This is a genomic window from Nocardioides piscis (assembly GCF_011300215.1).
In the GTDB taxonomy this organism is placed as follows: domain Bacteria; phylum Actinomycetota; class Actinomycetes; order Propionibacteriales; family Nocardioidaceae; genus Nocardioides; species Nocardioides piscis.
In genome coordinates this window covers 2374497-2488965 of record NZ_CP049866.1, presented here as the reverse complement: position 1 = coordinate 2488965, position 114469 = coordinate 2374497, and the positions used below count along the sequence as shown (strand labels likewise).

Annotated in this window: 112 protein-coding genes, 3 tRNA genes, 3 rRNA genes, 1 other RNA gene and 4 pseudogenes (2 of these 123 only partly in view); 47 read left to right on the top strand and 76 right to left on the bottom strand. The window is 69.1% G+C overall.

Going from position 1 to position 114469, the window contains the following annotated elements; genetic code table 11:
• The 3 genes from G7071_RS12265 to G7071_RS12255 form a co-directional block, all read right to left on the bottom strand.
• A protein-coding gene (locus G7071_RS12265) for a DUF6198 family protein (protein WP_166319182.1) crosses the window boundary here: on the bottom strand, positions 1-278 show its 5' end (the start). It extends 352 nt beyond the left edge of the window; the window shows 278 of its 630 coding nt (coding positions 1-278); it begins with the start codon at positions 276-278; its stop codon lies beyond the left edge, outside the window.
• 79 nt (positions 279-357) lie between these two features.
• The gene (locus tag G7071_RS12260) at positions 358-2529 is read right to left on the bottom strand and encodes an alpha/beta fold hydrolase (protein ID WP_166319179.1); all 2172 of its coding nucleotides are present in this window, start codon (positions 2527-2529) and stop codon (positions 358-360) included.
• Between the two features lie 134 nt (positions 2530-2663).
• Positions 2664-3590 (bottom strand): LysR family transcriptional regulator, encoded by a 927-nt coding sequence (locus G7071_RS12255; RefSeq protein ID WP_206062784.1) that lies wholly within the window; start codon positions 3588-3590, stop codon positions 2664-2666.
• Between the two features lie 76 nt (positions 3591-3666).
• Here G7071_RS12255 and G7071_RS12250 point away from each other — a divergent pair, with 76 nt between their 5' ends.
• The 6 genes from G7071_RS12250 (at position 3667) to G7071_RS12225 (ending at position 9679) form a co-directional block, all read left to right on the top strand.
• Complete coding sequence (locus G7071_RS12250) at positions 3667-5013, top strand: FAD-dependent oxidoreductase (RefSeq protein WP_166319173.1); 1347 nt, start codon at positions 3667-3669, stop codon at positions 5011-5013.
• 140 nt (positions 5014-5153) lie between these two features.
• A complete protein-coding gene (locus tag G7071_RS12245; RefSeq protein WP_166319170.1) occupies positions 5154-6182 on the top strand; it encodes an FAD-binding oxidoreductase in 1029 nt (342 codons plus the stop codon).
• The gene (locus G7071_RS12240; protein WP_166319167.1) at positions 6098-6589 is read left to right on the top strand and encodes a BBE domain-containing protein; all 492 of its coding nucleotides are present in this window, start codon (positions 6098-6100) and stop codon (positions 6587-6589) included. The genes G7071_RS12245 and G7071_RS12240 overlap by 85 nt, the downstream gene beginning before the upstream one ends.
• Before the next feature lie 164 nt (positions 6590-6753).
• Complete coding sequence (locus G7071_RS12235; RefSeq protein WP_166319164.1) at positions 6754-8118, top strand: flavin-containing monooxygenase; 1365 nt, start codon at positions 6754-6756, stop codon at positions 8116-8118.
• Positions 8115-8753 carry a TetR/AcrR family transcriptional regulator gene (locus tag G7071_RS12230; RefSeq protein ID WP_166319161.1) on the top strand — a complete coding sequence of 213 codons (639 nt, stop codon included), beginning with the start codon at positions 8115-8117 and terminating at the stop codon, positions 8751-8753. Before G7071_RS12235 ends, G7071_RS12230 begins: the two co-directional genes overlap by 4 nt.
• A complete protein-coding gene (locus G7071_RS12225) occupies positions 8750-9679 on the top strand; it encodes an alpha/beta hydrolase (protein ID WP_206062783.1) in 930 nt (309 codons plus the stop codon). The genes G7071_RS12230 and G7071_RS12225 overlap by 4 nt, the downstream gene beginning before the upstream one ends.
• Positions 9680-9765: 86 nt before the next feature.
• Here G7071_RS12225 and ctlX read toward each other — a convergent pair whose 3' ends face one another.
• Entirely contained in the window at positions 9766-10797 is a 1032-nt protein-coding gene (gene ctlX / locus G7071_RS12220; protein ID WP_246209984.1) for a citrulline utilization hydrolase CtlX, read from the bottom strand.
• Positions 10798-10824: 27 nt separating this feature from the next.
• Between ctlX and G7071_RS12215 the strand changes: the two genes are divergently transcribed.
• The 4 genes from G7071_RS12215 (at position 10825) to G7071_RS12200 (ending at position 14643) form a co-directional block, all read left to right on the top strand.
• Positions 10825-11616: a ceramidase domain-containing protein gene (locus G7071_RS12215; protein WP_166319155.1), complete on the top strand. Its 792-nt coding sequence runs from the start codon at positions 10825-10827 to the stop codon at positions 11614-11616.
• Positions 11613-12110 (top strand): O-acetyl-ADP-ribose deacetylase, encoded by a 498-nt coding sequence (locus G7071_RS12210; protein ID WP_166319152.1) that lies wholly within the window; start codon positions 11613-11615, stop codon positions 12108-12110. Before G7071_RS12215 ends, G7071_RS12210 begins: the two co-directional genes overlap by 4 nt.
• 62 nt (positions 12111-12172) lie before the next feature.
• Entirely contained in the window at positions 12173-12451 is a 279-nt protein-coding gene (locus G7071_RS12205) for an HU family DNA-binding protein (protein ID WP_166319149.1), read from the top strand.
• 170 nt (positions 12452-12621) lie between these two features.
• Positions 12622-14643, top strand: coding sequence for a PhoX family protein (locus G7071_RS12200; protein ID WP_166319146.1), 2022 nt, complete (start codon positions 12622-12624; stop codon positions 14641-14643).
• 55 nt (positions 14644-14698) lie between these two features.
• On the opposite strand, the gene G7071_RS12195 is transcribed toward G7071_RS12200, so the two are convergent.
• The 8 genes from G7071_RS12195 to G7071_RS12160 all read right to left on the bottom strand — a co-directional run bounded on the left by G7071_RS12195 (position 14699) and on the right by G7071_RS12160 (position 25004).
• Entirely contained in the window at positions 14699-15436 is a 738-nt protein-coding gene (locus G7071_RS12195; protein WP_166319143.1) for a hypothetical protein, read from the bottom strand.
• Complete coding sequence (locus G7071_RS12190; protein ID WP_166319140.1) at positions 15433-16074, bottom strand: SatD family protein; 642 nt, start codon at positions 16072-16074, stop codon at positions 15433-15435. The genes G7071_RS12195 and G7071_RS12190 overlap by 4 nt, the downstream gene beginning before the upstream one ends.
• Positions 16075-16134: 60 nt before the next feature.
• Positions 16135-19104: a bifunctional [glutamine synthetase] adenylyltransferase/[glutamine synthetase]-adenylyl-L-tyrosine phosphorylase gene (locus G7071_RS12185; RefSeq protein WP_166319137.1), complete on the bottom strand. Its 2970-nt coding sequence runs from the start codon at positions 19102-19104 to the stop codon at positions 16135-16137.
• 11 nt (positions 19105-19115) lie between these two features.
• Positions 19116-20456, bottom strand: a complete 1341-nt coding sequence (gene glnA / locus G7071_RS12180) for a type I glutamate--ammonia ligase (protein ID WP_166319134.1) — start codon at positions 20454-20456, stop codon at positions 19116-19118.
• 66 nt (positions 20457-20522) lie between these two features.
• Positions 20523-21152: a hypothetical protein gene (locus G7071_RS12175; RefSeq protein WP_166319131.1), complete on the bottom strand. Its 630-nt coding sequence runs from the start codon at positions 21150-21152 to the stop codon at positions 20523-20525.
• 57 nt (positions 21153-21209) lie between these two features.
• Positions 21210-23261: an NAD(+) synthase gene (locus G7071_RS12170; RefSeq protein WP_166319128.1), complete on the bottom strand. Its 2052-nt coding sequence runs from the start codon at positions 23259-23261 to the stop codon at positions 21210-21212.
• Between the two features lie 5 nt (positions 23262-23266).
• Positions 23267-23566, bottom strand: coding sequence for a hypothetical protein (locus tag G7071_RS12165; RefSeq protein ID WP_166319125.1), 300 nt, complete (start codon positions 23564-23566; stop codon positions 23267-23269).
• 952 nt (positions 23567-24518) lie between these two features.
• Positions 24519-25004 (bottom strand): SigE family RNA polymerase sigma factor, encoded by a 486-nt coding sequence (locus G7071_RS12160; RefSeq protein WP_166319122.1) that lies wholly within the window; start codon positions 25002-25004, stop codon positions 24519-24521.
• A gap of 175 nt (positions 25005-25179) precedes the next feature.
• Between G7071_RS12160 and panB the strand changes: the two are divergent.
• Both panB and G7071_RS12150 read left to right on the top strand, forming a co-directional pair.
• Positions 25180-26021 (top strand): annotated as a pseudogene (gene panB / locus G7071_RS12155) (3-methyl-2-oxobutanoate hydroxymethyltransferase).
• Between the two features lie 40 nt (positions 26022-26061).
• The gene (locus G7071_RS12150; protein ID WP_206062782.1) at positions 26062-27231 is read left to right on the top strand and encodes a PQQ-dependent sugar dehydrogenase; all 1170 of its coding nucleotides are present in this window, start codon (positions 26062-26064) and stop codon (positions 27229-27231) included.
• A gap of 9 nt (positions 27232-27240) precedes the next feature.
• On the opposite strand, the gene G7071_RS12145 is transcribed toward G7071_RS12150, so the two are convergent.
• Positions 27241-27540: a hypothetical protein gene (locus G7071_RS12145; protein ID WP_166319116.1), complete on the bottom strand. Its 300-nt coding sequence runs from the start codon at positions 27538-27540 to the stop codon at positions 27241-27243.
• An 83-nt stretch (positions 27541-27623) separates the two neighbouring features.
• On the opposite strand from G7071_RS12145, the gene G7071_RS12140 reads away from it, so the two are divergent.
• On the top strand, positions 27624-28187 hold the full coding sequence (locus G7071_RS12140; RefSeq protein ID WP_166319113.1) for a hypothetical protein: 564 nt from the start codon (positions 27624-27626) through the stop codon (positions 28185-28187).
• A gap of 6 nt (positions 28188-28193) precedes the next feature.
• Here the strand turns inward: G7071_RS12140 and G7071_RS12135 are convergent, their stop codons facing one another.
• Positions 28194-28418: a hypothetical protein gene (locus G7071_RS12135; RefSeq protein WP_166319110.1), complete on the bottom strand. Its 225-nt coding sequence runs from the start codon at positions 28416-28418 to the stop codon at positions 28194-28196.
• A 24-nt stretch (positions 28419-28442) separates the two neighbouring features.
• Here G7071_RS12135 and map point away from each other — a divergent pair, with 24 nt between their 5' ends.
• Together map and rnpB are read left to right on the top strand one after the other, a co-directional pair.
• Positions 28443-29291 (top strand): type I methionyl aminopeptidase, encoded by an 849-nt coding sequence (gene map, locus G7071_RS12130; protein ID WP_166319107.1) that lies wholly within the window; start codon positions 28443-28445, stop codon positions 29289-29291.
• A 22-nt stretch (positions 29292-29313) separates the two neighbouring features.
• Positions 29314-29684: RNase P RNA component class A (gene rnpB / locus G7071_RS12125), an RNA gene on the top strand.
• Between the two features lie 172 nt (positions 29685-29856).
• On the opposite strand, the gene G7071_RS12120 is transcribed toward rnpB, so the two are convergent.
• Positions 29857-31308, bottom strand: coding sequence for an RNB domain-containing ribonuclease (locus tag G7071_RS12120; RefSeq protein WP_166319104.1), 1452 nt, complete (start codon positions 31306-31308; stop codon positions 29857-29859).
• Between the two features lie 52 nt (positions 31309-31360).
• On the opposite strand from G7071_RS12120, the gene yaaA reads away from it, so the two are divergent.
• The gene (yaaA, locus tag G7071_RS12115) at positions 31361-32143 is read left to right on the top strand and encodes a peroxide stress protein YaaA (protein WP_166319101.1); all 783 of its coding nucleotides are present in this window, start codon (positions 31361-31363) and stop codon (positions 32141-32143) included.
• A 4-nt stretch (positions 32144-32147) separates the two neighbouring features.
• On the opposite strand, the gene G7071_RS12110 is transcribed toward yaaA, so the two are convergent.
• Genes G7071_RS12110 through G7071_RS12100 form a run of 4 tightly spaced genes read right to left on the bottom strand, consistent with a single transcriptional unit; the run spans position 32148 to position 35587 of the window.
• On the bottom strand, positions 32148-32891 hold the full coding sequence (locus G7071_RS12110; RefSeq protein WP_246209982.1) for a zinc ribbon domain-containing protein: 744 nt from the start codon (positions 32889-32891) through the stop codon (positions 32148-32150).
• Positions 32892-32915: 24 nt separating this feature from the next.
• The gene (locus G7071_RS12105; protein ID WP_166319098.1) at positions 32916-34046 is read right to left on the bottom strand and encodes a Nif3-like dinuclear metal center hexameric protein; all 1131 of its coding nucleotides are present in this window, start codon (positions 34044-34046) and stop codon (positions 32916-32918) included.
• Between the two features lie 9 nt (positions 34047-34055).
• Positions 34056-34295: an AMP-binding enzyme gene (locus G7071_RS19305; RefSeq protein ID WP_246210641.1), complete on the bottom strand. Its 240-nt coding sequence runs from the start codon at positions 34293-34295 to the stop codon at positions 34056-34058.
• The gene (locus G7071_RS12100; protein WP_343043491.1) at positions 34292-35587 is read right to left on the bottom strand and encodes an AMP-binding protein; all 1296 of its coding nucleotides are present in this window, start codon (positions 35585-35587) and stop codon (positions 34292-34294) included. Before G7071_RS12100 ends, G7071_RS19305 begins: the two co-directional genes overlap by 4 nt.
• Before the next feature lie 161 nt (positions 35588-35748).
• Between G7071_RS12100 and G7071_RS12095 the strand changes: the two genes are divergently transcribed.
• The 3 genes from G7071_RS12095 to G7071_RS12085 are packed head-to-tail and all read left to right on the top strand — an operon-like array spanning position 35749 to position 38298.
• Positions 35749-36195 carry a hypothetical protein gene (locus G7071_RS12095; protein WP_166319080.1) on the top strand — a complete coding sequence of 149 codons (447 nt, stop codon included), beginning with the start codon at positions 35749-35751 and terminating at the stop codon, positions 36193-36195.
• The gene (locus G7071_RS12090) at positions 36173-37639 is read left to right on the top strand and encodes a sensor histidine kinase (protein WP_166321077.1); all 1467 of its coding nucleotides are present in this window, start codon (positions 36173-36175) and stop codon (positions 37637-37639) included. Before G7071_RS12095 ends, G7071_RS12090 begins: the two co-directional genes overlap by 23 nt.
• Entirely contained in the window at positions 37624-38298 is a 675-nt protein-coding gene (locus tag G7071_RS12085; protein WP_166319077.1) for a response regulator transcription factor, read from the top strand. The genes G7071_RS12090 and G7071_RS12085 overlap by 16 nt, the downstream gene beginning before the upstream one ends.
• A gap of 1 nt (position 38299) precedes the next feature.
• On the opposite strand, the gene G7071_RS12080 is transcribed toward G7071_RS12085, so the two are convergent.
• The 6 genes from G7071_RS12080 to G7071_RS12055 form a co-directional block, all read right to left on the bottom strand.
• Complete coding sequence (locus tag G7071_RS12080; RefSeq protein ID WP_246209980.1) at positions 38300-39211, bottom strand: serine/threonine-protein kinase; 912 nt, start codon at positions 39209-39211, stop codon at positions 38300-38302.
• A 5-nt stretch (positions 39212-39216) separates the two neighbouring features.
• Entirely contained in the window at positions 39217-39585 is a 369-nt protein-coding gene (locus G7071_RS12075; RefSeq protein ID WP_166319074.1) for a hypothetical protein, read from the bottom strand.
• Positions 39586-39703: 118 nt separating this feature from the next.
• Positions 39704-39778, bottom strand: a tRNA-Val gene (locus tag G7071_RS12070).
• Between the two features lie 138 nt (positions 39779-39916).
• Positions 39917-40381, bottom strand: coding sequence for a peroxiredoxin (locus G7071_RS12065; protein ID WP_166319071.1), 465 nt, complete (start codon positions 40379-40381; stop codon positions 39917-39919).
• Positions 40378-41970 carry an AMP-binding protein gene (locus tag G7071_RS12060; protein WP_166319068.1) on the bottom strand — a complete coding sequence of 531 codons (1593 nt, stop codon included), beginning with the start codon at positions 41968-41970 and terminating at the stop codon, positions 40378-40380. Before G7071_RS12060 ends, G7071_RS12065 begins: the two co-directional genes overlap by 4 nt.
• Positions 41971-42001: 31 nt before the next feature.
• Complete coding sequence (locus tag G7071_RS12055) at positions 42002-42433, bottom strand: DUF3052 domain-containing protein (protein ID WP_246209979.1); 432 nt, start codon at positions 42431-42433, stop codon at positions 42002-42004.
• A gap of 222 nt (positions 42434-42655) precedes the next feature.
• Between G7071_RS12055 and aceE the strand changes: the two are divergent.
• Positions 42656-45378 (top strand): annotated as a pseudogene (aceE, locus tag G7071_RS12050) (pyruvate dehydrogenase (acetyl-transferring), homodimeric type).
• Positions 45379-45382: 4 nt separating this feature from the next.
• Here the strand turns inward: aceE and G7071_RS12045 are convergent.
• A complete protein-coding gene (locus G7071_RS12045; RefSeq protein WP_246209978.1) occupies positions 45383-46357 on the bottom strand; it encodes an alpha/beta fold hydrolase in 975 nt (324 codons plus the stop codon).
• 227 nt (positions 46358-46584) lie between these two features.
• Here G7071_RS12045 and G7071_RS12040 point away from each other — a divergent pair, with 227 nt between their 5' ends.
• From G7071_RS12040 to G7071_RS12010, 7 genes and pseudogenes are all read left to right on the top strand, one after another.
• Positions 46585-47703 carry a PucR family transcriptional regulator gene (locus tag G7071_RS12040; protein WP_166319065.1) on the top strand — a complete coding sequence of 373 codons (1119 nt, stop codon included), beginning with the start codon at positions 46585-46587 and terminating at the stop codon, positions 47701-47703.
• A 77-nt stretch (positions 47704-47780) separates the two neighbouring features.
• Positions 47781-48964, top strand: a pseudogene (locus G7071_RS12035) (acyltransferase domain-containing protein).
• A complete protein-coding gene (locus tag G7071_RS12030; RefSeq protein ID WP_166319062.1) occupies positions 48964-49977 on the top strand; it encodes a beta-ketoacyl-ACP synthase III in 1014 nt (337 codons plus the stop codon). The pseudogene G7071_RS12035 and the gene G7071_RS12030 overlap by 1 nt, the downstream one beginning before the upstream one ends.
• 52 nt (positions 49978-50029) lie before the next feature.
• Positions 50030-50275: an acyl carrier protein gene (locus G7071_RS12025; RefSeq protein WP_166319059.1), complete on the top strand. Its 246-nt coding sequence runs from the start codon at positions 50030-50032 to the stop codon at positions 50273-50275.
• On the top strand, positions 50275-51513 hold the full coding sequence (fabF, locus tag G7071_RS12020) for a beta-ketoacyl-ACP synthase II (RefSeq protein ID WP_166319056.1): 1239 nt from the start codon (positions 50275-50277) through the stop codon (positions 51511-51513). Before G7071_RS12025 ends, fabF begins: the two co-directional genes overlap by 1 nt.
• A 26-nt stretch (positions 51514-51539) precedes the next feature.
• Positions 51540-52985, top strand: coding sequence for an acyl-CoA carboxylase subunit beta (locus G7071_RS12015; RefSeq protein WP_166319053.1), 1446 nt, complete (start codon positions 51540-51542; stop codon positions 52983-52985).
• Between the two features lie 64 nt (positions 52986-53049).
• On the top strand, positions 53050-53508 hold the full coding sequence (locus tag G7071_RS12010; protein WP_166319050.1) for a hypothetical protein: 459 nt from the start codon (positions 53050-53052) through the stop codon (positions 53506-53508).
• 16 nt (positions 53509-53524) lie between these two features.
• On the opposite strand, the gene G7071_RS12005 is transcribed toward G7071_RS12010, so the two are convergent.
• From G7071_RS12005 to tyrS, 7 genes and pseudogenes are all read right to left on the bottom strand, one after another.
• A complete protein-coding gene (locus G7071_RS12005; protein WP_246210640.1) occupies positions 53525-54004 on the bottom strand; it encodes a DUF3145 domain-containing protein in 480 nt (159 codons plus the stop codon).
• Positions 54005-54191: 187 nt separating this feature from the next.
• Entirely contained in the window at positions 54192-55112 is a 921-nt protein-coding gene (locus tag G7071_RS12000; RefSeq protein ID WP_166319044.1) for an alpha/beta fold hydrolase, read from the bottom strand.
• Between the two features lie 27 nt (positions 55113-55139).
• A complete protein-coding gene (locus tag G7071_RS11995) occupies positions 55140-55841 on the bottom strand; it encodes a tetratricopeptide repeat protein (protein WP_246209975.1) in 702 nt (233 codons plus the stop codon).
• A 367-nt stretch (positions 55842-56208) separates the two neighbouring features.
• Positions 56209-56325 (bottom strand): 5S ribosomal RNA (rrf, locus tag G7071_RS11990).
• A 205-nt stretch (positions 56326-56530) separates the two neighbouring features.
• Positions 56531-59645, bottom strand: a 23S ribosomal RNA gene (locus G7071_RS11985).
• Between the two features lie 485 nt (positions 59646-60130).
• Positions 60131-61645: ribosomal RNA gene (locus tag G7071_RS11980) — 16S ribosomal RNA — on the bottom strand.
• Together the 16S, 23S and 5S rRNA genes form the textbook arrangement of a ribosomal RNA operon.
• 537 nt (positions 61646-62182) lie before the next feature.
• Positions 62183-63446: pseudogene (gene tyrS / locus G7071_RS11975) on the bottom strand (tyrosine--tRNA ligase).
• 107 nt (positions 63447-63553) lie between these two features.
• On the opposite strand from tyrS, the gene G7071_RS11970 reads away from it, so the two are divergent.
• Entirely contained in the window at positions 63554-65020 is a 1467-nt protein-coding gene (locus tag G7071_RS11970) for a serine/threonine-protein kinase (RefSeq protein ID WP_166319038.1), read from the top strand.
• A gap of 79 nt (positions 65021-65099) precedes the next feature.
• On the top strand, positions 65100-65849 hold the full coding sequence (locus G7071_RS11965) for a class I SAM-dependent methyltransferase (RefSeq protein ID WP_166319035.1): 750 nt from the start codon (positions 65100-65102) through the stop codon (positions 65847-65849).
• A gap of 640 nt (positions 65850-66489) precedes the next feature.
• On the opposite strand, the gene G7071_RS11960 is transcribed toward G7071_RS11965, so the two are convergent.
• The 5 genes from G7071_RS11960 to G7071_RS11940 form a co-directional block, all read right to left on the bottom strand.
• Complete coding sequence (locus tag G7071_RS11960; protein WP_206062781.1) at positions 66490-67044, bottom strand: SHOCT domain-containing protein; 555 nt, start codon at positions 67042-67044, stop codon at positions 66490-66492.
• Positions 67045-67126: 82 nt separating this feature from the next.
• A complete protein-coding gene (locus G7071_RS11955; protein WP_166319029.1) occupies positions 67127-67345 on the bottom strand; it encodes a hypothetical protein in 219 nt (72 codons plus the stop codon).
• On the bottom strand, positions 67342-68031 hold the full coding sequence (locus tag G7071_RS11950) for a hypothetical protein (RefSeq protein WP_166319026.1): 690 nt from the start codon (positions 68029-68031) through the stop codon (positions 67342-67344). The genes G7071_RS11955 and G7071_RS11950 overlap by 4 nt, the downstream gene beginning before the upstream one ends.
• A 67-nt stretch (positions 68032-68098) precedes the next feature.
• Complete coding sequence (locus G7071_RS11945) at positions 68099-68392, bottom strand: hypothetical protein (protein ID WP_166319023.1); 294 nt, start codon at positions 68390-68392, stop codon at positions 68099-68101.
• Positions 68389-69876, bottom strand: coding sequence for a terminase large subunit domain-containing protein (locus G7071_RS11940; RefSeq protein ID WP_166319020.1), 1488 nt, complete (start codon positions 69874-69876; stop codon positions 68389-68391). The genes G7071_RS11945 and G7071_RS11940 overlap by 4 nt, the downstream gene beginning before the upstream one ends.
• 66 nt (positions 69877-69942) lie before the next feature.
• Here G7071_RS11940 and G7071_RS11935 point away from each other — a divergent pair, with 66 nt between their 5' ends.
• On the top strand, positions 69943-70338 hold the full coding sequence (locus tag G7071_RS11935; RefSeq protein WP_166319017.1) for a hypothetical protein: 396 nt from the start codon (positions 69943-69945) through the stop codon (positions 70336-70338).
• A 4-nt stretch (positions 70339-70342) separates the two neighbouring features.
• Here G7071_RS11935 and G7071_RS11930 read toward each other — a convergent pair whose 3' ends face one another.
• From G7071_RS11930 to G7071_RS11910, 5 genes are all read right to left on the bottom strand, one after another.
• Entirely contained in the window at positions 70343-70840 is a 498-nt protein-coding gene (locus G7071_RS11930; RefSeq protein WP_166319014.1) for a hypothetical protein, read from the bottom strand.
• A gap of 340 nt (positions 70841-71180) precedes the next feature.
• A complete protein-coding gene (locus G7071_RS11925) occupies positions 71181-72017 on the bottom strand; it encodes an AAA family ATPase (RefSeq protein ID WP_246209974.1) in 837 nt (278 codons plus the stop codon).
• Between the two features lie 133 nt (positions 72018-72150).
• A complete protein-coding gene (locus tag G7071_RS11920; RefSeq protein WP_166319007.1) occupies positions 72151-72474 on the bottom strand; it encodes a hypothetical protein in 324 nt (107 codons plus the stop codon).
• Positions 72461-72718, bottom strand: a complete 258-nt coding sequence (locus G7071_RS11915; protein WP_166319004.1) for a MerR family transcriptional regulator — start codon at positions 72716-72718, stop codon at positions 72461-72463. Before G7071_RS11915 ends, G7071_RS11920 begins: the two co-directional genes overlap by 14 nt.
• Positions 72715-72960, bottom strand: a complete 246-nt coding sequence (locus tag G7071_RS11910) for a helix-turn-helix domain-containing protein (protein WP_166319001.1) — start codon at positions 72958-72960, stop codon at positions 72715-72717. Before G7071_RS11910 ends, G7071_RS11915 begins: the two co-directional genes overlap by 4 nt.
• A 125-nt stretch (positions 72961-73085) precedes the next feature.
• On the opposite strand from G7071_RS11910, the gene G7071_RS11905 reads away from it, so the two are divergent.
• Both G7071_RS11905 and G7071_RS11900 read left to right on the top strand, forming a co-directional pair.
• The gene (locus G7071_RS11905; RefSeq protein WP_166318998.1) at positions 73086-73748 is read left to right on the top strand and encodes a hypothetical protein; all 663 of its coding nucleotides are present in this window, start codon (positions 73086-73088) and stop codon (positions 73746-73748) included.
• Positions 73745-74935 (top strand): tyrosine-type recombinase/integrase, encoded by a 1191-nt coding sequence (locus G7071_RS11900; RefSeq protein ID WP_166318995.1) that lies wholly within the window; start codon positions 73745-73747, stop codon positions 74933-74935. Before G7071_RS11905 ends, G7071_RS11900 begins: the two co-directional genes overlap by 4 nt.
• Positions 74936-75035: 100 nt before the next feature.
• On the opposite strand, the gene G7071_RS11895 is transcribed toward G7071_RS11900, so the two are convergent.
• A tRNA-Ile gene (locus G7071_RS11895) sits at positions 75036-75109 on the bottom strand.
• A 70-nt stretch (positions 75110-75179) separates the two neighbouring features.
• Between G7071_RS11895 and G7071_RS11890 the strand changes: the two genes are divergently transcribed.
• The 3 genes from G7071_RS11890 to G7071_RS11880 all read left to right on the top strand — a co-directional run bounded on the left by G7071_RS11890 (position 75180) and on the right by G7071_RS11880 (position 77510).
• Entirely contained in the window at positions 75180-75914 is a 735-nt protein-coding gene (locus G7071_RS11890; protein WP_166318992.1) for a thermonuclease family protein, read from the top strand.
• 65 nt (positions 75915-75979) lie between these two features.
• On the top strand, positions 75980-76726 hold the full coding sequence (locus G7071_RS11885; protein ID WP_166318989.1) for a PIG-L deacetylase family protein: 747 nt from the start codon (positions 75980-75982) through the stop codon (positions 76724-76726).
• An 85-nt stretch (positions 76727-76811) separates the two neighbouring features.
• Positions 76812-77510 carry an FMN-dependent NADH-azoreductase gene (locus G7071_RS11880; protein WP_166318986.1) on the top strand — a complete coding sequence of 233 codons (699 nt, stop codon included), beginning with the start codon at positions 76812-76814 and terminating at the stop codon, positions 77508-77510.
• On the opposite strand, the gene G7071_RS11875 is transcribed toward G7071_RS11880, so the two are convergent.
• The 5 genes from G7071_RS11875 to G7071_RS20030 form a co-directional block, all read right to left on the bottom strand.
• Positions 77497-78324 carry an SGNH/GDSL hydrolase family protein gene (locus tag G7071_RS11875; RefSeq protein ID WP_166318983.1) on the bottom strand — a complete coding sequence of 276 codons (828 nt, stop codon included), beginning with the start codon at positions 78322-78324 and terminating at the stop codon, positions 77497-77499. The two genes, G7071_RS11880 and G7071_RS11875, sit on opposite strands and share 14 nt — an antisense overlap.
• 130 nt (positions 78325-78454) lie before the next feature.
• Positions 78455-78527, bottom strand: a tRNA-Asn gene (locus G7071_RS11870).
• A 63-nt stretch (positions 78528-78590) separates the two neighbouring features.
• A complete protein-coding gene (locus G7071_RS11865; RefSeq protein ID WP_206062780.1) occupies positions 78591-79022 on the bottom strand; it encodes a hypothetical protein in 432 nt (143 codons plus the stop codon).
• A gap of 50 nt (positions 79023-79072) precedes the next feature.
• Positions 79073-80428: a DNA primase gene (locus tag G7071_RS11860; RefSeq protein ID WP_425489429.1), complete on the bottom strand. Its 1356-nt coding sequence runs from the start codon at positions 80426-80428 to the stop codon at positions 79073-79075.
• The gene (locus tag G7071_RS20030) at positions 80425-80961 is read right to left on the bottom strand and encodes a CHC2 zinc finger domain-containing protein (protein ID WP_425489393.1); all 537 of its coding nucleotides are present in this window, start codon (positions 80959-80961) and stop codon (positions 80425-80427) included. The genes G7071_RS11860 and G7071_RS20030 overlap by 4 nt, the downstream gene beginning before the upstream one ends.
• Positions 80962-81045: 84 nt before the next feature.
• Between G7071_RS20030 and G7071_RS11855 the strand changes: the two genes are divergently transcribed.
• Genes G7071_RS11855 through G7071_RS11845 form a run of 3 tightly spaced genes read left to right on the top strand, consistent with a single transcriptional unit; the run spans position 81046 to position 82032 of the window.
• Positions 81046-81447, top strand: coding sequence for a phage holin family protein (locus tag G7071_RS11855; protein WP_166318980.1), 402 nt, complete (start codon positions 81046-81048; stop codon positions 81445-81447).
• Entirely contained in the window at positions 81440-81691 is a 252-nt protein-coding gene (locus tag G7071_RS11850; protein ID WP_166318977.1) for a DUF3618 domain-containing protein, read from the top strand. Before G7071_RS11855 ends, G7071_RS11850 begins: the two co-directional genes overlap by 8 nt.
• A gap of 17 nt (positions 81692-81708) precedes the next feature.
• A complete protein-coding gene (locus G7071_RS11845; RefSeq protein ID WP_206062779.1) occupies positions 81709-82032 on the top strand; it encodes a hypothetical protein in 324 nt (107 codons plus the stop codon).
• A 6-nt stretch (positions 82033-82038) separates the two neighbouring features.
• On the opposite strand, the gene G7071_RS11840 is transcribed toward G7071_RS11845, so the two are convergent.
• From G7071_RS11840 to G7071_RS11815, 6 genes are all read right to left on the bottom strand, one after another.
• Positions 82039-83307 (bottom strand): deoxyguanosinetriphosphate triphosphohydrolase, encoded by a 1269-nt coding sequence (locus G7071_RS11840; RefSeq protein WP_166318974.1) that lies wholly within the window; start codon positions 83305-83307, stop codon positions 82039-82041.
• Between the two features lie 49 nt (positions 83308-83356).
• Positions 83357-84259, bottom strand: coding sequence for a VldE C-terminal domain-containing protein (locus G7071_RS11835; RefSeq protein WP_166318971.1), 903 nt, complete (start codon positions 84257-84259; stop codon positions 83357-83359).
• A 175-nt stretch (positions 84260-84434) separates the two neighbouring features.
• Positions 84435-85586, bottom strand: a complete 1152-nt coding sequence (gene dusB, locus G7071_RS11830; protein WP_166318968.1) for a tRNA dihydrouridine synthase DusB — start codon at positions 85584-85586, stop codon at positions 84435-84437.
• Between the two features lie 29 nt (positions 85587-85615).
• A complete protein-coding gene (locus G7071_RS11825; RefSeq protein ID WP_166318965.1) occupies positions 85616-86236 on the bottom strand; it encodes a hypothetical protein in 621 nt (206 codons plus the stop codon).
• Positions 86237-86261: 25 nt separating this feature from the next.
• The gene (locus G7071_RS11820) at positions 86262-87662 is read right to left on the bottom strand and encodes a glycine--tRNA ligase (protein ID WP_166318962.1); all 1401 of its coding nucleotides are present in this window, start codon (positions 87660-87662) and stop codon (positions 86262-86264) included.
• Positions 87663-87707: 45 nt separating this feature from the next.
• Positions 87708-88028, bottom strand: a complete 321-nt coding sequence (locus tag G7071_RS11815; RefSeq protein ID WP_166318959.1) for an antibiotic biosynthesis monooxygenase family protein — start codon at positions 88026-88028, stop codon at positions 87708-87710.
• An 84-nt stretch (positions 88029-88112) separates the two neighbouring features.
• Between G7071_RS11815 and G7071_RS11810 the strand changes: the two genes are divergently transcribed.
• From G7071_RS11810 to G7071_RS11795, 4 genes are read left to right on the top strand one after another with little or no spacing between them, the layout of a single operon-like run.
• The gene (locus tag G7071_RS11810; protein WP_166318956.1) at positions 88113-89051 is read left to right on the top strand and encodes a metal ABC transporter substrate-binding protein; all 939 of its coding nucleotides are present in this window, start codon (positions 88113-88115) and stop codon (positions 89049-89051) included.
• The gene (locus G7071_RS11805) at positions 89045-89833 is read left to right on the top strand and encodes a metal ABC transporter ATP-binding protein (protein ID WP_166318953.1); all 789 of its coding nucleotides are present in this window, start codon (positions 89045-89047) and stop codon (positions 89831-89833) included. The genes G7071_RS11810 and G7071_RS11805 overlap by 7 nt, the downstream gene beginning before the upstream one ends.
• Positions 89830-90846, top strand: coding sequence for a metal ABC transporter permease (locus G7071_RS11800; protein ID WP_166318950.1), 1017 nt, complete (start codon positions 89830-89832; stop codon positions 90844-90846). The genes G7071_RS11805 and G7071_RS11800 overlap by 4 nt, the downstream gene beginning before the upstream one ends.
• On the top strand, positions 90833-91240 hold the full coding sequence (locus G7071_RS11795; RefSeq protein ID WP_166318947.1) for a Fur family transcriptional regulator: 408 nt from the start codon (positions 90833-90835) through the stop codon (positions 91238-91240). Before G7071_RS11800 ends, G7071_RS11795 begins: the two co-directional genes overlap by 14 nt.
• Here the strand turns inward: G7071_RS11795 and G7071_RS11790 are convergent, their stop codons facing one another.
• From G7071_RS11790 to G7071_RS11770, 5 genes are all read right to left on the bottom strand, one after another.
• Entirely contained in the window at positions 91241-92017 is a 777-nt protein-coding gene (locus G7071_RS11790) for an isoprenyl transferase (protein WP_166318944.1), read from the bottom strand.
• Positions 92018-92040: 23 nt separating this feature from the next.
• On the bottom strand, positions 92041-92769 hold the full coding sequence (gene recO, locus G7071_RS11785; RefSeq protein WP_166318941.1) for a DNA repair protein RecO: 729 nt from the start codon (positions 92767-92769) through the stop codon (positions 92041-92043).
• 27 nt (positions 92770-92796) lie between these two features.
• On the bottom strand, positions 92797-93657 hold the full coding sequence (locus G7071_RS11780; protein ID WP_166318938.1) for an alpha/beta fold hydrolase: 861 nt from the start codon (positions 93655-93657) through the stop codon (positions 92797-92799).
• A gap of 9 nt (positions 93658-93666) precedes the next feature.
• Positions 93667-95397: a 2-isopropylmalate synthase gene (leuA, locus tag G7071_RS11775; RefSeq protein ID WP_166318935.1), complete on the bottom strand. Its 1731-nt coding sequence runs from the start codon at positions 95395-95397 to the stop codon at positions 93667-93669.
• 166 nt (positions 95398-95563) lie between these two features.
• A complete protein-coding gene (locus G7071_RS11770) occupies positions 95564-96322 on the bottom strand; it encodes a class I SAM-dependent methyltransferase (protein ID WP_166318932.1) in 759 nt (252 codons plus the stop codon).
• Between the two features lie 35 nt (positions 96323-96357).
• Between G7071_RS11770 and G7071_RS11765 the strand changes: the two genes are divergently transcribed.
• Positions 96358-96843 carry a flavodoxin family protein gene (locus G7071_RS11765; RefSeq protein ID WP_166318929.1) on the top strand — a complete coding sequence of 162 codons (486 nt, stop codon included), beginning with the start codon at positions 96358-96360 and terminating at the stop codon, positions 96841-96843.
• A gap of 9 nt (positions 96844-96852) precedes the next feature.
• Here the strand turns inward: G7071_RS11765 and G7071_RS11760 are convergent, their stop codons facing one another.
• A complete protein-coding gene (locus G7071_RS11760) occupies positions 96853-97632 on the bottom strand; it encodes a glycosyltransferase family 2 protein (protein WP_166318926.1) in 780 nt (259 codons plus the stop codon).
• A gap of 131 nt (positions 97633-97763) precedes the next feature.
• On the opposite strand from G7071_RS11760, the gene G7071_RS11755 reads away from it, so the two are divergent.
• Genes G7071_RS11755 through G7071_RS11740 form a run of 4 tightly spaced genes read left to right on the top strand, consistent with a single transcriptional unit; the run spans position 97764 to position 100433 of the window.
• Complete coding sequence (locus G7071_RS11755) at positions 97764-98558, top strand: septum formation family protein (RefSeq protein WP_166318923.1); 795 nt, start codon at positions 97764-97766, stop codon at positions 98556-98558.
• Positions 98507-99394: a septum formation family protein gene (locus G7071_RS11750; protein WP_246209972.1), complete on the top strand. Its 888-nt coding sequence runs from the start codon at positions 98507-98509 to the stop codon at positions 99392-99394. Before G7071_RS11755 ends, G7071_RS11750 begins: the two co-directional genes overlap by 52 nt.
• Positions 99391-99906, top strand: coding sequence for a hypothetical protein (locus G7071_RS11745; protein ID WP_166318920.1), 516 nt, complete (start codon positions 99391-99393; stop codon positions 99904-99906). The genes G7071_RS11750 and G7071_RS11745 overlap by 4 nt, the downstream gene beginning before the upstream one ends.
• A 47-nt stretch (positions 99907-99953) precedes the next feature.
• Positions 99954-100433: a GNAT family N-acetyltransferase gene (locus G7071_RS11740; RefSeq protein WP_166318917.1), complete on the top strand. Its 480-nt coding sequence runs from the start codon at positions 99954-99956 to the stop codon at positions 100431-100433.
• A gap of 7 nt (positions 100434-100440) precedes the next feature.
• On the opposite strand, the gene era is transcribed toward G7071_RS11740, so the two are convergent.
• The 15 genes from era to G7071_RS11670 form a co-directional block, all read right to left on the bottom strand.
• A complete protein-coding gene (era, locus tag G7071_RS11735) occupies positions 100441-101430 on the bottom strand; it encodes a GTPase Era (protein WP_166318914.1) in 990 nt (329 codons plus the stop codon).
• Positions 101427-102215: a siderophore-interacting protein gene (locus tag G7071_RS11730; RefSeq protein ID WP_166318911.1), complete on the bottom strand. Its 789-nt coding sequence runs from the start codon at positions 102213-102215 to the stop codon at positions 101427-101429. Before G7071_RS11730 ends, era begins: the two co-directional genes overlap by 4 nt.
• 29 nt (positions 102216-102244) lie before the next feature.
• A complete protein-coding gene (locus G7071_RS11725; RefSeq protein ID WP_215727621.1) occupies positions 102245-103510 on the bottom strand; it encodes an SAM-dependent methyltransferase in 1266 nt (421 codons plus the stop codon).
• 2 nt (positions 103511-103512) lie between these two features.
• A complete protein-coding gene (locus G7071_RS11720) occupies positions 103513-104889 on the bottom strand; it encodes an FAD-binding oxidoreductase (protein ID WP_343043487.1) in 1377 nt (458 codons plus the stop codon).
• A gap of 27 nt (positions 104890-104916) precedes the next feature.
• Complete coding sequence (locus tag G7071_RS11715) at positions 104917-105249, bottom strand: cytidine deaminase (protein WP_166318905.1); 333 nt, start codon at positions 105247-105249, stop codon at positions 104917-104919.
• Positions 105242-106543: a hemolysin family protein gene (locus G7071_RS11710; protein WP_166321070.1), complete on the bottom strand. Its 1302-nt coding sequence runs from the start codon at positions 106541-106543 to the stop codon at positions 105242-105244. Before G7071_RS11710 ends, G7071_RS11715 begins: the two co-directional genes overlap by 8 nt.
• Positions 106543-107010, bottom strand: coding sequence for an rRNA maturation RNase YbeY (gene ybeY / locus G7071_RS11705; protein ID WP_166318902.1), 468 nt, complete (start codon positions 107008-107010; stop codon positions 106543-106545). The genes G7071_RS11710 and ybeY overlap by 1 nt, the downstream gene beginning before the upstream one ends.
• Complete coding sequence (locus G7071_RS11700; protein ID WP_166318899.1) at positions 107007-108020, bottom strand: PhoH family protein; 1014 nt, start codon at positions 108018-108020, stop codon at positions 107007-107009. Before G7071_RS11700 ends, ybeY begins: the two co-directional genes overlap by 4 nt.
• Before the next feature lie 99 nt (positions 108021-108119).
• Positions 108120-109397: a hypothetical protein gene (locus G7071_RS11695; protein WP_206062778.1), complete on the bottom strand. Its 1278-nt coding sequence runs from the start codon at positions 109395-109397 to the stop codon at positions 108120-108122.
• Positions 109398-109441: 44 nt separating this feature from the next.
• The gene (locus tag G7071_RS11690) at positions 109442-110653 is read right to left on the bottom strand and encodes a phenylacetate--CoA ligase family protein (protein WP_206062777.1); all 1212 of its coding nucleotides are present in this window, start codon (positions 110651-110653) and stop codon (positions 109442-109444) included.
• Between the two features lie 8 nt (positions 110654-110661).
• Complete coding sequence (locus tag G7071_RS11685) at positions 110662-111441, bottom strand: ABC transporter ATP-binding protein (protein WP_343043486.1); 780 nt, start codon at positions 111439-111441, stop codon at positions 110662-110664.
• Between the two features lie 61 nt (positions 111442-111502).
• Positions 111503-112690: an ABC transporter substrate-binding protein gene (locus G7071_RS11680; protein WP_166318896.1), complete on the bottom strand. Its 1188-nt coding sequence runs from the start codon at positions 112688-112690 to the stop codon at positions 111503-111505.
• Positions 112691-112754: 64 nt separating this feature from the next.
• Entirely contained in the window at positions 112755-113819 is a 1065-nt protein-coding gene (locus G7071_RS11675) for a branched-chain amino acid ABC transporter permease (protein WP_206062776.1), read from the bottom strand.
• A 4-nt stretch (positions 113820-113823) separates the two neighbouring features.
• Entirely contained in the window at positions 113824-113964 is a 141-nt protein-coding gene (locus G7071_RS18715) for a hypothetical protein (RefSeq protein WP_206062775.1), read from the bottom strand.
• On the bottom strand, positions 113961-114469 hold the 3' portion of the coding sequence (locus G7071_RS11670) for a branched-chain amino acid ABC transporter permease (protein ID WP_206062774.1). 226 nt of this gene lie beyond the right edge of the window; the window shows 509 of its 735 coding nt (coding positions 227-735); the start codon falls outside the window, past its right edge — the gene reads right to left on this strand; the stop codon is at positions 113961-113963. Before G7071_RS11670 ends, G7071_RS18715 begins: the two co-directional genes overlap by 4 nt.

Below are 114469 nucleotides of genomic sequence, written 5' to 3'. Positions count from 1 at the left end.
ACCGCGAAGAGCAACGACACGGTCACGCCGACGACGACGACCTGCACCACGGTGCCGACACCGGGATAGACGCGCCGGGCGGCGGCCACCAGGAGGAAGGCGACGCTGACGAGCAGGTTGGCGATCCAGAACGCCATCCCCGTGCCCAGCGCGAGGCCGTTGACGAGCGTGGAATATCCGTCCGACCCCAGGTCGGCGGTCAGGAGCATCGCGACCCCCGTGCCGAGCACCAGGCAACCGAGGAAGAGCATCAGCAGCTGGCGCAGCGAGTAGGGCACGGCGCACAGCATGCCAAAGCGAGACGCCGGGCCGGCCACCGTCACGGTGGCCGGCCCGGCGCTCAGGCGCTGCGGCTCGTCAGATCGTCGAGCAGCTCGTCGCGACAGGCGCACCACCCAATCGCGCCTCGATGAACTTCAGGGCCTCGGGATAGAAGCCGAAGGCCCCACCGACGTGTCCGGGCACGTAGCCCTTGACGAAGCTGACCGCGGCACCCTGCTCGCACCAACGCTGCGCCGTCCCGAGGCCTGCGCCGAACGGGATCGCGTCGTCGGTGGTGGAGTGGTAGACCAGTGCCGGCACCGAGGGCTTGCGGCCGTTGCCGATCAGCTGCTCCTCCAACAAGGTGGCGAACTCGGGCCGGCGCAGCATCTGCGGCACCGACACACCGTCCACCGTGAGCGTCGACGTCTGCGTGAACGCGTGGCCGAGGACGGTCTCGATGACGCACTCCTCCCGGACCTTGGCGAAGAGCTCCTGGCCCTTGGCATTGAGGTAGGGGTCGAGGTCCATCCCATAGGTGCCCTCACCCACACCCAGGACGGCGTAGGCCATGAAGCCGACCACCATCGATCCGTCGAGGTGGTCCGCGGTGGCCAGCAGGTCACCGGGCACACCACCGGCGGCGACGCCGACGACGTTGAGCTCCGGGGCGTAGGTCGGCGCGAGCTCGGCTGCAGCGGCCGCTGCCCCACCGCCCTGCGAGTAGCCCATCATCGCCACCGGGGTCGAGGCGCTGATCCCCGAGCCCTGGACGTTGGCGGCCGCGCGCACCGAGTCGAGCACCGCGCGCGCCTGGACCTCCCGGCTCATGAACGTGTGCAGACCGGGGGTCCCCAGACCCTGGTAGTCGGTCGCCACGACGGAGTAGCCCTTGGCCAGCAGCCCGGCGATGAAGAAGTTCTCATACTCCAGGCCGCCGCCGTCGGAGAGCCGCGAGGGTGCGCACGTGTCGCCCAGGCCCTGGGTGCCCACGGCGTAGGCGACGACGGGGCGCGGGCCGGCGCCCGACCACAACTTGTTGGGCACGACCACCTGCCCGGTGACGGCGATCTGGTCGTCGTTGCGGTCACTCGAGGTGTACATCAGTCGGGTGACCGTCGCGTCCACCGGCACCACCTTGAGCGGGGTGACCCAGAACTGCGAGGGCTCGGCACGAACGATCTTGCCCATCCCCGCAGGCAGGGAGGCAGGCGGGGTGTAGAAGGCGTCACCGACCCCGCCGTCGCCGCACACCAGGCGAGCGTCGGCCCAGTCACCGTGGTCGTTGTTGCTGCCGTCACCGCCGTTGTCGACGAGCAGGTCGAGACGCTGGGCCCCGGCCGTCGTCGCCGAGATCGTCTTGGTGGCAGTGCTGTTGAACATCTTGCCGGTGTCGGCCACCTCGACGCCGTCGGCGAAGACCCGGAACCGTACGGACCCCAACGCGCCCTTCGAGTCGTCCACGCCGACCCTGGCCGTGAAGCTCGAGCACTGACCGCCCAGGTGATAGCTGACGAACGAACCTGCGTGGACACCCAGGCCCTTGTCGTAGCTGACGCCGTTGAGCTTCAGGCGCGGACCGTCGCCGGCTGCCTGCTCGCCGTTGGCCGTGTCGCGCTCCACCGGACCCCACCCGTTGGCCGGAGTGCCCAGGAAGGGCCAGTCGCTGGCGAAGACCGACGTCGCGGGCGCCTCGGGGCGCGTGCTGGCGGGCGCCGTCCCGTCGCCCGAGCAGCGGAACTTCGCGCTTGCCCAGTCGGCGTGGTCGTCGATGTCGCCCCCCTCGGCCTGCGAGACGAGCAGGTCGACCGTCTGCGCCCCGTCGATGCCGGCATAGATCGTCACGGGGTCCATCGATCCCGTGAGCGTCCGGGTCTGCACGACCTGGACGCCGTCGGCGACGACCGAGAAGACCACGCTTCCGCTGTTGCCGACCTCGTCGTCGATGCCGACCTCGGACTGGAAGAACTCGCAGTCACCGCCGACGTCGAAGCGGATGGCGGAGTCGGCGTGGACTCCGAGGCCCTTGTCGTGGCTCTTGCCGTCCAGCCACAGGGTGCGGCCGTCGCCCGCCGCCTTCTCGCCGTTCGACTCGTCCCGCTCGGCCGGACCCCAGCCGTTGGTCTGCGACACGAAGGGCAGGTCCGAGGCCCAGACCTCTCCACTGAGGGTGGCGGCCGAGGCCGGGGACTGGAGCACCGCCATCGCCGAGCCCATGAAGGTCAGCGTCAGGGTGCCGAGCGCGGTGGCGCGCAGGGTGATTCGCATATGTGGTTCCTCCCAGGTAGGCCACCGCGACGAGGGACTCCCTCTTCCCTCGTCACGGCAGTGCAGAGCAACCTACGAGAGCGTAACTTGCGGTGAGAAGGACCACAGCAAGTGATCTACATCACGTGCCACCATCAGGAGACTTGCGCTATGACAGCACGTGCGACCAGGGCGCGCGCGGGTCCCGCTGGCGGCTGTGGGCCGTCGCGCCAGACGACATTGAGCCGTCGCGTGAGGTCGAGACCCGTGACCGTGACCGCCACCAGTCGACCGGTGGCCAGGTCGTCACGCACCGCGTGGGCGCCCAGGACGGCGGGTCCGGCTCCCGCCACCACGGCCGCCCGCACGGCCGTGGTGCTCGACAGCTCCAGGGCCGGCGGTGCTGCCGGGAGCCCGTCCAGGGCTCGCTCGAGGACGGTTCGAGTGCCGGAGCCTGCTTCGCGCACCACCAGCGGCGTCGCCGCGAGGCTCGAGGCCGAGACGCGTCGGCGCGGGCGGTGCGCCCAGGCGTGCTCGGGCGCGACGACGACGACGAGCTCGTCGGTGCCCACCAGCCGGTGGCTCAACCCCGTCGGCGCGTCCGGCCCCTCCACGAACCCCAGCTCGACCTCACCCCCGACGACGAGCTCGACCACCCGCTCGCTGTTGGTCGCCGTCATCGTGAACTCCGTCGGCGCCTGCCCGGCCCGGACCTGGTCCGCGCGCACCGCGACGAGCCAGCCCGGCAGCAGGTGCTCGGCGATGGTGAGGCTCGCTGCGATCCGCAGGTGCCCGCGACGATCGGAGCGCAGGGCAGCGATCCCTGCGTCGAGCTGTGCCGCCTCCTCGAGCACTCGTCCCGCCCACTGCACCACCAGCTGCCCGGTCGGGGTCAGGGCCGAGCCGCGGCGCGATCGCACCAGCAGCGGGACCCCCACGAGCGCCTCCATCGTCCGGACCCGCGAGGACGCCGCCTGCTGGGTGATCCCCAGCGACTCGGCGCCGGCGCTGAGGCTTCCGAGCCGGTCGACCTCCACGAGCAGCTCGAGGGCGCGCAGCTCCGGCACATGAGGTCCCAACACAGGCACAAGGTTATCTTGTGACATCACAACCACAACTTCGTTCTGTGGCAGGCCACCGGTCGACACACTTCTCGACATGACCCCAACTGCTTCGGCGCTGCGTGTTGCCATCGTCGGCGGCGGACCGGCCGGCATCTATGCCGCCGATCTGCTCACCAAGTCCGAGGTCGACGTCTCCGTCGACATCCTCGAACGCCTCCCGGCGCCCTTCGGCCTGGTCCGCTACGGCGTCGCGCCCGACCACCCGCGCATCAAGGAGATCGTCAAGGCGCTCCAGCGGGTGCTGGCGCACCCCGACGTCCGGCTGCTCGGCAACGTCGACCTCGGCGCCGACCTCAAGCTCGAGGAGCTGCGCGAGTTCTATGACGCCGTCGTGGTGGCCACGGGTGCGCGCACCGATCGCGACCTCGGCATCCCCGGCGAGGACCTCCCCGGGTCGTACGGCGCCGCCGACTTCGTCTCCTGGTACGACTCGCACCCCGACGCGCCCGCCAGCTGGCCGCTCGACGCCCAGCACGTCGCCGTCCTGGGCGCGGGCAACGTCGCCCTCGACGTCGCCCGGGTGCTGGCCAAGACCGGGGACGAGATGCTCACCACCGACATCCCCGCCCACGTCCACGAGGCGCTGCGCGACAAGCGCGCGACCGACGTGCATGTCTTCGCCCGTCGAGGTCCGGCCTATGCGAAGTTCTCCCCGCTCGAGCTGCGCGAGCTGGCCCACTCCCCCAACGTCGACGTCATCGTGCACCCCGAGGGCTTCGAGGTCGACGACGCCAGCATGGAGCACATCGGACGCAACAAGCAGGCCAAGATGGTGCTCGACACCCTCGCCAACTGGGTCGGTCGCGAGCCGACGGGCAAGCCCCACCGGATCCATCTCCACTTCCTCGAGCAGCCGGTGGAGATCGCCGGCCCCGGCAAGGTCGAGACCTTGCGCACCGAGCGGACCCGGCTGGTCGGCGACGGCAACGTCGTGGGCACCGGCCTGGTGACGAACTGGGACGTCCAGGCCGTCTATCGCGCCGTCGGCTATCGCAGCTCGGCGATCGCCGACCTGCCCTTCGACGACCGCGCCGCCGTGATCCCCAACGACGGGGGGCGGGTGCTCGACCTGGACGGCGGGCGGCTCCCCGCCACCTATGTCACCGGCTGGATCAAGCGCGGTCCGGTGGGTCTCATCGGCCACACCAAGAGCGACGCCGCCGAGACCGTCGCGCACCTCGTCGCCGAGACCACCCCCACGGCGACGGCCCGCAGCACCACCGACGTGGACGCCTTCCTCCTCGACAGGGGCGTCGCGGTCGCCGACCTCGACCACTGGCTGCGGGTCGACCAGCACGAGATCGCACTGGGCGAGGCTCAGGGACGGCTGCGGATCAAGGTCGCCAGCCGGGAGGAGATGCTGAGCGTCGGGCGCGCCTGAACGTCAGATAGTGGGACCGGCCAGTCGGCCCGCCGACAGGTGCTCGTGGATACCCAGATTGGGTGATTCCGGGCCCCCGCCACCCGGTCTACGCTCATGGGTTGGGTGAATTTCACCCCACGAGCAGAAGGGGCAGCGCGATGACCGTGACGATGGCAACGCTGGACGGCCCCGAGGCGCAGATCGACGACGAGAGCCTCGAGGAACTCCGTATGACGATCCGCGGTGACGTGTTCACCCCGGAGGACTCCGAATACTCCTCAATCCGCCCGGCCTACAACCTGATGCATCCGGGCGACCCGGCGCTGGTCGTCCGACCCTCGGGCACCGCGGACGTGGTCGGCGCGGTCAGCTTCGCCCGCACCAACAGGCTCCTGATGGCGGTCCGCGGGGGTGGTCACTCGATCGCCGGCCTCTCGAGCATCGACGGCGGCCTGCTCCTCGACCTCGCCCGGATGAACGGCGTCGACGTCGACCCGGAGGCCAGGACCGTGCGGGTCCAGGGGGGTGCGCTCATCGGCGACCTCGACCACGAGACGCAGGCATTCGCGCTGGTTGCACCGAGCGGCATCGTCTCAGACACCGGTGTCGCCGGGCTCACGCTGGGCGGTGGGGAGGGGTGGTTGCGTCGCAAGTACGGCATGGCGGTCGACAACCTGTTGTCCGCGCAGGTGGTGGGCGCCGATGGTCAGGTGCGGACGGCCTCGGCCGACTCGAATCCCGACCTGTTCTGGGCCCTCCGCGGCGGTGGTGGCAACTTCGGAGTGGTCACCTCGTTCACGTTCCAGTGTCACCCGGTCGGTCCGACGGTGGCCTTCGCCGGCGTGTTCCACCCCGTGGAGGACGCGGAGAACGTCTATCGGCAGTTCCGCGACTGGGCCCAGACAGTGCCCGACGAGATCTCGGCACTGATCGGCTGCACCACGTTGCCGTCGAGCGAGCACACCCCACCCGAGATCCACGACACCCCGTTCGTCCTCACGGCCGCGGTGTACTCCGGCGAACCGGAGGGGGCATGCGGATCCTCCAACCGCTCCGCGACATCGGCAGCCCGCTGGTCGACATCTCCGGCCCCCTGCCCTTCGTGGGGGTGCAGAGCGCCTTCGACGAGTTCTTCCGACGCGGAACGCTCCGCAGCTACTGGAAGGCGACCTACCTCGAGGAGCTGAGCGACTCAGCCATCGAGATCATCGTGGACAAGGCCCGCAACCGGCCGAGTGCGCGCACGTTCGTCGTCACGTTCCTCATGGGCGGAGCGATCAACCGCATCGCGGCAGAGGACACCGCCTACAGCGAGCGCTCGGCGAAGTGGATGGTGTCGATGGACGGCAACTGGGAGGACGAGAAGGACGACGACAAGGTCGTCACCTGGGTGCGCGATGCCTGGGGCAGGGTGCACGAGCACGGAACCGGCTCGCTCTACCTCAACTTCTCCGGCGTCTCCGACGAAGCAGTCACCACCGGTGTCGAGAGTGCCTTCGACAAGGCGAACCTCCAGCGCCTCGAGGAGATCAAGGCCCACTACGACCCGGACAACTTCTTCCGCCTGAACAACAACATCCTGCCGAAGGCGTAGCCGCGACCACGCCGCCGTCGCCAGGCGATACGCAAGGACCTTCTCGAAGGGCTGTGCCGGGCGCCTCCACTGGCTGCCCCTGACGCGCGTCGGTCACTCTTGACACGCGTCAACTGGAGCGCCAATGTGGCGTCCGACACACCACCCTGTCAAGGAGGATCCACATGTCCCGTCCACAGGTCGCCGTGATCGGCGCCGGGATCAGCGGCCTGACGATGGCCAAGATGCTCGGCGACTACGGCATCGACCACGTCGTCTACGAGGCGTCGAACCGGATCGGCGGCAACTGGGCCTTCGGCAACCCCAACGGACACAGCAGCGCCTATCGCTCGCTGCACATCGACACCTCCAAGCACCAGCTGTCCTTCAAGGACTTCCCGATGCCGGCCGACTTCCCCGACTTCCCCCACCACACCCAGATCAAGGACTACCTCGAGCAGTACGCCGCGGCGTACGACCTCAAGGACTCGATCGAGTTCGAGAACGGCATCGTCCACGCCGACCGCCTCGCGGACGGAGGGTGGGAGCTCACGACCCAGCGCACCGGGACCCGGCGCGCCGACGTCCTGGTCGTCGCCAACGGCCACCACTGGGACCCACGGTTCGCCGAGAAGCCGGGTGAGTTCACCGGTCTCACCATGCACTCCCACGCCTACATCGACCCGCGGGAGCCGCACGACCTGACGGGGAGACGCATCCTGATCATCGGGCTGGGCAACAGCGCCGCCGACATCGCCGTGGAGCTCTCCAGCAAGACCCTGGAGAACGAGGTGGTCATCTCCACCCGTTCCGGCGCCTGGATCGTGCCGAAGTATCTCGCCGGGAAGCCGGCCGACAAGTACTACCGCACCTCGCCGCACATCCCGTTCGCGTGGCAGCGCAAGCTCGCGCAGGTCTTCCAGCCCCTCACGGCGGGTCGGCCCGAGGACTACGGCCTGCCGACCCCCAACCACAAGTTCTTCGAGGCGCACCCCACCCAGTCGGTCGAGCTGCCGCTGCGCCTCGGCTCCGGCGACCTGCGGGCCAAGGGTGACATCGAGCGCTTCGACGGGCGCACCGTCCACTTCGAGGACAGGACGGCCGAGGAGTTCGACGTCGTCCTGCACGCCACCGGCTACAACATCACCTTCCCGTTCTTCGACCCCGACTTCGTCTCGGCGCCGGAGAACCACATCCGTCTCTACAAGCGGATCTTCAAGCCGGGCGTCGACGACCTCGCCTTCGTCGGCTTCGCCCAGTCCACGCCCACCCTGTTCCCGTTCGTGGAGTGCCAGACGCGCCTGGTCGCCGCCTGGCTGGCCGGTCGCTACGAGCCGCCGACCGCCGCCGAGATGGAGCAGGTGATCTCCGCGGACGAGCAGAAGTACACCGCCCACATGGTGCAGCGGCCGCGCCACACCCAGCAGCTCGACTACTTCCTCTACGAGCACGACCTGCGCGTCAAGGAGCTCCCGGCAGGAGTCCGCCGGGCGAGCGAGAAGAGCACGCCCGGCCCGCACAGCCTGCACAGCGTCGGGTCGGCCACGTGAGCGAGGAGCGAAGCTGGGCGCGGCTGGTCGATCGCCGTACAGCCAACCGCGGGGACCAGCGTCGCCAGGCGCTGCTGACCGCGTTCGAGGAGCTCCTGGCGGAGCAGTCGCTCGACGAGGTCAAGGTCGCCGACATCTCGAGCCGCGCCGGGGTGACGCGCTCGGCCTTCTACTTCTACTTCGAGAACAAGGCCGTCGCCGTCACGGCCCTGATGAGCGACCTGTACGACGACACCTCCGAGGCCACCGACCTGCTGGTCAAGGCCGAGGGCGAGCCGGAGCAGCGCCTGCGGCACGTCATCACCACCCTGTTCGACGCCGTCGACCGGACCCACCACACCTACCGTGCGCTGCTGCAGGCCCGCGCCACCAGCGCCCAGGTGCGAGACATCTGGGAGGCCGGTCGCGCGGAGTTCGCGTCGATGGTGGCCGAGATGATCACTCGCGAAAGAGCCGTCGGCAACGCGCCGGCGGGCCCCGAGGCAGGGCCGCTCGCATCGGTTCTTCTCGACCTCAACGACCACGCACTCGAGCGCCACGCGCTGGATGTGGGGCCGGAGCGGGAGCAGCGCATCGACGTCCTCACCCACATCTGGCTGAGCAGCATCTATCAACGTCCAGGGAGCACCTCGTGACCAGCACCTTCACCTTCACCTCCGGCGGCACCATGTGCGCCGCCACCCACTTCCCCGCCACGTCCCAGGCCCTGGCCGGCGCGGCCGGACGCCCCGTGGTGGTGCTGGCCCACGGCCTGGCCGGCACCCAGGACTCGGGTCTCGCGGCCTTCGCCGAGGCGTTCGCGGCGGCCGGTCTCGCCGCGGTCACCTTCGACTACCGCGGGTTCGGGACCAGCCAGGGACAGCCACGACAGGTGGTCTCGGTCGACCAGCAGGTCGCCGACCTCCATGCCGCCGCCGACGCGGCAGTTTCGCTGCCGGGTGTCGACCCGGCGCGGCTCGTCCTGTGGGGCATCTCCCTGGGCGGCGGCCACGTGGTCACCGTCGCCACGCAGCGCACGGACGTCGTGGCCGTGGTCTCCGCGGTCCCGCTCGTCGACGGGCTCGCCGCCGCCCGGCTGGCGGTCCAGCACCACTCCCCCGGCACGCTCGTGAAGTCCACGGGACGCGGCTTGCTCAGTGCGGCCCGCCGCAGGTCCGGACGCGAACCGCTGATGATCCCGGTCGTGGCGCGCCCGGGTGAGGTGGGGGCCTTGACCCTGCCGGGTGCGCTGGAGGACTTCCTGGCCATCGCCGGCCCGTCGTGGCGCAACGAGGTCGCCGCCGACGTCACGATGGAGCTCGGCGGGCGTGCACCGGCCAGGGTCGCCAAGGAGCTCACCGTCCCGTGGCTCGTGCAGATCGCCGACTTCGACCGCAGCGCACCGCCACACGCTGCCGCGAAGGCAGCATTCGCCGGGCGGGCGCTGGTGCGGCACTACCCGTGCGACCACTTCGACCTGTTCGCCGGCAAGGACTGGCACGAGCCGGCCGTCCGGCACGCGGTCGGCTTCCTGACTGCTCAGCTGGCCAGCAGCGAGGATCGACTCCTCGACATGGCCTGAGCGGAACGACCTCGAGGATCGGCGCACAGAAGTGTGGGCGGCCCAGGTCAAAGGTTGACCGTCACCGCCCACGGTGGCGTCCGTTGTCAGCCGTGCGCCAAGGCCACGAAGCGACCGTCGGGCGTCACCGGGTGGTCCTCGTTGATCGCCTCGACGGCCTCGGTGAGCTCGGGCTCGACCGAGGGACGGTGGTCGAGGTGCACGCCCGCGATCATGCATCGCACCGAGCCACCGGCCAGCTCGACGGTCGGGATGTCCACCGAGACGATCTCGCAGGACTCCTCGATCACCGCGATCTGGTCGGGCCGCAGGCTGCGGTGGGCCCGGGCCGACATCGCCATCACGTAGCGGCGCTTGCCCTGCGGCGTACGGCCACACAGCTCCACGGCGTTGCCGGCGAACTCGCGGACCTGCTGCTCGGTCAGCTCGACGACGGAGCGACCGTTGACCGACAGCCGCTCACGGACCTGCGCTCGTCGCTGGGCGTCGGGGATCATCTCCAGCGCGATCAGGGCCACCTCGGTGCCGACGCACGCGATGACGTTGGTGTGGTAGACCGGCACCCCCGCGCCGTCGACGGCCTCGAAGGCCATGGGCTCGTAGTTGAAGTCGGTGCAGAAGCGCTCCAGGACGTTGCAGTCGGCGCGATAGCTGATGGCCATGTAGGCCACTCGGGAGACGTGATCGAGCACCATCGCGCCCGTTCCCTCGAGGAAGACACCGTCGGGCTCGAGGCCCGAGTAGTCGACGATCGTCTGCACCCGGTAGTCCGACTTGAGCATCTCCAGGATGTCGGTCCGGCGCTCGTGGCGCCGGTTGGAGGCATACATCGGATAGACCGCGACATAGCCGCCTGCGTGGGTGGAGAGCCAGTTGTTGGGGAAGACGCTGTCGGGACGGGTGTGGTCGTCGTCGTCGAACACGTGGACCCTGACACCGGCGTCGCGCAGGGCCTGCGCGAGGGCGTCCATCTCGGCGACGGCCTTCGCCGAGGTCACCTCGTCGGACTGGTCGGCGGGCACGTCGGCCTGGAAGGCGTTGTCAGCCGCAGTCGCGGGGTTGGGGACGAAGCTGGTGGCACGTATCAGGATCACGGCAGACGGGGCTTGGGCGCTCACATGACGGAATCTAGAGCATGGTGTGAGATGTCCGACGTGCGCCATGTCCAGCCGGTCCTCGTCACCAGCGCAGTGGCTGTCGGCGCGGTCGGCCTGCTGGTGCTGGCGCTCGCCGGCGACTGGCTCGGCCCTGACGTGGGGCGGGGCGCGAACTTCTGCGAGGCCGCCCGCGACGGGTTGTTCAAGCAGCCCGCCAACACCCTCTCCAACGCCGGCTTCGTCGTCGCCGGTCTTTTCGTCGCGGTGCACGTCTCGACGTCCCGGCCAGGCGTCATGACCCGTCGACTGGGGACCGTCTATGCCTGCGTCGTCGTGCTCCTCGGTCCGGCGTCTGCCGCGATGCACGCGACGCAGTCGGGCCTGGGAGGTCACCTCGACCTCCTGAGCATGTATCTCGTCGCCGGGTTCGCAGCGGCATACGCGTGGATGAGGTGGGCTCGTCGAGGGACCCCCGCGTTCGTCGCCGCGTATGCCGCCCTCGTCGTTGCCTGCCAGGCCGTCGGGCTCTGGGGACGGCCGGTGCCTGTCGTGCAGCACGCCGGCAACCTGGCGTTCGGCACACTGCTGGTCACCGCCGTGGTGCTGGAGGTCCTGCTCTGGCGACGAGGTGGGGCGCGCAGCGACATCAGGTGGGGCCTGGCTGCCCTGGCCACGATGCTGGGCGCGCTCTCGATCTGGATCGTCTCCCAGCGGGGCTGGTGCGACCCCCACTCGTGGTTGCAGGGTCATGCCGTATGGCACCTGCTGTCCGCTCTGGCTGCCTATCTCCTCTACCGCCTCTATTCATCAACCCCTCTCCGGACGGAGCAGCCGACATGACCGAAGTGACCGTGATCCGTGGCGACATCACCACCCAGGACGTCGACGCCATCGTCAACGCCGCCAACAACCGCATGCGCGGTGGCGGCGGAGTCGATGGCGCGATCCACCGGGCCGGTGGACGGGAGATCCTCGACGACTGCATCGCGAAGTTCCCGCAGGGACTCGCGACCGGTGACGCAGGCTGGACGACGGCCGGCGACCTCCCTGCCCGCTGGGTCATCCACACGGTCGGCCCGCGCTACCCGGGAGACCGTTCGCTCCTCGTGTCCTGCTACCGGCGCTGTGTCGAGGTCGCCGACTCCCTCGGTGCCAGGACGGTGGCCTTTCCCCTCGTCAGCGCCGGCGTCTACGGGTGGCCGCTGGAGGACGCCGTGGCGGCGGCCGTGACCACTCTCCGCTCGACGCCATCGGGTCTCTCCGAGGCTCGGATCGTGGCCTTCAGCGACTCGACGCGCAGGTCCGTGGAGGCCGCCCTGGAGGGGTCGCATTGAGCAGACCGGGCCCCGTGGTGTTGGCTGGGGTAGGTAACAACCACGAACTGTGAGGAGAACACGTGAACAAGTCCGAACTCCGCGACGCCGTCGCGCAGCACGCCGAGCTGTCCAACGCCCAGGCGGACAAGGCCATCGAGGCCGTCATCTCGTCCATCACGAGCGCCGTCGCCGGTGGCGACAAGGTCACGCTTCCCGGCTTCGGAACGTTCGAGGCGCGCCAGCGCAACGCGCGCACCGGCCGCAACCCGCAGACCGGCGAATCGATGGAGATCGCCGCGAGCACCGCCCCCGCCTTCAAGGCCGGAGCCGCTTTCAAGTCGGCCGTCAACAAGGCCTGACGAACCACCCAGGTCCACCGCACCACCACGGACGGCGCGACCCCCTCGGGGTCGCGCCGTCTGCCATTGGGCCGCAGGCATTCGAGCCTCGTTCACGTCCCGGTCACACGCAGGTCGGCCTGTCCCGGTTGGGTCGCAGCATCAGCCGATCCGAGACCCCCGGAGCCCCCATGACCCTCACCCCCCAGCGCCGCTCCCTGCCGATGGCAGACCTGGCCCACGGCAACCGAAGCCCCGTCACCTGTCACCTTCGCTGTGGCGACGCCTGCTTCGGGGAGGCGCCGAACACCACGCAGACCTCCTACTTCCGCGACGTCGCCGCCACCGCGCTGTCGCGTCGCAGCATCCTGGGCGCCGCCGCCGTCAGCACCGCCGGCGTGGCCCTCTCCAGCCAGCCGGCCGCGGCGCTCTTCCGCAGTGGACCGGGCGGGGTCAGGCCGGGCGCCGGCAGCGGCCAGCTCCCCTTCACCCCGATCGCGCCGGTGCCCAACAGCGTCGACGCGATCACCGTCCCTGCCGGCTATCGCTGGGACACGATCATCCGGTGGGGCGACCCGATCTTCGACGGTGCTCCCGTGTTCGACGCCGACAACCAGAGCGCGGTCGCCCAGTCGCAGCAGTTCGGCTACAACTGCGACTACCTCGACATCATCGTCACCGACCGCAGGGGCGCCAGGGCGCTGCTGGTGGCCAACCACGAATACACCAACGAGACCATCATGTTCCCGCCCGAGATGGACGCCGCCGAGCGCATCCGCACGGCATGGGCAGCTCATGGGATGAGCGTGGTGGAGCTGCGGCGCAAGTCCGCCGGCTCGACCTGGACCTACGTGCCCAACGGACACCTCAACCGCCGTATCACGGCCACAACCCCCTTCACCGTCGACGGCCCGGCCGCCGGCTCCGACCTGCTCAGGACCGCCGCCGACCCGACGGGGCGCCGCGTGCTGGGAACGCTCAACAACTGCGCCGGCGGCACGACGCCGTGGGGCACCGTGCTCTCCGGCGAGGAGAACTTCAACCAGTACTTCCGTGCCGCCGGGACCAGCGCCCGCGAGAAGCGCTACGGACTTGCGGCCTCTGGCGACTCCCGCAACTGGCGCAGCCAGGACAGCCGCTTCGACGCCGTCGCCAACCCCAACGAGCCCAACCGCTTCGGCTGGATCGTCGAGATCGACCCCGAGGACCCCAGGTCCACGCCGGTCAAGCACACGGCGATGGGCCGCTTCAAGCACGAGGGCGCCCACGTCATCGTCAACGGCGACGGCCACGTCGTGGCCTACATGGGCGACGACGAGCGCTTCGACTACGTCTATCGCTTCGTCTCCCGCGACACCTTCCGCGCAGGCGGCAAGAAGAAGGACCGCGAGCACAACCTCACGCTCCTCTCCAGCGGCGACCTCTCGGTGGCCCGCTTCGCCGGCGACGGCTCCGAGGACGGCGTCAGCGACGGCTCTGGCGAGTGGATCCCGCTGACGGTCGACGGCCGGTCGGTCGTCCCCGGCTTCAGCACCGAGGAGGTGCTCGTCTTCACGCGGCTCGCAGCCGATGCGGTGCAGCCCACCAAGATGGACCGCCCCGAGGACGTCGAGCCCAACTTCGTCAACGGACACGTCTATGTCGCCTGCACCAACAACACCGACCGCGGGAAGGTCGGCAAGGAGGGCGCGACCGAGCCCAACCCGCGCAACGCCAACAAGAACGGTCACGTCGTCGAGATGATGCCGACCGGCGGCGACCACACGGCGGCCACCTTCGCCTGGAACCTGATCCTCATCTGTGGCGACGCCGCCACGGCCGGCACCTACTTCGGTGGCTGGACCGGGCCGGTCTCCCCCATCTCCTGCCCCGACAACGTCGCCTTCGACTCCGTCGGCAACCTGTGGGTCTCCACCGACGGCCAGCCGGGCACCATCGGCCTCAACGACGCACTGTTCAAGGTGCCCGTGACGGGGCCGGAGCGCGGTCGAGTGCAGCAGTTCCTGGCCGTGCCGATCGATGGCGAGACCTGCGGCCCGGTCATCCACGACCGGGACGGGTCGGTCTTCGTCGCCGTGCAGCACCCGGGTGAGGACGGCTCGTGGGAAGCCCAGCGCTCGCGCTTCCCCGACTTCGTGCCCTCCACCCGCACGGCGCGCCCGGGCGAGTTCGCCGGTCCCCGTCCCAGCGTGGTCCAGGTGACGCGCCGCTGACGTGGGGCGACTCCCGACCCGACGGGGCCCCCGACCACGCGTCCGGGGCCCGTCGTCACGTCTGCAGCAGCACCAGCGACCCGAGCGCGACCAGCCAGGAGACGAAGCTGCCGACGAGGAAGTATTCGGTCAGCAGGTGGACGTGCTCCTGGTCGCGACGCGATGACAGCTCGGGAAAGCGCAGGAGGCCCTTGGCGGCGACCACGATGCCCGCTGCGGTGACCTCTCCGGCCAGCGCCAGGGCCAGGATGAAGACGCGCTCCATCGGTCCGAGCAGCCGACCGCCCTTGATCTTGGTCGCCGGGTCGTCGGCCTGGCCGCGATGAGTCGGGTTGACCGTGCCGGTGGCGGCCAGCACGAGGCGCACGATGACGTTGCCGCTGCTCAGCTGGATGCCGAAGGCTCCCACCAGCATCAGCGCGCGAGTGGCGTCGAGGTCGGCCAGCACCGGCACGGGCGTGGCGTCCAGCCACCTCGCGAGCGGGCCGTCGGCCGGGCTCGCCTGCCCGGCCACCAGCACCACCACCGCGACCGAGGCGCCGAGCAGGGTGAGCGGCACCCAGGGGGCGAGCCGGCCCGCGAAGCCACTGGTCACCGTCCGGCCCCAGCCGAGCACCGCGAGCGCGATCAACGCCAACGCGACGAGGTCGGCCGGGGCGGTGAGCCCGGCCAGCAGGCCCACGACGACCGCGCCCGTGGCGCCGACGAGCTCGGGCAGGAGGCGGACCGGCCGAGCCGAGTGGGTGAGGTCGGTGAGAGCCACGCCGATGAGGAGCACCGCCAACCAGCTCACGGCAGACCTCCCATCAGTTCGTGTGCGGCGACGATCGCCCCCAGTCCGTCGGCGCGCACCCGCTGGGAGACCGCGGAGGGGCTGATGTCGAGCCGGTCGGCGAGGTCGCGCTGCGTCTGTCCCGCCAGCAGACCACGCAGCACCGACAGCGAGCGCGGCGACAGGCCGGTGACGAGCTGGTCCCGCAGCAGGAGCCCGGCATTCACGGCCGCGACCTCGCCCGCCCTGCCGACCTCGCTGGGGTCGGCGGCGACGTATGCCGTGCGCTGGGATCGCTGCGCAGCCCTGCCCTCGGCGGCCGACACCGCCTCGATCGCTGCACGAGCAGCCCACCACCCCGGGCCGTCCTCGACGCGCGGGTCCTCGGTCAGCACCTCGACCGACCCTCGCCCGATTCCGTGGCGGATGTCGTGCTCGGGCAGCAGGGAGAGCCGCACCAGCAGCGAGGCGGTGATCGCATCGCCCAGCGAGTCGAAGACACCCTGGTGCTCGTCGCCGAGGGTGATGCGCAGGGGCGTGCTGGGCTCGAGTGCGGTGTTCACGTCGTCCAGCGCCTGCTGCAGCACGCGGTGCAGGGCGCGCCGGTCGCCGCTGTGTCGTGAGCCCACGAGGTCGCCGATGAGAGCGATCGATGACATGCCTTCACCTCCCGAAGAAGAAGCATAACTCTTCATTTGGGACGAATGAAGCAATACGCTTCATCCCTCCCAGAAGATCTTCTCCACCACCGCATGGGCACGCCGGGTGGTGCGTAGATAGTCGTTGACCATCCGGTCCGACTCGCCGGCCGCATGACCCAGCACCCGCGCAACGGCAGCCCGCTCGGTGGCGTCGCGCGGCACCTGGTCGGAGGGCTTGCCACGCACGAGGGTCACGGCGTTGCGCATGCGGCTGACCAGCCGCCAGGCGTCCGCGAGCTCGGCTGCGTCGGACTCCGAGACGAGGTCGGCAGCGAGCGCCGCCTCCAGGGCGACCAGGGTCTGGGTCGTCCGCAGCCCCGGGAACGCCCCTGCGTGGCGCATCTGGAGGAGCTGGACGGTCCACTCGACGTCGGCGAGGCCACCGCGCCCCAGCTTGAGGTGGGTGTTGCGATCGGCTCCGCGCGGCAGCCGCTCGTCGTCGACGCGAGCCTTGATGCGGCGCACCTCGACGATGTCGTCGGAGCTGATGCCGCCCTCGGGAAAGCGGAGCGGGTCGATCAGCGCGGTGAACCGCTCCCGCAGTCCCTCGTCGCCCACGACCGCATCGGCGCGCAGCAGCGCCTGGAACTCCCACACGTGCGACCACTTCGCGTAGTAGGCCTCGAAGGAGGCCAGGGTGCGCACCAGCGGGCCCTGCGCGCCCTCAGGGCGAAGGCCCGCATCCACCTCGAGGGGCGGGTCCGTCGCGGGCATCGACAGGAGCCGACGCAGCTCCCCCACCACCGCCTGGGAGAAGGAGGCGGCGACCTGCGGCTCCACGTCGTCGAGCGGCTCCTGGACGAACATCACGTCGGCGTCGCTGCCGTAGGACAGCTCGAACCCGCCATACCGGCCCATCGCGATGACCGCCATCCGGGCCGGGACCTGGTCGAGGCCCCGGGTGGCGCGCACCGACTCCATCGCGATGCCCAGGGTCGCCTCGAGCGTGGCGTCGGTCAGGCGGGAGAGGCCGTGACCGACGAGCGCGACGTCGGTGCCGGCGACGAGCTCGCCCGAAGCGATGCGCAGGAGCTCACGGCGGCGTACGGCGCGCACGGCTCGCGCCGCCTCCTCCGGGTCGGTCTGCCGGGAGGCCACCGACTGCATCTCGGCGGTGATCGCCTCGGCCGACGGCGGGGTCAGGTCCTCACCGAGCATCCGCACGCCCTGCGGCTCCCGCTCGAGCAGGTCGGTGGCATAGCGGGAGGTGCCCAGGAGGAACGCCAGGCGCTGGGCCACCTCCCCCTCGTCGCGCAGCGTCTTGAGATACCAGGGAGTGGTGCCCAGGCTCTCGCTGAGGCGCCGGAACCCGAAGAGGCCCGCATCCGGGTCTGGCGCATCGGCGAACCACTCGAGCATGACCGGGAGCAACGTGCGCTGGATGTCGGAGGTGCGCGAGACCCCGCTCGTCAACGCCTCCAGGTGGCGCAACGCGCCCTTGGGGTCGTCGTAGCCCAGCGCCGCGAGCCGGGCCTCCGCCGCGTCGAGGGAGAGACGCGCGTCACCGCCCGCGAGCTTGGCGACCGCCGTCAGCAGTGGACGGTAGAAGAGCTTCTCGTGCAGCCGGCGGACCTCGCGCCGGTGGTGGCGCCACTGCTTGTCGAGCTCGGCGACCGGCTCGGAGAAGAATCCCAGGGAGCGTCCGAGGCGACGCAGCGAGGCCTCGTCCTCGGGCACGACGTGGGTCCGTCGCAGACGGTGCAGCTGGATGCGGTGCTCGAGCGTGCGCAGGAAGGCGTAGGCGTCGTGCAGCGCCTCCCCGTCCTCTCGACCGACGTAGCCGCCCCTGGTCAGCTCGGCCAGCGCACTCAGCGTCGCCCCAGACCGGATGGAGGGGTCTGCTCGGCCATGGACCAGCTGCAGGAGCTGGACGGCGAACTCGACGTCGCGCAGCCCGCCCGACCCCAGCTTGAGCTGGCGTTCCGCCTGGTGTGCGGGGATGTGGTCCAGGACGCGGCGACGCATCGCCTGCACGTCGTGGACGAACCCCTCCCGCTCGGCCGCGCGCCAGACCATCGGCTCGATCAGCTCGAGGTAGTCGCGCCCCAGCTCGGCGTCGCCCGCGACCGGGCGTGCCTTGAGCAGCGCCTGGAACTCCCAGGTCTTGGCCCACTTCTCGTAGTAGCCGGCGTGGCTGGCGAGGGTGCGGACGAGCGGTCCGGCCGAGCCCTCGGGGCGAAGGTTGGCATCGACCGGCCAGATGGTGCCCTCGGCCGTGTCCTCCGAGCACACCTGGATCAGCTGCGAGGCGACCTGGGTGGCCGCTCGCAGGGCGGCGTTGTCGTCGGCTCCGTCGACCGGTGCGTAGACGAAGATGACGTCGACGTCGGAGACGTAGTTGAGCTCGTGGCCGCCGCACTTGCCCATCGCGATCACCGACAGCCGGGCCGCTCCTGCGCTCTCACCGACCCTGCTGCGGGCCACGGCCAGCCCGGCCTCCAGGGTTGCCGCGGCCAGGTCGGAGAGCTCGGCGGCGACGTCGTCGACACCCACGCGGTGCGCCAGGTCGCGAGCCGCCAGTCGCAGCAACAGCCTGCGATAGGTCACGCGCAGCGCGTTGACCGCTGCCGCGTCGGGCATCGTCGAGGTCGGGACGGCGGCCTCGGGGTCGGCGCCCACGCAGGCGAGCATCTCCTCGCGGACGACGAAGGCCGGGGGCCGGGTGGTGGCCAGCGTCGCGTCGGTCAGGTCGCGCCAGTGCTCCGGGTGTCGGCCGAGGTGGACCGACAGCGCCTCGCTCGCTCCCAGCACGGCGCTCAGACGCTCCGCAGAGTCCTCGTCGTCGGCGAGGGTGCGCAGGAGGTCCTCGCGGTCGTCGACGGCGCTGGCGAGGCGCACGAGTCCCGCCAGCGCCGCATCCGGGTCGGCCGAGGACGCGAGCGACTGGACGAGTGCCGGACCATGTTCGCCCAGGTCGTCGATCGCCGAGCGGGCTGCCGCGGCGTCGAGGAAGCCGAGCCGGACGAGGGAACCGGCGGTGCGGGCCATGGGGGTCCCGGTCAGATGACCGGCAGCATCCGGTCGCGTTCGAAGGCGGACACCTGTGAGCGGTATTCCTCCCACTCCGCACGCTTGTTGCGCAGGAAGAAGTCGTAGACGTGCTCGCCGAGGGTCTCGGCGAGCAGCTCGGAGTCCTCGGCGATGCTGATCGCGTCGTACAAGCTCCTCGGCAGCGGCTGGATCCCCAGTGCCTTGCGCTCGCGCTCGCTCAACGACCACACGTCGTCCTCGGCCTCGCGCGGCAGCTGGAGCTCCTCCTCGATGCCCTTCATCCCGGCTGCCAGGACCACGGCGAAGGCGAGATAGGGGTTGCAGGCGGCGTCGATGCTGCGCAGCTCGATGCGCGTGGACTGGCCCTTGTCCGGCTTGTACATCGGCACCCGGATCATCGCCGAGCGGTTGTTGTGGCCCCAGCAGATGTAGGACGGGGCCTCGCCGCCGCCGATCAGGCGCTTGTAGGAGTTGACCCACTGGTTGGTCACGCAGGTGATCTCGCTGGCGTGCCGCAGGATGCCGGCGATGAACGAGCGGGCGGTCTTGGAGAGCTGGTATTCGGAGCCGGCCTCGTAGAAGGCGTTGCGGTCGCCCTCGAACAGCGACACGTGGGTGTGCATCCCCGAGCCGGGGTGGGTGGTGAAGGGCTTGGGCATGAAGCTGGCCCAGATGCCCTGGCCGAGCGCCACCTCGCGCACGACGGTGCGGAAGGTCATGATGTTGTCGGCCGTGGAGAGCGCGTCGGCATATCGCAGGTCGATCTCCTGCTGGCCCGGACCGCCCTCGTGGTGGCTGAACTCCACCGAGATCCCCATCGCCTCCAGCATCGAGATCGCCTCGCGCCGGAAGTCGGAGCCCCGGGACTGCGCGGTGTGGTCGAAATAGCCGCTGCGGTCGACGGGACGCGGCTCGGCCCCGGCCTCGGGGGCGTCCTTGAAGAGATAGAACTCGATCTCCGGGTGGGTGTAGAACGTGAAGCCCTTGTCGGCGGCGGCGGACAGCGTGCGCTTGAGGACGTGGCGCGGGTCGGCATAGGACGGGCTGCCGTCGGGCATCGAGATGTCGCAGAACATCCGCGCCGTGCTGGGGCCCTCGCCCGAGCGCCACGGCAGGATCTGGAACGTGGAGGGGTCGGGCTTGGCCAGCATGTCGGACTCGTAGACCCGGGCGAAGCCCTCGATGGCCGAGCCGTCGAAGCCGATGCCCTCGTCGAAGGCGCCCTCGAGCTCGGCCGGGGCCACCGACACCGACTTCAAGAAGCCCAGGACGTCGGTGAACCACAACCGCACGAACCGGACGTCACGCTCTTCGAGTGCTCGGAGTACGAAGTCTTCCTGCTTGCCCATGCGCACATCATGACCCACGGCGCCGACGAGCCGTGGCCGACGTCCGCAGACGCGACGCGGTCCCGCTCAGCCGTAGAGGTTGCAGGCCAGCACGTCGTCGGTGGCCAGGACCCCGCGGCGGCTGCGCTTCATCGGCTGGAGGTAGCTCTGGGTCACGGGCGCCCAGGCGATGATCGAGGGGCGACCCAGGTGGCGGACCCGGCGCACCTTGACCGTCAGCTCGACCGCCTCGTTGATGGTGCCGGCCCAGCAGCCGCTGGCGCGGCGCTTCCTGCGCGCCTCGCGGAAGGAGACCAGGTCGCCGATGTCGGTGCTCGAATAGCGCCATACGACGTTGGTGGTGATGTTGGAGGACGCCCACACAGGTCGGACCTGGACGCTCAGGCCGGCGGTGCGGGAGGAGGGCACGGTGATGGTGACCGAGCCGTCGGTCACCGTGGCCTGGGCGGACGAGTAGATCGGGTTGGTGCCGTCGGAGGAGAACATCGTGACCTGACACCCCTCGCAGCGTCCGATCCGCAGCGTGAGCTCGGTCTCGAGGTCGGCCTCGACGGCCTCGACGGCTCGACCGGCGCTGGCCGGCGACGTCGACAGGCCGAGCAGGGTGGCCACCATGGCAGCGACCAGGGCCACAGTCAGGGCCACAGTCAGGGCCACGGTCAGGTTCCTGACCAGGGTCGTGGGGGGACGGAGCACGAGCGGACCTTCCGGCGACGAGGGGGATTCGATGGGTACGACGACCGGTCGGTCTCGTTAGTTGTCGGGACTCGCGCTTTCGGGGATGGCCGCCAGGTCGGACAGCCACGCCGTCGCCTTCGCGTCCGAAGGCATCCGCCAGTCCCCGCGCGGGCTCATCGTGCCGCCTGCGCTCACCTTTGGTCCATTGGGCAGCGCGCTGCGCTTGAACTGGTTGGCGAAGAAGCGCCTGAGGAAGACCTCCAGCCAGGCGCGCACCTCGGCCAGGTCGTAGGCGACGTGGGCATCCTCGGGGAACCCCGGCGGCCACTCCCCCGCGTCGACGTCGCGCCACGCGTGCCAGGCGAGGAAGGCGATCTTCCGCGGACGGAAGCCACGTCGCACGAGGTGGTAGAGCGTGAAGTCCTGCAGGTTGTAGGGGCCGACCGTGTCCTGGGTGGCCTGCGGCTTCTTGCCCTCCTCGACCGGGATCAGCTCCGGGGTGATCTCCTGGGTGAGGATCTCCCCCAGCACAGCGTTGGTGTCGGGATCGAACTCGTCGTTGCTCGCGACCCAGCGGATGAGGTGCTGGACGAGCGTCTTGGGGACGCCGGCGTTGACCGTGTAGTGGGACATCTGGTCGCCGACGCCATAGGTGCACCACCCGAGGGCCAGCTCGGAGAGGTCACCGGTGCCGACCACGATCCCGCCACGATGGTTGGCGAGGCGGAAGAGGTAGTCGTAGCGCAGTCCGGCCTGGACGTTCTCGAACGTGACGTCGTAGACCTTCTCCCCGTCCGAGTAGGGGTGCCCGAGGTCGGCGAGCATCTGCTCCGCCGCTGGGCGGATGTCGAGCTCCTCGAAGGTGACCCCCAGTGCCTTGGACAGCCGCGTGGCATAGGACTTGGTCGTGTCTCCGGTCGCGAAGCCGGGCATCGTGAACGCGTGGATGTCGGAACGCGGTCGGCCGAGCCGGTCCATCGCCTTCGCCGCGACGATCAGGGCGTGCGTGGAGTCGAGGCCCCCGCTGACGCCGATCACCGCCTTGGGCTGGCCGATCGCCTCGAGTCGCCGCTCGAGCCCGGAGACCTGGATGTTGTAGGCCTCGTAGCAGTCGAGGGCGAGACGCTCGGGGTCGTCAGGGACGAACGGGAACCGGTCGACCTTGCGCAGCAGCCCGATGTCGCCCGCGGGTGGCTGGAGTGCGAACTCGACGACCCGGAAGCTCTCGTCGCCGGCGGCTCCGCGTCGGTTGTCGTCGAAGGTGCCTTGGCGGAGCCGCTCCTGGCGCACCCGGTCCAGGTCGACGTCGACGGCGGTGCGCACCGCGCTCTCGGGGAACCGCTCGCCCTCGCCGACCAGGTCGCCGCACTCGTAGACCATCGTCTGGCCGTCCCAGCTCAGGTCGGTCGTGGACTCGCCCTGGCCCGCCGCGGCGTAGACGTAGACCGCCTGGCACCGTGCACTCGCGCTCCGGACCAGCAGGCGCCGGTCGTCGGCGCGCCCCACGGTGATCGGGCTGCCGCTGACGTTGACCAGCACCGTCGCCCCGGCGAGAGCCGCCTCGGCGCTCGGCGGGATCGGCACCCACATGTCCTCACAGACCTCCACGTGGAGGTGCAGGCCGTCGAGGTCGACGGCCGAGAACACGAGGTCGGGACCGAAGGGGACCTCGTCGCCGCCCAGGGTCAGGAACTGGCCGTGCTGGTCGTCGCCGGGAGCAAACCAGCGACGCTCGTAGAACTCGCGATAGTTGGGCAGGTAGGACTTCGGGGCGACCCCGAGGATCTCGCCGCGATGGATCACCACTGCGCAGTTGTAGACCCGGTTGCCCTTGGCCAGCGGTGCGCCCACGACGAGCACCGTGAGCAGGTCCTGGCTGGCGGCCACGACCTCGTCGAGGGCAGTGCGCACCGCGTCCAGCAGTGAGTCCTGGAGGAAGAGGTCGTCGATGGAATAGCCGCTGAGCGACAGCTCGGGGAACACCGCCACCGCGACGTGCTCGTCTGCGGCGGCTCGCGCCTGCTCGATGATGCGCTGGGCGTTGGTCGCCGGGTCCGCGATCGCGACGGGCAGCGTGATCGCGGCGACCCGTGCGAAGCCCTGGGCATAGGCGGAGAAGAAGTCCACGCGGCTCACTCTAGGGCGACAGATGACCGATCCAGCAGCGCCGGCGCGACTGCAATGCCGCGCATCCGGGTGTCGCCACTCGTGATCCGCTCGAAGTCACCTGTGTGGAAGTCCCAGGAGACGAGGTGCCATCGCTCGTCCCCGGGGTCCATCGTCCGGAAGTCCATCGGTCCGACCAGCAGCACGACCGTGCCGGGATCGAGGAAGCCCAGGGCGGACAAGTACCCGTTGTCGCCGTAGACGGAGTCCGTGTCGCGGATCGGCGCGTAGCCGAGGGTCTCACCGCTCCCGGCGTCGACGACCACAGGACCGGCGCGCAGGTCGGGGCGCGGCTCCCCGCGGGGGACCCGGTGTAGGCCACCAGCCCGAACCGGGTGACGAGTCGTTCGCCGTACCCCGCCGGTCCGACGCGCCCCGTGACATCACCGTCCCGCCAGGTGACGAGAGGCGCTCCGGACCCGTTGCGTTCGAGCACGGTCCCGTCGTCCGGGTCGACCGTCACCCCATCGCTGTGCTCCGCGCCGAACGGGGCTGGGCTGGCACTGCCGTCCAGGCCGATCAACCACGGACGCTGCCAGTGCAGCACCACGAAGCCCTCGTCATCGGGGAGCCACAGGACGCGCGGGCGGGTGTCGAAGGGACCCTCGAGCTGCGCCGGCCAGGCGATGACCTGATCTCCACCGTCCGCCGCGACGACGAGGACGCCAGCGTCGGTCGCCATGGCAACGCGACTCCCGTCGGGACTGATGGACGGGCGGACGACGTCTCGGAGACTTCCCTTGATCGCGGTGGCAGTGCCGGGCACGGAGCGCCACTCACCGGCGCTGTCGAGGAGCCGAAGGTCGCGGCCCTCCTCCGGCCACGCGACGACGATGTCCAGCAACGGGGACTCGGCGATGCTCGGGGGGCTGTCGGGCGGTCTCAGCTCCGGTGGCAGCACCGATGGTCGCGCCGGCACACCGGCCACGGTGAAGGGGTCCCACCGAGGCTGGGTCGCGAGGTCGACGTCCGAGCTGTCGAGGTCGGTCGAGCTCGCTGTGGGGGTCGGTGGGTTGACGGGCACCAGGCGCTGCTCGCCGTCCCGGTGAAGGCCCCACGTGGCCGAGCTCACCGCCAGCACGACTGCGGCGGCGCCAGCCACCAGCGCCTGCCTGCGCCGAACGCACCGGGTGCGCTCCTCGAGGGCACGCTCCGCCCACGGCGGAGAGTCGACATGCGCGCTCGCCCGCTCGAGTGCCTCGCGCAGCTGCATCTCGTTCACGACCTCCTCCCGATCAGGTCGAGCAGCTCGGGTGCGCCGTCGCGCAGCCGAGCCAGCGCCGCGGCGTTCTGACTCTTCACCGTGCCGACGCTGATGCCGAGGATCTCGGCGGTCTCCCGCTCGGTCAGGTCGTCGAAGTGACGCAGCACGAGGACGCGACGCTGAGCGAGCGTCAGCCGCGACAGGGCGCGGCGCACCACGAGTGCGATCTCCGGCTCCTCGTGGGTCGCGACGACGTCGCTCGCCTCCCGCGGCACCTCGCGCCTGCGCCGCCACCACGAGATGTTGTCGCGCGTGATGATGGTGAGCGCATAGGCCGTGGGGTGCTGGTCGCGCAGCCGCGGCCAGCGCAGAGCCACCTTGGTCAGCGCCTCCTGCACGAGGTCCTCGGCCCGATGGAGGTCACCGGTGAGCAGGTAGGCCGAGCGCAGCAGCTGACGCTGCCGTCCCGACGCCCACTCGGTGAACCCCGCCTCGTCCATCGTCCCTCCCCCGGTCTTGTACTGAGTGAACGCACTGTGCCCCACGTTTGGTTGGCGCGACATCACCTCAGGTCGCAGTGACGGGTGCCACAGCGCCGCCGGCCGAACTCAGGTCTAGCCTGAACACGTCCGTGGACTCCGTCCGGGAGCCGCGAGATGTCTGGAGGAGAAGACGATGAGCGAAGAGACGTCGCCGTACGGCGGTGGCAGCAAGCCCGCCCCGGTCAAGAAGATCCGTACCCATCACCTGCGGGAGATGAAGGAGCGCGGCGAGAAGATCACCATGCTCACGGCCTACGACATGTACACCGCCCAGACCTTCGACGAGGCCGGGATCGAGCTGCTCCTCGTCGGCGACTCGGCGTCGAACAACGTCTTCGGCAACGAGACCTCGCTCCCGGTCACGGTCGACGAGCTCCTCCCCCTGACCCGCGCGGTCGCGCGCAGCGTCCGCCGCGCCATGGTCGTCGGCGACCTGCCGTTCGGCAGCTACCAGGCCTCGCCCGAGCAGGGCTACCTCACCGCCGTGCGCTTCATGAAGGAGGCCGGCGCCCACTGCGTCAAGCTCGAGGGCGGTGCCGAGATGGCCCCGGTGATCAGCAGGTGCACCCAGGGCGGCATCCCGGTGATGGCACACATCGGCTTCACCCCCAGTCCGAGCACACGCTGGGCGGCTACCGCGTCCAGGGCCGTGGCGAGAGCAGCGACCGCATCATCGCCGACGCACACGCCGTGCAAGAGGCAGGCGCCTTCGCCGTGGTGATGGAGATGGTGCCCGGCGACGTCGCCGAGCGGATCTCCAAGGAGCTGACCATCCCCACGATCGGCATCGGCGCCGGCAACGGCTGCGACGGCCAGGTCCTTGTCTGGCAGGACGCGTTCGGGCTGCGCACCGGTCACATGGCCCGGTTCGTCAAGCAGTACGCCGACGTCCACTCCGTGCTCCTCGACGCAGCCCGGGCGTATGCCGACGACGTGCGCACCGGCACCTTCCCCGGGCCCGAGCACACCTTCTAGGGGCTCGCCGCGAGGGGGCGTGCCGCGTAGCGTCACGGCCATGACCTCCCGACCGACCCGCTGGTCCGCCCTCGCCGTCTCGGTCCTCCTGGGCTGCGGCGCCCTCTCTGCCCTGGGCTCGCCGACCCAGGCCGCCGGAGGTCGGACGACCGACGCGAGTGGCGCCCCACAGGTCAGGGTGCGGACGGTCGTGGCCGGCCTGGCGAACCCGTGGGACGTCCAACCCATCGGCGGCGGACGCATGCTCGTGACCGAGCGTGACAAGGCACGTCTCAGCGTCGTCCGCCGGGGCAAGCGTCGGACCGTGCGGTTCCCGACCGAACGCGTGTGGGTCTCGGGCGAGACCGGGCTGATGTCACTGGCCGTCGATCCGGCGTTCTCGAGGACCCGTCGTTTCTGGACCTGTCAGGGCTGGCAGTCCGGAGGGGGCCACGACATCCGGGTCTCGTCATGGCGGCTCAGCGCCGACACGCGCCGCGCGCGCCTGGACAAGCACCTGCTCACCGGCCTCCCGACCACGAGCGGTCGACACGGCGGGTGCCGGTTGCTGCTCGATGCCGAGACCGACGCCTTGCTCGTCGGCACCGGTGACGCGGCAGACGAGGACAACCCGCGGAACCTCACCTCGCTCGGTGGCAAGGTGCTCCGGCTCGACCGGCACTCCGGCGAGCCGTGGCCCAAGAACCCCTTCATCGACGCCGACGACCCCAGGCAGCGCTACGTCCTGACCTTCGGGCACCGCAACATCCAGGGTCTCGCACAGCATCCGGACGGCCGCGTGGTCAGCGCCGAGCACGGCTCGGACCGCGATGACGAGATCAACCTGCTCACGGCTGGCGGCGACTACGGCTGGAACCCCGGTCCCGGCTACGACGAGTCCGTCCCGATGACCGACCATGCGCTGCCCGGTCAGCAGATCGGGGCGATCTGGAGCTCCGGCCACCCGACGGTGGCGACCTCCGGAGCCGCCTGGACGAGCGGTCCCTCGTGGGGCAAGCACGCCGGGTCACTTGCCGTGGCCGCGCTGAAGGGCTCGCGCCTGATGTTCATCCGCTTCGACGACTCGTTCGGCGTCGTCTCCATGAGCGCGCCGGCGGCGATGCGACGCCACGGTCGACTGCGATCGGTGACCGCGCTCGGGAACGGCAACCTGCTGGTGACGACGAGCAACGGAGTCAACGACAAGGTCCTGAAGGTGTCCCCGAGGTAACGCCTCGTCCTAGGCCCAGTCCAACCAGCGGGCGCCCGCCAGCACCACGACGAACCAGCCCGCGGCGAGCGCGACCGAGAGCACGAGCACGCCCACCGGGCGGCGGACGAACCAGCGGCAGCCCTGCACCAGGGCGACCAACCACACGAGCATCAGCAGACCGACGGCCCACCACGGGGCGTCCACGACCGTCGGGGTGGCGGCGAAGAGGAAGAAGTCCGCCGACAGGCCGATCATTCCGGCGAACGCCCACGGTGACGCGTCGCCAGGTCGCTCCCTGGCCGGCTGAGGGGACTGGTGCTGCGGCACGCGGCGCACCGTACACGAGTGACAACCCTGGGTCGCCCGGGCAGGATCAGGGCAGCCAACCCTGGTTCTGAGGAGACGCACCCATGAGTGAGACCCCGACCCCCGCCAACAGCACCGCGACCAGCACCGCGACCAGCACCGCCACCGGCACTCCCGCCAAGAAGTCGCCCGCGAAGACGGCGTCCGCCACCGCGAAGAAGTCGCCCGCGAAGAAGACCGCGGCCAAGAAGAGCACCGTCCGGAAGGCGACGCCGGCCAAGAAGACGACGGTCGCCAAGAAGACCAGCACCGCCAAGAAGACCCCGGCCACGAAGACCTCGGCTCCCACCCCCTCCTCGGGTGCCACGCGACGTACACCCGTCGAGCGTGCGAGTGCGGTCAGCGCTCAGGCAGTCGACTCGGCCGTCGATGCCAAGCGGATCGCCCAGGAGACCGCCGAGCGCGTCGCCCGGGAGGTCGCGACCCGCATCGCCGACGAGGTGCGCAAGGCGATCGCCGACGTCACCTCGTCGGTGGAGAAGAACTCGCGCAAGGCGGCGAAGGCGACTCAGGCCCTGGTCGACGAGGCCGAGCGCAGGGCCGCCGGCAAGGGCAAGTCGTCGGCCAAGGGCAAGAAGAACAAGAAGGGGAAGAAGTCGAAGAAGTAGCCGACCTCAGCGGTCCGGACTGGGCTCGACCGGACCGTCGCCCGGCGCCGGAGCGTCGTCGTTCCAGGCGGGGTCGTTGTCCCAGGCCTCGTTGCGTTCCTCGACCTTCTCCAGCGCACGGCCGGCCTCCTCCGCGGACGCGTAGGGCCCGAGCCGGTCGGCGTTGCGGCAACCGTCCTCGCCCTCGACGGTGCGGTGGGTCAGGCAGAACCAGTACTCGCTGTCGCTCATCTGTCAGAAACTACACTCGGCACCGTGACTCCAGTAGCCCCCGCCGTCATCTCACCGCGGCGCCCCGTGCCTGCGGCCATCGTGCGCCCCGAATACGTCGACCGCCCGGCGCCCGCACCCTTCACCGGGTCCGAGGTGAAGGACGCCGAGACCATCCAGAAGATGCGGGTCGCCGGCCGCCTGGCGGCCCAGGCGCGCGAGCTCGTCGGGTCGCACGTCACCCCCGGGATCACGACCGACGAGCTCGACCGCATCGGTCACGAGTTCCTCTGCGACCACGGCGCCTATCCGTCGACCCTGGGATACAGGGGCTTCCCGAAGTCGTTGTGCTCCAGCGTCAACGAGGTCATCTGCCACGGCATCCCTGACAGCCGGGTGGTCGAGGACGGCGACATCGTCAACATCGACATCACCGCCTTCATCGGCGGCGTCCACGGCGACACCAACGCCACCTTCCTCGCCGGGGACGTCGACGAGGAGTCACGACTGCTCGTGGAGCGCACCCAGACGTGCCTCGACCGGGCGATCAAGGCGGTCAAGCCGGGTCGACGGGTCAACGTGATCGGTCGGGTCATCGAGGCCTACGCCGCGCGCTTCGGCTATGGCGTCGTCCGCGACTTCACCGGACACGGCATCGGCACCAGCTTCCACTCCGGCCTGGTCATCCCCCACTTCGACTCCGACCACCACGCCGAGGAGATCCAGGTCGGGATGACGTTCACCATCGAGCCGATGCTCAACCTCGGCACCCCCGAGTGGACGATGTGGGACGACGACTGGACGGTCGTGACCCGCGACCTCAAGCGCAGCGCCCAGTTCGAGCACACCCTGCTGGTGACCGCCGACGGCGCCGAGGTGCTCACCAACCCCTGACCGGCCTAGACTGGCCAGCGAATGGGCTGGCCGGGCGACCGCGTCGCTCCCGTGAGGGAGTGCCGAGGAAGGTCCGGGCTCCACAGGGCAGGGTGATGGTCAACAACCATCCGGGGCAACCCGCGGGAAAGTGCCACAGAGAACAGACCGCCACTCACGGCTCCGGCCGGGAGGGGCAAGGGTGAAACGGTGGTGCAAGAGACCACCAGCGCTCCGGGTGACCGGAGCGGCTAGGCAAACCCCACCCGGAGCAAGATCAGACAGTGTGCGTCCGAGGGCGGCCCGCCCGAGCACACGGGTAGATCGCTTGAGGGAGTCGGCAACGGCTCTCCTAGATGGATGGTCGCCCCGCCGTACGGCGGACAGAACCCGGCCTACAGGCCAGCCCATTCGCCCCACTGGGGGTCCGACGCCACCCCTGGGGCGGTGAAGGTTTGCACAATCTAGTAACAAGCTACCGATGTCGGGCTCGCACGACATAGGCTCATCCCCAGAACCGCCCGCGGACCCGAGACCGCGGGCGGTTCTCTGCGTCCAGGGGCGGCCGTGTCGCCGTCCGCGGCGCTCACTCGAGCGTGAACTCGACCTTTCGCGTCGCCATGTCAGCCGTGGTGAGCCGAACGGTCACGTCCTCGCCCACCGGCAACGGCCCGGACCCGGTGACCACGGCTTCGATGGCCGGCTCCTGGACAGTGAGCTCCCCGCGCCGGTCGTCCTTGTCGTCGGTCTCCACCACGACGGCGGAGAACGTCTCGCCGACCCGTGGTGCGAGGACGGCGGCCTCGACCAGGTTGAGCACGGAGTTCTCGTACTGGTTGGCCCGGCGGCCGGACTCACGCATGGTGTCGGGCAGGTCCGGCAACGCCGCGATCACCCACTCAGGGACCTCGTCGCCCTCGCACAACGCCAGGCAGATCTCCAGGGCGTAGCGATCGACGAGCCGCCGCAACGGTGCCGTGACGTGGGCATACTCCGAGGCAAGAGCCGAGTGCTGGGCCTGGGCGGGAAGCTCCCCGTTGAAGCCGACATAGCCGCTCCCGCGGAGCAGTCTGGTGCAGGCGACCACCATTGCTGCGTGGTTCGGCTTCGAGGGGTCGAGCGAGCGGATGAAGTCTGGATAGAGCACCTCCGCCGGCCACTCGATCCCCAGTGCCCGCGCGGTCCGGTGGAGCCGCTTCACGTCGCGCGGGTCGGCCGGGGGCAGGGTGCGCAGCAGGCCGACCCGGGCATAGACCATCAACGAGGCGGCGGCGAAACCCGTCAGCAGCGAGATCTGCGCGTTCCAGCTCTCCACCGGAAGCATCTCGCGGAACTCCAGGCGCCACGTCCCGTCTTCGTCCACGGCGATCTCCTGCTCAGGCAGGGGCAGCGACACCCCACCTCGGGCAGCCTCACGCGCCAGGCGCAGCTCGCCCACCTCCTTGAGGATGGTGAACATCTCGTCCGCCGTACCAGCGTCGAGATCGGCCTGGACGCGGTCGTAGGAGAGCTTGGCCCGCGACTTCACCAGGGCCCGTTCGAGCGTCACTGCGGTGCCCTCGCCCGTGGCGTCGACGTCGATGTGCCACACCAGCGCGGGGCGCACCTGGTCGGGCAGCAACGAGCCTGCATCCTCGGAGATCGCCTTGGGGTGCAGGGGCACCTTGGAGTCGGCGCCATAGAGCGTCTCGCCCCGACGGTTGGCCTCGACGTCGACGGGATCGCCGGGCGTGATGAAGGCCGACAGGTCGGCGATGGCGTAGTGGACGAGGTAGCCGTCCTCCTTGCGCTCGAGGAACATCGCCTGGTCGAGGTCCTGGGCCGACTCCGGGTCGATGGTCACGAACGGCAGGTCGGTCAGGTCGAGCTCAGGCAGCCGCGGTTGTGCCGCGGCCCGTGTCGCCGCCTCCTCGACCTCGGCCGGGAAGTCCGGCGAGACCGTCAGCTCCTCCTGGATCGCCCGGATGCCGTCGCGCAGGGCGGCTCCCGTGACGGAGTCGGAGGAGCCGCGGACTGTGATCACCCGGTTGCTGGCCATGCTCGGCACCCTAGCCAACGATCTCAGCCGACCAGCCCCTACGCTTGCGCGCGTGCTCATCCTGCTCCCGCCCAGCGAGGGCAAGACAGCCCCGCGCCGAGGCAAGCCGCTCGACCTGGACGGCCTGTCCTCACCGGTCCTCAACGACACCCGGGAGCGGGTCGTCGACGCCCTCGTCGCCCTTGCCGGGCAGCCGGATGCTGCGGAGGTGCTCGGTCTCGGCGGCACCCAGTCGGCCCTGGTCGACCTCGACGCTGCCCTGCGCACCGCCCCGACGGCGCGGGCCGAGACCATCTACACCGGCGTCCTCTACGACGCGCTCGGCCTCACCACCTTGACGACCGCCGCGCGGCGCCGCGCCAACCGCCGGGTCGCCGTCGTCAGCTCGGTCTTCGGCCTCGTCCGCCCCTCCGACCGCATCCCGGCCTATCGGCTCGCGGGCGACGTCACGCTGCCCGGCCTCGGCCCGGTCGCCGGCGTGTGGCGCGAGTGTCTCGGCGACGCGATCGAAGAGGCCGTCGGCTCCGGGCTGCTCGTCGACCTGCGATCGACGATGTATGCCGCCTTCTGGCGTCCCCCCGCGGCGAGCCCGGGGCGTCCCAACCGCACAGCGACCGTGCGGGTCCTGCACGAGGTCGACGGCGTGCGCAAGGTGGTGAGCCACTTCAACAAGGCCACCAAGGGCCGGATCGTGCGCGACCTGCTCGAGAACGGCGCCGACCCGCGGACTCCGGGGGCCCTCGCCGACGCTTTGGTCGACCTCGGCTGGCGGGTGGAGCAGGGCGACGAGACCGTCCGCGGCACTCAGCTCGACGTCGTCGTCTCCGACGTCTGAGTCGTCACAGGCCGGAGTCGACGGTACGCACCAGGATCCGCTGGCACTCCTCGCACCGCACGACCTCGTCCTCGGACTTGGCACGGATGACCGAGAGCTCGGCCGGGTCGATCGTCAGCTGGCAGCCGCTGCAGCGTCGGGCGCGCAGCGCCGCCGCCCCGACCCCGCCCTTCTGCGCGCGTAGTCGCTCGTAGAGCGCCAGCAGGTCGTCGGGGATGCCCTCGACAGCCGGGGCCCGTGCCGCCGACACCTCGGCGAGCGCAGCGTCGATCTCCACCCAACGGGCGTCCCGGGCAGCAGCCAGCTCAGCCACCTGGGCGTCGGTCTCCGCGAGCTGTGCGGCGAGCGTGTCCGCCGTACGCTGCGCGTCCTCGAGCTGCTCCATGACCTCCAGCTCGGCGTCCTCCAGCGCCGTGATCCGGCGTTCGAGCGACTGCAGCTCGTGCTGCATCCGCTCGAGGTCCTTGGGGTTGGTGATCAGCCCCTGGTCCATCCGCTCGCGGTCGCGCGTGCGTCGCGCCTTGACCTGCTCGACGTCGGCGTCGGCCTTCTTCTGCTCCACCGTGAGGTCGTCGACCACGATCCGCGCGTCCCGCAGCCGGTCGTCGAGGTCGCCGCGGCCCGTCTGCAGCTCGTCGATGCGGGTGATCTCGGGCAGCGAGGCGCGCTGGTGCCGCAGCTGGTCGGCTCGGGCATCGAGCTCCTGCACGGCGAGAAGCTGCTGCTGGGCGGACGGATCGGCCTTCAAGACTGGTGACTCCTAGGTTCGAGCTCAGGCGCGGAAGCGCCAGGGATCGGTGCAGCGAGTGCTCACACGGGTGCTCACCGTATCCCCCAGCGCGGCGAGCAGCTTGGCCTCCACCACCGGGAGCCAGGTCCACTCCGCTGCCCAGTGGGCGACATCGAGCAGGGCAGGGCCGTCCTGCTCCACGAACTCCCCCGCCCGGTGGTGCCTCAGGTCACTGGTGACATAGGCGTCCACGTCGGCGCCCGCCAGCTCGTCGAGCAGGAAGTCGCCGGCACCACCGCACACCGCCACTCGGCGTATGCCGCGGTCCGGGTCTCCCGCGACGCGCACCCCGTGGGCGGTCTCGGGCAGCGCAGAGGCGACCTTCGCCGCGAAGTCCCCCAAGGTCGTCGCAGCGATGGTGCCGATCCGTCCGGTCCCGGTCGCTGACTGCCCGGTGTCGGCGAGCTCGAGCACGTCGAAGGCCGGCTCCTCGTAGGGATGGGCCTCCACCAGCGCCCGGACGACTGCTGCGCGTCGGGCTCGGGGTAGGACGACCTCGACCCGCACCTCCGGCACGACCTCCAGCGATCCGACGTCGCCGATGGCAGGAGCGGCGCCCTCGAGCGGCCGGAACCGACCCTCCCCCGGAGTGGAGAACGAGCAGGAGTCGTAGTCACCGATCGCGCCGGCCCCCGCGGTGGCCAGCGCGGCGCGCACGGCCTCGGCCTGGGCGAGCGGGACGAACGTGACGAGCTTGTCGAGCCGCCGCCCACTGGCAGGCCTGATCGGGCTGAGGCCGCCCAGCCCCAGCGCCCGGGCCAACGCGTCGGAGACCCCGTCGAGCGCCTGGTCGGCATTGGTGTGTGCCGTGAGCAGCGCACACCCAGCACTGGTCAGCGTGTGCAGGGTCCGTCCCTTGGGGGTGGTGGCTGCGACCGAGTGCACCGGCGTGAGGAAGAGCGGGTGGTGCACGACGAGCAGGTCGGCCCCCCAGTCCACGGCCTCGCGCGCCACCTCGATGGTCGGATCGACGGCGAACATCACCTTCGCGACCTCGGCCTGCGGGTCGCCCGCGACGAGTCCGACAGCGTCCCACGAGTCAGCGGTCGACGGTGGATACCAGCTGTGCAGCAGGTCGACGACGTCGGTGAGCCTTGGTCGGGTCGTGGGCATGCCCGCAGGCTAGTTGACCTGGCGGTCCTGGCCCTCCCAGTAGGGCTGGCGCAGCTTGAACTTCTGCAGCTTGCCGGTCGCCGTGCGCGCGAGGTCGTCGCGGAACTCGATGACGGTCGGCGCCTTGTAGCCCGCCGCCTTGTCCTTGCACCAGGCGATGAGCTCGGCCTCCGAGGCGGACTCCCCGGGCGCCAGCACGACGAGCGCCAGGATCGTTTCGCCCCACTTCTCGCTCGGCACCCCGATCACGGCCACCTCCGACACTGCGGGGTGGGAGAAGAGAACGTCCTCGACCTCGATCGAGGAGACGTTCTCGCCGCCGGTGATGATGACGTCCTTCTTCCGGTCCTTGATGGTGAGATAGCCGTCCTCGCCGATCTCACCGCCGTCGCCGGTGTGGAACCAGTCGCCTTCGAAGGCCTTGGCTGTCTCCTCCGGCTGCTCCCAGTACCCCTCCAGCACCACGTTGGAGCGGGCGAGCACCTCACCGTGCGCGTCGGTGGAGAGGCGTACGCCCAGGGCCGGTGCCCCTGTCGCACGAGCCTGCCAGCGCGCTCCTCCGGCGAGAGGTCGTCCCACTCCGATCGCGCCCGATTGATCGTCAGCAACGGCGAGGTCTCGGTCAGCCCATAGATCTGGATGAACTCCCAACCCAGCTCCTGTTCCACCCGCACGATCGTCTTCGTGGGCGGTGGCGCACCGGCGACGATGATCCGCACCCGTCCCCGCCCCGGGATCTCGCCGTCCCAGTCGGACGCGGCGTCCAGCACCGACGCGACGACGGCCGGCGCCGCACACATGACGGTGACGCCATGCTTCTCGACGCGGCGCAGGATCTCGGCTCCGTCGATCTTGCGCAGGACCACCTGCGGCACGCCGAGCCCGCTCATCGCGAACGGCATCCCCCAGCCGTTGGCATGGAACATCGGCAGCGTGTGGAGATAGACGTCGCGATCGGTGACCCCGGCGTGCATCGCGAAGGTGACTGCGTTGACCCAGATGTTGCGATGGGTGATCTGCACGCCCTTGGGCCTGGCCGTCGTGCCCGAGGTGTAGTTGATGCAGGCCGTGGCGTTCTCGTCGGGTTCCCACCCCCGGGGTTCCACCTCGGGCGCCGCGAACAGGTCGTCGTCATCACCCAGGACGAAGCGGTGCTCGACGTCGACTCCCGCGAGGGCCTCCTGCAGCTCGGGGTCGACGTAGAGGACCCGAGCCCCGGAGTGGGCGACGATGTAGGCCACCTCGTCGGGCCTGAGCCGGAAGTTGATCGGCACCAGCACCCGGCCGGAGCCTGCGACACCGAAGAAGGAGGTCAGCAGCCGAGCACTGTTGTGGGAGACCACAGCAACCCGGTCACCGACCTCGAGGCCGAGCTGGTCGAGCCGAGCCGCCTGCCGCCTCGCCAGCTCCGCAAGATCGCCGTACGTCACGTCACCGAGGCTCGGCGCCGGCTGCGTAGGCTCGTCGATCACCCCGACCCGCTCGCCATAGACCGTCTTGGCCCGGTCGATGAAGTCGTTGACGCTGAACGGCACGAACATGGGTGGCCTCTCGTGGGATGTCAGCCCACCCTGACACGGCGTGCGTGCGCCGAACAGGCTCTCGTCGGTGAACGGCCACGATCGAGCGACGAGTGGTGGGATGAGAAAGTTCTCATCGTCGTCTCACGCGGACACCACGTCTGGTCGGCGATGATCCCGCGGTGAGCGCATGGCTGAAGACACTGCTCGTCCTGGCACTGATCGTGCCGATGACGGCCTATGTCGTGGGCTCCCTCGTCGCGTCGGGTTCTGGTCAGCCGGCAGATCGCGGCCCGGTGATCATCCGGGACGCGCCCTCCTCAGCCCCACCGCGTCCCGATGACGTTCGGGTCGAACGGAGAGAGGACGTCAATGACCGCGCCGCGTCCCCTCGACCAGCCCGACCGACCTCGGGAGGCGATGACGACGCCGACGACGGGGTCCCCGCGGACGACGACAGGAACGACCGGAACGAGGGCAAGGCTCGCGTCGTGACCCCGCAACCGACTTCGGTGGACGATGATGACGACGACGGGGTCGACGACGACAGCGACGACGACAGCCACGACACGGACGACGGGGACGACGACGAGGAGCCGGAGCGTGATGACGACGAAGGTGACGACTGAGCGTCACCTCGGCCATGTCTCGCAGGTCTCGCAGGTCTCGGTCCGGACCCGCATCACGGCGGTCATCGCACTGCTCACCGCAGCCGCCATGACCGGTGCCGGGCTCCTCGTCTATGCCCTCGAGTCAGCGCGCATCGAGCGCGCCGTCAACGACCAGATCGACCAGGAGATCGCCGAGTTCCGCGAGCTCCGCATCGATCCCAACTCCGGCAAGCCCTTCGACGACGTCGGCCGGCTGCTGGACGTCTTCTTGACCCGCAACGTTCCCGACGACGACGAGATGCTCGTCGGCTACGCCGGGGCGGAGGTGATCGTGACCCGCAACCGCTACGGCCAGGAAGTGCTCGACGAGCCGGCCTACCAGCAGGCGCTGGCCGACCTGTCCGGGCGAGGAGGCACCTCGGTGATCGACTCGGACGAGTTCGGTGAGGTGTGGGTCACGGTCGTGCCTGTCCAGGACTCCGGCACCGAGGGGTCCCTGGTCATCGTCAACTTCCTGGCCGACGAGCACACCGAGCTCAACCGCACGCTGCGCACCTATGCCCTGGTGGCGCTGATGTCGTTGGGCCTGATCAGCACCATCGCCGCCTTCCAGTCCGGCCGGTTGCTGGCACCGTTGCGGACCCTCGAGGAGACCGCGCGCGACATCACCACCACCGACCTGTCCAGGCGGATTCCCGAGCAGGGCAACGACGACATCACCGCGCTGACGCGGACCATCAACCTGATGCTGGCCCGGCTGGACGCAGGGTTCACCGACCAACGACGGTTCCTCGACGATGCCGGGCACGAGCTGAAGACCCCGCTGACGGTCATGCGTGGTCACCTCGAGCTGCTCGACGCGCACAACCCGGCGGACACGGTCGAGACTCGCGATCTCCTCCTCGACGAGGTCGATCGGATGTCACGACTGGTGGGCGACCTCATCCTGCTCGCCAAGAGTCGCCGCCCAGACTTCCTGGCTCCTGGCCCGGTGGACCTCCAACAGCTGACCACTGCGGTGCTGGCCAAGGCCCGTGGGCTCGGCGACCGCGACTGGCGACTGGACGCCAACGCAGAGGCGACCATCCACGTCGACGAGCAGCGCATCACCCAAGCGGTCCTCCAGCTGGCTGACAACGCCGTCAAGCACACCGATCCCGGCGACACGGTCGCCATCGGCTCCTCGATCAACGGCAGGTCGGCGACGATCTGGGTGCGCGACACCGGTCCCGGTGTCCCGGAAGCACAGCGCGAATCCATCTTCGAACGGTTCGGCCGCGGTGATGTCAGACCCAACGACGAGGGCTTCGGCCTCGGTCTCTCCATCGTCCGGGCGATCGCCGAGGCCCACGGCGGCAACGTGTCGGTCACTGACGCTGCGGACCGGCACCAGCCGTCCGGTGCCCGCTTCACCCTCACCCTGCCCACCGAGGAGGTCCCCGCAGCATGGCCCAGATCCTGATCGTGGAGGACGAGCACCGCATCGCGTCGTTCGTGGCCAAGGGCCTGCGCGCCGAAGGCCACCAGCCGACCGTCGTGGGGGACGGACCCGCCGGCCTCGACGAGGCCCTGTCCGGCCGCTTCGACCTGATGGTGCTCGACATCGGGCTGCCCGGCATGGACGGGTTCGAGGTGCTCGACCAGCTCCGCTCCCAGGGCAGCCGGATGCCGGTGATCATCTTGACGGCTCGCGACTCGGTCACCGACACGGTGGCAGCCCTCGACAGCGGCGCCGACGACTACATGGCCAAGCCGTTCCGCTTCGCCGAGCTCATGGCTCGCGTCCGGCTACGGCTTCGCAGTGCCGACGTCTCCGAGACCCGGCCGCACGAGGAGGTCCTCCACGTCGCCGGTGTCGAGCTCGACCGTCGCAAGCGCAGCGTCACGGTCAACGGCGAGGTCTTCGACCTCTCGGCCCGCGAGTTCGCGCTGGCGGAGATCTTCATGCTCAACCCCGGGCAGGTGCTGACCCGCGAACAGCTGCTGGACCACGTCTGGGGCTACGACTTCGACCCCAGCTCCAACGTGGTCGACGTCTACGTCGGCTATCTCCGCAAGAAGGTCGGCACCGAAGCCATCGCCACGGTGCGCGGCGTGGGATATCGGTTCCGGCCTGCCTGAGTCAGCCCCGGATCTTGAACCCGGCCAGGCTGCCCCGTGGCTGACGCTCGAGCACGGGCGCCAGCGCGTCGACGATCTCGTATGGCGCTGGGCGTGCCTCCGGGTCACGCTGGAGCGAGGCGTCGATCACCGCGCGCACCTCCTGCGGAACACCGGTCGGGAGGTCTCGAGGCGCCTGGGCCACCTGCGGGAACCGCTCGGCGAGCCCCGCCGCCCGAGGCTGTGGATCGTCGAAGGGGCGGTGACCGGCCACGGCCTCGAAGAGGGTCGCGCCCAGCCCCCAGACGTCGCTGGCGCTCGACGGCCGCGCCCCCTCACCGGGGTCGCACTGCTCGGGCGCCATGTAGGCGTCGGTCCCGATCAGGTGACGCAGGCGCCGGGCGTCCTCCTCGGGCCGGGCGACCGAGAGATCGATCAGCCGCGCTGGGGAGCCCATGATGATGTTGCTCGGCTTGATGTCCAGGTGCGTCCAGCCGATGTGCCGCAGGTAGTGCAGCGCGGCGGCCACGTCGATGGCCAGAGGGAGGTACTGCTGTTCCTGCAGCGGGCCGTAGCGGCGGATCAGCGAGGAGAGACGCGGTCCGTCGATGTGCTCGAGCACCAGGTGCGGTCGCGGCTCCGTCAGCTCGTGCCGGAGCCCACGGACCACGACGGGGTGGTTGATCGCGGCGAGGGCCGCGACCTCCCGGCGCAGACCGCGCCGGGAGGACTCGTCGTTCACCTGGTCGGGTCGGACCATCTTGACGACGACGGGCGAATAGGTGATGTCGTCGAAGGCCAGCATCGCCTCGTACGCCGCTCCGCCGCCGAGCTTGCGGACAGCCGTCAGGTCGCCGGTGATCGCGTCGCCCTCGACCAGCCGCCAGCTCTGCGCGACCTCGTCGTCGGTCTCGACCTTCACGGTGTCGGTCACGACGATCAGCGACGGGTGTCGTTGCGGCTGCGGTCGTTGGTCGAGTTGGCCGACCAGTCGCGCTTCTTCTTGTCGCCGGCACCGTCCCTGGTCCAGTCGCGAGTCTTGTCGCCGCGGCTGCGATCCCGGTCGCGGCTGACCGCGGTGGAGCGGCTGTTGGTGTTGTCACCTGTCTCCCGGCTCCACCGTGAGCGGGACGTGTCTGCGTCGTTGGTGTCGTCGTCGTCATCGTCGGCGACCAGGACCAGCTCGACGGCGTCGTCCTCACGCTTGAGCGCCGGGTCAGCGCTGACGGCCGGTGCCTGCATCCCGATCAGGCCGATCGCGGTGGCGCTGGCGATCCCGAGCAGGGCGGTGGGAATGAGCTTCTTCATCGTGTTCCTCTCATCGAGGAGCCCGAGGGGCTCCGGTGGATGAGGACCACTGTCGACGTACGCCGTGAGGCAGCCATGAGGCCACGATGAGAGGAGTCTCATCCGGCGCGGACACCACTGGTGCGTCGGGACGGTTTCGAACCGCCGACCGCTCGGGTGTAAACCGAGTGCTCTACCGCTGAGCTACCGACGCGCAGGGCAACACCCTAGTGAAATGAGTTGAACCGCTGGCGTCTCGGGTCACCAGCGGTTCAACAAGTAGAAGATTACGTGGCACTCCAAGAGTTGTCAGCGGATTGCAGAAAACTGGAAAAATTTTTCGTGGCGGCCCTCACACCAGCGACCGCAGCTGCTTGAGGTGCTCGTCCATGTCGCGTCCGTCCGGGCTGGCGTTGTGCACTGCCCAGGCCAGGTCGCCCTGCTTGTCGACGACGTAGGACGAACGTCGAGAGGTCCCTCGCGCATCGTCGAAGACGTCGTAGGCCGCGGAGACGGCGCCGTGCGGCCAGAAGTCTGACAACAGGGGGAAGTTGAGCCCTTCCGCGTCAGCGAATGCACGCAGCGAATAGACCGGGTCGCAGGAGATGGCAACCACTTCGCTGTCGAACGTCATGAACTCGTCGAGACGCTCGCGGACCCGGGACAACTCGCCCGCACAGACTCCGGTGAACGCGTTGGGATAGAAGAGGATCACCACGGCCTTGGCGCCGCGGAAGCTCGAGAGCCGCACGTCCTGGCCGAACTGGTCGCGCAGCTCGAAGTCAGGCGCACGGCCACCGAGGGTGAGCCCGGTCATTCCTCGGTTTCCCAGTGCGCCAGGTCCCGCTTCATCACCTTGCCGGTGGCGTTGCGCGGCAGCTCGGGGATCACCACGATCTCGCGCGGCACCTTGTAGCGGGCCAGGTTGGCCTTGATGTGGTCCTTGAGGTCGTCTTCGCTCACGTCGTCGGAGACGGCCACGAAGGCGCGCAACCGCTTGCCGTACTCGTCGTCGTCGATGCCGACAGCGGCAGCCTCGACCACCGCCGGGTGGCTGACGAGACAGTCCTCGATCTCCTTGGGGAAGACGTTCTCGCCGCCGGAGACGATCATCTCGTCGTCGCGCCCATCGACGAAGAGCCGACCGTTCTCGTCGAAGCGGCCGACGTCACCGCTCGACATCAGCCCGTCGACCATGGCCTTGGTGCCACCACCGGTGTAGCCCTCGAACAGGAGGCTGTTGCCCACGAAGATGCGCCCCGTCTGCCCGTCGGGGACCGGGTCGTCTGCATCGTCGACGATCCGCACGATCGTCGCGTGGGGTGGCTTGCCCGCCGTCGTCGGGGCAGCGCGCAGGTCCTCGGGCGTCGCGATCGTCGCCCAGGCGACCTCGGTGGAGCCATAGATGTTGTAGAGGTTGTCACCGAACTGGTCCATCCACCTCAGCGCCAGCTCGCCCGGGAGTGCCGATCCGGAGGACGCCACGACCTGCAGGCTCCGCATCGGGTGTGCCTCGAGGATCTCCTTGTCCAGGGACAGGATGCGCTGGAGCATGACCGGCACGACGACGATGGACTGGCAGCCGTGCTCCTCCACGACCTTCAGGACGTCCTCGGGGTCGAACTTGCGGCGCAGCACGATCGTCGAGCCGAGCAGCATCGCCAGCATGTAGTGGGCCAGGCCCCAGGTGTGGAAGAGCGGGGCCGCGATGTGGGTGCGCCAGCCGTACTTGAGCGGCATCCGCGACAGGAGCGAGACCGCCGCCGGGATACCGGCCTCCTTGCGGGGCGCGCCCTTGGGGGTGCCGGTCGTGCCGGACGTCAGGATCACGATGCGGCTGTGGCGCTCCGGCGGCTCGAGGTCCGAGTCGTCGTTGTCGCGGATCAGGGACTCGGCCGTGGTCACGGACGGCTGGTCGGAATCGGTCCACGACACGAGTCGCTGCGCCACGTCCGCACCGGCGAGAAGGTCGGTGAACTCCTCGTCGTGGATCACCACGGTCGGCTTCTCGCGGGCGATCACGTCGACGAGCTGCGGTCCGGCGAACGCGGTGTTGAGGAAGAGCTGGTCAGCGCCGAGCTTGGCCACCGCGATGGACGCATCGACGAAACCGCGGTGGTTGCGACACATGAGTGCCACGGAGTCGCCCTCCCCCACACCCATCGCCGCCAGGCCGCGGGCCAGAGCGTTGCTCCGACCGTGCATCTCACCGAAGGTGAGCTCTCCGAGCTCGTCGATCAGGCCGACCTGCTCGGGGTGACGCACGGCCAGTGTCGTGAACCCACCGGCCGGACCGGTGCCCCAGCGGACGAAGGCGCGGCCGATGCCCACCAGCTTGCCGGGGCCGTAGGCACGGATGACGCCCGCGTCACGCAGGACCTTCAGAGAGGTGCTCAGATTGCTCATCGGACTCCTGCTGTCGAGTTGGGTCGGGCGGTCAGGCGGGGGTCTTGGGAGTCACGAGCCGCGTGGCCTGCCAGTCCTTGCTGACTGCCGCGGTGGTCGTCTGCGAGAGCCCGGCGATCGGAGCCGCCTCGGCGATGTCGGCCGCGTCGACGCAGTTGGGCCGGCCCACCTTGGGGGTGAGCAGCCAGATCACGCCGCCGCCGACCAGGTCGGTGAGCGAGTCGACCAGTCCGTCGACCAGGTCGCCGTCGTCGGCGCGCCACCACAGGAGGACCGCATCGACGACGTTGCCATAGTCACTGTCGACCATGTCAGCGTCGATCGCGTCCTCGATCGCGACCCTGAGCTCGTCGTCGGTGTCGTTGTCCCAGCCGAGCTCCTGGATCACCATGCCGGGCTTGAAGCCCAGCCGCTCTGCGGCACCTACTGCCTGGGCGGCTCCGCCACCCATCGTCGAGCTCACGCCACGCCTCCATTCGTCGAGATGCTCCACGGCCGCGGAGTGGGGGTAGTCCACCGGAGTTGGCGCGGTGACGCAACCCTGTCCCGCGTGCTGGCCGCCAGATCCCCAACTCGTCAGTAAGTTTCACCGTGTGGCCGAGCGTGCCACGATGCCAAGGTGAGCGACGACGCCCCCGGTACGCAGACAGAATCCCAGACCACGCCAGCCACACCTGCGCGTGCAGTGATCCACGAGGGATTGCCCACCCAGCTCCCTGACATCGACCCGGACGAGACACGCGAGTGGCTCGAGAGCTTCGACGCGATGCTCGACGGCCGCGGCCGCGAGCGCGCCCGCTACGTCATGCTCCGGCTGCTCGAGCGGGCCCGCGAACGGCAGGTGGGCGTTCCCGCCCTGCGCAGCACCGACTACATCAACACCATCCCCCCTGAGCGGGAGCCCTGGTTCCCCGGCGACGAGGAGGTGGAGCGCCGCATCCGTGCCTTCATCCGCTGGAACGCCGCCGTGATGGTCTCCAGCGCCAACCGCAAGGGCCTGGAGGTCGGCGGGCACATCGCGACCTACCAGTCCTCTGCCAGCCTCTACGAGGTGGGCTTCAACCACTTCTTCCGCGGCAAGGACCACGAGGGCGGCGGAGACCAGCTCTACATCCAGGGCCACGGCTCGCCGGGCATCTACTCCCGCGCCTTCCTGGAGGGCCGCCTGACCGAGGAGCAGCTCTACCGCTTCCGGCAGGAGGTGCAGCACGGCGTTGGCGAGGGACTGCCGTCCTACCCCCACCCGCGCCTGATGCCGGACTTCTGGGAGTTCCCCACCGTGTCCATGGGACTGACGGCGATCAGCTCCATCTACCAGGCACGCTTCAACCGCTACATGCACAACCGCAAGATCAAGGACACCTCGCAGCAGCGGGTGTGGGCCTTCATGGGTGACGGCGAGATGGCCGAGCCGGAGTCGCTGGGCGCGATCCGGGTCGCTGCCCGGGAGGAGCTCGACAACCTGACCTGGGTCATCAACTGCAACCTCCAGCAGCTCGACGGCCCCGTGACCGGCAACGGCAAGATCATCCAGGAGCTCGAGGCCAACTTCCGGGGGCCGGCTGGAACGTGATCAAGGTGATCTGGGGCCGTGAATGGGACGCCCTGCTCGCCAGGGACGTCGACGGCGTCCTGGTCAACCGGATGAACACCACTCCGGACGGCCAGTTCCAGACCTACTCGACCGAGGACGGCGGGTTCGTCCGCGACGACTTCTTCGGCAGCGACCCCCGCCTGCGCGCGATGGTCGAGCACATGTCCGACTCCCAGATCGAGAAGCTCCCGCGCGGTGGCCACGACTATCGCAAGGTCTATGCCGCCTTCGACGCCGCCACCAAGCACGTGGGGCAGCCGACGGTGATCCTCGCCCACACCATCAAGGGCTGGACGATCGACGCACTCGAGGGCAAGAACGCCACCCACCAGATGAAGAAGCTCACCCCTGCGGACCTGAAGAAGTATCGCGACCGGCTCTACCTCCCGATCAGCGACCGGGAGCTGGAGGAGTCCTATGAGAAGACCGGTGGGGCACCGTTCTTCCACCCCGGGGCGGACTCCCCCGAGATCCAGTACATGATGGAGCGCCGCAAGCAGCTCGGCGGTTCAGTGCCGCGCCGGGTGCTGCGAGCCAAGCCCCTCGAGCTCCCCGGCGACGACGTCTACTCCGAGCTCAAGCAGGGCTCGGGCAAGAACAAGATCGCCACCACGATGGCGGTCGTGCGGCTGCTGCGCGACTGGATGAAGAACCCCGACATCGGGCAGCGCATCGTCCCCATCGCCCCCGACGAATACCGCACCTTCGGCATGGACTCGATGTTCCCGAGCGCCAAGGTCTACAACCCCGGCGGACAGCAGTACGACCCCGTCGACCGCAAGCTGCTCCTGTCCTACAAGGAGTCGGCGCAGGGGCAGATGCTCCACGAGGGCATCTCCGAGGCCGGAGCCGTCGCGTCCGCCACGGCCGCCGGGTCGGCCTACTCCACCCACGGCGAGCACATGATCCCGTTCTACATCTTCTACTCGATGTTCGGCTTCCAGCGCACGGGCGACTCAATCTGGGCGATGGCCGACCAGATGGCCCGGGGCTTCCTGATCGGTGCGACCGCCGGCCGGACGACCCTCACCGGTGAGGGCCTGCAGCACGCCGACGGGCACTCACCGCTGCTCGCGGCGACCAACCCGGCGGTCGTGCACTACGACCCGGCGTTCGCCTACGAGGTCGCTCACGTCATGCAGTCCGGGCTCTCTCGGATGTATGGCGCCGATGCCGAGAACGTCATCTTCTACATCACCGTCTACAACGAGCCGGTGAGCCAGCCCAAGGAGCCCGAGGACGTCGACGTCGAGGGCATCCTCAAGGGCATCCACCAGGTCAGCACCGCCGACGGCGACGGGCCCCGCGTCCAGCTGCTCGCGTCCGGTGTCGGCTATCCCTGGGTGGCCGACGCGGCGAGGATGCTGGCCGACGAGTGGGGCGTCCAGTCCGACACCTGGTCCGTGACGTCGTGGAACGAGCTCGCCCGCGACGCAGTGGCCGCCGAGGAGCACAATCTCCTCCACCCCGGTGGTGACAAGCGCACGCCGTACGTCGCCGAGAAGCTCGCCGACGCCCGCGGCCCCGTGGTCGCGGTCTCCGACTACATGCGTGCGGTTCCCCTCCAGATCGCGCGGTGGGTGCCCGGCGACTACCGCGTGCTGGGTGCCGACGGCTTCGGCTTCGCCGACACCCGCCCGGCCGCACGGCGCTTCTTCCACATCGATGCCCAGAGCGTGGTCGTGCAGGCCCTGCAGGCTCTGGCCGACGCCGGCGAGCTGCCGGTCGAGAAGGTCGTCGAGGCGTGCGAGAAGTACCGCATCGACGACCCGACGGCGGTCCGCGACGTCGAGCAGGAGGGCGGGGACGCCTAGGCGCTCAGGCGCCGGCGTCGACCACGCGCAGTGGGGCGACCGGCGCCTCGCCGGCCTGTGCCTCCAGCGGCATGATCCGGGCGCCGGTGGCCAGCAGCTCGCGCCACCGTTCACGGCTGTAGGTCGCCGGCTCGGTGGAACGGATGAACTGGTTGAGGATCTTGACGAACCGCTGCGGGTGGTCCTTGTGCGGGAAGTGCCCGGCGTTCGGGATCACCTGGACCTGCGCCGTCGGGGCGAGGACAGCCACGTTGCTGGCGTGGCGGACCGGGATCACCTGGTCGTTGCGACCCCACACGACGCAGATCGGCATCGCGTCGGTCAGGTAGGCGCGGTCCGCCATGGAGACGATCTGGCCCTGCCAGTCGATGACGGCGCGCACCACGTGCCGGATGGCGGCGCGGGCGTGCGGGTCCTTGAACGAGTCATAGATCGCAGCGACCTCGCGGAGGTCACGCAGCGAGCGCTGCCCCGTCGCGGCCAGGGCGCGCATCGCCGCCGTACCGACGTGCCGGACACCCGGCAGCGTCAGCACACCCATGAGCTGGTGGAAGCCCGGGGTGGTGATCGCTCGCAGGGCCGGGGAGACCTCGGGTCCGAGCCCACCGCTGGCGACGAGCACGATGCGGTCGGTGCGTTCGGGGAACTGGTAGGCGAACTGCATCGCCACACCACCGCCGAAGCTGTGCCCGACCACAGTGACGGTCTCGATGCCCAGGACCGTCAGGAGGTCCCGCATGCCGTTGGCATATCCCCCGACGCTGTAGTCGGCGCGCGGCTTGTCCGACCGCCCGTGGCCCAGCAGGTCGGGAACGATGACGGTGTAGCGCTTGGCCAGCAGCTCCACCACCGGCGCCCAGGTCGTGTGGTCACAACCCAGACCGTGCAGCAGGAGCAGCGCAGGACCGGTGCCGGCCCGCACGAAGGCGCGCTTGTGTCCGTGGATCTCGACGAACTCGAGCTCGGGCAGTGCAGTCACAGCAGCCTCCTGGCAGGACGGACCTTGCGGATTCAACCAGAAGGTTCCCCGCTGCGGCCTGCCCATCCCTCCCGGACGACGGTCGGCACCCATTCGTTATCTTCGCGACCCCATGGGGTCAGGGTCACCGGAAGCGCTACATTCGTCGGGTGTCCACAACAGGGGCGTCTCGCAGCCGTGCCGTCTCTGCGCTCCAGAGAGCCACCGGCGCGCTGAGCACAGCGGCGATGTCGCGAATGTCGAGCGACCTGGACTGGTTCGACGACCTCAGCGCCCGGGACCGTTCCTGGGTGGGCCTGATCGTGCAGGCGGGCGTGAAGGCCTTCGTCGACTGGTACGGCGCCGAGGTCAGTCTCGACCCCGCCGAGGTCGGCGATCCCCCACCCCTGGCGGCTGCCGTCTTCGGTGCCGCCCCGAGAGAGCTGACGGGGGTCATCAGCCTCAAACAGACGGTCGACCTGGTCCGGTTGAGCATCGCGGCCGTCGAGAGCAACATCGACGAGGTCCTCGACCCGGTCGATGCCGTGGACGTGCATCACGCGGTCCTGCGCTACGGCCGGGAGGTCGCCTTCGCCACGGCGGAGGTCTATGCCCGCGCCGCAGAAGTCCGCGGAGCCTGGGACGCCCGGCTGGAGGCGCTGGTCGTCGACGCGGTCCTGCGGTCGGAGGCGGACGAGACGGTGCTGTCCCGGGCGAGTGCGCTGGGATGGAGCGCACGCGGCGACGTGGCCGTGGTGCTGGGCGCAGCGCCCGCACAGCGCAGGGAGAACGACGTGTTCGACGAAGTACGCCGTGACGCACAGGCGGCTGGCCTGGACGCCCTGTGCGCCACCCAGGGCGAACGCATGGTGGTGGTCCTGGGGGGCGTCGACGATCCCGACCGTGCAGCCGCGGCCATCGTCGAGCACTTCGCTGAGGGGCCGGTCGTCGTCGGTCCGGTGACCGCCGACCTCGGACACGCGCACGCTTCGGCCCGAGCTGCCCTGTCGGCCCACCGCGCCGCGGCCGGCTGGCCCGAAGCCCCCCGCCCCGTGCGCAGCGACGAGCTTCTTGCCGAGCGCGCCCTCGCCGGCGACGGCCACGCCCGACGACACCTCGTGGAGGGCGTCTACCTCCCGCTGGTCAGTGGCCGCGACACCCTGATCGAGACGATCTCGGCCTACTTCCAGCACGGCTCCTCGGTGGAGGCAGCGGCGCGACACCTCTTCGTCCACGCCAACACCGTTCGCTATCGGCTGCGCCAGGCCGCAGACGTCACCGGGTTGGTCGCGACCGATCCTCGCGATGCCTTCACCCTCCAGATCGCCTTGGTGCTGGGGCGCCAGTCCGGCCGGACCTCTTTGTAGGAACCCGACAAAGAACTCCCCGCACTTTCGTTCGACTCCGAGCAGAATCCGGCTCCCCTGACCGGCAGGCTGGTCCGGTGCTCGTGATCACTGCCCCCGGCCAAGGTGCCCAGACCCCCGGATTCCTCCGCCCCTGGCTGGAGGACCCGGTCTTCGCCTCGCGATTCGACTGGCTCTCCACCGTGGCTGGCATCGACCTGGCCCACTACGGCACGGTCGCCGACGCCGACACCATCCGGCAGACCGAGATCGCGCAGCCCCTCATCGTCGCGACCGGTCTCATCGCCGCCCTCGACCTCTTCCCCACCCCAGCGACGCGTTCCAGCGAGTCGGCGCCGTCGCCGGCCACAGCGTCGGCGAGATCGGGGCCGCCGCCGGAGCCAGGGTGATCACGGCCGAGCAGGCCATGGTGCTGGTGCGCGAGCGGGGCAACGCCATGGCCGCCGCCGCTGCCCAGACCCCCACCGGGATGACCGCCGTCCTGGGCGGCGACCGCGAGGAGGTCCTCGCCTCGTTGGCCGAGCACGGCCTCACCCCCGCCAACGACAACGGGCCCGGTCAGATCGTGGCCGCCGGCACCACCGAGCAGCTGGCCGCCCTGGCCGCCTCACCGCCGGCCAAGGCCCGTCTGATGCCGCTCAGCGTCGCCGGCGCCTTCCACACCTCGCACATGCAGCCGGCCGTCGGACGCCTCGGCTCCCTGGCGCGCTCGGTCTCGACCCACGACCCGCGCACTGCCTTCATCTCCAACCGCGACGGGCAGGTCGTGCACGACGGCCGACAGGTGCTGACCCGGCTGGTGGGTCAGATCGCGGCGCCGGTGCGGTGGGACCTGTGCATGGAGACCATGCTCGACCTCGGCGTCACCGGCGTCCTGGAGATGCCACCCGCCGGCACGCTCACCGGCATCGCCAAGCGCGCGATGAAGGGCGTCGAGACCTTCGCGCTCAAGACACCCGACCAGCTCGACGACGCCCGCGCCTTCGTCACCAAGCACGGCGAGCGATCCCTCGTCGAGACGAGCCCGACGTGGCGCATGGTCGTCTCCCCCGGCAAGGGCACCTTCCACCGCTCCGAGGAATCAGCGGGTCTCGACGTCCTGGCGCCCGGCACCAGCATCGGCGAGGTCGCCAACACGCGCGACAGCACGACGGTGACGGCCCAGCACGGGGGCCAGGTCGTCGAGTGGCTCGTCGAGGACGGCGACCTCGTGTCCCCTGGGCAGCCGCTGATCCGCCTCCACCCCGAGGGCGTGTCCTGATGCCGACCAGCATCGCCTCGATCTCAGGTGCGCCGCACGCCCGGGTGCTGGGTGTCGGCGCCTACCGGCCGACCCGCCTCGTGCCCAACTCCGACGTCGTCGACGCGATCGACTCCAGCGACGAGTGGATCCAGCAGCGCTCGGGCATCAAGTCGCGCCGGTGGGCCGGCCCCGAGGAGTCCGTGCAGATGATGTCGGTCGCGGCGTCCCGCGTGGCGCTCGAGCGAGCCGGTCTCGACGGCAGCCAGATCGACTGCGTGGTCGTGGCGACCGTCAGCCACCTGCTCCAGACCCCGGCCGTCGCCACGGCGATCGCCCACGAGCTCGGCACCGACGCCGCGGCCTTCGACATCTCGGCCGCGTGCTCGGGGTTCTGCCACGGCATGGCCATGGCGGCCGACTTCGTCCGTGCCGGCAGCGCCCGCCACGTCCTGGTCATCGGGGTCGAGCGCCTCACCGACATCCTCGACCTCACCGACCGTGGCACCGCCTTCATCTTCGCCGACGGGGCGGGGGCCGCCGTCGTCGGACCCAGCGACACCCCCGGCATCGGCCCGGTCGTGTGGGGCTCCGACGGTGAGCAGTTCGACCTCATCCGGCAGCGCGAGGACTGGCGCGACGTCGTCGGCACCCCCGAGGCGCCCGGCAGCGGAGTCATGCCACACCTGACGATGCAGGGCAACTCGGTCTTCCGCTGGGCCTCCTTCGCGATGGCCAAGATCGGCACGCAGGCACTCGACAGGGCCGGCATCACCCTCGACGAGCTCGACGTCTTCGTTCCCCACCAGGCCAACATGCGCATCATCGACGCGATGGCCCGCTCGATGAAGCTGCCGCCGCACGTCCGCATCGCTCGCGACATCGCCGAGCAGGGCAATTCGTCTGCGGCCTCGGTCCCGCTCGCGCTGGACCGGATGATCGCCGACGGCGAGGCCAGGTCCGGCGACACCGCCCTCCTCATCGCCTTCGGCGCCGGGCTCTCGTATGCCGCCCAGGTCATCACCGTTCCCTGATGCCCCACTAGTTTCCACCCATCTCCACCACTCCCTACAGGAAGGCAGCCCCATGGCCACCACCGAAGAGATCCGCACCGACCTCGCCGAGATCGTCAACGAGGTCGCCGGCATCCCCGCCGACGACGTCCAGCTCGACAAGTCTTTCGTCGACGACCTCGACGTCGACTCGCTCTCCATGGTCGAGGTCGTCGTGGCCGCCGAGGAGAAGTTCGGCGTCACCATCCCCGACGACGAGGTCAAGAACCTCAAGACCGTCGGCGACGCGGTCGCGTTCATCGAGCGCGCACAGGGCTGATGGCCTCGACTCGCGTTGTCGTCACCGGGCTCGGAGCGACCTCCCCGGTGGGAGGTGACGTCGCCTCCACCTGGGCGGCGCTGCTCGCCGGTCAGTCCGGGATCCGTCACCTCGACGAGGAGTGGGTCGAGCAGCTTCCGGTCAAGATCGCCGGTCGCGTCGCGGTCGAGCCGTCCGAGGTCCTCGAGCGCGTCAAGGCGCGGCGACTCGACCGCGCCAGCCAGTTCGCCATGGTCGCCGCCGACGAAGCCTGGGCCGATTCCGGGTTGGAGGGTTCGGGCCTCGACCCCGAGCGGCTCGCGGTATCGCTCGCGTCGGGCATCGGCGGGGTCACGACCCTGCTGGCCAACTACGACGCGCTCCTCGAGAAGGGGCCGCGCCGTGTCTCGCCCCTCGCCGTACCCATGCTGATGCCCAACGCTCCGGCAGCCAACGTCAGCCTCAAGTACGGCGCCCGCGGGGCCGTGCACGCCCCGACCTCGGCCTGCGCCTCGGGAAACGAGGCGATCGCCATGGCGATCGACCTGATCCGGCTCGGTCGCGCCGACGCCGTCATCGCTGGCGGCGCCGAAGCAGCCATCCACCCGTTGCCGATGGCGGCCTTCGCCAACATGATGGCCCTGTCCAAGAACGAGGGTGACCCGACCACCGTGTCGCGCCCGTGGGACACGGCTCGTGACGGGTTCGTGCTGGGCGAGGGCGGCGCCGTGCTCGTCCTGGAGTCCGAGGAGCACGCCCTCGCCCGGGGAGCGCACATCTATGCGACGGTCCTCGGGGCGGGCATCAGCAACGACGCCCACGACATCGCCCAGCCGGACCCGGAGGGCCGTGGCGGCACCCGTGCCATCCAGATGGCGATGCGGGAGGGCGACGTCGACCCGGCCCGGGTGGTTCACGTCAACGCGCACGCCACCTCGACACCCAAGGGTGACATCGCAGAGGGCCTGATGCTCCACGCCGTGCTCGGCGAGCACGTCGAGCAGTGCGTGGTCACGAGCACCAAGTCCATGACCGGGCACCTGCTGGGTGGCGCCGGTGCCCTCGAGGCCGTGGCGACCGTGCTGGCGCTGCGGGACCGCACCAGCCCGCCGACGATCAACCTGGACGACAAGGATCCCGAGGTCGACCTCGACATCCCCACCTCCGCGCGCGAGCTGCCGGCGGGCGACATCGTCGCGCTCAACAACTCGTTCGGCTTCGGTGGCGCCAACGTGGCCGTGGCTTTCGCCAGCGTGTGACCCGAGCAAGGACGGAGCCTGACATCTTGACCACCACCGCTGAGCCCACCAACCCGGCCAAGCCCGCGAAGCTGCCGCGGGAGCAGGACCCGCGTCACCCGGTCCACCGGCTGAGCGCGCTCCTGGACGACGGCACCCTCGAGCTGCTCACCGCTGACGACGACTCGGGCATGCTCGCGGCCACCGGCCGCGTCCAGGGCACCAGCGTGGTCGCCTTCTGCAGCGACGCGACCGTCATGGGTGGCGCCATGGGTGACGTCGGATGTCGCGTGGTCGTCGAGGCCTACCACCGCGCCATCACCGACGGCGTGCCGATCATCGGCCTGTGGCACTCCGGCGGTGCCCGCCTGGCCGAAGGGGTCCTGTCCCTCCACGCAGTCGGCCGGATCTTCCAGGTGATGACCCAGGCCTCTGGCGTCATCCCCCAGATCTCGGTGGTCCTCGGGCCTGCGGCAGGTGGTGCTGCCTACGGCCCCGCCCTGACCGACATCGTGATCCTGGGCCCCGAGGGACGCATCTTCGTCACGGGTCCGGACGTCGTCCGCTCCGTCACCGGGGAGGACGTCGACATGCTCCGTCTCGGCGGACCCGAACCGCACGGCCGGCGATCGGGTGTGGTCCACATCCTCACCGAGTCCGAGGCCGAGGCGCTCGACCGGGCCAGGGGCGTCGCCCACCTGATGGGCTCCCAGGGCGGCCTCGACGCCGAAGCCGTCGTCGACCGCGACCTTGCCTCGTTGCTGCCCGAGTCGCGCAAGCGGGCCTACGACGTCCATCCCCTCGTCGAGGCGATGCTGGACGACGACACGACGCAGGAGATCCACGCGCGCTGGGCCCCCAACATCGTCACGGCCCTGGGTCGTTTCGGTGGCCGCACGGTCGGCGTCGTCGCCAACAACCCACTGCGGCTGGGCGGCTGCCTCGACTCGCTCTCGGCCGAGAAGGCGTCGCGCTTCGTCCGGATGTGCGACGCGTTCGCGATCCCGCTGATCGTGATCGTCGACGTGCCCGGCTATCTGCCCGGAGTGGGTCAGGAGTGGGACGGCGTCGTCCGTCGTGGCGCGAAGCTCCTGCACGCCTTCGGCGAGTGCGTGGTCCCGCGGGTCACGCTGGTGACGCGCAAGACGTACGGCGGCGCCTACATCGCCATGAACGCCAGATCACTCGGCGCCACTCGCGTCCTCGCCTGGCCGGGCGCCGAGGTGGCCGTCATGGGTGCCGTGGCCGCGATCCGCGTGCTGCACCGGCGCAAGCTGGCCGAGGTCTCGCCCGAGATCCGGCCACAGGTCGAGGCCGAGCTCGCCGCCGAGCACGAGCGCATCGCCGGCGGGGTGGAACGAGCCGTCGAGATCGGCGTCGTGGACGAGGTGGTCGAGCCCGACCACACCCGCAGCGCCATCGCGACCGCGATCCTCGCCGAGATCGCCACCTCGGGCGTGCGTCGGGGCAGGCACGGCAACATCCCCCTGTGAGGGGTGTAACTCTCCGCCGCGTGTCGCGTTGAACCTTGTGTCCCACGCCACACGGAGAGAAACCATGTCCCGCTTGCTGACCGCCCTGCTGATCGCGACCCTCGCCGTCATCGCGCAACCGTCGCCTGCGAAGTCCGATCCGGACCTGCTACCCGACCTGGGACTCACCTCGACATCAACCAGCGGCGAGGAGTCCCCGCAGGAGGCGTCCGGCCGGACGTACGCCTCGGACCGCGTGCTGCGCAGGGGCTGTCGCACCTACCGCTTCAGCTACGAGGTCGACGTGCCCAGCCGCGACTGGGAGCTCACGACCTGGATCGTGGATCGTCGCGGCAAGGGCGTGGCGTCCCACTTCTTCGGTCCGGGCCTTCCCAAGGCTGACACTGCGTCGTTCAAGCTCTGCCGTGCGGCCACGGTCCCCGGCAAGTTCCGGATCCGCGCCCGGCTGTTCTGGTACGACGAGCCCACGACGCCGATCAAGGTCGACGTCCCGGTGACCCGCTTCCGGCTCGCCCGTCCCTGAGCCCTGAGCCCTGCGTTCAGACGACCTGGTGCAGCCAGCGCACCGGAGCACCCTCGCCTGCGTGGCGGAACGTCTCCAGCTCGTCGTCCCACGGCTTGCCGAGGAGCTTGTCGATCTCGTTGAGCAGCGTTGTCTCACCCAGTGCGGCCTTCACCACGGCCGCCTTGAGCCGGTCCTCGGGGATCATGATGTCGCCGTGGATGCCGGTCACGGCGTGAAAGACGCCCAGCTCGGGGGTGTAGGAGAAACGGGTGCCCTCGCTGGCACTGCTGGGCTCCTCGGTGATCTCGAACCGCAGCTGGTTCCAGCCGCGCAGGGCGGACGCCACTGCCGCGGCGGAGCCGACCGACCCCGCCCAGGACAGCTCGGCGCGATAGGTGCCGGGCTGGGCTGGCTGCGGGATCCAGTCGAGGCTCACGGCGACACCCAGCACTCCGCCGACTGCCCACTCGATGTGGGGACCCAGCGCAGAGGGGGCTGAGTGCACGTAAAGAATCCCGCGGGTCCCGACAGGGTCGGGGCGGGAGTGAGTGCGTGTGGTCACCGTGACCTCCTTGATATCCGACGCTGAGATGCGCCTTCCCCAGCGGTCTGGGCGACGGTGGCAAGGAGTTCGAAGTGACACGGATGTAATTGGTGCCCCCATTGTGACCCATGATGCGGGCGAATGCCAGTGGGACGGGCTAGGAACCCGCCACCGTGTCCCGGCGGACCCCCAGGCCGGTCAGGGTGGAGATCACCTCACTGGCGATTCCGAGGCCACCGAGATGGCTCTCGCCGTGGATGACGGTCATCGTCGCGTCCGGCAGACGGTCCACGCAGTGCTGCCCGTGGGCGAACGGAACGATGTGGTCGGCATCCCCGTGCCACCAGCTCACCGGCACGCGCACGTCGGAGAGCGCGAAGCCCCAGTCGCGGGCGAAGAGGACCAGGTCTGACAGCGGCGCGCTCATCTGGCGCCGCGCCCCGTTGTTGAGATCGTCGAGGAACATCGCCTTGAACTCGGGGCGGCCCAGCAGGGTCTTGTCCCCGGCCGGCTGCACCGCGGCATACAGGCCAAGGGCTGTGCCTCCGAACGGGCGGAGGATCCAGAACATCTGCGCCAGGAGGAACCCCGCCGGCACCCGGGCCACGCTGAGGACGGGCGCGCAGCTCACCGCGAGCCGGATGATCCCTCCCTCGGCGGCCTCAGGTCCCCGGGTGGGGGCCACCCCACCGAGGACTCCCAGGCCATGGATCCGCTCGGGCATCGCAGCACCCGCCGCAAGCACGTAGGGACCGCCACCTGACAGCCCGATCATCCCGAACGTGCCCACCCCCAGCACGTCGAGCAGCAGGGTCAGGTCCTCGGTCCACTCCAGGACGTCTGCATACAGGTATGGCGTCGACGTCCCGACACCCGGACGGTCGATGCCGATGATGCGTACGCCGTGCTCGGCTGCGAACACGCGCGCTTCCAGGGGGATCTGCCGACGCCCGCCGGGGGTCCCGTGCATCCACACGATCGGCTGACCGTCACGAGGGCCGTATTCGGCGAAGCTCAGGCGGCGACCGTCGCGGACGGCGACGGAGCCCTCCAGATAAGGCCTGTCAACAGAAACCATGACAGGCATCCTGACACGCTGGCCGGATCAGGCCATTCGCTTCTCGAGAAGTTCGGCACGGTCGGCCGCGTCGGTGAGCTGATCGCTGTCGATCGCGTTGGTCCGGTGGAACCAGGCCAGGGCATCGCTCTCGCGGCCAGCTGCCTCCAGCGTGTCGGCATAGGCGTAGCGCAGCCGCACGACCCACGAGGATCGGCTCTTCGAGGCCAGCGGCGCCAGCTCCAGCGTCCGCAGGGCCGCGTCGAGCTGACCCATGTCGCGGCGAGCGCCGGCCTCCACCAGCGTCATCTCAGCCTTCGCCTCGGGGGCGAAGTTGGCGACCGAGGGGCTCTTGGCCAGCTTCAGGGACTGCTCGGGGTGCCCCAGCGCCCGATGGCAGTCGGCCATCATCGGCAGGTAGGCGGTGGCCCCGTTCATCCTCTTGGCCGCACGCAGCTCGGACAATGCTTCGGCATAGTGTCCGGCCGCGTAGGCGGCCTCTCCCACTGCTTCGCGGACGATGGCGATGCGCGAGGCGCGGGCACGTGCGGCCAGCGTGTGTCGGTAGGCTGTCTCGGGATCCTCGTCGATGAGCATCCCGGCTGCCGCCAGATGTCTGGCGACCCGTGCTGCCAGCTTCTCGGGCATGCCCTTGAGCTGGTTGATCACCGCACGGTCCAGCTCCTGACCCGTCACTTCCTCCGGGAGCGGCGGACCGTCGTACTCCGCCTGGTCGGTGGTCCGGGGCACCTGCTCCTCGCGCGGCCGCTTCCAGTCCTCGCGCTGCCTGCGATCGGGACCTGAGCGGCCCCCGTCGCGCCGGGGGCCTCCACGCGAATCCGGCTTCCCGCCACGGGCGTCCGGCTTGCCGCCACGGGACTCAGGCTTCCCGCCACGGGACTCAGGCTTGGCCCCACGGCGCGCGGAAGGCCCACCTCGGGAGTCGGGTCTTGCTCCATCTCGAGCTGGGCGCTGGCTGCGACGGTCCTCGGCCACGACGGACACTCTCCAAGTTCTGCTCAACGTGCTTGATGTGTGCTGCTGGTCCCACGCTACTGGCCCGAGCCCCCAACGCAGCAGAGGCCACCTGTCACCAGGTGGCCTCTGCGCAATTGTTGTCCGGCGGCGTCCTACTCTCCCACAGCCTCTCGGCTGCAGTACCATCGGCGCTGAAAGGCTTAACTTCCGGGTTCGGTATGGGACCGGGTGTTTCCCTTTCGCTATGGCCGCCGTAACTCTGGCGGAACACACGCACCCACCAGTGTGGGGGTGTTCCAAGCATGGTTGAAACTCAATTGTTCAGTTGTGTTCACACGAACCAGCCACTCCCCAGGCGGGGTGTGTTGGTTGGGAACTGCATGTGGACGCGAGGGTTGGTGCAAACGTTGATGCGCGGGTCTCGTACGGGTTCGATCATGGTAATTGGTTTTGTACGGTGTTGGGACAAGCCCTCGGCCTATTAGTACCGGTCGGCTGGGCATTGCTGCTGTACACCTCCGGCCTATCAACCCCATGTTCTGTGGGGGGCCTTACCCAGTTACCTGGTGGGAAACCTCATCTTGAAACGTGCTTCCCGCTTAGATGCATTCAGCGGTTATCACTTCCGAACGTAGCCAACCAGCCGTGCCCCTGGCGGGACAACTGGCACACCAGAGGTTCGTCCATCCCGGTCCTCTCGTACTAGGGACAGCCTTTCTCAAGTTTCCTGCGCGCGCGGCGGATAGGGACCGAACTGTCTCACGACGTTCTAAACCCAGCTCGCGTGCCGCTTTAATGGGCGAACAGCCCAACCCTTGGGACCTACTCCAGCCCCAGGATGCGACGAGCCGACATCGAGGTGCCAAACCATCCCGTCGATATGGACTCTTGGGGAAGATCAGCCTGTTATCCCCGGGGTACCTTTTATCCGTTGAGCGACCACGCTTCCACATGCCGTGGCCGGATCACTAGTTCCGACTTTCGTCCCTGCTCGACATGTCTGTCTCACAGTCAAGCTCCCTTGTGCACTTACACTCAAAACCTGATTGCCAACCAGGCTGAGGGAACCTTTGAGCGCCTCCGTTACATTTTAGGAGGCAACCGCCCCAGTTAAACTACCCATCAGGCACTGTCCCTGATCCGGATTACGGACCTAGGTTAGACATCTAATACTACTAGAGTGGTATTTCAACGATGACTCCACAACCACTGGCGTGGCCGCTTCACAGTCTCCCACCTATCCTACACAAGCAGTACCAAACACCAATACCAAACTATAGTAAAGGTCCCGGGGTCTTTCCGTCCTGCCGCGCGTAACGAGCATCTTTACTCGTAGTGCAATTTCGCCGAGTCCATGGTTGAGACAGCGCCCAAGTCGTTACTCCATTCGTGCAGGTCGGAACTTACCCGACAAGGAATTTCGCTACCTTAGGATGGTTATAGTTACCACCGCCGTTTACTGGGGCTTAAATTCTGAGCTTCGCACTTACGTGCTAACCCGTCCTCTTAACCTTCCAGCACCGGGCAGGAGTCAGTCCGTATACATCGTCTTACAACTTCGCACGGACCTGTGTTTTTAGTAAACAGTCGCTTGGGCCTGGTCTCTGCGGCCCTTCACGCTTCCCCCAGCAAGTGGGTTCACGCTCCGGGCCCCCCTTCTCCCGAAGTTACGGGGGCATTTTGCCGAGTTCCTTAACCATGGTTCTCTCGATCGCCTTAGTATTCTCTACCTGATCACCTGAGTCGGTTTGGGGTACGGGCGGCGCATAGCTCGCTAGAGGTTTTTCTCGACAGCATAGGATCACCCACTTCGCCTAACGGCTCCGCATCACGTCTCAGACATGTACCTGGCGGATTTGCCTACCAGGAGTCCTACACGCTTGCCCACAGACAACCATCGCTGTGGTTGGGCTACCTTCCTGTGTCACCCCATCGCTTGACTACTACCAGATCGGGTCCCACGCTCCGCTCGAACGCCTCGCCCCGAAGGGTCCGGTCACTCGAGTTTCGGGTGGTTAGCATCACCAGCCTCGTCATGGGCGCTACTTTGCCGGTACGGGAATATCAACCCGTTGTCCATCGACTACGCCTGTCGGCCTCGCCTTAGGTCCCGACTTACCCAGGGCAGATTAGCTTGACCCTGGAACCCTTGATCATTCGGCGGACATGTTTCTCACATGTCATTCGCTACTCATGCCTGCATTCTCACTCGTGTGGCCTCCACACCTGGATCACTCCGGCGCTTCACTGCCCACACGACGCTCCCCTACCCATCCAGCGCACTGAACACAGATCAAGTCCATGCTGGTGTATTCGCTGAATGCCATAGCTTCGGCGGATGACTTGAGCCCCGCTACATTGTCGGCGCGGAATCACTTGACCAGTGAGCTATTACGCACTCTTTCAAGGGTGGCTGCTTCCAAGCCAACCTCCTGGTTGTCACTGCGACTCCACATCCTTTTCCACTTAGTCACCGCTTAGGGGCCTTAGCTGATGGTCTGGGCTGTTTCCCTCTCGACTACGGAGCTTATCCCCCGCAGTCTCACTGCTGCGCTCTCACTTACCGGCATTCGGAGTTTGGCTAACGTCAGTAACCTGGTCGGGCCCATTAGCTATCCAGTGCTCTACCTCCGGCAAGAAACACACAACGCTGCACCTAAATGCATTTCGGGGAGAACCAGCTATCACGAAGTTTGATTGGCCTTTCACCCCTATCCACAGGTCATCCCCTCAGTTTTCAACCTAAGTGGGTTCGGTCCTCCACGTCGTCTTACCGACGCTTCAACCTGCCCATGGATAGATCACTTCGCTTCGGGTCTTGAGCGCGCTACTGAATCGCCCTATTCGGACTCGCTTTCGCTACGGCTTCCCCACACGGGTTAACCTCGCAACACACCGCAAACTCGCAGGCTCATTCTTCAAAAGGCACGCCGTCACAAGCCACAAGGACTCGCTCCGACGGATTGTAGGCACACGGTTTCAGGTACTATTTCACTCCCCGCCAGGGGTACTTTTCACCTTTCCCTCACGGTACTTGTCCGCTATCGGTCATCAAGGAGTATTTAGGCTTAACGGGTGGTCCCGCCAGATTCACACGGAATTTCAGGGGTTCCGTGTTACTTGGGGTACTGCTCCAGAGCCAGCACGATACGTCTACAGGGCTATCACCCGCTACGGCGCCACTTTCCAATGGGCTTCGACTTCGGTACTGGTTTCTTACTCTGCTCCACGCCGGCAGACATGGAAGAACAACCCCACAACCCCACACCTGCAACCCCTGCCGGGTATCACACAGATATGGTTTGGCCTCTTCCGATTTCGCTCGCCACTACTCTCGGAATCACTTTTGTTTTCTCTTCCTGTCGGTACTGAGATGTTTCACTTCCCGACGTTCCCTCCACACACCCTATGTGTTCAGATGTGGGTAACTGGACATGACTCCAGCTGGGTTTCCCCATTCGGACACCCCCGGATCACAGCTCGGTTGCCAACTCCCCAGGGCTTATCGCAGGCTCCTACGTCCTTCATCGGCTCTTGATGCCAAGGCATCCACCATGTGCCCTTCATAGCTTGTCTCAACAACGTCAAAACAAATCACTACAAAAGAACCCACACACACACCCCAATCAAAGGTGCACATGCGTACAACACTCGACTACACAAAAACAATTGCATTACATACCAACCAACACACAACCCTCAACCCCCACAAACGCAGGAACCAGGGCAGGCATCGATCGGATGCTCGCGTCCACTATGCAGATCTCAAACAACAACCCCACCAACCCCCACCACCCACCAACCGGCGAACAGCAGACAAAGGAGAGCTTCATGGCAGAAGACAACCAAACCAACCGGTCTGATGCTTCAGGACCCAACAGTGTGCCAACCCTCCCCCACCAACACCAACCAACGTTCCACACCCACAGACCCACACGGGGCCCCCAGGTAGTACTAGCCAGCCGACACCAACAGGAGTCAAGCATCATCGACGATTCCACTAGTGAACACCACCATGCGCCCACCCACGAACGGGGTGAGTCGGGGCGTGTGCTCCTTAGAAAGGAGGTGATCCAGCCGCACCTTCCGGTACGGCTACCTTGTTACGACTTCGTCCCAATCGCCAGCCCCACCTTCGACGGCTCCCTCCACAAGGGTTGGGCCACCGGCTTCGGGTGTTGCCGACTTTCGTGACGTGACGGGCGGTGTGTACAAGGCCCGGGAACGTATTCACCGCAGCGTTGCTGATCTGCGATTACTAGCGACTCCGACTTCATGGGGTCGAGTTGCAGACCCCAATCCGAACTGAGACCGGCTTTTTGGGATTCGCTCCCCCTTACGGGATCGCAGCCCTTTGTACCGGCCATTGTAGCATGCGTGAAGCCCTGGACATAAGGGGCATGATGACTTGACGTCATCCCCACCTTCCTCCGAGTTGACCCCGGCAGTCTCCTATGAGTCCCCACCATTACGTGCTGGCAACATAGAACGAGGGTTGCGCTCGTTGCGGGACTTAACCCAACATCTCACGACACGAGCTGACGACAGCCATGCACCACCTGTACACCGACAAAAGGGGCCTGATCTCTCAGGCTTTCCGGTGTATGTCAAACCCAGGTAAGGTTCTTCGCGTTGCATCGAATTAATCCGCATGCTCCGCCGCTTGTGCGGGCCCCCGTCAATTCCTTTGAGTTTTAGCCTTGCGGCCGTACTCCCCAGGCGGGGCGCTTAATGCGTTAGCTGCGGCACGGAACCCATGGAATAGGCCCCACACCTAGCGCCCAACGTTTACGGTGTGGACTACCAGGGTATCTAATCCTGTTCGCTCCCCACACTTTCGCTCCTCAGCGTCAGGTAATGCCCAGAGAACCGCCTTCGCCACCGGTGTTCCTCCTGATATCTGCGCATTTCACCGCTACACCAGGAATTCCGTTCTCCCCTGCATACCTCTAGTCTGCCCGTATCGAAAGCAAGCACGCAGTTAAGCTGCGTGTTTTCACTCCCGACGCGACAAACCGCCTACGAGCCCTTTACGCCCAATAATTCCGGACAACGCTCGCACCCTACGTATTACCGCGGCTGCTGGCACGTAGTTGGCCGGTGCTTCTTCTGCACATACCGTCACTTTCGCTTCGTCTGTGCTGAAAGAGGTTTACAACCCGAAGGCCGTCATCCCTCACGCGGCGTTGCTGGATCAGGCTTCCGCCCATTGTCCAATATTCCCCACTGCTGCCTCCCGTAGGAGTCTGGGCCGTGTCTCAGTCCCAGTGTGGCCGGTCACCCTCTCAGGCCGGCTACCCGTCGAAGCCATGGTAGGCCATTACCCCACCATCAAGCTGATAGGCCGCGAGCACATCCCCCACCGAAAAACTTTCCACCACAACCCATGCGGGCCGAGGTCATATCCGGTATTAATCACCGTTTCCGGTGGCTATCCCAAAGTGGAGGGCAGATTACTCACGTGTTACTCACCCGTTCGCCGCTCGAGTACCACCGAAGTGGCCTTTCCGCTCGACTTGCATGTGTTAAGCACGCCGCCAGCGTTCGTCCTGAGCCAGGATCAAACTCTCCATCGAAAAACAACACCCCACACCCACCAAAGCAGACATGAGGAAAAAGAGAGCCACATCCCCTGACAAAAAACAAAACACTGACAAAAAAATATTGTCAGAAATTATTGTCTTCACCAAAGAAACCACCACCACAACCAAAAAGGCCATGATGACGGGGCAAAACAAACTAATTCGTCGACTATGACACACTGTTGAGTTCTCAAACATCACACGCACATCGCGCTCACCCAGAACAATCCGGACTTGCTACGACCGCTGATGGTCAAACTGTATGAGGCGTGTTCCCGCAGGAGCAAATCCTGGGCTTTTCGCACCTCGATCCCCTCAGCGTCTCGAACCTTCAAGGTCCGAAGTGGTGAGGAGGTGGCCGATCCGGGAGCCGGAAGCCCGGCCTTCTGGCCTTGCTTCCCGCCGCATCCCGGCGACGAAGTAGAACATTAGGCAGGTTCGGCCGATCATGCAAATCCATTCCGTGTGACCGCGCCCACATGGGCCTGCGGATCGCTGTTTCCGCAGGTCAGGGGCCACTTTTTGGTTTCGTCAGGCGACCTGGACCCCGGCGAAGCGCTTCTTGCCGCGGCGCAGGACGAGCCAGCTGCCGGCCAAGAGGTCGCCCTCCGACGGCACGTGCTCGGGATCCTCGACGCGCACGTTGTTCACGTAGGCGCCGCCCTCGCCGATCGTGCGGCGGGCGTCGCCCTTGCTCGTGGCCAGGCCCGCGGTCACGAACAGGTCGACGACCGAAGGGATCTGGCTGCGCTCGACGGCGGCGGTTCCGGCCTCCGCCAGTGCGGCGGCCAGCGTCGCCGCGCTGAGGGCCTGCAGGTCACCCCCGCCGAACAGGGCCGCCGCAGCCGCCTTGGCCTGCTCGGTCTCGGCGGCGCCGTGGACGAGCGTGGTCACCTCGTCCGCGAGCTGCTTCTGGGCGGCCCGCAGGAACGGCTTCTGGGCCGTCTGGGCCTCGAGATCCTCGATCTCGGCCCTGGTGAGGAAGGTGAAGACCCGCAGCATCTCCCCCACCTTGGCGTCCTCGACGTTGAGCCAGAACTGGTGGAAGGCGTAGGGCGACATCATCTCGGGGTCGAGCCACAGGGCTCCCCCTCCGTCTTGCCGTACTTCGTCCCGTCCGACTTGGTCAGCAGCGGGGTCGCGAACGCATGCACCCGCCCCCGTCCGCCCGGCGCACGAGCTCGGCGCCCGCCGTGAGGTTGCCCCACTGGTCGGAGCCGCCGAACTGCAAGGTGATGTCGTGATCGCGATGGAGGGTGAGGAAGTCGAGCGACTGCAGCAGGACGTAGGAGAACTCGGTGTAGGAGATGCCCGACTCGAGCCGGCGCGCGACCACGTCGCGCGAGAGCATGCGGTTCACCGGGAAGTGCTTGCCGATGTCACGCAGGAAGTCGATCACCGACATCGATGCGGTCCAGTCGTAGTTGTCGACCATGGTCGCGGCGTTGTCGCCCTCGAAGGACAGGAAGGGCTCGATCTGCGCCCGGACCCGGGCGACCCAGTCCTTCACCGTGTCGATCGTGTTGAGGGTGCGCTCTCCCGACTCCTTGGGGTCGCCGATCATGCCGGTCGCGCCGCCGACGAGGGCGTAGGGACGATGCCCTGCGTCCTGGAGGCGCTTCGCGGTGAGCACCTGGACCAGGTGTCCCATGTGCAGGCTGGGAGCCGTCGGGTCGAAGCCGACATAGAAGCGAACGCTGCCCGAGCCCAACGCGTGGCGAAGCTCGGCCGGGTCGGTCGAGTGGGCGAGCAGGCCGCGCCACTCGAGCTCATCGAGGACGTTCGGAGACGACACGCGGGTCCTTCCGGTCGGGATCCTCCGAGCCTCGGAGGCGGCCCTAGCCTGCCAGACGGGCGGCACGCCTAGCATGTGAGATCAATCCGGCCATGAAAGGGACGACGTTGATCGCTGGCAGGTACACCGTCGGTCGTGAGATCGGTCGCGGCGGCATGGGAGCAGTCCATCTCGCCCGCGACGAGGTCCTGGGGCGCGACGTCGCGATCAAGCGCATCGGGATGCTCCCCGGCGCGACGACTCCCGACCTGGAGCGCGCCGAGCGCGAGGCCCGGCTCGCAGCCATGCTCAACCACCCACACGTCGTCTCGGTCTTCGACCTCGTCGCCGACCAGGACCAGCACTGGCTGGTGATGGAGTACGTCGAGGGCGAGTCGCTCGCCGACCGTATCCGCAGCAACGGCCCGATCGACCACGCGGACGCCGCCGGCATCATCTGGCAGGTCGCGGACGCGCTGGCCTCTGCGCACGAGGCCGGGATCACGCACCGGGACGTGAAGCCGTCCAACATCCTCCTCACCCCCACGGGCCAGGCCAAGCTCACCGACTTCGGCATCGCCAAGTCGCAGGCGGACGCGAGCCTGACCCAGACCGGACTGGTCACCGGCTCGCCGGCCTACCTCGCGCCCGAGGTCGCCTCGGGAACCGGGGCCGGTGCGCCGAGCGACGTGTGGTCCCTCGGGGCGACCCTCTTCCACATGCTGGCCGGCTCCCCGCCGTACGACGTGGCGGACAACCTCATGGGCGGGCTCTACAAGGTGGTCCACGAGGAGCCGCCCAGGCTCCCCGACGCGGGCCCCTTCGACGAGCTCCTGCGATCGACGATGGTGCGCGATCCGGAGGCGCGATGGTCGATGGCCAACGTCCGTGACCGGCTGCTCGAGATCCGCGACGCACGGCCCGGCGAGGGCACCACGACCACCCAGGTGATGCCGGCCGTGCCGGCGGCAGCCACCGAGGTCATCGACGAGCCCGTCGGTCCGGTCCGTCCCGTGCCTCCCGCGCAACCCGTGCCACCGGCCGAGCCCGCTGAGTCGGCTGCCCCGGCTGCCGTCGCCGCCGGCTCCCCGGAGCGCCGACCACGTTGGCCGTGGGTCGCAGCCCTCGCAGCAGCCGCTGCTGTGGTCCTCGTCCTCGTGCTGTTGAACTCGGGCGACAAGGCCGACGACGACCCCGAGCAGGCCGCCACCGAGGAGCCTTCGTCGCAGAGCACGAGCGAGTCGCCCACACAGACCACCAGCGACCAGCCCCCCAGCCCGACCGCAGCCAGCACGCGGGAGGAGGTCGCCGAGTTCGTCACCACCTACCTCTCGACCGTCACCAGCGACCCCGCGACGACGTTCGAGATGTTGACGCCGGCCTTCCAGCAGGCGTCCGGCGGCTACGGCGACTACAGCGGGTTCTGGGGGACGATCGAGTCCGCGCAGCCCAGCAACATCCGGGTCAACCCCAAGACGCTGACCGTGACCTACGACGTCACCTACCAGACCGTCGACGGCAGGACACTCAACGAGTCCAACGTGCTCCAGCTCGCCCGCAGCGGCGACGGCTACCTGATCGCGGGCGAGCCCTGAGCCGACGCCGCGGGCGCGCGCTCGACGTCGAACACGATCGTTGCTGGTCAGGCGGCCGCATCAGGCGCAGACTGCAGGAGTGACGTCGGTGTCGAGCCGCCCGGGCCGTCCGGGGATCGCGACGACGGTGGAGGTGATTGCCCCACCGCCGCGCCCCGTCCGCCACTTTGCCCGCTGGGTCGCCGCATCCACGCCCCGCGGCGCTGCGGTAGTCAACGTCGGGGGCGGCTGCAACGCCTCGGGTGAGTTCCCTCGGATCCGACGTCGCGCCGACCTGCTCGTCGCGGTGGACCCGAGCGCTCGGGTGCTGGGCAACAGCGACGCAGACGAGCGACACCAGTCGACGCTGGAGGACTTCGCCGTCGGGCACCCGGACCAGTTCGACGTCGCCTTCGCGGTCTTCGTGCTGGAGCACGTCGCCGACCCGGCCGCGTTCACCCAAGCCGTGGCGCGTGTGCTCAGGCCCGGCGGAGCCTTCATGGCCATCACCCCCAACCAGTGGCACTTCTTCGGGCTCGCGACCTGGGCCACGTCCAGGCTCGGTCTCAACGAGTGGCTGCTCAGGCGGGTGCGCGATCCCGGTCAGGTCAGCGAATACCACTTCCGGACCGAATACCGGATCAACAGCGTCCGCTGCATCAGCCGCCACCTCGAGCGCGCCGGCTTCTCCGAGGTGGAGTTCCGGATGTGGGACCTGCCATGCGCCTACGAGCCATACCTTCCGACAAGGCTGACGTGGCTGGCGACGGCGTGGACCCGCGGGGCGTATCGCCTCCACCGCCCCAACCTGATGGGGCACCTCGCCTTCAGGGCCGTGCTGCGCAGCTGACGGCGTGACACCTGAGTAGGGCGGGTGGGGCTCGAACCCACGACCCAAGGATTATGAGTGAAGGAGCAGCGTTCTCAGCCCGCCTCACTCACCCTCACCTGAGCGTGAATCGTGGGGGTCTGCCCACCCTCGGTTCTCTCTGTTTCTCGGTAGTTCTCAACCGTCTGGGGGACGATCTGGGGGACGGAGGGGGACGACCATGACGGTGGAGGCGACGATCCACGGGCGCCGTATGCGGCTCTTGGGCTCCCGGGAGGCCCCAGGCGTCCTGTTGGACACGTGGCAGGACCTGGACGGACAGCCTGGGTCGGTGACCCGCGTCGGGTTGGTCGCTCTCATCACGAATGCTTCGGACGGCGTAGAGAACCCGTTCCTACCGTGGGGCGACACGTACGCGGTGGGCTACGCGTCGCATCCCAGCAGTGACCCTGTGGAGCGGTTCCTGGAGGCGGTCCGGCAGGAGCGGGAACGGTCCAGGGAACGGCTCAGTGAGCCCCTCCAGTTTCGGCAAGTTCACCCGCCCCCCGATTGACACCTAGTTCGGGAGGCCCCCTGCAGGGACGACTACCGCCCGGGGCCTTCGTCTACCCGGAGCACAGGGAACCTAACTCGATCCTGCGTCTCTCCTCCTTCGTCCGGACTACATGCGGTCGAGAAGTTCAGCCTTCTTCGTTGCGAACTCGTCATCCGTCAGCACACCGGCTTGGTGCAGTTCTCCGAGTTTGCGCAACTGTTCGGGCACGTCTTGCGCGGGGGCGTTAGAAGGTACGTCCGCTTGCTCTCCCAGCCTATTCACCTGCTCGATGATGGCTTGCCTCAGGTACGGGCCAGAAACCTGATCGCACTTGAACTCGATGGAGTTCCCGGACGTGTGGACCTCCACCTGGGACCAGATGCCCTGGTTCCTGCATTCTGTCGACGACACTCGTGCCATTGGGATCGACTCCGTGCCAGCGCCAGAACGGAACAGCGAACCGAGTTTCCCCATGCTGACGAGTTCAACGCGGTCAGGAAAGATGACGAGGAACTGGTCGGCGGAGTCATCGAATGTGTGGCCGACCGCCACCGCTCCGGCGACCTCGACGCCCTTCTTCTGCGCTTTCGCACGGGCTTTGTCCGCCATCGCCTGCGCACGTCCGTCTGCCTTGGCTTGTTTCGCCTCTGCCTTGGCCGGGTCCTTCGAGAACATCCCCATGCTCTGAACATAGGGGAGGAAAGACCCCCGCGCTACGTGCATTGCTAACCCGCACCTGCACTCCGCTTGGGGTTGTCAGACGTCACCTCCGGGCGGCCTTGCGCACCGCGTCGTTGAACGCCCGGGCCCAGGCCCCGCCAGGCTCCGGGTCGTTCTCGGGAAGGTTCCCTTCCCCGGCGTCCGCGTTCACGCGCCTCCGGGGCTCCTGGGCGGTCTCCGGGTCCGCCGGGGCGGTCTGGGCCTTCTTGCTGGCGCTGAACGCGGTCCGGATGACCTCGTTCATGTCGTCGTGGGAGGTCACTGGGGCCCGCTGGCGGTCTGGGGCAGCGCCTCGGCCACGGCGCCCCAGTTCTGTTCCTGAAGTGGGACGTGCTCGCCAGGCTGGCGGACCTTGGGCGGCTTGGGCCCTTCCAGAGTCGCCCGGAGTGCGGTGAACACTGCCTCCAGGGTGTGGTCGTACCCGTTGGGGCCCTTCAGTCCCTCAGCCAGCCCCGTCGTGCCCGTACTGGCACCCCGGTAGGACACGGCCTGGCCGTCACGACGGGCCCGCTGAATCCATGCAGCCACGGCGCCCTGTGTCTGCACGTCGGTGAGGACGGCGGCCAGTTCCTCCAGCAACCCTTGAGCCTTCACACGGCCCTCCGCCATGGCGGCCTCCAGTGCGGCGGCTTGCTCGGCCCCCTCGGCGTTCAGGAGGTCCTGAATCTCGTCCTCGGTTCGCTGAACCGCGACCTGGAGGGCTTCCATCTCTCGGCGCTTGGCGGCGGCGTCCTTGTCGTGCGCTTGAACGTGCTTTTGCCCAGGGTCAGGCTTCCCGTCGATCAGGGCCTGGGCGTATGCCTCACGGTCAGCCTCCAGGGCTTGGTCCCTGGTGCGGTCCAGCCGGTCACTGGCCTTGGCAGTGTCCCTGTAGCGGTCCTGGAGTTCCAGGTGGCGAGCCTGGAGGCCGGTGAATGCCTTCCATTCCTCCACCTCGGGGTAAGTCATGGGTGCGATTCGTCGTGCCATGGTGGCGGTCCTTCCGTTGGGTGTTTCGTGGGTAGTTGTGGGTGGTTCAGTCAGTGAGCGGGTCGCCCATGGCGTCAATCAAGGCCGCCACTTCGGCGCGACGACGTTCCCCACCCACGGCCAGGGCGGCGTCCTGCATGTCTCCTGGGCCGATGGGCTCCCCCAGTTCCACTTCGGCGTCCCTCACGAACGCCAGCAGCCCGGCCAGGGCCTCGGCGCGGGTGATGGCACGTTCCAGGACCCGGCGGGTGGCGTGAAGTTCGCCCTCTAGCCAGGCGGCCAGGACGGTGGTGTGTGTCGGGCTCGTCACGGTCATGTTGTTTTCGTTCTCCTGAATCACTCGGTGACGCGGACGTAGTTGCGGGTGCAGTGGAAGCCGCCCCACACCGGGACCGGTTGGGCGGGGATCAGCAGCCCGTTGGGGGCCTGCACCCAGTCCTCCGGCGGCGGTTTCCTGGACGCGTCGGACACGGGCCCCGTGCGCATGTCGGGGGCCAGGGCCAAGGCGGCGAAAGACAGTGCCAGGGCCAGGTCGTCGTGGCCGGTCCCGGCGGCGGCGATCCGCACCCCACCGTTCTGAGTGGCTTGCGACTCCAGGCCCGCCAACTCCCTCAGTAACTGGGGGTCGTCGGGCAACACGAGCGCATCCGACGAAAGCAGATCCAGGAGGCGCCCGAACGCCAGTTCCTTGGACGCCTGGGTGGTGTTCACACGGGTGACGTACCGCTCCCCCAGGGCGTCCTCCAGGGCCTCCGTCGCGGGCCCGCCGACACCGTTGGTCTCGGACAACACCTGGACCACCTGGTAGCCGCTGACCTGTCCCGACTGGAGGAACGGCACCCCGGTGTTGCCTGCGGTGAACCCTCCACGCCACCCGCGCCTGGGTGCGGCCTTTGCGATCCTCGCTACCCGGTCCACCTGCACCCGGTAGCGGGCCTGAGAGGTCTCCAGCCACGGCAGGAAGAACACGGGGTGGCCGTTCAGCCCGTAGTCGTCCACGACCCCCAGTAGCGCCACGGCGTGGGAGTCCACCCGGTTGCCCCAGTCGGCGCCCAGCACCACAGTCCCGCCGGTTGCGTCCTCGGGAGACGAGAGCCGGTACGGGGCCACGGCGGCCATCAGGTCGTCACGGGAGAAGAACCCGGCGCCGCCCTGGACGAACTCGCACTCGTACTCGGTGCGCCACCGCAGCGGGTCCATGGAGGACCGCATCAGCGAGATGTAGCCAGGCGTGATCCAGCCGCCGTTGTCGGTAGAAGCGTCGGCCAGGCGCCACCGGAAGGTCCGCACGTTGTCGTGGCCGCCCTCCCCCTGCATGGCGAACCTGTAGAACAAGCCGCTGGCCTCCCAGGCGGTGCAAGCCAGCACCACCCGGGCGCCCTCCGCCTCCCTGGCCGTGATCGTCGGGAGCGCGGCGCCCTCCAGCACGTCATCGGAGACGAACGCCGCCTCATCCACCAGCAGCAGGTCGACCGTAAAGCCCCGGATCGCCCGCTCGGAGGCCGGGACGGAGACGATCTGCGAGCCGTTGCCCAGCAGCACCCGCTCTATGGACTCGTCCACCACCTCACCGGCCAGCAGCGGGTGGTCCAAGACGCGGCGGACCTGGCCCAGGAGCCGCTTGGACGACCTTTCGCCAGCGGACACGATCAGGACCGTCTGGCCGGGACGCCGGAACGCCCACCACACTGCCAGCACCGCCAACGCCCGCGACTTCCCCACCTGACGGGGCCCAACGATCACGGAAAACAAGGACTCCAGCGTCAAGGCCTCGGCCTGCCACGGGGTCAGGGGATGGCCCACCAGGGCGGCGAACGCCGCCACGTCCTCCCTGGCACGGACCAGCCGGTTTCCAGACGCCGGAACATGACTCATGGAAGGCTCACCACCATGGACGACGAGCCGAAAGAAGACGACCCCCTGCGGTCCAACGGGACGCACGACAGCGAACTCAGCGAGACTCGCAGGGCCGCATGGGCTCTCCACCGTGACCTGCTGGCCATGGCAGACAAGGCGGACACCCCTGAGTACATGCGTGCAGGACTGCTCGAACGCGCTCGGGCAGCGCAAGCCACATACGACGGACTCGAACAGTTTTGGCGCTGGAAGCATGAGCAAGAGCAAAACGTGCTGATGCTTAAGGTGGCGGAGGCCAGCAACCATCTCGCCCGACAGTCGAACACCACCGCGAAGGCGCTGAAGAACTGGACGGTCGTACTGGCCGGGGCCACCGTCATCCTCGCCGTCGCCACGGTCGCCCTCATCTTCGCCACGCTGGCCGCCTGACCCATCACGCCTCAGCCTCCGCGTCCATCTGGGCCCATACCTGGGCCAAGGACACCTGCTGGGCGGCCACGTCCTTCCCAAGGCGGGCAGCCGCCAACGGTGACAAGCCCAAGCGGTCACGGTGGCGCTCCAGAGCCCGCTCCACCTTCCCCAGGAGCGCGGCAGCAGACCGCACCTCCCCGTTCTCCGCCAACTCCGCCGGGACAGCCTGAGTGGCCGTGGCCTCCAAGTAGGCGCCCAGGCGTTCGCGCTGGGCCAGGCACCGCGCCAGGTCCATCACGGCACCCCGGTAGCGGGGCTCCGCCAGGTAGGCGGGCAGTTCCCCGGAGTCGGCCAAGCCTTGGGCTATCTCCCGTGCCCTGGGCTCAACCAGGCGCTCCGAGTAGGCGCCGTGGGTAACGGCAACCTGGTTGCCAGCGGTGAAGGGCTCCCAGGAGTAGCCCCTGGTCGGGGTGCCGGACGGAGGCCCGTTGTTGGGCGTGGGCTTCTGCTCGGTGGTCATTCCGATGCCTCCCCACTGGGGGACGACTGGGGGGCGGACCAGTAAACGTGCAGGTCAGAGCCCTGTTTTGGATTGGGAGAGGACATTGAATCCTTTGCTCTCACGGCGGGAGCACCCACGGCAGCGGCCTGCCAGACGCGCATCGTTTCGGCGCCTAGGAATCGCGCCCACGACCTGGCGGCCTGCCCCACTTCGCCCGTGGTGTTCTGCGGGTGTCTGTCTGGGGGTGTCTGGGTGAGTGTCTGGGCAGACGCGGCCTGTCTGGAGTAGGCGTCTGTCTGCCCCCTCTTTCTAAGGGGCAGACACCAGACACCTACGACGGGCTGAGACGGTCGGTGGGTCATACGAGTGGCTCCTCTGCGGGGATGACCCAGGTGGGTCGGTTCTTGGTGCCGTCGTTGCGGACGCGGCCTTCAGTGGCCAGGCCGGTCAGGGCGGTGGCGGTGTTTGGGCGGTGGCGGTTCAGTTCGGTCGCGTAGTAGCCGGTGCTCATACCGGGGGTCCGGTGGATGGCGGCCAGGAGCAGGTCCGGCAGTGTCGCGCTGGCGCCGGGGACGTCGGTGGGTAGGAGGACACCGGAGCCGGTGCCCTCGATCTTGCGGAAGGCGTACGCCAGGGGGTGTTCCAGCATCTCCCCGTCACGGTGCTTGCGGTGGTGGAGGGTCCGCACCCCGGCGGGGTCGCCCTTCAGCAGCAGGGTGGTGTCGCAAGCGTCGGGGAGAAGGGTGGAGCCGCGTTCCCGTTCGGCGTCCCAGCCGGTGTTGTGGAGGGCAAGGACCAGGCCCCCGGCGCTCTGCTGAACCCGCTCCAGGCCCTTCACGAACGCGCCCATGTCCTGGGTGTCCTCTTTGCCTGCCCCGGCGGCACGTACGGAGTCCACGATGGTGAGGACCGCTCCGTAGTGGGCGACTACGCGGCCCAACAGGTCGGCCTCCACCCAGTCGCGCAGGTTGAGCCCGTCCCGAACCCAGATGATGCCGTCCGCCCGGACGCCTTGGTGAGCCTCCCAGGCTCGGAGGCGCCTGGGAATGCCGTGGAAGCCTTCCAGGGCGATGTAGACGACCGGGCCGTGGACGCGGACCGGGATGTTGCCGGTGGTCTCCTGGCCGGTGGCGACGGCGGCGGCCCAGGACAGGGCGAGCAGCGTCTTCCCTAGCCCTCTGGCTCCGGCGAGCATGGACAGGCCTTCGGCGGGCAGCACTCCGTCCAGGAGGGGCGGGGTTCGGGGAGATGGTCGAGCGCGTCCCGGTCCAGCCCGGGGAAGCGTCCCAGGGCGGTGAGGAGGAGGTCGTCGCGGACCGGCTGGACCGTCACCGGGCCGCCCCCCGCTCGTACTCCATACAGGCCTGCTTCAGCGTCGCCGTGAACGCGCTGCGCATCGTCGCTCGGCGGCCACCCTCGACCTGGACTGATCCGGCCCCGGCGTCCACGAGGACGCGGGCGATCCGCTCGGCCGTCCCTGCTCCGAACCCAGTGACGTGGCGAAGGTCCACGATGACGCGGCGGTCGCGTTCCGGGGTGCCGTCCTGCCACCCGATGGGACCCCACGTGTCCAGAGTCAGGTCGGAATCACGCAGGTAGCCGGAGCGGTCGACGGGTCGGGGGGTGACGATGCACGCCTCATGAACCAGCACGGCTGGCCTCCTCCAGGTCGGAGGGGCCAGCGGTGTCGGCAGACCCGACCTCGTACGGCAGGCCCACCAGGGCTAGCAGAAGCGGCGCTGGGACGCGGCGGTGCTTGCCCACGGTGATGGTGGGGAGCGATCCGTCGTTTGCAGCGCGGTAGGAAGTAGCGGGGCTTAGACCGATGAATGCCCCGGCCTGGGTGATGGTCACCGTGGTGACGGCCCGGAGTTCCTCGACGGTCGGAGCGGTCACGACGCCCTCCCCATCAGTCCATCCAGGACCGCCAAGTAGCGGAGGGCGGCGTGGCCCCTGGGCTTCCGGATGCCGTTCTCCCAGTTGCTGATAGCGGCGTGTGTGACCCCGATGGCTTGGGCTATCTCCACCTGGGACACCTCGGCGGACACCCGGACGTGCTTGGCGGTGCCGGAGGCGACCAGGTGTCTGACCCGCGCCAGGGCTACGGGGTCAGGTGCTGAGGTGGTGGTTTCGTTCACGCTCCCGACGTTACATATTTCAGACAGGTTCGTGTAGACAGTAGAACTACATAGCCGTGTACCTCGCAGCCAGCGCCCTACACGGCCCACTACACACCCGTTACAGGTTCGTGTAAAATACAGGCATGGATGAACGAGACTGGCCCCAACGGCAGGCATTCCTGATGGGTCCCTGGGAGGTCATCACCTGGTGGCAGCCCGTACATGGCTCCCCCCAGGTGGTGGGTGTAGATATCCGGTCGTTCCACTCCAGCAAGGACGGCCGCCCTGGTCCTGCGCCCGATTGGGTCCAGTTGGGCCAACCGGTCGAGGGCACCGTGGCTGGGGTACCGGTTGCGACGACGTACTACGCGGGCGAAGAGCCTCGGGAGTTCACCGGCCTGGAGCCCATCGACGGGGAAGCCCTAGCGGTGATCACCAAGGCCCTGCTGCGGGGCCTGCCGTGGGAGTCGATCAGGGAAACCACCCGCCGGTACCTCCGCTGGAGCGCCGTGGGTGAGGAATCCCTGGCCGTGGACCCGGCGGCCAAGGCTAGGGCGAGGGACCGCGCCAAGGCCCTCCGGGAACCCATGCGGGCCTCCTACCCGCCGGAGCACTGGGAGGACGTGGCGAGGGTCTACAACGGCGCGGTGGCACGCGGTGACCGGCACCCCACGGCAGCGGTCAGGGACCAACTCATCCCGGCGCGGGTGGAGCGGGACCGGGCCAAGGCCCGGACGACGGCAGCGAACTGGGTCAGGAAGGCCAGGCAACTGGACCTGATCGACCCCGACAGGAGGAAGCAATGACGCAAGGCAGAGGCCCCAGCGGGGTCGTGAAGGAACGCCACGGGAAGCACTATCCCGTGGTCAGGTACTACGACGCGACAGGCAAGCGCCGGGAACGGTGGGGGTCCGCCAGCAAGACCAAGACGGCAGCCAAGAAGGCTCTTCGAGATGCGTTGCACGCCCAGGACCACGGCACCTGGAAGCCGTCGGCGGAAACCATGACGTACGGAAAGTTCCTGACGGAGCGGTGGCTTCCGAGCCTCACCAACCAGGTCCGGGAGACGACCCTCACCGGGTACGCCCGCCACGTCCGCGTCTACCTGGTGCCCCAGTTGGGTGGCATCCGACTGGACCGCATCGACGGCGCAGACCTGGCGGCGTTCTACGGGCGCATCCGCCAGGAGGGCGTGAAAGGTAAGCCCCTGGCGGAGAACTCGGTGGCGAGAATTCACGCCACCGTGTCCCGATCGCTTCGTGACGCAATGGAGTCCGGCCTCCGGGCCACCAATCCGGCGAGGAATCTGCCACGGGGTGCCAGGCCCAGGCAGGGCCGCTCGGGTGGGGTGACGTTGCGCTATTGGACCGCCGACCAACTGAACGTCTTCCTGGGTCACGTCCAGGCCCAGGAGCCCCGGTTCTACCCGCTGGCCCGTTTGGCGGCGTACACCGGCATGAGGCGCGGCGAGGTCGTGGGGCTCCGCTGGCAGGACCTAGACCTGGAGGCAGGGCACCTGTCCGTTCGGCACACCATCACGGCGGTGGACGACGCCAACGGTGGCGGCATGAAGGTCATCCACGGTGAGCCCAAGTCCGGTAAGGGGCGACGGGTGGACCTGGACCGGGAGACGGTTGCAGTCCTCCGGACGTGGAAGGCCCAGCAGGCGCAGGACCGGCTGGCGCTTGGTGGGGCATGGCCCAGCCACGGGCTGGTGTTCACGCGGGAGGACGGCGCCCTGTTCCATCCGGACACTGCGTCCACGTTCAATGACCGGCTGGTGAAGGCCACTGGTCTCCCCCGACTCACGTTCCACGGTCTCCGACACACCCACGCCACGATCCTGCTGGCCAACAACGTGCCCGTGAAGGTGGTCTCCGAGCGGTTGGGGCACGCCACAGTGCAGATCACCTTGGACACGTACGGGCACGTCATCCCCGGACTTCAGGGCCAAGCAGTGGACGTGTTCACCAAGGCGCTGGGGGGCGCGTGATGGAGGCCCCGACGAACGACTGGGGGACGAACTGGGGGACCAATCCCCCATTCCCCGGAATGGAACAGGGTCTGACCCGCGTTTCCGCAGGTCAGACCAGTAGGGCGGGTGGGGCTCGAACCCACGACCCAAGGATTATGAGTCCTCTGCTCTGACCGACTGAGCTACCGCCCCGTGACGGGCCGCAGCCTACGCAATCGGCCGTTCTCCGGACACGGGGCCTGGCCGCGACGAGCATGGAGACATGCACCGACTGATCGTGACCGCGCTGCTCGCCGTGACCACGGTCGGCGCCTTTTTCCTCGCCCCGCCCGCGCAGGCCGTGGTCGACAAGGACTGTGGCGACTTCGCCTCCCAGTCCGCGGCCCAGAGCTTCTTCCTCGCCGCCGGCCCGGGCGACCCGCACCAGCTTGACGCGGAGGGCGACGGGCTGGCGTGCGAGTCCAACCCCTGCCCGTGCTCCGGCACGGTTGCGCCGCTGATGGCACAGCCCACGTCGACATCGAGCCCGACCCAAGCCACCACAGCCACCACGAACCCCGACGGGTCCGGCAACAGCGGACCGGTGCAGCGACACCGCGGCAACGTCGTCCGGATCACTGACGGCGACACGCTCAAGGTGCGCATTCGCGGCGTGGGGGTGCGGTCGGTCCGCATCCTGGGCATCGACACGCCCGAGGTGTACGGCGCACGCGAGTGTGGCGGCGACGCCGCGACCACCCACCTCGAACGACTCGCTCCCGTCGGCTCCACCGTGCGGCTCGTGTCGGACCCGACCCAGGCCGACCGCGACCGCTACGGCAGGTGGTTGCGCTACGTCGAGCGCGGGCGCAAGGACCTGGGTCGCGAGCAGGTCCGCAAGGGCCTGGCGCGGACCTACATCTATCGCAACGACCCCTTCAGCCGCTCCCGTGCCTACCTGCGCGTCGAGGCTGCCGCCCGCGGCGGGATGCGCGGCTCGTGGCAGGCCTGCTGGTGACCTCACCCTGATCCGGTCCCGCCCGGCTCTGGCCATCACCGGGCCGGACCGGCGATGCTCGGGTCATGAGCGACGAGCCAACCGCCCTGGAACCGCTGCCCGAGGACTGGGAGAGGGCGCTGTGCATCGTGGCCCACCCCGACGACCTGGAGTTCGGTGCAGCGGCCGCCGTGGCGCGGTGGACCGGCCAGGGCAAGCACGTCACCTACTGCATGGTGACCAGCGGTGAGGCCGGCATCGACGGCCTGCACCCCGACGAGTGCCGCCCCCTGCGCGAGGCCGAGCAGGTCGAGTCGGCGCGGATCGTGGGCGTCGACGACGTCGAGTTCCTCGGCCAGCCCGACGGGATCGTGGAGTATGGCGTCGCCCTGCGCAGGCTCCTGGCCGAGGCGATCCGCCGGCACCGTCCCGAAGTCGTGGTGACGGGCAACTTCCGTGACACCTGGGGAGGCGCCTCGCTCAACCAGGCCGACCACATCGCGGTGGGACGGGCGGTGCTGGACGCGGCGCGCGACGCCGGCAACCGGTGGATCTTCCCCGAACAGCTCTCGGCGGACCTCGAGCCGTGGGGCGGGGTCCGCGCCGTGTGGGCAGCTGGGTCGCCCGAGTCGCGGCACGCCGTCGACACCACCGACACCTTCGACCTCGGCGTCGACTCCCTCTCGGCCCACCGCGCCTACATCGACGGTCTCGGGTGGGAGAACTGGGACCCGCGCGAGTTCCTCGAAGGCATGGCGCGGCAGTCCGGGCAGCGCCTGGGCGTCGCCTTCGCGGCGCCGTTCGAGGTCTATCCGCTCGGCTGGGGCGACTAGACCGGGTGTTGTCCACCCGCTCCTCGCGGGTGTTTGATGGGGGGATCCTTGGCGCACGTGCGCCGCCTCGGAAGGGTCGATCCCGATGACCAAACGCCTGTTGCACCTCATCGCCACCCCGCGCGGGCTTGCCTCCAACACGGGACGGATCTCGAGCGTCCTCCTGGAAGAGCTCGACGATCGCTACGACCTCGACGTGAGGTCTCTCGACCTGTTCCGGGCCGACCTGCCCGCGGTGGCGGGCAGCAACATCAAGTCCAAGTACGCGCTCATGACCGGGCAGGCCCTGGACGACGAGGCCCGCGCCTCGTGGGGGGAGATCGAGCGGACCATCGAGGGGTTCCTCGACGCCGACCTCTACCTCGTGACCGCTCCCATGTGGAACTTCGGGGTCCCTTATGCCCTGAAGTACTACATCGACGCGATCGTCCAGCCCGGCTACCTGTTCACCTATGACGAGCAGGGGCAACCCCGGGGCATGGTGCACGACCGGAAGATGGTGTGCGTCACCTCGCGCGGCGGTGACTACTCGCAAGGGCCGATGGCCCAGTTCGACTTCCTCGAGAACTACCTGCGCGCGATCTTCGGATTCGTCGGGATCACCGACATCAAGTTCTTCAACGCACAGCCGATGGACATCACGACCGACCTGCGCAAGAGCGCCAACAAGTCCGCCATCCGCGAGGTGCGGTCCTGGGTGTCCCAGGGAGCGTGGGACGCCGTCCCGGCCGACACACCCGCTCCGCTTCCGACCGACATCAAGCCCAAGGTCATCGTGGAGTAGGCCCGTGATGGCCGTAGGGCAGCTCGTCGGCATACCCCAACGCGGCGAGGACACTGGGCAACAGCGCCTTCGCCGTACGGCGATAGCCGGCGCTCGACGGGTGGAACCGGTCGACGGCGAACATCGCGTCGGGCTGGGCGATGAAGAACGGTCCGACCACGTCGCCGAGCGAGACCGCGTGCGCGCCGAGGCCCGTCGCGACCTGTTGCTGGAGGGCCGCCAGCTGGCGTGAGGCCCTGGCCCCGACTCCCCTGAGCGGCTGCGGCACGGCGGTCAGCGCGCCGAGGTCGGGACATGTCCCCACCACGACCTCGGTCGAGTGCTCGTGGAGCGCCTCGATCACCTCCGTGAGGTGCTGGCCCGAGACCGAGGGACGGACCCGATGGGTGACGTCGTTGCCTCCGACGACGATCACGGCGACGTCGGCGCGATAGCCCGCCGGCAGCGCAGAGAGCTGGGCGCGGACCATCGAGGTCTCGGCCCCGACGCAGGCGCCGGTGTGCAGGCGGACCGCGCGCCGAGTCGTCTTGGCCAGCCGCTTGGCCAGCTGGCCGCCGAGGGTGTGCTCGGGCTGGTCGGCCCCGAGCCCCGCGGCGATCGAGTCGCCCAGCATCAGCAGCTCGATCGTCTCGCCGTACTTCTTCTTGTAGGTCCGGTCTGCTCCGAGCGCGACCTCGCCCAACGGCTTGCCGATCAAGCGGCGGGCAGCTCGCGCCTGGAGGCGGAAGAGCTGGTGTCCCCCCACCCCCAGCACGGACACCGCACCGAGACCGGCTGCGGTCGCGACGAGCAGCGGTCTTGTCTTCCACGTCATGGGCGTACCGGACCACCATGACGTGTCCGGCATGCCAGCAGAGGGTGTCCGAGGGGTGTACGCCGAGCCGTGGCCGACGTCGAAATGACGAAGCCCGCCTGACGTGGTGCATGTCAGGCGGGCTTCTCTGCTCCCCCGGTTGGACTCGAACCAACAACCCTCCGGTTAACAGCCGAATGCTCTGCCAGTTGAGCTACAGGGGATCGCTTGTGCAGCGGTGGGAAACCTTAGCAAGCCGCACGGGAGGGGAGAAATCAGTACCCGCCCTAGAGCCCGACGTCGGCCCGGGCCGCCGTCAGAGCACCCGCGGCCGCCTCGCGGACGACGGGATCGGCCGGGTCGACGCCCTCGTCGTACTCGAAGAACCAGGCGACCTCGCCGGTCCCTCGGGGCGGTCGTCGGCCGATCACGCGCACGCCTCGACGACCGCTGAGCGGCACGTGACGCTGGAGCACGACACTGGCGGTGACCCGCTCCCGCACCAGCTCGAGCAGCCGTCGCGGCTCAGCAAGCGTGAGTGACTTCGACTCCTGCTCCTCGCCCCAGGTGCCGACCAGCACGACCTTGAGGACGTCGTTCTCGCTGTCCCAGTCGGCCGACTGGATCTCCTCCCAGGGCACGCGCTGCGCGCCGAGGTGGAGCGCGTCGCGGGTCCCAGCGACCACCTGGCCGTCGGCGCTCTCACAGGCAGCGAGCACTCGTTCACCCGACGCGACACTCGGCATGGGTGAGGCGCGGCGCAACGACCTCACTGGCTGCTCACCTGCTGGTCGCGGAGGTTGCGGCGGTGCTGCTCGAGCGCCACCAGCTCACCGAACATCTTGTTGTAGGCGCCGGCACTCTCGACCGGGTTGGTGCGCTGCAGGCGAGACTTCAGCTCGGCGATCCGGCGCATGGTGGTGAGCTCCTGGAGTCGGTAGACGTGCATGGCGACATAGGTCGGCGTGGGGTCACTGGGCGTCAGCACCGGCTCGACCCCGAGCTCGCTGATCGCCGAGGAGACTGCCGGGTCGGCCACCGAGGCACGCACCCGCGTGCTCCACCCGGGGTCGGAGGCGCCCGCCGCCGGCCCGCCCGCAGCGGCGACTGCCTCCCACACCCCGCGATAGGTGGGGTGGCTGAAGTCGCTCGGGCCGACCCCGTTGATCACCCGACCCACCGATGTCGGGTGCTGGATGACGATCTTGAGCGTCTCGCGCTCGATGGCGAACCGGGGGTCGCGCAGGTTGGGCACCTGGGGACGCTGCTGGACGGGCAGCGCCTCCTCCACACCCCGCGCGGGCGTATGGCGCTCGGCCGGCCTCGCCGCGCGGGCAGCCGCGCGGCGTACTTCTGTCCTCGCCTCGTCGACGTCGACGCCGATCATCCCGGCGATCTCGCGGGCGAACGAGTCGACCTTGGACCTGTCCCGGATGCTCGAGACCAACCCGGCCGCCTCGCGCAGCGCGTCGACCCGGCCGTCTGCACGGTCGAGGTCGAACTTGGTGAGCACGTTGGTCAGCACGAAGCGATAGAGCGGCTGGCGCTTGGCGACGAGCTCGCGCACGGCCGCGTCGCCCTTCTGGATCCGCAGGTCGCACGGGTCGAGACCGTCGGGCTCGACGGCGACATAGGTCTGGGAGACGAAGTTCTGGTCGCCGCCGAAGGCCTTGAGGGCTGCCTTCTGGCCGGCCGCGTCGCCGTCGAAGGTGAAGATCACCTCGCCCCGGAACTCCTCGTGGTCGTGCAGGAACCGTCGCAGCACCCGGGCGTGGTCGTCACCGAAGGCCGTGCCACAGGTCGCGACGGCGGTCGGCACCCCGGCGAGGTGGCAGGCCATCACGTCGGTGTAGCCCTCCACGACCACGGCCTGGGAGGACCGGGCGATGTCGCGACGGGCCAGGTCGATGCCGTAGAGGACCTGGCTCTTCTTGTAGAGCGTGGTCTCGGACGTGTTGAGGTACTTGGCCTCGATCTTGTCGTCGTCGAAGATCCGTCGCGCGCCGAAGCCGATCGTGTCGCCGCTGGCGTCCCGGATCGGCCACAGCAACCGACCCCGGAAGCGGTCATAGGCCGAGCGCCCCATGACGACCAGGCCTGCCGCCACCGACTCCTCGTCGCTCAGCCCACGCGCGCGCAGGTGGCGGGTGAGAGCCTCGCCGTCGCGGGGGCGAACCCGATCCCGAAGGTTGTCGCCGCGTCCTGGTCGAAGCCGCGGCCGGTGAGGAAGCCGCGGGCCACCTCCGCGTCCGGTGTCTCCAGCTGGCCGGCATAGAACTCCTGCGCGATCTTGTTGGCCTCGATCAAGCGCCCGCGCGAGGGCCCGCGCGGCCGCTCCGAGGGTGCGTCACCGTCCTCGCGCCGCAGCTGCACGCCGTACTTGTCGGCCAGCCGCTCGACGGTCTCGCCGAAGGTGAGGCCGTCGATCTTCATCAGGAAGGCGATGACGTCGCCGCCCTCCTGGCAGCCGAAGCAGTGGAAGAACCCGCGCGCCGGGGTGACGTGGAAGGAGGGCGACTTCTCGTCGTGGAAGGGACACAGCCCCTTCAGCGACCCGCCGCCGGCCTTGCGCAGCGTGACGTAGGACGAGACGACGTCGTCGATGCGCGCCTTCTCCCGCACTTCTGCGATGTCGTCCTCGCGGATCCTGCCTGCCACGGTGCGGAGTCTACGGTCGCGCGCCCACACCCGTGCGGGTGTCAGGGCGTTCCGTTCCGCGCCGGTCTTTGACAGGTTGGAGGGATGAGCCATCAAGCGAATGACGACCAGACACTCGGGGCTCTGGTCAACCAGCTCACGACCCAGGTCCCCGAGCTCATCCGGAGCGAGATCCGACTGGCCCAGGCGGAGGTCGCCCAGAAGGGCAAGGCCGCCGGCGTGGGGATCGGCATGTTCAGCGCCGCCGGTCTGCTGGCGTTCTTCGCCTTCGGCACCCTCGTCGCCGCTGCCGTCCTGGCCCTCGACCTGGTGCTGGACGCCTGGCTGGCGGCGCTGATCGTGGCCGTCGTCCTGCTCGCGATCGCCGGTGTGATCGCGCTCCACGGCAAGAACAAGGTGGCCGAGGTCGGGTCACCGACCCCCGAGAGGGCCATCGACGGCATCAAGGACGACGTCGCGACGATCAAGGGAGGCAGCAGTGCCTGAGTCCAGGAGCCCCGAGGAGATCGAGGCAGACATCGCGCGCCAGCGTGAGCAGCTGGCCGAGACCGTCGACCAGCTGAGCGCCAAGCTCGACGTGAAGTCCCAGGCGCAGGCCAAGGTGGCCGACGTCAAGGACCGGGCGACGACCCCGGAGGGCAAGCCACGCCCCGAGGTCCTCGCCGCCGCCGGTTCGCTCATCGCGATGACGGCCGTCCTGCTGATCTGGCGCATGCGCCGCAACCGCTGACAACGAAGGAGAAGATCATGATGAAGAAGCTCGTACTGCTCGCCGCCGGCGGGATCGGCTATGTCCTGGGTGCTCGCGCCGGCCGCGAACGCTATGACCAGATCGCCGGGGTGGCCACCAAGGTCAAGAACGACCCGCGCGTCCAGGACGCCGCCCACCAGGCCACGGAGACCGCCAAGTCCCAGGCACCCGTCGTGAAGGACAAGGTCACCTCGGCGGCCGGTGCGGCAGCCGACAAGGTCAAGCCGTCCTCCAGCCACAAGGACGACCTGGAGAGCCAGCTCAACCCGGACAGCACCGCACTGCAGGACGACCCCTACCCCAAGGGCGACCTGCCCTGATCGGTCTCAGCGGCCCGTCAGCTCTCGATGACGCTTGACGGCCCGCGCGTCGGTGTATGACGCCACCTGGTCGACGATCACTCGTCGCCGGGCGGCGTCGTCACCTGCCGTCTCCCAGTCCTCGACGAAGGATCGGTCGAGCGCGTCGGCTCCCCTGGCCCACATGGCGTCGAACAGCTCGGCCAGCAGCGTGCGCTGACGCTCCATCAGGGCGAGCCGGTCGTCGGCCTGCATCACGTAGTGCGCGGCGATCCCCTTGAGGATCCCGATCTCGATCTCTGTCTGCCGCGGCACGACCAGGTCGGCCCGGTGACGGACGAAGGGCGCCTCGCGGACGGCGAACGTCGCTGCCTGGACGCTGCCGCAGAAGCGCCCGATCAGGTCGCTGGTCAGGTTCTTCATCGCCGCGAGTGAGCGCCGGCTGCCGTCGTAGGGAGTCGAGGGCCAGCTCTCCTGGGTGCGCATGCCGGCCAGCGCCGCCGCCAGCTCCGCGTCGTCGCACTCGGGGAGATACCACGCTCGCACCGTCTCCCAGAGGGCGTCGTGGTCGAGCGCGGTCAGGTCGAGGCGGCCGGCGACGATGCCGTCCTCGACGTCGTGGACGGAGTAGGCCACGTCGTCGGCGAGGTCCATCACCTGCGCCTCGAGGGCCTTGCGGTCCCCCGCCACCCCGCGCCTGACCCACGCGAAGACCTCGGCGTCGTCGTCATAGACCCCGAACTTGACCACGTGTCGCGGGGTCCCGTCGGCGTGGACGCCGCCGGGGTCGGGCGCCAGCGAACGGGGCCAGGGGTACTTCATGCAGGCGTCGAGCGTCGCACGGGTGAGGTTGAGGCCCACCGAGCCCTGGGGACCGAACGTCTTGGCCTCCAGGCGAGCCAGCAGGCGCAGGGTCTGGGCATTGCCCTCGAAGCCGCCGCAGTCCTGGCTCAGCCCGGCCAGCGCGCGCTCTCCGTTGTGCCCGAACGGCGGGTGGCCGAGGTCGTGGGCCAACGCGGCCGTCTCCGTGACGTCAGGGTGGCAGCCCAGCGCGCGGGCGAGGTCACGGGCGACCTGGGCCACCTCGAGGCTGTGGGTGAGCCGGTTGCGCACGAAGTCGTCGGACTGCGGGCCGACGACCTGGGTCTTGGCAGCCAGCCGCCGTGAGGCGGCGGCGTGCACCACCCGGGCGCGGTCACGCTCGAAGTCGGTGCGCACCGGCGCGTCCACCCGTTTGGGCGGCTCCGGCACGATCCGCTCGCGGTCGGCGTCGCCATACAGCTGCTCGATGCTCATCGTGCGGCGAGCCTAGTGCCGCCCACCCACGGGCGTGGCGGGACCGTGGTCAGTACGTCGTGACGTGCACGTGGTCGTAGTGGTTGGCGGTGGTGGATCCGCGATCGGACATCCCCCGCCATCCCTCGCCACCGCGGTCGACCGACCAAATGTTCTGGGAGAAGATGATGTAGGAGATCCCGAGGGCGGAGTAGTTGTCGCGCAGGAAGTTCGCGACCTGCCAGCCCCTCTCACCGGTGACCATGATGTCGATGGCGATGCCCTGGGCGTGCTCACCGTCACCGCGGTAGGTGCCGTAGGAGGTGATCTCGGGGAAGGCAGCGCACACCGCCCGGTGCACCTCGAGGATGTTCGGCTGGCCCGAGACCGCGGAGCCGTTGGTGCAGGCTCCGCCAAGAGTGGGCTCTTCGGGCTCGGCCGGCTCCGGCTTGGGCTTGGACTCGGCGAAGTAGCCCGCGCTGACCCAGCGCGACTTGCCGTTGACGACGACCTCGACGCGACCGTTGTCCTTGCGCCCGGTCAGTAGGACCTTCTCCAGGTCGTCGAGCAGCCCGAGCTTCTGCGCGTCCTTCTCCGGCCCCGACCACAGGTTGAGCTCCTCGGTGGTCCACATCTTGGTGTCTGCGCGCTTGATGGCCACGAGGGTGGCGCGCTGCTCCTGGCGCTCCTCGCGCTCGGCCGCCTTGCGAGCAGCCTGGCGCCCTTCGAGCCGCGACTTCGACCGCGACACGATGTCGGTGCGTTCGACGGGGCCCTCGGTGGCAGCCGCGGCGCTGATCGACGTGCTGGCGGTGCTCGAGGAGGCGACGAGCAGGTCGTCGGTCCTGGGGTTGGCGGTCAGGACGCCGAGGCTCACTGCGGACACCGTTGCCATCACGGCGACGGATCCCGCGACCTGGATGGGCTTGGGGATGCGGGCATTGGTCTCCCGCTTGTGGCGATGTTTTGCCACAGCGTTTGGTCCTTTGCTGTTGCGTACAGGGGGGTCGCGCCGGCGCTCAAGCGGGGAAGCTCTCAGGTGCGAGCACCGGTCACGATTGAGGAGTCAAGCACACGTCTTTGGCCCTGTCCGCATTACGGGCCGAGATCGCGCCCGTGTTTGCCGTCACCTTCGTCGATGCGCGGCGTCATCCACCCGTGACCTCGGTGGCGTCCTCCTGGACGTGCAGGTCGCGGCCATCGGTGTCGTCGAGCCACCCCTCGGGGAGGACGACGCGCTTGCGAGGGGCACCCTGGCGCCCCCGGGGCGTCCCCAGCTCGGCGGTCGGGAACGCCTCGTGCGGGTCGAGCTCGCCGAGCAGCTCGTCGAGTCCCGCCAGCGACTCGACGAGCGCCAGTGAGTGGCGCAGCGGCCCACCGGCGCGGAATCCCTTGAGATACCAGCTGACGTGCTTGCGGAACTCCTTGCAGCCGCGCTCCTCGCCCATGTGCTCACTCAACAGCTCAGCATGCCGGCGCATCATCGCGGCCACCTCGCCCAGCGTGGGCAGCGTCTCCACCGTCTCACCGCGGAACGCTGCGGCCAGGTCGCGGAACAGCCACGGACGGCCCAGGCAGCCCCGCCCGACGACCACACCTGCCACGCCGGTCTCCTCGACCATGCGCAACGCGTCCGCGGCCTCCCAGATGTCGCCGTTGCCGAGCACCGGGATCCCCACCGCGTCGACCAGCTGGCCGATCGCCTCCCAGTCGGCGTTGCCTGAATAGGCCTGCTCCACCGTCCGGCCGTGGAGGGCGATGGCGGCCACCCCGGACTCCTCCGCGATCCGGCCCGCGTCGAGGAACGTGAGGTGGTCGGCGTCGATGCCCTTGCGGGTCTTCATCGTCACCGGCACGTCGTACGGCGCCGCCGCACCCACGGCCGCAGCCAAGATGTCCGCCAGGAGACCGCGCTTCCACGGCAACGCTCCCCCGCCACCCTTGCGCGTCACCTTGGGCACCGGGCAGCCGAAGTTGAGGTCGACATGGGCAACGCCGTAGTCGGAACAGAGGATCTCGACCGCCTTGCCGACATAGGCAGGGTCGGTGCCGTAGAGCTGGACCGAACGCACCCGCTCGAGCTCGTCGAAGACGAGCATCTTCTTCGTCGTCTCGTCACCCTCGACCAGCCCCCTGGAGGTGATCATCTCGCAGACGAACAGGCCGGACGTGCCGCTGGCGACCATCTGCTCGAGGCACAGCCGTCGATAGGCCGCGTTGGTGATGCCGGCCATCGGTGCCAGGACGACAGGGCTCTCGACCCTCAGCGATCCGAGGACGAGCGGGGCAGGGCTGCTCATGGCGCCATTGTCGCCGTCAGGACCGCGTCTCAGCGATTCCGTGCGCCACGCTTCCTGGCCGGCTTGCGGGACTTCGCCGGCTCCTCGAGCGTCCTGACCTCACCGATCCACCTCACCGGCTGGGCGTCTGCTTGGGGCCAGTAGGTGATGGAGCCGAAGGTCGCGTCGGGCGAGGCCAGGAAGACCAGGCACTTCTTGACGTCGTCACCGCCCTCGAAGCTGTCAGGCAGGGGTCCCGACGGGCAGGGCTCGAACGGCTTGCTGAAGCCCCACGGCGGGGCCAGGACGCCTGAGGAGTCGCGCAGGTAGAGCGGCACGTCGAGACCCCCCAGGTCGTCGCTCCCCTGGTTGGCGAGGGCCACGTCGACGTAGTAGGGCTGGTTGGCCTCGGAGAACCCGGGGCCGACCAGTCCCCTGAAGTCGGCCGGATCTCCCTCCCGGACCCGATCCACCTGGATCTCCAGCTCGGCGTCCAGGTCGTCGGTGGGCCGCCAGACCACGGACTCGGCCTCACCGAAGGAGAGCACGATCGGAGCCGAGGGCGCACTCGCCGTGGGTGTCGTGGCTTCCGCTGCCGGCTCCGGGTCGTCGGCAGCGCACGCGGACAGGGCGAGGACCAGGGCCAGGGCGGGGAGCACTCCGCGGATCATGCTGGCATTGTGCACCCGCGAGAGATCAGCAGCCGACGAGACGCTCCGCGAACCATCGGGTGATGCCGTCGAGGCCGATCCGCTCCTGGCTCATGGTGTCGCGCTCACGCACGGTCACGGCGTTGTCGTCGAGGGTCTCGAAGTCCACCGTGACGCAGAACGGCGTGCCGATCTCGTCCTGACGGCGATAGCGGCGACCGATGGCGCCGGAGTCGTCGAAGTCGACGTTCCAGTTCTGGCGCAGCTCGCTGGCCAGCGCCTTCGCCTTCGGCGACAGGTCGGCGTTGCGGCTCAGCGGCAGGACGGCCACCTTGACCGGCGCCAGGCGCGGGTCGAGCTTGAGCACGACCCGCTTGTCGACGCCGCCCTTGGTGTTGGGCGCCTCGTCCTCGGTGTAGGCGTCGATCAGGAACGCCATCAGGCTGCGTGTCAGGCCGGCCGCCGGCTCGATGACGTAGGGGGTGTAGCGCTCGTTGTTGGCCTGGTCGAAGTAGGACAGGTCCTTGCCGGAGAACTCGCTGTGCTGCTTGAGGTCGAAGTCGGTGCGGTTGGCGATGCCCTCGAGCTCCTCGAAGTCACGGCCGGAAAAACCGAAGCGATATTCGATGTCCACGGTCCGCTTGGAGTAGTGGGACAGCTTCTCGGCCGGGTGCTCGAAGTGGCGCAGGTTGTCGGGGTCGATGCCCAGGTCGACGTACCACTGCGTGCGCTGGTCGATCCAGTGCTGGTGCCACTCCTCGTCCTCGCCGGGCTTGACGAAGAACTCCATCTCCATCTGCTCGAACTCGCGGGTGCGGAAGATGAAGTTGCCGGGGGTGATCTCGTTGCGGAACGACTTGCCCATCTGGGCGATGCCGAACGGGGGCTTCTGCCGGCTGGTGGTCACGACGTTGGCGAAGTTGAGGAAGATGCCCTGAGCGGTCTCGGGGCGCAGGTAGTGCACGCCGGACTCGTCCTCGATGACGCCGAGGTTGGTCTTGAGCATCATGTTGAAGTTGCGGGGCGGGGTCCACGCGGCGCGGGTGCCGCAGTTGGGGCAGGCCACCGACTCGTTGATGTCGACGTCATCGGGATTGTCCAACCCCTTCTTGGTCGCGAAGTCCTCCTGGAGGTGGTCCTCACGGAACCGCTTGTGGCACGACTGGCACTCCACGAGCGGATCGGTGAAGGTCGCCAGGTGGCCCGAGGCCTCCCACGTGCGGGTGGGGAGGATGACGCTGGAGTCGAGACCGACGACGTCCTCGCGCCGGGTGACCATGAACCGCCACCACTGACGCTTGATGTTCTCCTTGAGCTCGACACCCAGGGGGCCGTAGTCCCACGCGGAGCGGGTGCCGCCATAGATCTCACCGCAGGGATAGACGAACCCCCGCCGCTTGGCGAGCGAGACGACGTTGTCGAGGGCGGTGGGGGCAGGCTTGGCCACGGGAGTTCCTTCGGTTTGGCCGGCTGGCTGCCGGTCAGTGGTCGCTCAGACTAACGAGCGCGCGGACGCGACGTTGAGGTCGGTGCCCGGCTCGACCACTTCATAGGCACTCGGCTCGTCCAGGGCCCGGCTCAGCAACGGCACCGCGTGGAGCTTGACGTCGTAGGCCGACAGCGCCCGGCGGTAGGCGCCGACGTTCTCCCACCGGGTGCTCAGGACCCACAGGTCCGGGTCGTCGACGTTGCGGCCGACGGTGCCGCTCTCATAGCCGGGTCGCTGCGCCAGGGCGGCGTGGGCCCGCGCCAGGTCGTCGCGGAAGGCAGGGGCGTCACCGACGGCGACGCGGAATCGGGAGACGACCAGCACCCTTCGATCATAGGGACCGGCAGGCCCCGGCCGGGCCCCGAGCCAAACTTGACAATGATTCTCATTCTGCTGAGAATCGTTCTCATGTTCTCGACCTCCGCTCGCTTCCGCACCCTCTCCCTGCTCGCCGTCTCCACGCTCCTGATGACGGCGTGTACGTCGACGAGCGAGGCCGGCTCCGACAAGCAGGCCGTGGCGGCGTTCTTCCCGCTGGCGTGGGTCACCGAGCGCGTGGCGGGCGACGGCTGGAGCGTCACCAACCTGACCCAGCCCGGGGGCGAGCCGCACGACCTGGAGCTCGGAATCTCCCAGACGGCCGACCTCGACGACGCCGATCTCGTGGTCTTCGAGCACGAGTTCCAGCCGGCCGTCGACGAGGCAGTCGAGAACGTCTCGCAGGCCGAGCTGGTGGACGCCGCCGAGGTGGTCGAGCTGCGTTCGCTGGCGGAGCAGCACGCGGGTGACGACCACGAGGAGGAGGCGCACGAGGACGAGCACGGGCACGGGGACCTCGACCCGCACTTCTGGCACGACCCGCTGCTGATGGCCGACCTCGCTGACGCGGTGGCCGGTGCGCTCTCCGAGATCGACGCCGACGGCGCGTCGACATACGAGGGCAACGCCGCGGCGCTGCGTGACGACCTGGAGGCCCTCGACGCCGAGCTCTCGCAAGGCCTGGCGGACTGCGAGCGAGACACCGTCGTCGTCAGCCATGAGGCGTTCGGCTACCTCGAGCGCTACGGCGTGCACTTCGAGGGCATTGCCGGCCTCTCCCCCGACGCCGAGCCCACCCCGGCCGTGCTCGCGGCCCTCGAGGAGCTGATCGCCGACGAAGGCATCACCACCGTGTTCTCCGAGCGGCTCGCATCCCCGGCGATGGCCGAGAGCCTGGCGCGTGACGCCGGCGTCGGGACTGCTGTGCTCGATCCCATCGAAGGACCGGGTGAAGGTCAGGCCGCGGGCGACTACGTTGCTCTCATGCAGGACAACCTGGAGGCGCTGCAGCAGGCCAACGGATGCTGAACGCCGCCGGCGCCCCCGTGGTCGAGGCGCGAGACGTCGCGGTCGCCATCGCCGGCAGGCCCGTCCTGCGGGGCAACAACCTGACCGTGCACGAGGGCGAGTTCGTCGCCCTGATGGGGGCCAACGGGTCGGGCAAGAGCACCCTGGTGCGCGCCATGACCGGACTGCGCCCGCTCACCCAGGGGTCCGTGCACCTGTTCGGCACCCCGCTGGCCGACTTCAGGGCCCGGCACCGGGTCGGCTTCGTCCCGCAGCGGGCCACCGTGACCGGCGGGGTCCCGGCGAGCGTGCGTGAGGTGGTCGCCTCGGGACGACTGACCCGGCGTGGCCTGCTCCGCCTCCCCGGTCGCGCAGACCGCATCGCCATCGACGACGCGCTCGAGGTCGTCGGGCTCTCCCAGCAGGCGGCTGCCGGGGTCGCCACCCTCTCCGGCGGGCAGCAGCAGCGGGTCCTGATCGCCCGGGCCCTCGCCGGGCAGCCGGACCTCCTGTTCCTCGACGAGCCCACCGCCGGAGTCGACCTGCCCAGCCAGAACGCCTTCGCGAGCGCCCTGCGCACCCTCTCGGGCCGGGGCGCGACCATCGTCCTGGTCGCTCACGAGCTCGGCCCGCTCGAGCCACTCGTCGACCGGGCCGTGGTCATGCGCGACGGTCGCGTCGACTACGACGGTCCCCCGCTCTCCCACGAGGACGTGCACGGCCACCACCACCCGGTCCGCGAGAGCCACGACCACGCACCGCACTTCGGTTCCCCCCTCGACTCCCTGGAGGGCGGGCGATGAGCCTCACCGACCTCGTGGACCTGCTCGGTCGCGACTTCATGCAGCGCGCCCTGCTGGCGGCGCTCCTCACCGGGCTGGCCGCGCCGGCGATCGGCACCTTCCTCGTGCAGCGGCGGCTCGCGCTGCTCGGCGACGGGATCGGCCACGTGGCCGTCACCGGCGTGGCGCTCGGCCTGCTCACTGGCACATCACCCACCTGGACGGCCGTCGTGGTCGCCATCTTGGGCGCCATCCTCATCGAGGTGATCCGCGAGAAGGGCCACACCAACGGCGACGTGGCCCTGGCCCTGCTCTTCTACGGCGGTCTCGCGGGGGGTGTGCTGATCACCGGTCTCGCCGGCGACGGCGCCGCCGGCCTGCAGGTCTATCTCTTCGGGTCGGTCACGAGCATCAGCTCCACCGAGGTCTGGACGACCGCCGCCCTCGCGGCTGTGGTCCTCGCGCTCACGCTGGGCCTGCTCCCCCAGCTCTTCGCCGTGGCATCGGACCCCGAGTTCGCCCGGGTGGCAGGACTTCAGGTGCGCTTCTACAACCTGCTGGTCGCCGTCCTCGCCGCGGTCAGCGTCACGGTGGCGATGCGCACAGTCGGACTGCTTCTCGTCTCCGCCCTGATGGTCGTCCCTGTCGCCACGTCCCAACAGGTCGCCCGTTCGTTCCGCGCGACCCTGGTCGCAGCGATGGCCCTGGGCGGGATCGCCGCCGTCGGGGGTCTCGTGATCAGTGCCGCACTCTCCGCACGTGCCACCGTGGCTCCGGGCCCCTCGATCGTCCTGCTCGCGCTGGCGATGTTCGCGGCCACGTGGCCACTGGGAGTGTGGCTTCGTCACCGCAGGCGCCTGCACGCACCCTTCCCGTCCGACAGCGATGCCCCGCACCTCACCAGCGGCGAGCACCACGACCACGTCCACGGCGACGACTGCGGCCACCCGGCGGTGGAGCACGGCGACCACGTCGACTACGTGCACGACGGACACCGGCACGCACCCCACGGAGAGCACTATGACGAGCACTGAGGGCCCGCGGACCATGCGACCCACCCGGCAGCGCACTGCGGTGGTCGAGGCGATGACGTCGTTCGGTGACTTCCGCTCCGCCCAGGACATCCACGACCTGCTCGGCCGTGGCAGCACCCCCGTCGGCCTGGCGACGGTCTATCGGACCCTCAACGCCCTCGTGGAGTCGGGCGAGGTCGACATGCTCCGCACCGAGGACGGCGAAGCGATCTATCGCCGCTGCTCAGCGGCCCACCACCACCACCTCGTCTGCCGGTCCTGCGGCGCGACGGTCGAGGTGGAGGGCCCTGCCGTGGAGCGGTGGACGCAGGCCATCGCCGACGAGCACGGCTTCGCCGACGTCTCGCACACGTTGGAGATCTTCGGCACCTGCAGCTCCTGCCGGGTGCGCTGATCAGAAGTTGGGCTTGGCGCCGCCATACCTGCGGTCGCGAGCGGCATACGTCTCGATCGCCCGCCACAGGTCGCGGCGGTCGACGTCGGGCCAGAGCACGTCGCTGAAGACGAATTCGCTGTATGCCGCCTGCCACAGCATGAAGTTGGAGAGCCGCTGCTCCCCCGAGGTCCGCCACACCAGGTCGGCGTCGGCCAGCTCGGGGACGTAGAGGTGACGCGCGATGGCGCGCTCGTCGATCTTGTCGGGGCGGATCCGCCCCGCCGCCACGTCGTGGGCGACCCCACGAACGGCGTCGACCAGCTCGGCGCGGCCCCCGTAGTTGACGCACATCGTCAGCGTGCAGACGTCGTTGTCGCGGGTGAGCTCCTCGGCGACCTTGAGCTCCTTGATCACCGACTTCCACAGCTTGGGGGCACGCCCGGCCCAGCGCACGCGGACACCGAGCTCGTGCATCTCGTCGCGGCGCCGCCGGATGACGTCGCGGTTGAAGCCCATCAGGAAGCGCACCTCGTCGGGCGAGCGTGACCAGTTCTCGGTGGAGAAGGCATAGGCAGAGATCGCCTTCACCCCGAGCTCGATCGCCCCCTCGACGACGTCGAAGAGCGACGACTCACCCTCTTCGTGGCCCCTGGTCCGCGGCAGTCCCCGCTCCTTGGCCCAGCGACCGTTGCCGTCCATCACGATCGCGACGTGCCGCGGAACGAGGTCGGCCGGGATCGCCGGGGGCCGGGCACCGCTGGGGTGCGGGGACGGCGGACGGACGGTGCGCTTCACGAGCGGCAGCGTAGTGGTGGGGGTCAGCGCTCGACGTACGCCATCGAACGCAGGCCGCGCTCGAGGTGCCAGGCGAGGTAGGCAGCGACCAGGGTGCTGGCCTCGCGCAGGTGGCGTGGATCGGTCGCGTGGACGCAGGCCCAGTCGCCCGTCAGCAGCGCCGCCATCGTCGTGATCGTCTCCAGCGCGGGAGTCGCCGAGCCGGGGACCTTGCAGATCCGGCAGAGCACTCCGCCGGCCGAGGGGTTGAAGTAGCGGTGGGGTCCTTCGACGCCGCAGCGGGTGCAGTGGTCGAAGGACGGCGCATAGCCCGACACGGCCAGCGAACGCAGGAGATAGGAGTCGAGCACCTGGTTGGCGCCGTGCTCGGCGCCTGACATGGCCCGGAGCCCGCCCACGAGCAGCAGGAAGTGCTGGACCGAGGGCTCCTTCTCCTCGGTCACGAGCCGCTCCGCGGTCTCGAGCATCACGGTGCCGGCGGTGTAGCGCTCGTAGTCGAGCCCCAGCCGCGCGTGGAACGGGTCGAGGGTCTCGGCCTGGGTGATGGTGTCGAGGCTGCGCCCCTCGGCCAGCTGCAGGTCGACGTGGGTGAAGGGTTCGAGCCGTGAGCCCCAGCGAGACGTCGTCCGGCGCACGCCCTTGGCGACCGCGCGCACCCTCCCGTGCTGACGCGTCAGCAGGGTGATGATGCGGTCGGCCTCACCCAGCTTGTGGGTGCGCAGCACGATCGCCTCGTCGCGATAGAGGGGCACCCCTCCATTGTGCCCGCCCGGGCGTCGTCAGCGGGTCTGGCGGCGCTGGCGCCCGGAAGTTTTCCAGCACGACTGGGCGAACTCGGCCGTGAGCTTGTTGAGCCGCTCGGGCCGCCGCCGCCACTCGAAGATGCTCTGGGCCGAGACGAAGGTCGCGTCGGGCATCTCCTCGGCCACCATCGCCGCGTCCGCGGCCGGGTGGATCGGGTCGGCCGGATGCCCGATCACGAGGGCAGGCGCCGCGATCTGACGCCTCATCCGCGAGGACGGGGCGATCCGGCCGAAGAAGATCCCGTGCACGGCGGCCGCGACCGAGTCTGCGCGCTGGTTGCAGGTGTCGAGGCCGATGCCGACCCAGAACGGCACGATCCCGCGCGGGATGGGCTTGGTCACCCATCGCAGCGTCGTGATCGTGAGGGGCAGGAACCGGGCGGCGAACAGCAACGGACCGAACGCCATGATCCCGGCCTCGAGCCCGTTGTCGAGCACGGGCATCTCCAGGACGAGCCCCTTGACCCGGTCCGGGGCGATCGCGGCCACCTCGAGGGAGACGTTGGCCCCCAGGCTCGTCCCCCCGATCACCGCCTGCTCGGCACCGAGGTGGTCGAGCAGGGCGATGACCTGCTCGGCGAAGGCGGTCATGGAGTAGACGAGCGGGTCGGCGGGTCGGTCCGAGCGGCCGTGGCCGAGCAGGTCCAGGGTCACGACGTGCAACCCCGCGGCTGCCAGCGACCGCGCCAGAGGCTGGTGCATCCGTCGGGGCATCAGCTGTCCGTGGAGCAGCACGACCCAGGACCCACCGCTGCCGTACTCGGTGTATTCGAGGCGGTCGCGCCCACTGTGGGGGTCCTCGACGAAGAACTGACCGATGCGCTCGGAGACCAGCATGGTCGAAAACTACCTCCTGGCCCGGTTGATCGCGCTGACCACGGCCCGAAGGCTCGCCGTGACGATGTTGGGATCGAGGCCGACCCCCCACAGGACCTGGTCGCCGACCGCGCACTCGACGTAGGCAGCCGCGATCGCGTCGCCGCCCGAGCTGAGCGCGTGCTCGTGGTAGTCGAGGACGCGGACGTCGAAGTCGTGGGGCAGCTCGTTGATCGCGCCGACGAAAGCAGCGATCGGGCCGTTGCCCTCCCCGGTCAGCGTGACCGGCTCGCCCTCGACACGCACGCCGACGGTCAGCTGGTCCTTCTCCCCCGCAGCGCTGGAGGTGTGGACGGAGTCGAGGCCGATGGGGGTCTCGCGCTCCAGGTATTCGGCCGAGAACGTCGCCCAGATCTGCTCGGGGCTGACCTCGCCGCCCTGGGAGTCGGTGTGGGCCTGGATCACCCGGGAGAACTCGATCTGCGCGCGCCTGGGCAGGTCGAGCTTGTGGTCGTGCTTGAGGATGTAGGCCACGCCGCCCTTGCCGGACTGGCTGTTGACCCGGATCACGGCCTCGTAGGAGCGCCCGACGTCCTTGGGGTCGATCGGCAGGTAGGGCACGCCCCACGTGAACTCGCTCGTGGGGACACCGGCCGCGGCCGCGTCGCGGTCGAGGGCCTCGAAGCCCTTCTTGATCGCGTCCTGGTGGGAGCCGGAGAACGCCGTGTAGACGAGGTCGCCGCCGTAGGGGTGCCGCTCGGCGACGGGCAGCTGGTTGCAGTACTCCACCGTGCGGCGGATCTCGTCGATGTCGGAGAAGTCGACCTGCGGGTCGATCCCCTGGGTGAACAGGTTGAGGCCCAGGGTGACCAGGCAGACGTTGCCGGTGCGCTCGCCGTTGCCGAACAGGCAGCCCTCGATGCGGTCGCCGCCGGCGAGATAGCCCAGCTCGGCCGCTGCCACCGCCGTACCGCGGTCGTTGTGGGGGTGGAGCGAGAGGACGACGTGCTCGCGGTGGTGCAGGTGGCGGCTCATCCACTCGATCGAGTCGGCATAGACGTTGGGCGTCGCCATCTCCACCGTCGCCGGCAGGTTGATGATCACCGGCTTGTCGGCCGTGGGCTTCCAGACGTCGATCACGGCGTTGCAGATGCGTACGGCGAACTCCAGCTCGGTCCCGGTGTAGGACTCGGGCGAGTATTCGTAGAAGACGTCGGTGCCCGGGACGAGCTCCTCGTACTTCTTGCAGATCTCCGCGCCGCGAACGGCGATGTCGAGGATGCCGTCCTCGTCGAGGCCGAAGACGACCCGGCGCTGCAGCGTCGACGTCGAGTTGTAGAGGTGCACGATCGCCTGCTTGGCCCCGCGAAGCGACTCGTAGGTGCGCTCGATCAGCTCCTCGCGCGCCTGGGTCAGGACCTGGATGACGACGTCGTCGGGGATGAGGTCTTCCTCGATCAGCATCCGCACGAAGTCGAAGTCGGTCTGGCTGGCGGCCGGGAAGCCGACCTCGATCTCCTTGTAGCCCATCTTGACCAGGAGCTCGAACATCTCGCGCTTGCGGGCGGGGCTCATCGGGTCGATCAGGGCCTGGTTGCCGTCACGCAGGTCGACGGCGCACCAGCGCGGCGCCTGCGTCATGCGCTTGGTCGGCCAGGTGCGGTCGGGCAGGTCGAGCGGGATGAACGGCTCGTAGCGCTGGTGCGGCATGCCGCTCGGCTGCTGGGGGTTGCGCTCGTGGGCTGGGCTGCTGGAGATCATGACTGTCCTCGACTTCAGTGATGGCGGATGCCGGCGCGCTCAGCTCCCCGCAGCGAGGGGTCCGGCTGTCAGGCCCCGCTGCGGCAGCGAAGGAGGAGGCTGCGCATCATGATGGGTCCAGAGTAGCCCGGCCGGCCCACGTGGCGTCGACCTGTCTCACTCCTGCTCACGCGCGACCGCGGGCGGCGAAGGCCACGGCGGTGATGTCGAAGGGGCCAGGTCCCAGGCGCTGCCGACAACCTTCCCGCAGCCGCTCCAGTGCGGCGTCGTCGAGGGCGGCGATCGCCTCGCCCACCGGACCCACGCTGTGGAGGTAGGGCTCCCACCACTCCTCGAACGTCGGGTGGGTCACGGTGACCGCGAGCTCGACGCCTTTCACGTCCTCGAGACCCGCGCGGTCGAAGATCTCCTCGAGCTGCCCGGCAGCCCCGCCCTGCAGGCCCCGCTCTCCCGGATGGGACGGGTCCAGCTCGCGCATGACCTGCCACAGCGGCGCCATCGGCTCGCGCCCACCGGCCAGGTCCCACACGGTCGCGCCGACCCAGCCGCCCGGACGCGTCACCCGCGACATCTCGGCGATGCCGGCCACCGGGTCAGCCATGAAGTGGACGACGAGGCACGCGCCGGAGACGTCGAAGGAGTCGTCACCGTATGGCAACGCCTCGGCCGCGCCCCCGCGAACATCCACCCCGGGGAACCGCGCACGAGCCGCCTCGACGAACGGCGCCGACGGGTCGATCGCCGAGACCCGGTCCGCGCCGAGCCGGTCGACGAGGTGCTCGGTCCAGGCGCCCGGGCCGCACCCGACGTCGAGCGCCCGCTGGCCGTCCGCGATGTCGAGCCAGTCGGTCAGCTGTCCGGCGAGGGGGCGCGAGTAGCGCCCCATGAACCGGTCGTACGCCTTCCCTGCCACCTCGAAGCTCACGCCCGACGACGCTACTCCTCTCCTAGGCTGCCGTCATGGCTCGTCTCCTGGTGGTCCACCACACCCCCACCCCGACCGTCACTGCGCTCGCTGGAGCCGTGGTCGCCGGCACGGGCGACGAGGCGATCTCCGGCGTCGAGGTCGTCGTCCGGCCGGCACTGGAGGCAACGGCCGAGGACGTGCTGGCGGCCGACGGCTATCTCCTCGGCACCCCGGCGAACTTCGGCTACATGAGCGGGGCGTTGAAGCACTTCTTCGACTCCATCTTCCTCGAGGCCGGCGGAGCCCTGGCCGACGACGGGTCAGCAGGGTCTGGCGCCGGGGGCCCGAAGCCCTACGGGTTGTGGGTCCACGGTCGCTACGACACGACGGGCGCAGTGCGTTCCGTCCAGTCGATCGTGCAGGCACTCGGGTGGCGGCAGTCGGCAGCAGTCCTCGAGGTGCTGGGTGACGTCGGTGAGCAGGAGCGTGCGTCGGCATACGAGCTCGGAGGGACGATCGCGGCGCTGCTGGCCGAGTGATCTCGGGGCTCAGCGTCCGACGAGGTTCCTGGGTGTCACGACGTCGTCCACGGTGTATGGCAGGGGCGGAGTCATCGGCTGGAGCGGCACCCGGAAGTGGTGGAGCCTCGCCACGTCGGGGTCCACGACCTCGTGCCGGCCGAAGCTGATGCGGTGGATGCTCCGGAACGGGGTGGCGGCGCGGAACCTCACGATCGACTTCACCCGGGTCGCCCACCGGGTGTCCGGGTGCTCGAGCAGGTCTTCGCGCGCCCAGCGCGGACCCTGCTGGGCCAGGACGGGTCGCGAGGGGTCGTAGCCGGTCGTGTCGACGTTGAAGTTCAGGAGCTGGAGCCGGGGCGTCGTGGCCTGCGCCGTCAACGACGTGATCGACGCACCAGACGGGATGTTGATGAATTCGTCGACGTCGATGTGGGCCAGCCAGCCGCGACGGCCCTCGACGATGGCAGGGAGGAGCTCCCGGATCCGGCGGAACTGTCTCATCGACTGGGGGTCGGTGGCGGCGTACGGCAGCCGATCAAGCTCTTCGCGGTGGTGCTCGCGCCACACCTTGACCCGCGCCAGCCGATCGTCGACGGAGAGACCGTCGTAGTAGTCCCCCTCCTCCGGATAGAGGTGGGTCTCGACGCGTGCCGGCACGTCGAGTGCTTCGAGCACGCGCTGTGAGTCGTCGACGACGCCGTCGAGGAGGATGTGGAACTCGTCGAAGCCCAGCGCAGCGTGGAAGCTGACCCACTCGGCCAGCCGATGGGCGTCGCCGCGCGTCTGCGTGACAATGACGTGCGGCACCGCGCCAGACTACTTCGTCACCACGCGCCATCCCGGCCCACCGGGCCCTCGTGCCTGCTGGGTCGGCCAGCCGCCCCAGAGGTACGATCGCGGCTCTGCTGGGCGAGGGACCTCGGGGTGGGAGGAGACGCATGGCCAGGCGAGCGCTGTTCGTGCCGACCGTCGCCCTCACCGCGGTGGTGACGCTGCTCTCGGCGTGTTCCGGGCCAGGAGCCGCCGAGGAGGACTCGCCTGAGGTGCCAGAGCTCGGCGTGTGTCGTGTGCTGGCACCCGACGACGTCTCCGAACCCGCCAACTCGAGCGAGGTGGTCGACTGCACCGAGGACCACACGGCCGAGACCTACGCGGTCGGCCCGCTGCCCGAGGAGCTGTCGGAGGCGGCATACGACTCGAAGGAGGTCGGCGCGTTCGCCTACAAGACCTGCTCGAAGGCCTTCATGAAGTTCCTCGGGGCAGACGAGAGCCTGGCTATGCGCACGCTTCTCTCGTGGGCGTGGTTCCGACCCTCCGAGGAGGCCTGGGCGGACGGGGCTCGCTGGTATCGCTGCGACCTGGTGGGTGGCGACGAGGACGCCACGGCATATGCGAACCTCCCGGAGACCGCCAAGGGGCTGATGGCCACGGGGATCGGCCCGGACGAATGGATGCAGTGCGTCAACGGCGACGCGGTGCCGGGCGCGCCGCGGATCCCGTGCAGCCAGAAGCACACCTGGCGTGCCGTCTCGACCATCAAGGTCGGACGCGAAGAGGACCCCTATCCCGGCGACAAGGTCGTCGAGGTGACCAGCCGCGACTACTGCGGCGACCAGGTGAGCGCCTGGCTGGAATATCCGCTGACCTACAAGTTCGCCTACACCTGGTTCCACGAGGCGGAGTGGAAGACCGGCAACCGACGCTCGATCTGCTGGGCCTGGACGACCGGATGAAGCCCGTCCTCCTCCTGTGCCTGCTCGCCGTGCTCGCGGCGTGCTCGTCACCCTCGCCGACTGCCTCCCCGACGCCGTCCGACGCCCCCTCGTCGTCGACGGCTCCCCCGTCGGCGGCCGCGGACACCCCGACGTCGAGTGCTCCCGCTCCTCCCCCGCGCCCGGCCAGGGATGGCTGCCACCGGCTGACCCTGTCCCAGGCGGTCGCGCCGGTCGTCGCCGGGACGGACGTGCCCTGCCGGCAGAAGCACACCTCCGAGACCTACAAGATCGGCCGGCTGCCGCTCCTCGTCGGCGGCCACCTCGTGGCGGTCGACTCGCCGTCGGTGCAGTCGTATGTCGCCGACACCTGCCGGTCGACCGTGGGCGACCACGTGGGCGGCTCGCCGGAGGACCTCCGGCTGAGCATGCTGCAGGCGGTGTGGTTCACGCCCTCGGTCGAGGAGGCGGCACTCGGTGCAGACTGGTTCCGCTGCGACGTGGTCGCCCTGTCCGGCTCCGGACGCCTGGCCCTGCTACCGCGCTCGACCAAGGGCGTCCTGGCATCGTCGGACCGGTTCGCGATGTGCAGCACGGCGTCGCCGGACTCCACGACACACAAGCGGGTGCCGTGCTCGGCCAGGCACTCATGGACCGCGATCGCGACGGTCGGCCTGTCCGGCCAGTCCTATCCGTCCGCGCGCGCGGCGTCGCGGCAGATGGACTCGGCCTGCCGGTCCGCTGCCCGGGCCCGCGCTGCAGATCCGCTCGACTTCAGCTGGTCGCAGGAGCGACCCTCGCAGGAGCAGTGGAAGGCCGGCCAGCGCTACGGGATCTGCTGGGCGCCGGCGTCGTGAACCGACCGCCGAGGCACACGCCGTACGCCGCCGTGCTGCTCGCCCTCCTCGCTGGCTGCACCGCCACACCGCCTGAGCGTTCGGCCCCTGTCCCGTCCAGGCCCACGGCATCCGTGTCGCCGGCAACCCCCGAGGCGTTGCGCTGCGAAGAGCCGCCCCCAGCGCTGCTCGAGCGGGCCGAGGAGGCGATCTCGACGCATCCCGGGCCGGTTCGCGCAGCGGTCCTCGTCGAGGCGACCACCACCGAGACCGGCAGGTGGTCCGTGATCGCAGTCGAGCGGGCCTTTGTCCACGACGACGGCACCCCAGCGGGAGGTGCTTCACGTTCACTGGGACTCACCGACTCGGCGGCGGCGCCGGCGACTGCGCGTATCATCCCGCTTGGCGCTGGCCCCGCGCGAGGCGATCCGAGGGTGTCGTGGGAGCAGGTCAGGTGGACCGGCGAAGCCCTCGAGGCCGGGAAGCGTGCTGCGTCGAAGGCCGTCGAGTGCCTGGATGCCGGCCTGCGCTGAGCGAGGCGCTCGCCACCGCAGGGCCCGCGACTGCTTGGCTTCTCCTCATGACACGAGTCGAGCGCCTGGGGCCGGCGAACTGGAACGAGTTCCGCGACATCCGGCTCCGCGCCCTGGCTGATGCCCCGAGCGCGTTCAGCGTGCTCCTCATCGACGTGCAGGACGCGCCCGAGGAGCACTGGCGGAGCCGGCTCTCCACCGGCTCCCCGGTCCTCGTGGTCCGAAGCGGCGGGCGTCCGGTCGCCATGGGTGGCGGGTTCGTGCCCGAGGAGACGGGCCCGATGTCGGTGTGGGGCATGTGGACCGCACCGGAGGCCCGCGGTGAAGGACACGCCCGCGCGATCCTGACCACGCTGCTCGATCACGCGCAGGAGCGCGGCATCACCACCGTGGAGCTGCACGTGACGGAGGGCAACGAGACGGCTCGCAGGTTCTATGAGGACCTGGGTTTCGAGGCGACCGGCGAGTGGGAGCCGTTGCGCACCGGATCGGCGCTGCGGGTGGAGCTCCTCAGACGCGTCCGCTGAGGAGCTCTCAGAAGCCCAGCTTGCGCAGCTGCCGGGGATCGCGTTGCCAGTCCTTGGCGATCTTGATGTGCAGGTCGAGATAGACCGGTGTGCCGAGCAGCGCCTCGATCTGCTTGCGCGCCGCGGTGCCGACCTCGCGCAGCCGCGCACCCTTGTGGCCGATCATGATCCCCTTCTGGGAGTCGCGCTCGACATAGAGGTTGGCGTAGATGTCGAGCAGCGGCTTGTCGGGATCGCGGTCCTCGCGCAGTCCCATCTCCTCGACCACCACGGCGATCGAGTGGGGCAGCTCGTCGCGCACACCCTCGAGCGCTGCCTCCCGGATCAGCTCGGCCACCAGGATCTGCTCGGGCGCATCCGTGAGGTCGCCGTCGGGGTAGAGCTGCGGACCCTCGGGCAGCTGCCCCACGAGGAGGTCGGCGAGCAGCCCGACCTGCGAGCCGTCGGTGGCTGAGACGGGCACGACCTCGGCCCACTCGATGCCGGCCTCCGCGCCGAGCTGCTGGATGTCGAGGAGGTGCTGCCCGATCTGCTCGGGGGTGGCGAGATCGGTCTTGGTCGCGATCGCCACCTTGATGGTCCGCTTGACCTTCGCCATCTCCCGGACGATGAAGCGGTCGCCGGGACCGACCTTCTCGTTGGCGGGCAGGCACACGGCGACGACGTCGACCTCGGCCAGCGTGTTCTTCACCAGGTCGTTGAGCCGCTCCCCCAGCAGCGTCCGCGGGCGGTGCAGTCCGGGGGTGTCGACCAGGATCAGCTGGGCATCGGGGCGGTGCACGATCCCGCGCACGACGGTGCGGGTCGTCTGTGGCTTGGAGGAGGTGATGACCACCTTGGTCCCGACCAGCGCGTTGGTCAGGGTGGACTTCCCGGCGTTGGGGCGCCCGACGAAGCTGGCGAAGCCGCTGCGGAAGCCGTCGGAGCGCTCTCCGTGGAGGGGCCCTGCGGGCGCGACGCCGCTGACGTCGAAGCTGGAGTCGTGCTCGTCGTTCACTGTGTGCTCTCTCGTGCTGCGTCGTAGTCGGCCCAGATCTGCTCGTCACTCTTCCCTGCCGCCTTGCCGGCGCGCCAGATGGGTCCGGGATCCACTGCTCGAGGTTGCCGCTTCTGACCCCCACCACGCCAGTAGCCCATGACGTCGTAGGCCGACGTCGGCAGCTGTCGTTCGCGCATCAGGTGCTTGCGGATCGCGCGCATCTGCGCCGACTCCCCCGCCATCCAGAAGTAGCCGGGTCCGGCCGGCCACTCGATCGCGGTCACGACGTCGGCCGTCGCCGTCTCCACCCCCGCGGGCGGCGTGGTCCAGGTGATCCGGCCGGCGCCGGCGCCGGCGACGTAGTCGCGGATCGGCTCGTCGGGCGTCTCCACCCAGGCCGTGACCGGCACGTCCACGCTCTCGGTGATCCGGGCGATGGCCGGCAGGGCCGTCAGGTCGCCGACGAGGATCAGCCACGACGCGTCATCGGGCATCGCGAACGAGCCCTTGGGCTCGCTCACCGTCACCACGTCGCCGACGCAGTCGGTCGAGGCCCACTCGGTCACCAGCCCCTGCTCGTGCACCACGACGTCCAAGGTCAGCTCGACGCCGTCCCACGCCCGCACGGTGTAGTAGCGCGTCTGGAACTGCCCCGGGGCGGTCAACGCCACCCACTCGTCCGGGATGCCGGTCGATGCGAAGCCATCGAGACCGGGCCCTCCCAGCACCAGGCGCACGAAGTGCGAGGAGAGCTGCTCCCGCCGCACGACCTGCGTCTGGAACTGTCTTGCCCGGGTGCTCACCGGGCAAGGCTACCGGCGGCGACCGGCGATCACGGCCTCCAGTCCGGGCGCAGGGGGAAGGGCGCCGGTCCGGTCTCGGCGGCGCGCGTCGCCAGCACGTGGTGCAGCTCGAGCTCACCCCGCTCGAAGCCGATCCGGGAGCCGGCCATGTAGAGCCCCCAGATCCGAGCGGTGCTCTCGCCCACTTCGGCGACGCACTCGTCCCAGTTGGTCTCGAGGTTGCGACACCACTCGGCGAGGGTCAGCGCGTAGTGCTGTCGCAGGTTCTCCGAGTGCTGCACCTCGAGTCCGGCGTCCTGGGCCGCCCGGATGATGCTGCCCGAGCCGATCAGCTCCCCGTCGGGGAACACGTAGCGGTCGATGAACGGCCCCGTCTCCTGCCTGCGGTTGTGGGAGCGCGTGATGCAGTGGTTGAGCAGCCGACCCCCGGGACGCAATCGTTCACGCAGGTGCGTGAAGTAGGCCCGGTGGTTGCGCACCCCGACGTGCTCGGTCAGGCCGATGGAGCTGACCGCGTCGAAACCGTTCTCCATCACGTCGCGGTAGTCGAGGTGGCGAACCTCGGCGAGGTCACCGAGGCCCTCTCGGTCGATCGCGGCCTTGGCCCACTGGGCCTGGCGCAGCGACAACGTGACGCCGAGCGACCGAACGCCGTACTCGCGGGCGGCGTGCCGCACCATGCCTCCCCAACCGCAGCCCACGTCCAGCAGTCGCTGCCCGGGTTCGAGCGCGAGCTTGCGGCAGACGAGGTCGAACTTGGCGGCCTGTGCCTCCTCCAGCGAGGCGTCCGGACGCTCGAACAGCGCGCAGGTGTAGGCCATCGAGGGGCCGAGCACGAGCTCGTAGAAGTGGTTGGACACGTCGTAGTGGTGGGCGATCACCTCCGCATCCCGCGCCATCGAGTGCCGCAGCCCCTCGAGCGTGCGGCGCCATCGCGGGAGCTGCTCCTGCCGCGGCGGCGGGGGCGGCCGCAGCCGGCCAGGTCCCAGGTCACGCAGGATCGAGAGGGCATCGCCCGGCGACGGCAACCAGAACCGGAGGTTGTCCTTGAGCAGCACCAGCAGGTCGTAGGGGTCGCCCGGGTGCACTCCACTCACGTCGAGGTCGCCCATCACGTAGGCGCGCGCCATCCCGAGGTCGCCGGGCGCCGTCAACAGGTAGGCCAACCCGCGCTCGTTGCGCAGGTGCAGCCCGATCGCCGCGCCCTCGGGACCGGTCTCGCTGCCGTCGAATGCCGTGAATCGCACTGGCATGCCCCCGCGCGTCAGGCGCGCGAAGGCATCCCCGATGGTCATGCTCATCCTCGCTCCACCACCTTCTCGAAGAGACCGGTCAGCCGGTCGTCCCGGTCGAACCTCTTCTTGACCGCTGCGATGTTGGCGCCGTCATAGAGGGCGTCGAACGTCTCACGGTCGTAAAACACCTCGGAATAGAGCGACTTGTGGCCGCCGAGGTCGTGCACCTTCGCCTCGATCGCCCGGTTGCGCGGGGAGCTCGGCGCCTCGGGCCCGACGGCGACGTTGCCCCAGAACCCGACGTTGACGTAGGTCGTTCCTGCCGCCAGTGGATACGTCGGCCATGGCCGGGCCGGGCTGGTCCGCCGCAACCGGAGCGGGCACAGCCACACGGGTCGCATGCCGATCTCGGCGTCGAACCACGCGAGGAACTCGGGGAGCCGGTCGAGCGGCACCTCGACGTCCTGGACGACCCGCTCGCCCTGCGGGCGCCCGCGCCACCGGTCGAGACGGTCCCCGATCCCCCACCTGCGGTCGAGCGCGACCAGCTTCCAGTAGACGTCCGAGCGGCGCAGGCGTCGTGGCCAGACCCGACGCACGGCGGGGTGCTGCGCGCCGAAGGCACGCGAGCACCAGAACCAGTCGGTGTCCCAGCGCCACAGGTAGTCGAGCACCGTCAACCTGTCGGTCGACCGCTGCCGGATCGAGCGGTAGTAGACCTGCTGCCCGCCGTAGTCGCTGGTGGGGCCGGGAGCGTCGGTCCATCGAGCCAGGGTCAGGTAGGCCTCGTCCGGAGCGAACGCGACGCCGTCGAGACCGTCGACCCGCTCGCCCTCCCACCGGCCGGTGGCGACGATGCGGGCGATGGCGTCGGCCAGGTCGTCGGGGTCGTCGAAGCGCACGTGCCGGAGCTCGGCGTATGCCGCGACGCGCTCGACCTCGATGCGCAGCCGCGTCGCATAGCCGAGAGACCCGTAGGAGTTGGGGAAGGCGTCGAACAGGTCGTCACCCGGGCGGGTCGTGACGATCTCGCCAGCGCCGGTCAGCACGTCCATCTCGAGCACGGACTCGTGCGGCAGCCCGCTGCGGAAGCTGGTCGACTCGATGCCGAGGCCGCTGACGGCACCGCCGAGGGTGATGGTGCGAAGCTGCGGCACGACGAGCGGGACGTGACCGTGCCCGAGAGTCACCTCGACGAGGTCCTCGTAGGTGCACATGCCCTGCACCTCGGCAACGGAGACGTCGCCGGACAGGTCCATCGAGATGACCCCGTCCAGGCCGGACACGTCCAGGCCGGCGGTGTGCGGCGTTCGGCCGCGGAACAGGTTGGACGTCGGCTTCGCCAGCCGGACAGGGGCATCCGCGGGGAGTGCGGCGTAGGACTCCAGGAGCCGCGCCACACCGTCGCGATGTCGATCCGCCCCACCCACGGAGTGCACGAGAACGACGCTAGCGCGTCGTGGCGTTCAGGTGGAGAGGATCGAGCCGATCGTTCCCCGGGCGTCGCCGACGTGCACCGGCACACCGGAGCCCGTGAACTCCCGGGCCGCGTCGAGCGAGGGCTCCGCCTCGGCGGTCAGCACCACGGCCGCCTCGAGCCCCCGCGACCCGGACGCGATGGCCATCGCGACGCAGACGTCCAGGGCCGACAGCGACAGCGAGGCGAGCGCGACCGAGGCCCCGGCGTAGGTGCGTCCGTCGAGGTCGCGGACAGCGGCCCCCTCGGCCGCGTTGGTGCGGGCGCGGGTCGCCCGCGCCAGGGTCACCAGCTTGCGGTCCTCCGCGGACAGCTCAGTCATTCTCGTCCTCCTCCAGCTCGTCGTCCGACTGATCGTCCACGACGCTGACGAGCACCGTCCCGATCTTGTTGCGGCGACCGGTGAGGCGTTCGGCCTCGAACCGGAGGCCGTGGCACTCCACCACCGACCCGGGGATGGGCACCCGGCCCAGGTGCTTGGCCATCAGGCCGCCGACGCTGTCGACGTCCTCGTCTCGCACGTCGACCCCGACGATCTCGTCGAGGTCGTCGACGGGATAGCGGGAGGAGACGCGGTAGGTCGTGTCGTCGACGTATTCCACCTCGACCTCCTCCTCGTCGTACTCGTCGGTGATCTCGCCGACGATCTCCTCCAGGACGTCCTCGATCGTCACCAGGCCGGCGGTGCCGCCGTATTCGTCGATCACCACGGCGATGTGTTGGCGACGCGCCTGCAGCTCGGTGAGCAGCGCGTCGACCGGCTTGGACTCCGGCACGTAGTGCGCCGGACGCATGACCTCGTCGACACGCTGGGTGAACTCGACGTCGGGCTGTTCGAAGTCGCGCCTGACGAGGTCCTTGAGATAGGCGATGCCGACGACTTCGTCGAGGTTCTCCCCGATCACGGGCACCCGGGAGAAGCCGCTGCGCAGGAACAGCGACATCGTCTGCCGCAGGTTCTTGTGGCGCTCGATGTAGACGACGTCGGTGCGCGGGACCATCACCTCGCGGGTGGTGGTGTCGCCGAGCTCGAACACGGAGTGGATCATCTTCCGCTCGCCCGACTCGATGACGGCCGACGCCTCGGCGAGGTCGACGAGCTCGCGCAGCTCGGTCTCGGTCGAGAACGGCCCCTCGCGGAAACCCCGTCCGGGTGTGATGGCGTTGCCGAGCAGGATCAGCAGGCGTGGGAGCGGGCCCAGGATCGAGGTGACGAACGACAGCGGTGCGGCCGAGATCAGGGCGACGGAGGCGTCGTGCTGGCGCCCGAGCGTCCGCGGAGCCACTCCGATCGCCACGAAGGAGATCACCAGCATCGAGCCGACCGCCGTGAGGTAGGCCGGCCAGAAGTCACCGTCGTAGAGGTCGTGGATCCACAGCGCCACGAGGACGATGGCCGCGGTCTCGCAGAGCAGCCGGATCAGCAGGGCGGTGTTGAGGAAGCGCGCCCGGTCGTCGAGGATCTGCACGAGCCGGCGGGACCCGGGCCGGCCCTCTTCGGCGAGCTCCTCCGCCCGGGCGTGCGAGAACCCGCCGAGCGCGGCGTCGGCGGCCGAGAAGAGCCCCGCGACGAGGACGAGGAACGCTGCTCCCAGGAGCAGCCACAGATCGCCGATCACTGCGTCGGATCAGCGGAAGTCATCCGCCAGTCCTCCAGCAGCTGCGCCTGGAGGCCGAACATCTCGGCGTGCTCCTCCGGCTCGGCGTGGTCGTAGCCGAGGAGGTGCAGGATCCCGTGCACGGTCAGGAGCTCGATCTCGGCTCCGGTGGGATGCCCGGCCTCGAGCGCCTGGCGCGCAGCCACCGCAGGGCACAGCACGAGGTCGCCGAGCACGCCTTCCTGCGGCTCCTCGGTGACCTTGCCGGGACGCAGCTCGTCCATCGGGAAGGCCAGCACGTCGGTCGGGCCCTCCTTCTCCATCCACTTGCCGTTGAGCTCGGCGATCGTGTCCTCGTCGACGGCCTTGATGCACAGCTCGGCCTGCGGGTGGACCCGCATCCGGTCCATCACGAAGCGGGACAGGGAGGAGAGTCGGCGTACGTCGATGTCGGTGCCCGACTCGTTGAGGATCTCGATCGTCACGAGCGGGTCCCCCGCGGACGGCTCGCGTCGCTGCGAGACTCGGCCAGGGCCTCGTGCTCGTCGTAGGCCGCCACGATCTGTCCGACCAGCCGGTGCCGGACGACGTCGTGCGAGGTCAGCCGGTTGAAGGAGACGTCCTCGATGCCGTCGAGGATCTCCTCGACGACGCGCAGCCCCGACTTGGTCCCGCTCGGCAGGTCGACCTGGGTGACGTCACCGGTGACCACGATCTTGGAGCCGAAGCCGAGGCGGGTGAGGAACATCTTCATCTGCTCCGGCGTGGTGTTCTGCGCCTCGTCGAGGATGATGAAGGAGTCGTTGAGCGAGCGCCCGCGCAGGAACGCCAGCGGCGCGACCTCGATCGTCCCGGCTGCCATCAGCTTGGGAATCGTCTCGGGGTCGATCATGTCGTGCAGGGCGTCGTAGAGGGGGCGGAGATAGGGGTCGATCTTCTCCGTGAGGGTGCCCGGCAGGAATCCCAGTCGCTCCCCCGCCTCCACCGCCGGGCGGCTCAGGATGATCCGGTTGACCGTCTTCGCCTGGAGGGCCTGCACGGCCTTGGCCATCGCGAGATAGGTCTTGCCGGTGCCCGCGGGACCGATGCCGAAGGTGATCGTGTGCTTGTCGATCGAGTCGACGTAGCGCTTCTGGTTGAGCGTCTTGGGCCGGATGGTGCGTCCCCGGTTGGACAGGATGTTGAGCGAGAGCACGTCGGCGGGTCGCTCCGTCGACTCCGCCTTCATCATCGAGATGATCCGCTCGACCGTCTCGGTGCTGACCCCCTGCCCGGTGCGGATCAGGGTGACGATCTCGTCGAGGAGGCGCTCGGCCAACGCGATCTCGGCCGGCTCCCCCGTCAGGGTGATGCGGTTGCCCCGCACGTGCACGGTGGCGTCGAAGGCCCGCTCGATCAGTCCCAGGTGGGCGTCGCCGGGCCCGAGCACGTTGACCATGTCGATGCTGTTGGGCACCACGACGGTGTGGGTGGGTGCGGGTGTCGTGTCAGTCATGGGTGCCCTGGGCGGGCGGCCTTCCCTTCTCGGTCGTGCAGCGTGTCTCCATGCTACCGACGTCGGGGCTGGCCCGCCCAACGAGAAAGCCGTCCTGCGTCAGGGCCGGGTGACCTGCAGCATCCCCAGGCACATCTCGTCCGTGGTTCCCTCGCCCCACACGACGTAGCGGTCGGGCTGCCCCTCGAAGGCGGGGAGCTCGTCGCGCAGCCACTGCACGTGGCGACAGCTGACCTTGACCGTGTCCGTCGCCTCGACCCGGACGGGGTCGATCGGGCGACCACCCTGGTCGTCGAAGTCCCACACCGCGATGTCGAGGATCGTGCGCGCCCGGGGGGTGCCGGGGTTGACCTCGATCTTGATCTCGCGCCCGAGGAGGTGCATGTGGGCCGCGACGCCGTGGATGGTCATGGGCTGGTGGACCGTGCGCGTGCACGACTGCCGCTCGCCGGCCCTGGGCTTGCCCCCGCAGAGGAAGTAGAGGACGTCGGCGGTGTTGCCCTCTGCGCCGAACCGCTCCTTGACGTCGGCCAGCGCGACGGCGCGGTCGCACAGCGGGCCGTCGGCATGCTTCGCCCGACAGGGCAGCTCGACGGGTGCGGGCAGGAGCATCGTGTGGAGGCTCTGGAGCGGGGCATCGCCCGGAGCGAGCCGCAGCTGGGCGGCCGAGACGTCGGGCTCAGCGCCGGCCAGCAGGTTGTAGTGCACCTGCATGACGACACGGGCGCCCTTCTCCAGCCGCACGCCATAGCCGGGCTTGGTCACCGACTCCTTGCCGCCGGGTGCCCACGCGCCGATCCAGGAGGCGTCGTCGACGTTCTGGAACTGGTCGAGGCCGGTCCCACCGAAGCAGGTCCACCCCTCGCCGTCCTCGCTCCTGTCCTTGGCCTTGGCAGCCTTGACCTGCTCCGGAGCCACCTGGAACAGGATCACGTGGTGCACCACGGCGGGGTTGCCGGGCAGGACGTGCGTGCCGGTGAGCCAGGCGGGCTCGTCGAGCCTGGGGTCGAGCAGGAAGCAGCGGTAGTCGTCGGTGCCCTTGCCGTATGGCGCCGCAGCCGTGTAGTCGGCCGGCATCTTCAAGGTCGCGCGACGCTCGCCGGGGCGCAGCGGGACCTGCTTGGCCGGCTTGGCGTTCGCGTGGCTGTCCTCGTGGGCCGACTTCGTCCCCGAGGCGGCGACGGGCTCGGCGGTCGGCTCGGGCTTGGCCTCGTCGGACTGGGTCTGCGTGGCCGCGGCAGGGTCCGCGACCTCCGTCGTGCCTCCCGCGCACCCTGCGAGGACCAGTGCAACGGCCACCAGCAGTGCCGAGCCCCCCAGCCCTCGTCGACGGCGTGTTGTCGAGGGGCCCTCCCCAGGGCGCGCAGATGCACTCATGGACACAGCCTAGGGATCGGTGCCGCCCGGGGGGAGCCGAACGGCTACATCGAGCCGCGGGCGTCGACCAGGGCGTCCCCCTCGACGAGGGTGTCCACCACCTCGATCTCGGCCCGCACGCGAAGCGATGCGCGGGTGCGCTCGCCGGCCGCGGCACTGAGGGCCGTCACGTCCGCGCCCGCCTCCGGCACCATCTGAAGCCTCAGGACATCCTTGTCTCCCACCCGCACGACGACGTAGCGCCCGGACCGCAGTCCCACGTCACCCAGGTCCCGCAGGACGTCGGCAGCCTGGTGCGGATGGACGAACATGCCCCGCACCTTGATCGCCGCCCCGACCCGGCCGAGCACGCCCGCCAGCCGCGGCTGGCCGTCGACGACCTGCCAGCGCGACACGTCGCCGGTGCCGAAGCGCAGCAGCGGGGTGCCTTCGTCGGCCATCGTGACCACGACCTCGCCCGGCGAGTCATCGAGCACCGGCACACCTGTGCCCGGCTCGCACACCTGGACGAAGACGTGTTCGGGCACGGCCAGGCCCCGACCCGGCTCGACCTCATGCCCGATCAGCCCCGCCTCCGCGGTGCCGTAGGCCATGAGCACCGTGGGGACCCGCGTGCTGAGGTGTGCTCGCAAGGCGTCGGGCAGCGGCTCCGCGGTGACCAGCGCCTTGTCCACGAGCCACCTCTCAGCGGGAAGTCCCAGTTGCTCGTAGGCCTCGAGCAGTGCGGAGAGATAGCTCGGCAGTCCGATGTAGGCCGTGACGCCGACGTCGGCAACGACCCGTGCCTGGACCTCGACCGAGCCGACTCCGGCCGGGATCACCGTGGCCCCGACGGCGCGGCAGGCGAGGTCGAACATCATCCCCGCCGGCGAGAGGTGGTAGCCGAAGCAGTTGAGGACCACGTCGTCCACTCCGACACCGCAGGCCGCCAGGGCCGCGGACCACTGCCAGGGGTCCTCACCCTCCAGCTGGACCTCGTATATCGGTCCCGGTGAGGCGAAGACCCGAGCGATGGGGCTGCCCTCGGCCACCAGACCGCCGAACGGCGGGCGCGCCTGCTGCAGCGCCGGGAGCTCGTCCTTGGTCAGGACGCGCACGGCGTCGAGGTCGGCCGCGGTGATCGCCTCGAGGCTCACCTCGGCTGCCTCGAGTCGCTCGCGGATCGAGGGCACGCGGTCGGCCACCTGTCCGATTGCGGCCGCAGCCTCAGCACCGCGCGCTGCGTAGTAGCTGCGGACGATCTCGGTGACAGTCATCGTTCCCCCTAGAGCCAGCGCTTGCGACGCTTGTAGTGCTTGACCTGGCGATAGTTCTTGCGGCCCTCGTCACCGAGGCCGAGATAGAACTCCTTGACGTCGGGGTTCTCGTTGAGCTCCGCAGCGGTCCCCTCGAGCACGATCCGGCCCTGCTCGAGGATGTAGCCGTGGTGGGCCACCTCCAGGGCGCGGCGGGCGTTCTGCTCGACCACCAGCACCGTCAGCCCGGTCTCCTCGTTGAGGGCCCGGATGTAGCCGAAGATCTCCTGCACCAGCAGCGGGGCCAGGCCGAGAGACGGCTCGTCGAGCATCAGCAGCCTGGGTCGTGACATCAGGGCCCGCCCGATGGCCAGCATCTGCTGCTCGCCACCCGAGAGGTAGCCCGCGACCCGCGCCCGCATGTCGCCCAGCTTGGGGAAGTAGGTGTAGACCCTGTCGAAGTCCTCCGCCGACGCCCCTCCGCGTGAATAGCCACCCGCCACGAGGTTCTCGTGGACAGTCAGGTGCTCGAAGACGTGGCGACCCTCCATGCACAGGGAGAGACCTGTGCGGACCCTGTCGGCGGCGTCCATCCGCGTGATGTCCGTGCCGTCCAACAGGATCTTGCCGTCGGAGATCTCCCCACGCTCGCTGGGCAGGAGCCCGGACACTGCCTTGAGCATGGTGGACTTGCCAGCGCCGTTGGAGCCGAGGAGTGCGACGATCTTGCCCTCGGGGATGGCCATCGACAGGCCGCGCAGCACCAGGATGACCTCGTCGTAGATCACCTCGATGCTGTTGATCGTCAACAGGTCGCCCGCGGGGCGGGCGAGGTGTGCTCGCCCGCCTCCGTGGTGGTCGTGGACGGTGTCACGGCGTGACGCCCAGCTCGACGGGAGCCATCTCGCCGCCTTCGACCTTGTAGATGCCGGTGCCGGTGCTGCCGCGGTGGGAGTCGGCGGAGAACTCGATCTCACCGGCACCCACGACACCGCCGGTGTCGATCGCGCCCATGGTCTCGAGGGCTTCCTTGATGCCGGCGCCAGAGAGGTCACCCTCCTCGACCGCGGCCCGGATCCCCTCGGCCATCGCGTGCATGGTGTACCAGCCCTGTGCGAAGTGCAGGCCCTCCTTCTCGAGCGAGGAGCCGTTCTCCTCGAGGTAGGCGTTCACGTCCTCGTGGCCCGGCTGCTCGGCCGAGACGGGGGCGAACGGCTGGACGAGGACGTGGCCCTCGGCGGCCTCGGCGCCTGCGGTGTCGATGAACAGCTCGTCAGCGCACCAGTTGAGGCAGACGATCTGCATGTCGAGGCCCTGCGCCTTGATGTCCTTGGCGACGAGTGCCGCCGGGGAGGAGACGTTCTGGATCATGATGTACTTCGCGCCCTGCTTCTTCGCCTGGGACAGCAGGCCGGTGTAGTTGGTCGAGCCGGCCGGCATCGGGTAGGGCTCGACGTTCAGGTCGAGGTCCGCCGCCCACTCCTGGGCGTCGGCGACCGGCGCGAGACCGAACGGGCTGTCGTTGTGGAAGAGCGCCACCTCGCTGCTCTTGCCGTCCTCCGCGATCCAGTTCAGCCCCACGCGCGCCTGGTCGGAATAGGTCGGGGCGACCACGAAGTTGTACGGCGCCTCCTCGGGGTCGGTCAGCGGCTCGGCGTACGACGCGGACATGAACGGCAGCTCGTCGGCGGAGACCCGCGACTTCAACGCCTCGGAGTCCCCCGTCCCCCACCCCATGACGGCGACGACCCCGTCGTTGACGTATTCCTTGTAGACCCGCTCGGCGGTGGGCACGTCGTAGGCGTAGTCGGTGACCGTGGCGTCGATCTCGCGCCCGTCGATGCCGCCGTTGTCGTTGAGCCAGTCGACATACGCCTCCTCGCCCGCCGCGTAGGGCGTGCCGACGTCGCCGGTGGCGCCGGTGAGGTCGGCGATGATGCCGACCTTGATGGGCCCGTCCTCGTCGGCAGCGTCGTCGCCGCCACCTCCCGGCGCGCAGGCGGTGAGGCCGAGGGTGGTCGCGGCCGCGACCACGAGCAGGGTGCGTGTGTGGCGCATGGTGTGTCTCCTTGTGTCGGGTGGTGCTGAGTTGTGTCGGGTGTTGCTGGTGTCGTGGTGCCGGTCAGTAGCGGAAGGGCCAGAAGCGGACGTAGTCCTTGATGCGTTGCCAGATGCGGTCGAGGCCACGTGGTTCGACGAGCAGGAACGCGATGATGACGAGGCCGAAGACGGCGTTCTCGATCGCGGGCAGGCGGCTGACCAGCCACGGCACCTGCTCTCCGACTCCCCCGATGAACTCGTTGAGGAAGACCGGGAGCAGGGTGATGAAGAAGGCGCCGTAGACCGCGCCGGCGACGCTGCCGAGGCCGCCGACGATGATCATCGCCAGGTAGAGGATGGAGATCTCGAAGGTGAAGGACTCCCACGTCACCGTCTCGGAGTAGTGCGCCGTCAGCGCGCCGGCGAGTCCCACGAAGCCGGAGGAGACCGCGAAGGCGATCACCTTGGTGCGCGTCACGTTGACCCCGATGGCGGCGGCCGCGATGTCTTGGTCGCGCACGGCCATGAAGGAGCGTCCGAGCCCGGTGCGGAACAGGTTGCGAGCAGCCAGGACCGCCACCACCGCGCAGGCGAGGAGGATCCAGTACCACTGGAACTCGAAGAACTCGCGGGTGATCTCGTAGCCGCCGACCTGCAGGCGCTCGATGCCGAGTGGCGCTCCGCTCTCCTCTCGCAGGAACGACCACCGACGGGCGATGAAGACGATGATCTCCTGGCTCGCGAGGGTCGCGATCGCGAGGTAGAGCCCCTTGAGCCGCAGCGCGGGCAGTCCGAACAGGGCCCCTGCCGCTGCGGTCACCACGACCGCGCAGGCGATCGAGAGGGGAGCCGGAAGGTCCGCGCGCATGGTCAGCAGGCCGGAGGTGAACGCGCCGACCGCGAGGAAGCCGCCCTGGCCCAACGAGATCTGCCCGGTGAAGCCGACCAGGATGTTGAGTCCGACCGCTCCCACCACGGCGATGAGCACCGTGTTGAGAATGCTCAGCTGATAGGGATCGAGGAGGTACGGCGCCGCGATCGCGGCCACCGCGATCAGGGCGAGACGGACGTACTGCGCCTTCGTGTGCCGCAGCGCGAGCTCGCGCTGGTAGGTGCGGAAGTAGACGCCGGTGGAGATCGCTGCCATGGCCCTAGACCCTCTCGATCCTGGTTTCGCCGAAGATGCCGTAGGGCCGGACCATCAAGATCGCGATCAGCAGGAGGTACGGGACGATCTGCGCCAGTCCCGGATCCCAGTAGCCACTGACGTACTGCGCCGTCAGCCCGATCACCAGGCCCCGACGATCGTGCCGGGGACCGAGTCGAGTCCTCCCAAGATGACCACCGGGAACACCAGCAGACCGAACGAGACGAGGTTGCCACTGACCGAGGTGATGTCGCCCAGCAGGACGCCGGCCACCAGCGCGGACACGGCTGCGAGGGCCCAGGCCATCGCGAAGATCTTCCGCACCGAGATGCCCATGGTGAGCGCTGCCTGCTGGTCGTCCGCCACGGCCCTCATGGCGATGCCATGGCGGCTGCGTCGGAAGAAGAGCGTGAACGCGGTGAGAACGATGCCGGCGATGACGATCACGAGGATCCTGTTGAGCGGGATCGTGGTGCCGAGGATCTCGACCGGGGTGCGCGGCAGCAACGCCGGCTGCGACACCGGACGCGTGCCGAAGATCATCTGCACCACGGCTCGCAGGAAGGCGGCCAGTCCGATGGTCACCATGATGACGCTGATCGCGCTCTCCCCCACCAGGGGCCGCAGCACGAACCGCTCGATGAGCAGGC

Coding starts and splice junctions, on each gene's coding strand:
- G7071_RS12260 (WP_166319179.1), bottom strand. CDS start 2,529: ATGCGAATCACCCTGCGCGCCACCGCGCTCGGCACCCTGACGCTGACC.
- G7071_RS12250 (WP_166319173.1), top strand. CDS start 3,667: ATGACCCCAACTGCTTCGGCGCTGCGTGTTGCCATCGTCGGCGGCGGA.
- G7071_RS12245 (WP_166319170.1), top strand. CDS start 5,154: ATGACCGTGACGATGGCAACGCTGGACGGCCCCGAGGCGCAGATCGAC.
- G7071_RS12235 (WP_166319164.1), top strand. CDS start 6,754: ATGTCCCGTCCACAGGTCGCCGTGATCGGCGCCGGGATCAGCGGCCTG.
- G7071_RS12215 (WP_166319155.1), top strand. CDS start 10,825: ATGTCCGACGTGCGCCATGTCCAGCCGGTCCTCGTCACCAGCGCAGTG.
- G7071_RS12210 (WP_166319152.1), top strand. CDS start 11,613: ATGACCGAAGTGACCGTGATCCGTGGCGACATCACCACCCAGGACGTC.
- G7071_RS12200 (WP_166319146.1), top strand. CDS start 12,622: ATGACCCTCACCCCCCAGCGCCGCTCCCTGCCGATGGCAGACCTGGCC.
- G7071_RS12190 (WP_166319140.1), bottom strand. CDS start 16,074: ATGTCATCGATCGCTCTCATCGGCGACCTCGTGGGCTCACGACACAGC.
- G7071_RS12185 (WP_166319137.1), bottom strand. CDS start 19,104: ATGGCCCGCACCGCCGGTTCCCTCGTCCGGCTCGGCTTCCTCGACGCC.
- glnA (WP_166319134.1), bottom strand. CDS start 20,456: ATGGGCAAGCAGGAAGACTTCGTACTCCGAGCACTCGAAGAGCGTGAC.
- G7071_RS12160 (WP_166319122.1), bottom strand. CDS start 25,004: ATGGACGAGGCGGGGTTCACCGAGTGGGCGTCGGGACGGCAGCGTCAG.
- G7071_RS12150 (WP_206062782.1), top strand. CDS start 26,062: ATGACCTCCCGACCGACCCGCTGGTCCGCCCTCGCCGTCTCGGTCCTC.
- G7071_RS12140 (WP_166319113.1), top strand. CDS start 27,624: ATGAGTGAGACCCCGACCCCCGCCAACAGCACCGCGACCAGCACCGCG.
- G7071_RS12135 (WP_166319110.1), bottom strand. CDS start 28,418: ATGAGCGACAGCGAGTACTGGTTCTGCCTGACCCACCGCACCGTCGAG.
- G7071_RS12120 (WP_166319104.1), bottom strand. CDS start 31,308: ATGGCCAGCAACCGGGTGATCACAGTCCGCGGCTCCTCCGACTCCGTC.
- G7071_RS12105 (WP_166319098.1), bottom strand. CDS start 34,046: ATGCCCACGACCCGACCAAGGCTCACCGACGTCGTCGACCTGCTGCAC.
- G7071_RS12100 (WP_343043491.1), bottom strand. CDS start 35,587: ATGTTCGTGCCGTTCAGCGTCAACGACTTCATCGACCGGGCCAAGACG.
- G7071_RS12090 (WP_166321077.1), top strand. CDS start 36,173: ATGACGACGAAGGTGACGACTGAGCGTCACCTCGGCCATGTCTCGCAG.
- G7071_RS12085 (WP_166319077.1), top strand. CDS start 37,624: ATGGCCCAGATCCTGATCGTGGAGGACGAGCACCGCATCGCGTCGTTC.
- G7071_RS12075 (WP_166319074.1), bottom strand. CDS start 39,585: ATGAAGAAGCTCATTCCCACCGCCCTGCTCGGGATCGCCAGCGCCACC.
- G7071_RS12065 (WP_166319071.1), bottom strand. CDS start 40,381: ATGACCGGGCTCACCCTCGGTGGCCGTGCGCCTGACTTCGAGCTGCGC.
- G7071_RS12060 (WP_166319068.1), bottom strand. CDS start 41,970: ATGAGCAATCTGAGCACCTCTCTGAAGGTCCTGCGTGACGCGGGCGTC.
- G7071_RS12040 (WP_166319065.1), top strand. CDS start 46,585: ATGTCGCGAATGTCGAGCGACCTGGACTGGTTCGACGACCTCAGCGCC.
- G7071_RS12030 (WP_166319062.1), top strand. CDS start 48,964: ATGCCGACCAGCATCGCCTCGATCTCAGGTGCGCCGCACGCCCGGGTG.
- G7071_RS12025 (WP_166319059.1), top strand. CDS start 50,030: ATGGCCACCACCGAAGAGATCCGCACCGACCTCGCCGAGATCGTCAAC.
- fabF (WP_166319056.1), top strand. CDS start 50,275: ATGGCCTCGACTCGCGTTGTCGTCACCGGGCTCGGAGCGACCTCCCCG.
- G7071_RS12010 (WP_166319050.1), top strand. CDS start 53,050: ATGTCCCGCTTGCTGACCGCCCTGCTGATCGCGACCCTCGCCGTCATC.
- G7071_RS12000 (WP_166319044.1), bottom strand. CDS start 55,112: ATGGTTTCTGTTGACAGGCCTTATCTGGAGGGCTCCGTCGCCGTCCGC.
- G7071_RS11960 (WP_206062781.1), bottom strand. CDS start 67,044: ATGGGGATGTTCTCGAAGGACCCGGCCAAGGCAGAGGCGAAACAAGCC.
- G7071_RS11950 (WP_166319026.1), bottom strand. CDS start 68,031: ATGACTTACCCCGAGGTGGAGGAATGGAAGGCATTCACCGGCCTCCAG.
- G7071_RS11935 (WP_166319017.1), top strand. CDS start 69,943: ATGGACGACGAGCCGAAAGAAGACGACCCCCTGCGGTCCAACGGGACG.
- G7071_RS11930 (WP_166319014.1), bottom strand. CDS start 70,840: ATGACCACCGAGCAGAAGCCCACGCCCAACAACGGGCCTCCGTCCGGC.
- G7071_RS11925 (WP_246209974.1), bottom strand. CDS start 72,017: ATGCTCGCCGGAGCCAGAGGGCTAGGGAAGACGCTGCTCGCCCTGTCC.
- G7071_RS11905 (WP_166318998.1), top strand. CDS start 73,086: ATGGATGAACGAGACTGGCCCCAACGGCAGGCATTCCTGATGGGTCCC.
- G7071_RS11900 (WP_166318995.1), top strand. CDS start 73,745: ATGACGCAAGGCAGAGGCCCCAGCGGGGTCGTGAAGGAACGCCACGGG.
- G7071_RS11890 (WP_166318992.1), top strand. CDS start 75,180: ATGCACCGACTGATCGTGACCGCGCTGCTCGCCGTGACCACGGTCGGC.
- G7071_RS11885 (WP_166318989.1), top strand. CDS start 75,980: ATGAGCGACGAGCCAACCGCCCTGGAACCGCTGCCCGAGGACTGGGAG.
- G7071_RS11880 (WP_166318986.1), top strand. CDS start 76,812: ATGACCAAACGCCTGTTGCACCTCATCGCCACCCCGCGCGGGCTTGCC.
- G7071_RS11875 (WP_166318983.1), bottom strand. CDS start 78,324: ATGACGTGGAAGACAAGACCGCTGCTCGTCGCGACCGCAGCCGGTCTC.
- G7071_RS11855 (WP_166318980.1), top strand. CDS start 81,046: ATGAGCCATCAAGCGAATGACGACCAGACACTCGGGGCTCTGGTCAAC.
- G7071_RS11845 (WP_206062779.1), top strand. CDS start 81,709: ATGATGAAGAAGCTCGTACTGCTCGCCGCCGGCGGGATCGGCTATGTC.
- G7071_RS11840 (WP_166318974.1), bottom strand. CDS start 83,307: ATGAGCATCGAGCAGCTGTATGGCGACGCCGACCGCGAGCGGATCGTG.
- dusB (WP_166318968.1), bottom strand. CDS start 85,586: ATGAGCAGCCCTGCCCCGCTCGTCCTCGGATCGCTGAGGGTCGAGAGC.
- G7071_RS11825 (WP_166318965.1), bottom strand. CDS start 86,236: ATGATCCGCGGAGTGCTCCCCGCCCTGGCCCTGGTCCTCGCCCTGTCC.
- G7071_RS11810 (WP_166318956.1), top strand. CDS start 88,113: ATGTTCTCGACCTCCGCTCGCTTCCGCACCCTCTCCCTGCTCGCCGTC.
- G7071_RS11805 (WP_166318953.1), top strand. CDS start 89,045: ATGCTGAACGCCGCCGGCGCCCCCGTGGTCGAGGCGCGAGACGTCGCG.
- G7071_RS11800 (WP_166318950.1), top strand. CDS start 89,830: ATGAGCCTCACCGACCTCGTGGACCTGCTCGGTCGCGACTTCATGCAG.
- G7071_RS11795 (WP_166318947.1), top strand. CDS start 90,833: ATGACGAGCACTGAGGGCCCGCGGACCATGCGACCCACCCGGCAGCGC.
- G7071_RS11780 (WP_166318938.1), bottom strand. CDS start 93,657: ATGCTGGTCTCCGAGCGCATCGGTCAGTTCTTCGTCGAGGACCCCCAC.
- leuA (WP_166318935.1), bottom strand. CDS start 95,397: ATGATCTCCAGCAGCCCAGCCCACGAGCGCAACCCCCAGCAGCCGAGC.
- G7071_RS11765 (WP_166318929.1), top strand. CDS start 96,358: ATGGCTCGTCTCCTGGTGGTCCACCACACCCCCACCCCGACCGTCACT.
- G7071_RS11755 (WP_166318923.1), top strand. CDS start 97,764: ATGGCCAGGCGAGCGCTGTTCGTGCCGACCGTCGCCCTCACCGCGGTG.
- G7071_RS11740 (WP_166318917.1), top strand. CDS start 99,954: ATGACACGAGTCGAGCGCCTGGGGCCGGCGAACTGGAACGAGTTCCGC.
- G7071_RS11725 (WP_215727621.1), bottom strand. CDS start 103,510: ATGACCATCGGGGATGCCTTCGCGCGCCTGACGCGCGGGGGCATGCCA.
- G7071_RS11715 (WP_166318905.1), bottom strand. CDS start 105,249: ATGACTGAGCTGTCCGCGGAGGACCGCAAGCTGGTGACCCTGGCGCGG.
- G7071_RS11700 (WP_166318899.1), bottom strand. CDS start 108,020: ATGACTGACACGACACCCGCACCCACCCACACCGTCGTGGTGCCCAAC.
- G7071_RS11695 (WP_206062778.1), bottom strand. CDS start 109,397: ATGAGTGCATCTGCGCGCCCTGGGGAGGGCCCCTCGACAACACGCCGT.
- G7071_RS11690 (WP_206062777.1), bottom strand. CDS start 110,653: ATGACTGTCACCGAGATCGTCCGCAGCTACTACGCAGCGCGCGGTGCT.
- G7071_RS11680 (WP_166318896.1), bottom strand. CDS start 112,690: ATGCGCCACACACGCACCCTGCTCGTGGTCGCGGCCGCGACCACCCTC.
- G7071_RS11675 (WP_206062776.1), bottom strand. CDS start 113,819: ATGGCAGCGATCTCCACCGGCGTCTACTTCCGCACCTACCAGCGCGAG.